Here is a 108,301-nt window from a genome sequence, read left to right on the forward strand (position 1 = left end):
GCACGCACCGTCAGGCCCGAGCGGCCGGCCTTGGTGTGACTTCCCCAGAGCAGCGCGAGGCTGCGCGCCGGATCGGGTGCCGCCGCCTTCCTACCCGCCACTCGGACCCTTCCTCCAGCGCTCGTCGTTGGCTGCATCGTACCTGAGCCGTACAATGTACGGTACACTCTACGGCTCAATGAGCGGAGAGGTGGGAAGTGACCACGGAACGAGTGATCGAGGCCGTCGGCGTACGGAAGAACTACCGGGGCGGCACGGAGGGCGCGGGGCTGAACGGCTTCGACCTGGAGGTGACGGCCGGCACGGTGACGGGCCTGCTCGGCCCGAACGGCGCCGGCAAGACGACAGCGGTGCGGATCCTGTCCACATTGCTGGAGATGGATTCCGGTACGGCGACGATCGCGGGGTACGACGTGCGCCGGCAAGGAGCGGAGGTACGACGGCGGATCGGACTGGTCGGGCAGTACGCCGCGGTGGACGAGATCCTCACCGGGCGGCAGAACCTGGCGATGTTCGCGCGGCTGAACCATCTGAGGAACGCCAAAGGCCGGGCGGACGAGTTGCTGGAGCGGTTCGGTCTGACCGAGGCGGCCGGGCAGGCGGTGAGCAAGTACTCCGGCGGGATGCGGCGGCGGCTCGATCTGGCGGCCAGTCTGATCGTGGCGCCGCGGGTGCTGTTCGTCGACGAGCCGACGACCGGGCTCGACCCGGCGGCGCGGATCGAGGTGTGGTCCGCCGTACGGCAGCTGGTCGCGGGCGGTACGACGGTGTTGCTCACGACGCAGTACCTGGAGGAGGCGGACCAACTGGCGGACCGGATCTCCATGCTCAAGGCGGGGAAGGTCGTCGCGGAAGGGACACCGGACGAGTTGAAGACGCGGCTGGGGTCGGACTGGCTGGATCTGGTCCTCGCGGATCCGGCCGAGGTCCCGCGGGTGCTGGAGCTCGCGGCGGCGCTGGCGGACGGGGAGGTCCGGGTGCAGGACGTCCGGGTGAGCGTTCCCGTGAAGGATCGCACGAAGGCGCTCGTGCAGCTGGCGAACTCGTTGCATGAGGCAAAGATCGAGCCGGAGGACATCACGTTGCGGAGGCCGACGCTGGACGAAGTGTTCCTGCACCTGACCGGGGCGGCCGCATGAACGGCGTGGGGTGGGCGCTCGCGGACAGCTGGACGATCGCGCGGCGGACCTTGACGCACTGGCGGATGCAGCCGGGACTGGTGATCTTCCAGTGGTTCTTCCCGGTGCTGATGCTGCTGATGTTCGGCGGGCTGCTCGGCGGGGCGATGGAGCCGCCCGGTTCGTCGTACTACGAGTTGCTCGTGCCCGGGATCTTCGCGCTGGCGATGCTCTTCGGGCTCGAAGGCACGATGACCGCGGTCACCACCGATGTCTCGAAGGGCGTGACGGACCGGTTCCGGTCACTGCCGATGAGCTCGGCGGCGGTCGTGCTCGGGCGCTGTATCGCCGACATGCTCGACTCGGCGGTGACGCTCGCCGTCCTGGTCGGGACCGGGCTGGTGCTCGGATGGCGATGGCACGAAGGCCTGCCGTCGGCACTGGCCGCGTTCGGGTTGCTGTTGCTGCTGCGGTTCGCCTTGCTGTGGGTCGGCATCTTCACCGGCCTCACGGTCAAGAACGCGCAGAGCGTGACGATGGTGCAGGTCCTGGTCTGGCCGATCGGTTTCCTGTCCAGCGCCTTCGTCGCCACGTCGACGATGCCGGCCTGGCTGGGCACGATCGCCCAGTGGAACCCACTGTCAGCTACCGCCACCGCCTCCCGCGCCCTCTTCGGCAACCCCGACCCATCAGCCACCGCCACCTGGATCGGCACCCACGCGGAAGTCGCGGCCCTCATCGCGCCGCTCCTGCTGGTAGCCATCTTCCTGCCGCTATCTGCCCACCGCTTCCGCACACTGTCGCGATGAACCGGACACCCGTCACTCACTAACCACGGGTTCCTCTGTGCCGCTGAGCGTGACGCAGTGCTCCGGCCGGAGGTTAGTGAGTGGCGGACGTCCGCTGTCACCAGGGCCGGCGCAGGGATCCACCTCGTGTGGGCAGTCGCGTCGGCTCGACGGGAGCCGGCGGTGCGATCGCCGCGGCCAACTCCCGCTGTCGTTCGATGTCGGCCTTGGCGGCGGCCTTCGAGCGGTAGCGCACCTTCTTGTAGTAGTAGTCACCGGCGGAGACGTGCAGCGTCCAACCGCACTTGAACACGAGCACGTGAGTCAGCACGTTGCCGACGAAGGCGACGGGGATCAGGAGCAGCAGCGCCCACAGTTCGTCGGCATAGACGAAGCACCACTCCACGAAGCCGGAGCGGCGTAGCTCGACGTTGACGTCCCCCACGAAGTGAGTATGCATCCTGATCCTGGGTAACGGCTGAGGATGGACGTCCGAGACGTGGGGGCACGGCGGCTGGCCTGGAGCCTGGCATCTGCGGTGGAGCGCGCGATGGGTCCCGGGGCGGCGCGCCGGGCCGGGCGGATGGCGGGGGCGGTCGAGGGGCTGACCGACGCGGGGGTGCATCGGGTCGCGCTGCGGATCTCGCCGCGGTTGGCGGAGGCGAATCCGGGGCTGGTGAAGATCTCGCCGCGCTGGGCCGCGACGGTGCTGGTGCGGCGGCAGGGGGTGGAGCTGGAGCTCGATCTGCGGGACAACCTGCAGGCTGTTCTGTACTACGCGGGACGGTACGAGCCTGCCGTACGGCGGTTCTTGCGTGCTGAGCTGCGGCAGGGGGACGTGATGCTGGATGTCGGCGCGAACATCGGTGTCCATGCCCTGACTGTCGCGAAGCGGTTGCAGGAGCTCGGGGGCGGGCGGGTGATCGCGTTCGAGCCGGCCGCGGACAGTGTGGCGAAGCTCGGCGCGGCGGCGGCGCGCAACGGCGTACAGCTGGAGGTCGTGCCGATGGCGCTCGGTGAGCGACCGGAGCTGGCGATGCTCCGGGCGGACCGGCGGTACGACGAGGCGGACGCGGGGGTGCGTTCGCTGTACGGCGACGGCGAGGTGGTGCAGGAGGTGCCTGTCGTCCGGCTCGACGACTGGGCCTGCGGGCTGGAGCGGCTGGATGTCGTGAAGGTCGACATCGAAGGCGCCGAGATCGCCGCCCTGTCCGGAGCCACGCGGACGTTCAAGCGGTTGCAGCCGCGCGTCGTGATCGTCGAGGACAAGCGCCCCGAGTCGCGCGCGCGGCTGCACGCCGTACTGGATGATCTGGGTTACCTGCCGACCGGTGAGGTCTTGGACCACAACGCGGTCTTCAGGGCGTCAGCTGACCGCCGTTGACCTCGATGATCTGGCCGGTGATGTACGAGGACATCCGCTCGGAGGCCAGGAAGAGGATCGTGCCGACGCATTCGTGGGGAGTGCCGGTCCGGCCCATCGGGATGGTGGTGAGCATGGCCTGCATCTGGGCGTCGGCGGTGTGGCGGTCGTGGAAGGGGGTCTTGATCACGCCGGGGGCGATCGCGTTCACGCGGATACCTTCCGGGGCGAGTTCCTTGGCGAGACCGCGGGTGAAGGTGCTGACCGCGCCCTTCGACGTCGCGTAGACGACCGACCCGCCGGCGCCGCCGGTCCGCCCGGCGATCGACGTGACGTTGACGATCGAGCCGCCGCCCTGCGCCCGGAGCACCGGCACGATCCGCCGGCTGAGCGCGAACACCGAGGTCAGGTTGACGTCCAGGATCCGGTGGAACTCCTCGTCGGTGACCTCGGCGATCGCGGACCGGTTCACCAGGTCACCGGCGTTGTTGACCAGGACGTCGATCCGCCCGTGCTGCGCGAGCACCTCGTCGACGAACGCGTCCGCCGCCTTCGGGTCCGCGAGGTCCGCCTGGTGCAAGGACGCCGTACCGCCGGCCGTCTGCACCGCCCCCACGGTGTGCTTCGCGCCGTCGGAGTTGCGGTGGTAGTGCAGCGCGACCGTGGCCCCCGTCTCCGCGAACCCGACCGCCGCCGCGGCCCCGATCCCGCTACTGGCCCCGGTGACCACCACGACCTGATCCCTGAAATCCAGATATGCCATGCGCCCTATCCTCTCTCAATGCCGCACTCCGTTCTGATTGCCGCGTATGTCGGGTGGCCCGCCGGTGTGGTGGTTCTGCGGCTCGTCATGCGTGTGCGCACGCGCTGTCTGGTCGTCACCGGGCTCGGCGTGCTGGCCGGGCTCGCAATCGCGACCACTGCCATGCCGGCACGCGCCGCGGTCCCACTGGGCCTGCTTGTGGGTCCTGTGATCGCGGTCGGCGGCTGCTTGGCGACGGCACGTGGGGTGACCTTCACCTTCGACCAGGACGCGACCTACAGGAAGTACGCCGGGACGATCCCACTCGGCGACCGGCTGGTCGAGGCGCTGAGCGCCCTGGTCGCCGTCGTCGGCGCCGTGGCTCTGCTTTGGGAGTGAACGCGCCGGAGGACGGGATGGTGGGACGGGTCCAGGAGTATTTTCGTTGGATGGGATACGCGCTCGGGGAGCTCGGGCTCCGGCGGTGGCGGACTGGTGACGCGCTGCGGCTGGCGGCGGCGCATGACGATCCGGAGATGGTGCACCAGGGCGGGATCGTGGACCGCGCGTCCGCCGTCGACTGGATCGGGCGGGTCGCGGACCTGGACAACGGGCACGTGTACGCCGTGGCGGACGCGGACGATCACCCGATCGGCTGCGTGGGGGTGACGAACATCGACCGGCACCGGGTCGGCTGGACCTGGTACTGGACGCTCGCCGACGTCCGCGGCCAGGGGGTCGCGCGGGACGCGCTGCGCGCGCTCGCCGACTGGGCCCATCACGACGCCGGGCTGTACCGGCTGGAGATCGGGCACCGGCTCAACAACCCCGCGTCCTGCGCGGTCGCGGCCGCAGCCGGGTTCCTGCCCGAGGGCGTCGAACGCGAACGCCTCACCTACGACGGCAACAGGTACGACGTGGAGCGGCACGCGCGGCTCATCACCGACCCGTTGACACCGCCGCTGCGCCCGGTGACCGTCAGAGCGTGAGCTTGGGGTGACGGTTGACGTCCTTGTAGAGCAGATACCGGAAGCGGCCGGGCCCACCCGCGTAACAGGCCTGCGGACAGAACGCCCGGAGCCACATGAAGTCGCCTTCCTGCACCTCGACCCAGTCCTTGTTCAGCAGGTAGACCGCCTTGCCTTCGAGAACGTAGAGGCCGTGCTCCATCACGTGCGTCTCCGGGAACGGGATCACCCCGCCCGGCTCGAACGTCACGATGTTGACGTGCATGTCGTGCCGGACGTCGTCCGGGTCGACGAACCGCTGCGTCTTCCAGGCGCCGTTCGTGTCCGGCATCTCCCGGCCCTCGACGTCCGCCTCGTTGGTGACGAGCGCCGGCGGTACGTCGATGCCCTCGATCCGCTCGTACGCCTTGCGCACCAGGTGGAAGGTGACGGCCGCGTCGCTCGTGTTCCGCACCGTCCAGTCGCCGCCGGGCGGCAGGTACGCGTACCCGCCCTCGGTCAGCGCGTGCTTCTCCCCCGCGACCGTGAGCACAAGGTTGCCAGCGACAACGAACAGTACGGCCTCGGCGGCCGGGTCGGTCTCGGGCTTGTCGCTGCCGCCACCCGGCGCGACCTCGACGATGTACTGCGAGAACGTCTCGGCGAACCCGGACAGCGGCCGTGCGATCACCCACAAGCGGGTGTCGTCCCAGAACGGCAGCCGGCTGGTGACGATGTCGCGCATCGTGCCGCGCGGCAGGACGGCGTACGCCTCGGTGAAGACCGCGCGGTCGGTGGTGAGGTCGGTCTGCGCGGGCAATCCGCCCTTCGGCGCGTAGAAGGTCATCGTTCTCCTCGGGTCAGCAGGCGGCCGCGCGGGTCGGCGGCGAGGTCGACGGATACGCCGCGGAGCCAGGTGCTCCGCACGACACCGGTCAGCGTGCGCCCGTCGTACGGCGTGATCGCGTTCTTGTGCTGGAGCTGCTGCGCGTCGACGACGAAGGTCTCGTCGGGGGCGAGGACGCAGAAGTCGGCGTCATAGCCGATCTCGATGGCGCCCTTCGCGGACAGGCCGGTCTGCGCGGCGGGGGCGGCGGACATCCAGCGGGCGACGTCGGTCAGGGTGAAGCCGCGGCGGCGGGCCTCGGTCCAGACCGCGGGCAGGCCGAGCTGGAGGGACGCGATCCCGCCCCACGCGGCGCCGAAGTCGCCGGTGTCGAGGTGCTTCAGGTCGATCGTCGACGGCGAGTGGTCGGACACGACCAGGTCGATCGTGCCGTCGCGCAGGCCTTCCCACAGCAGCTCGCGGTTCGCGGCCTCGCGGATCGGCGGGCAGCACTTGTACTGCGTGGCGCCGTCGGGAATGTCCTCGGCGGTGAAGCTCAGGTAGTGCGGACATGTCTCGGCGCTGATCCGCACGCCGTCGTTGCGGGCTTGCGTTAGCAGTCGGAGGACGTCGGCGCTGGAGACGTGCAGGATGTGGACGCGGCAGCCGGTCGTCTTCGCCAGGTCGATGACCTGCACGACGGCCTCGTTCTCCGCGGCGCGCGGCCGCGAGTGGAGGAAGTCGAGGTAGCCGGCGCCGTTCGGCGGGGTGGCCTCGTCGATGGCGTGCGCGTCCTCGGCGTGCACGATCAGCAGGCCGTCGAACGCGGCGATCTCGCGCATCGCCGCGACCAGTTGGTCCGCGCCGAGCGGCGGGAACTCGTCGACGCCGGAGTGCAGCAGGAAGCACTTGTAACCGAACACGCCGGCGTCGTGCAGTGGGCGCAGGTCAGGCACGTTGCCCGGGATCGCGCCGCCCCAGAAGCCGACGTCGACGTACGCCTGGGTCTCGGCGGTCTTGCGCTTGAGCGCCAGCGCCGGCACATCGCAGGTCGGCGGGATGCTGTTCAGCGGCATGTCGACGATCGTGGTGACACCGCCGGACGCGGCCGCCTTCGTCGCGGAGGTGAAGCCCTCCCAGTCGGTGCGACCGGGGTCGTTGACGTGTACGTGGGAGTCGACGAGACCGGGCAGCAGCACTTCGTCGTCCCCGAGGCGCAGCTCCGTCGCGGCGTCGAGCTCCGCGTCGTACGGCGAGATCGCGACGATCCGCCCGTCCCGGACACCGACCGCGGTCGACCGCTCCCCGTCGGGTCGCACCACGCGGCGGGCCCGAAGCACGAGATCAAGAGCGCTCATGCGATGCCTTTCTCTCTTCGTGCCATCGTAAGGTGATCGACCGCGATCCGTTCGCCGAGCTGTTCCAGCAGCGGGCGGGGTTCGGCGATGCATCTGCTGACGTCAGGCTCCAGGTCTGTCAGTGCGTAGGCCGCCGCTACGCCGATCTTCTGGAGTTTGTCGGGCTGCAGGCGGTTCACACCGCAGACCGCGACGACCGGGACTCCCGCGCCGTCGCGACCCAGCCGGCCGGCAGCGGCCGCTACGCCGGCAACGGCCTTGCCGTGCAGCGTTTGTTCGTCCAAGGCCCCTTCGCCGGTGACGACGAGATCCGCGTCGGCGAACTGTTCGCGGAAGCGCACCATCTCCAGCACCAGGTCGATACCTGGCCGGAGTTCGGCACCCAGCAACGCCAGCGCCGCGAAGCCGACCCCACCAGCCGCCCCGGCGCCCGATGTGTCGCGGAGGTCCGCGCCGGTCCAGTCAGCGACCGCATCGGCCCAGCGCCCCAGGCGAGCGTCCAGCTCCACGACCTGCTCCGGCGTAGCCCCCTTCTGCGGCCCGTACACAGCCGCCGCACCCCAAGGCCCGGTCAACGGATTGTCCACATCACAAGCAACGACCAACCGCGCGCCTTGGAGCCTCGCGGCGACAAGCGCTGGGGTCTCTGAACAAGCAATAGCCTGTTCCCAGACCCCAGCGGGTGTTCCCAGGTCCGCCAGGGCGGCGATCAGGCCGGCGCCGCCGTCTGTGGAGGCGCTGCCTCCGATGGCGAGGATGATGCGGGTGCACCCGGCGTCGACGGCCGCGGCGATCAGCTCGCCGGTGCCGTACGACGTGGCGGTGAGGGGTGCGGGTATGCCGTCGGGGAGGCGGACCAGGCCTGAGACATCGGCCAGTTCGACCACCGCGGTGTCGCCCAGTCGGGCGTAGCCGGAGTGCACTGGCTCGCCGGTGGGGCCCGAGGCGATGAGCGGGACGAAGGTGTAGCCGGCCGCGACGGCGGCGGCGAGGGTGCCGTCGCCGCCGTCGGCGACCGGGACTGCGACCACAGTGGCGTCGGGGCAGGCTCGCCGTACCCCGGTGCCGACCGCGTCCGCGACCTCCGCGCTCGTCAGCGTCCCCTTGAACTTGTCGGAGGCAACAACCACGCGCACAGGTCAGTCCAGCAACGCGAGGGCCGTCGGCGCGTCCTCGGGTGAGATCGCCAGGTCCTCGAACTCGACGACGTTGTCGATCTCGACACCCATCGACACGTTCGTGACCCGTTCCAGGATGACCTCGACGACGATCGGGACCTGGTGCTCGACCATCAGCTTCTTGGCCTGCTCCAGCGCCGGCAGGATCCCGTCCGGCTCGGAGACCCGCAACGCCTTGCAACCGAGGCCTTCGACGACCTTCACGTGATCGACGCCGTACCCGTTGACCTCCGGGCTGTTGATGTTCTCGAACGACAGCTGCACGCAGTAGTCCATGTCGAACCCACGCTGCGCCTGCCGGATCAGCCCGAGGTAAGAGTTGTTCACCACCACGTGGATGTACGGGATGTTGAACTGCGCCCCGACTGCGAGCTCCTCGATCAGGAACTGGAAGTCGTAGTCACCCGACAACGCGACCACCGTGCTGTCCGGATCCGCGACCGCGACCCCGAGCGTCGCCGGCACGGTCCAGCCGAGCGGACCGGCCTGACCGGCGTTGATCCAGTGCCGCGGACGGTACACATGCAGCATCTGCGCCGCCTGGATCTGCGACAGCCCGATCGTGCTGACGTACCGCACGTCCGGCCCGAAGGCACGGTTCATCTCCTCGTACACCCGTTGCGGCTTGATCGGCACCGCGTCGAAGTGCGTCTTCCGCTGCAGCGTCGTACGACGCTCTCGGCACTCCGCCGCCCACGCCGTACGGTCCGGCAACCGTCCGGCGGCGGCCCACTCGCGCGCCACCTCGACGAAGACCTCCAGCGCGGCGCGCGCGTCCGACACGACCCCGTAGTCCGGTGCGAACACCCGCCCGATCTGCGTCGGCTCGATGTCCACGTGAATGAACTTGCGCGAGCCTCGATACACATCCAGCCCGCCGGTGTGCCGGTTCGCCCACCGGTTGCCGATCCCCAGGACCACGTCCGAGGCCAGCATGGTCGCGTTCCCGTACCGGTGCGACGTCTGCAGCCCGACCATGCCTGCGCTCAGCGGGTGGTCGTCGGCGATCGCGCCCCAGCCCATCAGCGTCGGTACGACGGGAATCCCGGTGATCTCCGCGAAGGAGACCAGCAGGTCCGACGCGTCGGCGTTGATGATTCCGCCGCCGGCCACGATCAGCGGCCGCTCGGCGGCGGCGAGGAAGGACAGCACCTTCTCCGCCTGCGCGCGGGTGGCCGCCGGACGCGAGACCGGAAGCGGCTCGTAGGTGTCGACGTCGAAGTCGATCTCGGCGAGCTGCACGTCCAGCGGCAGGTCGATCAGCACCGGACCCGGCCGGCCTTCGCGCATCACCTGGAACGCCTTCTGGAAGGTGCCCGGGACCTGCGCGGCCTCCATCACGGTGACCGCCCACTTCGCGACCGGCTTGGCGATCGAGGCGATGTCGACGGCCTGGAAGTCCTCCTTGTGCAGCTTCGCGACCGGGGCCTGGCCGGTGATGCACAGGATTGGGATGGAGTCCGCGGAGGCGGAGTACAGCCCGGTGATCATGTCGGTTCCGGCCGGTCCCGACGTACCGATGCAGACGCCGATATTGCCGGCGCGGGCCCGGGTGTAGCCCTCGGCCATGTGCGACGCGGCCTCGACGTGGCGGGCGAGCACGTGCTTAATCCCGCGGTGTGCGCGGATCGCGCTGTAGAACGGGTTGATCGCGGCGCCGGGCAGCCCGAACGCCTGCGTCGAGCCTTCCTTCTCCAGGATCAGTACGGCGGCGTCGACCGCGCGCATGCGGGTCATCAGCCGACCACCTTGCCGGACAGGCGCTCCACACCGCGGAGCAGCGCGGAGTGGTCGAGGCCGCCGTCGCCGTTCGCGCGGGCCGACGCGACCAGCTGCGCCACCAGCGCGCCGAGCGGTACGACGACACCCGCCTCGCGAGCGGCCGCGGTGACGATCCCCAGGTCCTTGTGGTGCAGGTCGATCCGGAACCCGGGTTCGAAGGAGCGCGACAGCATGTTCTCCTTCTTCTGGTTCAGCACGGTGGATCCGGCCAGCCCGCCGCCCAGGACCTCGAGCGCGGCCTTGGTGTCGACGCCGTACGCCTCCAGGAAGACGACGGCCTCGGAGACGGCCTGGATGTTCGCGGCGACGATCAACTGGTTGGCGGCCTTGACCGTCTGGCCGGACCCGCTCGGGCCGACGTGTACGACGGTCTTGCCGACGACGTCGAACAGCGGCTTGGCCGCGGCGAAGTCGTCCGCGTCGCCGCCGACCATGATCGACAGCGCGGCGTTCTTGGCGCCCGCCTCGCCGCCGGAGACCGGGGCGTCGAGCAGCCGGAAGCCGTTCGCCCGCGCCTGCTCGGCGAGGTGCTGCGTGACGTCCGGCCGGATGCTGGAGAAGTCGATGATCAGCGTGCCGGTCTCGGCCAGCTGGAAGACGCCGTCCTCGCCCTCGAGCACGTCCTGGACGTCGGGCGAGTCGGGCACCATCACGCAGATCACGTCGGCGCCCTTGACCGCGTCGGCGAGCGAGGTCGCGGCGCGGCCGCCGGCGGCGACCAGGGCCTCCGCGCGCTCCGGCGTACGGTCCAGGCCGGCGACGGTGTGGCCGGCCTTGGCGAGGTGGACGGCCATCGGGTTGCCCATGATGCCGAGGCCGATGAAGGCGATGTTGGTCATAATTCGTCTCCTGGGTCGATCAGCGGCGCTCGAACGGCAGCCAGCCGAAGCTTGCATCTGAGGTGGTGGACGGCTTGTACTCGAGCCCGACCAGGCCGGTGTAACCGTTCGCCTCGAGGGCGGTCAGTTGGCGGTCGAGCGGGAGCGTGCCGGTGCCGGGCTCGTTGCGGCCCGGGTGGTCGGCGATCTGTACATGGGCGATCCGGCCGGTGTGCTCGGCGATCACCCGGTCGACGTCGTCGCCGTTGACCGCCAGGTGGTAGAGGTCCGCGAGCAGCCCGACGTTCGGTACGTCGTACGCCGCCTGGACGCGGTCGATCACGTCCAGCGCGTCGGCCGCGAGCTTCAGCGGGTAGCGCTCCGCGCCGCTGACCGGCTCGACGAGGACCGTGGCGCCGATCCGCGCGGCGGCCTTGGCGGCGAGCGCGAGGTTCTCGACGGCGATGTCGTCCTGCTCCTGCGCCGTGCTGCCCTCGACACGGTTCCCGTACAGCGCGTTGAAGCCCTGGGCGCCGAGTCGCTCGCCGATGCCGACGGTGACGTCGATGTTGTCGCGGAACTCGCCGGACCGCTTCGGCCACGACACCAGGCCGCGGTCGCCGCCCGGCATGTCGCCGGCGAAGAAGTTGAGGCCGGTCAGCCGGACGCCGGCGTCGGTGACCGCGCTGACGAACGCGTCGACCTGCCGGTCCGGCGGGACGGCCTCGACGAACGGCCACCAGAACTCCACCGCGCTGAACCCGGCCCGGCGCGCGGCGGCCGGCCGCTCGAGCAGAGGCAACTCGGTGAAGAGCAAAGAACAGTTCACCGTGTACTTCAGCTGGTGACTCATCCCGACTCCAATTTCCGCATTGTGGAACTTGATTTCTGTTCTGCGAAATGACCATAAGCGGGTGATCGAGAGAGCGTCAAGCGTCCGGCGCGGTTCGGCCGCGGACCGAGGGGCTGTCGTACGCGGGCGCGCGCGTTGTACTTTCCTCTAAAGGGAGGTACGTCGTGTTGCTGGCGGAGTTGCTCGATGCGCCCGAGCTGGGGCTGCGGTTGCTGTACTCCGGCGCCGGCATGCTGGATCGGCCGATCGGGCGGCTGGTGACCACCGACCTGCTCGAGCCCGGGCGGTACCTGAGCGGCGGCGAGGTGGTCCTGACCGGGCTGGTCTGGCGCCGGCAGGCCGCCGACAGCGAGGTGTTCGTGGCGTCGATGGCCGGCCGCGGAGCGACCACGATCCTGGCCGGGAAGGCGCAGCTGGGCGACGTGCCGGCGGATCTCGTGGCGGCCTGCCGGCGGCACGACGTGACCCTGGTCGAGGTCCCGATCGAGATCGCGTTCGCCGATGTCACGGAGTACGTCGCGGCGGCGGGATCGGCCGAGACCGGCGCGCGGTTGTCGGCCAGCCTGGTACGCCAGCGGCAGCTGCTGTCGTCGATCGCCGCCGGGCGGAGCCTCGACGAGCTGGCGGCGCGGATCTCCGCCGAGATCGGGCACGACTGCCGGGTGCTGACCCCGACCGGGCGGCACGTCGTTCCCGGGCCGGGCGAGCTCGACGCGGCCGCGGTCGACGCGGTCACCCGCAAGTTCCTGACCGCGGACCGGACACCGGCCGTGGCGATGACGATCGACGCGTCGTACAGCCTGTTCCCGGTCGGATCCGGGCTCGGCAACCGGCTGACCGCGTGGGTGCTGGTGATCGAGGGCGACCACCACGAATGGTCCCGCGATCACGTCGAGGCGGTGCACGAGCTGTGCGCGATCGCTGCCCTGGACCGGGCCCGGCGTGACGAGGGCCGCCGCGCACTGCGCCCGTTGGTGGCGGACGCGCTGGCCATGGTCGAGTCGGGCGCCCCGCTGACCGAGGTCGCCGCCCGGCTGCGGCAGGCCGGCGCGCACTCCGAGCGGCCGATGGTCGTGGCGGTGGCCGAGCTACGCGACGACGGCCCGAGCGAGGTCGCTCTGAGCCTGCTGGAGGATGTCGCGCTGACGGTCGGCCCGGCCGTGGTCGCCCCTGGGCGGGACGGGCTGCTCGTCGGATTTCTGCCGTTCGCGCCGGGCCTCCCGGAGCACCTGCGCCGGGCGTTCGGCCGCCTCGCCCCGGGCCTCAACCGGGCACGCCTCGCGGTCGGGATCAGCGGCGAGACGGCGGTCGACGCACTCGCCGGCGCGCTCGAGGAGGCCAGGTTCGCGCAGCGGGCGGCAGGCGCCGCGCGAGCGCCCGTGTCGGTGGTCACCTCGGACGAAGTCGCCTCGCATGTCCTGCTGCTCGCCACGCTGCCGGACGACGTACGCCGTACCTACAGCCACCGTGTCCTGGGAGCGGTCCTCGACCACGATCGCCGGACCCACGCCGACCTGCTCACGACGCTGCAGGCGTTCCTCGCCTGCTCGTGCTCCTGGACGCGGACGGCGGAGTCGCTGCACCTGCACGTCAACACCGTTCGCTACCGGATCGAACGCGTTGAGCAACTGACCGGACGCGATCTGTCGAGCCTAGAGGACCGGGTGGACGTGTTCCTCGCGCTCAAATCGCTGTAGTTGTGTGATCGCACAAAACGGACCGTTCTCCGGCCGTTCATCTTCGGAGGTTCACCGGGTGCAATCCGTACCCCGGTGAGCCGATGCTCAGGTGCAGGTCAAATCCCCGCACCGCCCCAAAGCAGCCGAGGAGCGTGTCCCCGATGAAGGCAGTCCTGCGACCGAGCCGCCATACCAACCGCCACCCCGTCGACCAGGTGCTGCCGCCTGCGAAGCTCGCGGTGTACGGCGCTCAGCACGTACTGGCGTTCTACGCCGGGGCGGTGATCGTACCGATCCTGCTCGCCAGTGCGATCGGGCTCAGCACCGAGCAGCTCATCCACCTGATCAACGCCGACCTGTTCACCTGCGGGATCGCCTCGATCATCCAGTCGGTCGGCTTCTGGAAGGTCGGCGTCCGGCTGCCGCTGCTGCAGGGCGTGACGTTCACGGCGGTCTCGCCGATGATCGCGATCGGCCTCGCGGCCGGCGGCGGCACCGACGGGCTGCTGGTGATCTACGGCGCCGTCCTGGTCGCGGGCCTGGCCACCTTCTTCATCGCGCCGTACTTCAGCCGGCTGATCCGGTTCTTCCCGCCGGTGGTGACCGGGTCGGTGATCACGATCATCGGCCTGGCGCTGCTGCCGGTCGCGGCCGGGGACGCGGTCGGCGGCGCCGGTCCGAGCGCCGCGCCGACCAGCGGCAAGAACATGGCGTACGCACTCGGCACGCTGGCGCTGATCGTCCTGATTCAGCGGGTGTTCAAGGGCTTCATGGCGACCATCGCCGTCCTGCTCGGCCTGGTCGTCGGGACGCTGGTCGCCTGGGCGTTCGGGGACGCGCATTTCGGCGCGGTCGGTGACGCGGCCTGGGCCGGGGTGACCACGCCGTTCTACTTCGGCTGGCCGAAGTTCTCGGTCGCCGCGATCATCTCGATGGTCGTGGTCATGCTGATCACGGCGGTCGAGACCACCGGCGACGTGTTCGCGACCGGCGAGATTGTCGAGAAGCGGGTCGGCCGCGAGGACATCGCCCGGGCGCTGCGGGCCGACGGCCTGGCCACCACGATCGGCGGCGTCTTCAACTCGTTCCCGTACACCTGCTTCGCGGAGAACGTCGGCCTGGTCCGGCTGACCCGGGTCCGCAGCCGCTGGGTGGTCGCGGCCGCGGGCGCGATCATGATCCTGATCGGCCTGGTGCCGAAGGCCGGCGCGGTCGTGGCCGGCGTACCGCATCCGGTGCTCGGCGGCGCGGCGCTGGCGATGTTCGCGACCGTGGCCGTGGTCGGGTTCCAGACGCTCGCGAAGGTCGACTTCCACGACCACCGCAACGTCGTGATCGTCGCGACCAGCGTCGGGCTGGCGATGTACGTGACCGCGCAGCCGCAGGTCGCGCAGGCCGTGCCGAACTGGGCCGAGATCATCTTCGGCAGCGGCATCACGCTCGGCAGCCTGACCGCGATCGGCCTGAACATCCTGTTCCACCACGTCGGCAAGAACTTCGGGCCCGCGGTGGCGGGGCAGCCGGGTGACACGGTCCGGCTCGACCAGGTGAACGAGATGACCCGCGAGGAATTCGTCGAGACGTTCGGTCCGCTGTTCCAAGGTCCGCGCTGGGCGGTCGAGCGGGCCTGGGAGATGCGGCCGTACGCCGACACGCACGCGCTGCGCCGCTCTTTCCAGGAGGCGTTGTTCTCGGGCTCCCGCGAGGAGCAGCTGGAACTGATCCGGGCCTACCCGCGGCTCGGCTCGCAGTTCGTCGCCGACGGCCTCAGCGGCGAGGCGTCGCTGCGGGACCAGTCCGACAAGGGGCTGACGTTCCTCGGCGACCCCGAGCGGGACGAGCTGACCGCGATCACCTCGGCGTACGAGGACCGGTTCGGGTTCCCGCTGGTGATCTCGGTCCGCGACGCCGAGTCGTACGAGCGGATCGTCGAGCAGGGCCGCGAACGGCTCGGGAACTGCGAGAACCAGGAGCACGCCGCCGCCCTGCTCGAGGTCGCGAAGATCGCCGGCTACCGGTTCGACGACTTCGTCTCCGACGCCAACCCGATCCACAGCGCCCGCACCCGATGGAGCACCAACCGATGACTACCCAAGCCCTGCGCGCCCCCGCCTTGACGGTGAACGGCGAACTCACCGCGATCGGCGCGGTCTCCGTGCACACGACGGTTCTGGACTGGCTGCGCGACCGCGGCCTGACCGGCGCCAAGGAGGGGTGCGCGGAGGGCGAGTGCGGTGCCTGTTCCGTCCTCGTCGCCCGCCCCGGCACCGACTCGCGCACCGAGTGGACCGCAGTCAACGCGTGCCTCCTCCCGGTCGCCTCGCTGGACGGCCAGGAGCTGATGACGGCGGAAGGCCTGGGCACGCCGTCCGAGCTGCACCCCGTCCAGCAGGAGATGGCGGTCCGCGGCGGCTCCCAGTGCGGCTTCTGCACCCCCGGTTTCATCTGCAGCATGGCCGCCGAGTACTACCGGCCCGGTCGTGCTTGTGGTGAAGGCGACCACGAGCACGGCGCGAACGGGTTCGATCTGCATGCGTTGAGCGGGAACCTGTGCCGGTGCACGGGTTACCGCCCGATCCGGGACGCGGCGTACGCGCTGGACAGCCCGGCTGAGAACGACGCGCTCGCCGTCCGCCGGGACGCGGCGCCGCCCGCCCCGGCGGCGACCGGCATGGTCTCGCCCGAGGGCGAGTTCGTTCGGCCTACCTCGTTGGACGAAGCGCTTGCGGTGCTGGGTGATCGGGACGATGCGGTGGTCGTTGCCGGTTCGACCGATCTCGGTGTCCAGGTGAACATCTTCGGTGACCGCCCGCCGCTGACCATCGCGATCGACCGGCTGGAAGAGCTGCGGGAGTTCTCGTTCGGCGACGACGAGGTGCGGATCGGCGCGGCGCTCACGCTGACCGAGATCGAACGGCGGCTGGCCGGGCGGATCCCGCTCCTCGACCAGCTCTTCCCGCAGTTCGCCTCACGCCTGATCCGCAACGGCGCGACGATCGGCGGGAACCTGGGGACCGGATCACCGATCGGCGACACTCCGCCCGCACTCCTCGCACTGGAGGCGGAGCTGGTTCTCGCATCCAGGCGGGGCGAGCGGCAGGTGCCGCTCGCGGAGTACTTCACCGGCTACCGGCAGACACTGAAGGCGCCGGACGAGCTGATCAGGACGATCGTCATTCCGTTGCCCTTGGCACCGATGAGCGCGTTCCACAAGATCGCCAAGCGACGCTTCGACGACATCTCGAGCGTCGCGATCGGGTACGCCGTCGACGTCGCCGACGGCATCGTCCGGGACGCGAAGATCGGGCTCGGTGGTGTCGCAGCGACCCCGCTGCGCGCCCGCGAGACGGAGGCGGCGCTGATCGGCCGGCCGTGGACCGAGGAGACCGTGCGGACCGTCGCCGCCGTGATGGCGGCCGAGGGTACGCCGATGGACGATCACCGCGCGAGCTCGTCGTACCGCTCCGCGATGCTCGGCCAGTCCTTGTTGCGCTTCTACTTCCAGGGGGTCGGCGCATGAGCTCGTTGTCTGAACGGCCCGCCGCGGCCGTGGTCGGCGTACCGATGCCGCACGAGAGTGCCGCGCTGCACGTGACCGGTGCGGCCTTGTACACGGACGATCTGGTGATGCGCACCCGCGACGTACTGCACGCGTGGCCGGTGCAGTCGCCGCACGCCCATGCCCGGGTCACCGCGTTGCGCGTGAAGCCGGCGTACGACGTACCCGGTGTGGTCCGCGTGCTGACGGCGGACGACGTACCGGGGGTGAACGACGCGGGCGTCAAGCACGACGAGCCGCTGTTCCCGGGTGAGGTGATGTTCAACGGGCATGCGGTGTGCTGGGTGCTCGGCGAGACGCTGGAGGCCGCGCGGCTGGGGGCGTCGGCGGTCGAGGTCGAGTACGAGCCGCTGCCGTCGCTGGTGACCGTTCGCGAGGCGATCGAGGCGGACAGCTTCCAGGGCATCGGGCGGCACCTGGAGCGCGGCGACGTCGAGCAGGCGCTGGCCGGGGCGGAACACGTGTTCCGTGGCGAGTTCGAGTTCGCCGGGCAGGAGCACTTCTACCTCGAGACGCACGCGGCGCTGGCGCTGGTCGACGAGTACGGGCAGATCTTCGTGCAGTCCAGCACGCAGCATCCCTCGGAAACGCAGGAAATCGTCGCCCACGTGCTCGGGCTGGCCAGCCATTCGGTGACCGTGCAGTGCCTGCGGATGGGCGGCGGCTTCGGCGGCAAGGAGATGCAGCCGCATGGTTTCGCCGCGATCGCCGCGCTGGGCGCGACGCTCACCGGCCGGCCGGTGCGGTTGCGGCTGAACCGCACGCAGGACATGACGATGTCGGGCAAGCGGCACGGGTTCCACAGCTCGTGGACCGTCGGCTTCGGCGCCGATGGCAAACTAGTCGCGCTGGACGCGACGCTGACCGCCGACGGCGGGTGGAGCCTGGACCTGTCGGAGCCGGTGCTGGCGCGGGCGATGTGCCACATCGACAACGCGTACGAGGTCCCGCACGTCCGGGTCGACGGCCGGATCGCGAAGACGAACAAGACGTCGCAGACCGCGTTCCGCGGGTTCGGCGGGCCGCAGGGCATGCTCGTGATCGAGGACATTCTCGGACGCTGCGCGCCGCTGCTCGGGTACGACGCGGCGGAGTTGCGCCGGCGGAACTTCTACCAGCCGGGCGACTCCACGCCGTACGGGCAGCCGGTCCGGCACGCGGATCGGCTCGAGTCGTGCTGGTCGCAGGTGCTGGCCAACGGTGAGATTGCCGAGCGACAGGCCTCGGTGGAGGCGTTCAACGCGTCGCACGAGCATGTGAAGCGCGGGCTGGCGCTGACGCCGGTGAAGTTCGGGATCTCGTTCAACCTGACCGCGTTCAACCAGGCGGGCGCGCTGGTGCACGTCTACAAGGACGGGTCGGTGCTGATCAACCACGGCGGCACCGAGATGGGCCAGGGCCTGCACACGAAGATGCTGCAGGTCGCGGCGACCACGCTGGGCGTGCCGCTGGCGCGAGTACGACTGGCTCCGACGCGGACCGACAAGGTGCCGAACACCTCGGCGACCGCGGCGTCCTCCGGTGCCGATCTCAACGGCGCGGCGATCAAGAACGCGTGCGAGCAGATCCGCGAGCGGCTCGCGCAGGTCGCCGGCGGGAAGCTCGGGATCAGCCCTTTGGATGTGCTGTTCGTCGATGGTGTCGTCCGCGGGCTGTCCGGCGACGGCGTGGACTGGAACGAGCTGGTCAACCTCGCGTATCACCAGCGCGTGCAGCTGTGGGCGGCCGGCTTCTACCGGACCGAGGGGCTGCACTGGGACGCGAACGCGATGCGCGGCGAGCCGTTCAAGTACTTCGCGTACGGCGTCGCGGCCGCCGAGGTGGAGGTGGACGGGTTCAGCGGCGCGTACACGCTGCGCCGCGTCGACATCGTCCACGACGTTGGTGACAGCCTCAGTCCGCTGATCGACATCGGCCAGATCGAGGGCGGTTTCGTGCAGGGCGCCGGCTGGCTGACGCTCGAGGACCTCCGCTGGGACGAAAGCTCCGGTGATCGGCGCGGGCGGCTGTCCACGCAGGCCGCGAGCACGTACAAGCTGCCGAGCTTCTCGGAGATGCCCGAGGTCTTCAACGTCACGCTGCTGGAGAAGGCGCACGAAGAGGGCGCCGTCTACGGCTCCAAGGCGGTCGGCGAACCGCCGCTCATGCTGGCGTTCTCGGTCCGCGAGTCCCTGCGCCAGGCTGCGGCCGCCTTCGGCCCAGCCGGCACCAGCGTGGATCTGCCGTCGCCGGCCACACCGGAGGCCGTGTACTGGGCGGTCGATCGGGCCCGGGGAGGTGTGTCGTGGAGTGGGTGAAAGCCGTTCAGCGGTTGCGATCCGGACGGCTTGCCGGCGTGCTGGTCACCGTGGTGTCCGTGCGAGGACATGCTCCGCGGGAAGCCGGCGCGAAGATGGTTGTTGCTGCCGACAACGTCTGGTCGACCGTCGGCGGCGGGAATCTCGAGGCGATGGCGGTCGAGCGTTCGCGGCAGATGATCGCCGACGGCCTGACGGCCCCTGAGGAGCTGACGGCCGCGTTGTCCGACAAGGCGCCGTACCAGCACGGCGTGCAGTGCTGTGGTGGTGAGGTGAAGCTGTTGCTGGAGCCGTTGCCGGTCGTTCCGTCGGTGGCGATCTTCGGGGTCGGGCACGTCGGCCTGGAGCTCGCGCGGATCCTCGCCCGGCACGATCTCGAGCTGCACCTGATCGACTCCCGGGCCGATCAGCTGACGGCCGAGCGGCTGTCGGCGCTGGACGATGCGGTCGCGCAGGTCCACGTCCACAACGTGCCGGTGCTGCCGGAGCTCGTCGTCGGTGAGCTCCCGCCCGGCACCCACGCGGTGATCATGACCCACGACCACGCCGAGGACGCGGCCCTGTGCGACGCCGCGATCCGCAAGGCGGACCTCGCGACGATCGGCCTGATCGGCTCCAGCGCCAAGTGGACGCGGTTCCAGCGCAAGCTCGCCGAGGACGGCAACCCGCCCGAGGCGATCGCGCGGATCACCACACCGATCGGCCTGCCCGATCTCCCCGGCAAGGAGCCGGCCGTGATCGCGGTCAGCGTGGCCGCGTGGCTTCTGCAGCGGTTCGCGGCCGAACGGCCACCCGCACCGTCCCGATCCGCCGAGCGATCCGCCCGGCCCGAATCCGCCGACCGGCATCCCGCGTCGGCTCGTCCTGCCGTGCGTCGCCCCACGCCGGCTCAGCGTGAGGCACAGGCATGACTCTTTATCGTGGCACGTTCATCGACACGCCGGAGAACCCGTTCGACGGCGCCGGCCTGCGGGTCGGCAGCGACACGGGGCTGCTGGTCGAGGACGGCCTGATCGTTGCCCGGGGCCCGTTCGCGGAGCTCCGCCAGGCGCATCCCGCCGAGCAGGTCGTGGACCTGCGCGACGGCGTCGTACTGCCCGGATTCGTCGACACCCACGTGCACTTCCCGCAGATTCGCGCGGTCGGCGGTCTCGGGCTGCCGCTGCTCGAGTGGCTCGACAGGTACGCGCTGCCCGAGGAGGCGCGGATGGCCGACGTGGACTACGCCACCGGTGTGGCGAACGAGTTCGTCCGCGGGCTCGCGGCCGCCGGTACGACGTCGGCGCTCGTCTTCGGCGCGCACTACCCCGACGCCGTCGACGCGCTGTTCGGCGCCGCGTCCAAGGTCGGCCTGCGGGTGACGAGCGGTCTGGTGCTCAGCGACCGGCTGCTACGGCCGGAACTGCTCACCACACCGGTCCGCGCGTACGCCGAGTCGCTCGCACTCGCGAACCGCTGGCACGGCGCCGGCCGCAACCGGTACGCCGTGACACCGCGGTTCTCGCTGTCGTGCACCGACGAACTGCTCGCGACCTGCCGGGAGCTGATGGAGGCGATCCCCGGCGCGCTGTTCACCTCGCACGTGAACGAGAACGAGGCCGAGATCGCGTCGGTCGCCGACCTGTTCGGGGGCTGCGACTACGTGACGACGTACGACCGGCACGGCCTGGTGGACCGGCGTACCGTCCTCGCGCACAACGTCCACCCGACGGACGTCGAGCTGAAGACGCTGGCCACCAGCGGCGCGACGGTCGCGCACTGCCCGACCAGCAACGCGGCGCTCGGCAGCGGACTGTTCCCGCTGACCCGGCACCTGCAGTTCGGGGTCCGGGTAGCACTCGGATCGGACGTCGGCGCGGGCACCGGATTCTCGCTGCTGAAGGAAGGCCTGCAGGCGTACTTCTGCCAGCAACTCCTCGGAGACCAGGGCCGGCCGCTCACCGCAGCCCACCTGCTCTACCTCGCCACCACAGCCGGCGCCGAAGCCCTGGACCTCCCCCACGTCGGCCACCTCTCGGTCGGCCAGCACTTCGACGCCCAACTCCTCCGCCCCGCGGAAGGCTCCCCCCTGGCCGTAGCCATCACCCACGCCGAAGACACCGAAGAAGCCCTCGCCCGCATCTTCACCCTAGGCACCCCCGCCGACGTCCAGGCCGTCTGGATCAACGGCGACCTCCTGCACCACTAACGAACCTGGTCGAGCGCCGCGCGAAGGTCGGCCCCGGAGGCGTCGGACGACACTGCTCGGGTCAGGGAACAAGCAATTGCTTGTTCCCAGACCCCGCCGTGTGTCTCTTCAGCGCGTCCCAGATCCGGGCGGCCGTGTCGCGCGGGTGGTCGAGGTCGGCCCAGCCGACGCGGAACACGCCGTACCCGTGTTCGCGGAGGCGGTCCTCGCGCCACTTCTCCGCGAGTACGGCGTCCGCGGTGTTGCCGTACTTCAGCGCGCCGTCGAACTCGATGACGAGCACGCCCGCGAGCAGGAAGTCGACCCGCCCGATCAGCCGGCCGAAGGCATCCCGGATCTCCACCTGCAGCTGCGGTGCCGGCAGACCGTGGTTCGCCAGCAGCACGCGCAGGCGCGATTCCCCGACCGACTCGCTCAAGGCGTTCGCGAACTGCGCGGCGGCCGTCGCGGCCGGAGAGCCGTGCCGGCGCCGATGCCGTCGTACGACGCCGGCCAGCCGCTCCGGGGTGGTGAGCCGCATTCGGAGCGCGGCGTCCGCGAGGACCACGCCGACTTCGTACGAAGTCGTACAAGCGGTCTCCACGATCGCCCGATCGACGCTCGTGAGCCGCAGACCGCCGACCTCCACGAGCTCGTCAACAGCAGGCGTTCCGCGGTGTATCCGGATCCCTCGACCGCTCCGGGCGCGGCCTGACGCGACGCGAGTGAAGTGCGCCCTCGTCAGATCGGTCCCCCAGACAGGCAGACCGTGGAGCACGGCCGCGGACTGATGGCTCACGACGACGTCACCGAGCCGCGCGCTCGCCATCCGCACGTTCAGCAGGTGCAGCCGGATCGCGCGCTCCCACGGCGGCTCGTCGGCCGGCCAGCCGCGCGGGTCGACGTACGAGTTGAAGCTCAGTCGGAGCCACTGCCCGCTACGCACCCGCTGCCGCAACTCGCTGTCGCTGTACCCCGCGGCGACCGCGTCCGGGCGCGTGAACCACCCGCCCCGCTCGGCCGCGATCACTTCCAGTCGTCTGTTCATACCCAAGAAGGTGCACGTCTCGTATCGCGCCCGGACGTCCGATCGCGCATCTGTGGATAAGCCCCGGGGTCGCGAGACAGGCTATTTCTTGTTCCCCGACCCCGTCGCTTGTCCACTCAGCCCAGCAGCCGCCCCTGCGCCCCGGCCGTGGCTGCGGCCAGGGCGTCCGAGTCGGCGGTTTGGAGGGTGTCGTGCTCGACGACAGGGCGGCCGTTGGCGAGGAGGAGGGTGAGCGGCGGGGGTGTGGAGAGGGCCAGAGCGGCGACGGGGTCGGGGATGCCGGCGTGCGGGAGGGTGGTGAGGTCCCAGACGGCGAGGTCGGCTAGTTTGCCGGGTTCGAGGGAGCCGAGGTCGGCGGAGCGGCCGAGGATGCGGGCGCCGTCCAGAGTCGCCATCTCCAGTGCGGCGCGGACGGTGAGGGCTTGTGGGTCGCCGCGGGCTCGGGCGAAGAGGAGAGCATGGCGCAGCTCCTCCACCAAGCTGCCGGATTCGTTGCTGGCGGCGCCGTCCACGCCGAGGCCGACGGGCGATCCGGCGGCGCGGAGGTCTGCGGCGCGGGCGATGCCGGCGCCGAGGCGGGCGTTGGAGCTGGGGCAGTGGGCGATGCCCGTACCGGTGCCGCCGAGGTGCTTGATCTCCGCGTCGTCGAAGTGGATGCCGTGCGCGAACCACACGTCCGGACCGGTCCACCCGAGCTGGTCGGCGTACTCCAGGGGCGTACACCCGTACGTCTCCTGGCACCACGAAGACTCGTCGGTGGTCTCGGCGAGGTGCGTGTGCATCCGTACGCCGCGACGCCGCGCCAGCTCGGCCGACTCGCGCATCAGTTCACCGCTCACGCTGAACGGCGAGCACGGCGCGACCACGATCTGCAGCATCGAGTCCGGTGACGGGTCGTGCCAGCGGTCGATCGCGGCTTCGGTCGCGGCGAGGATCTCGTCGCGGTTCTCGACCACGGAATCCGGCGGCAACCCGCCGTCCTTCTGACCGCGGTCCATCGAGCCGCGCGCGGGGTGGAACCGCAGACCGATCTCACCCGCGGCGGCGATCTCGGCCGCGAGCAGGTCCCCGCCGTCACGCGGGAACACGTAGTGGTGATCGGCCACGGTCGTGCAGCCGGTCCGCGCGAGCTGGGCAAGTGCCGCCCGCGCCGCGACGTACACGGTCTCCTCGGAGATCCGGGCCCAGACTGGGTACAGCGTCGTCAGCCACTCGAAGAGCGTCGCGTCCGCGGCGAGCCCGCGCGTCACCCACTGGTACAGGTGCTGATGCGTGTTCACGAACCCCGGCGTGACCAGGCAGCCCCGCCCGTCCACGACGCGAGCATCGTCGTACGACGGCGCGGGCCCCGGCCCGACCGCGACCAGGCGATTGCCCTCGGCAACCACGTGGCCGACGAACTCGCGCCGGGCCGGATCGAGGGTCGCCACGTAGGCGCCCTCGATCACGGTCCTGCTCAACAGAATCCCGGCGTCGCGTGCCAGGCGGACCCGGCGTCACTGGCGTCGTCGCGTGTCACGGTCGCCTCGATCAGGCCGTACGGGCGGTCCGCGGCGATGAAGACCTCACCAGGGTTCTCCACCCCGAACGGCGACAGGTCGACCAGGAAGTGGTGCTTGTTCGGCGCCGAGAACTTGATCTCGGCAACTTCCGGATGCGCCTCCAGCACTGCGGAGCCCATGCCGTAGAGCGTCTGCTGCAGGGCCAGGCTGTGGATGTTCGCGAACCGCTCGAGCAGCAGCCTCTTGATGCCGTCGTACGACTTGTCCCAGTCGACCGAGCCATCCCCGGTTGGACTAGCGTCGTAGCGCCAGCGCGCGACCAGCGACGTCGCCAGGATCCGGTCGTCGGTTTCCTGCAGGGTCGTGTACCTGTCCTTCAGGAACCCGTGGAACTCCGACCCGGTCGACTTCAGCACGACGAGATCGCTGATCCCCGAGACGACGTACGCCTTGCGCTGCGCACCCCGGCCCTCGACGTTGACGACGGTGTTCCGGACGCCGGTGCCGGCCCGGACGAACGCGTGGTCGTGGTCGTCGATGCGCTCCCAGGCGTACTCCTCGACCTCGATCCGGGCGCCCTCCGCGGCCGGCGACGCGTCCAGGAAGTGTGCGCCGAGCGTCAGCGCGTAGTCCTCGATCGCCCCGATCCCCTTCTCCTTGGCGAAGGCGAACGCGGTGTTCTTCTGCGTGTCGGTCGGCAGTACGTCGGCCTGGTCGCCGGTCGTGTGCGCCGCCTCGAAGCTGCCGCGGAGCGACGTCGACACGTTCAGGTCGCGGATCTCGTGCCGGGGCGTGTCGCGGTAGACGCGGACGACGCGGTTCTCGGCTTTGCCGTACTGGTTGGCGCCCAGGTGGATGGCCATCGGAGGTCAGCTCCCTCGGTAGGTGGAAAACGCGAACGGGCTGAGCAGCAACGGGACGTGGTAGTGCCGCTCGTCGGCGACCGTGAAGGTCACGGAGACCTCGGGAAAGAAGATGTCCTGGCCGGTGGCCTTCGCGTACGCCGCGACGTCGAACCAGAGCCGGTACGTGCCCGCCTCGAGCTTCGGTTGCAGCTCGGCGATCCGTCCGTCGGCGTCCGTCGTACCGCTGGCCTCGAGGACGTCGCCCCGGTAGAGCCGGACCTCGACGCTCTGCGCCGGTCGCCCCAGCGCGGTGTCGAGGACGTGCGTGCTGAGCGAACTCATGTCTCCACCACCTTGCTCAACCGGAGCAGCGCGATCTTGCGCAGTTCCTCGTGGACGACGGTTGCCTCGGTCGCGTCGTCGTGCGTGAGACGGGTCCGCAGGCTGTCCAGCATCTGCGCCGCGGACAGCCCGGTCGCACAGATCAGGAACACCCGACCGAACCGCTCCTCGTACTGACGGTTGCCCTCGGCAATTTCCTGCCGGACCGCCGGGTCCGCGCCGACGCCGGACTGCTCGTTCCGCGACCAGTTGGCCTCGGTACCCGCGCCCTGCGGGCGGTCACCGATCCGCGGGTGCGCCTGGAGCGCGCGATCGACCTCGTTGTCGTCGAGCTCGCGGAGCAACTGGTCGGCGACCGCGGTCAGCGCCGCGCGATCGCCGTACGGCCGCTTGGCCAGGATCGCGTCGACCCAGCGGGGCACGTCGCAGCAGGCCGCCAGTGCCGGCCGGAGCCGGTCGGCCGCAGTGGAGTTGAACTCCTCCAGGTCCACGGATCACACCTTCTCGAATCCCGAAATCGACTTTCCGTATGACGAGAGCGTGACACCCGCTCCGCCTGTCGTCAACAGTTTGTTGAAAATCAGCGGGCGCGGTTCAGGTAGTTGTAGACGGTGAAGCGGGTGACGCCGAGCGCCTCGGCGACGATCTCGGCCGACTTGCGGTACTCGAACGCGCCGCGCGCCTCCAGCAGCAGAACGGCCTGCTGTTTGTCATGCCGGGACAGGTCGCGCAGCGGACCGCCCAACTCGTCAGCAACCTCTGCCAGCAGGCCCTGCACACCGCCAGCGTTTGTTCCGGCCACGGCGGCCGCGGGGCCGCCGTCGGCGGGTTTCGGCAGCCGGACGGCGACCACCGCCTCCCCGTCCCACTTCAGCGGGATGTCGTCGTCAAGGGCGTCCGCCGGTGCGATCAGCTCGGCGTTCAGCCGCTCCACCAGCGGCGTGATCGCCTCGACCAGGGGATGCTGCTTAGGCATCGCGCCGTACCTGTAAGGTCACCTGGCTCGCGCCGCCGGCGAACGCCGCCTCGAGCACTTTCGGGAGTGCGGGCAGCAACAGGTGCTGCTCGCCGCTGACCTGCGTACCGAGCGGGCCGAACTCACAGTCGAGCCCGGCCTCCTCCGCCGCGCGCAGCGCCTCGGTGGCGTGCGCGGGCGGCGACCCGTCCACGTCGAACGGTTCCGTGGTGAACTCCGCAACCAGTCGCATGGTGCGAGGCTAGCCCTCGGACACCGCCCGGCGGGCGAGTCGAGCCAGGACCACGGTGTCGAACTCGGTCGTCTCGATCGCGCCGCACTCGATGCCGCGCAGCACGAAACCGGCCAGGGCGACGGCCGTTGCCGGCTCGTCGAGGTAACCCGACTCGCCGTCACCCAGGTACGCCCGCAGGCGCTGCGCGGCCTCGTCGTACCCCTCCCGGTAGAAGAGGTACGTCGCCGCGAAGCGGGTCGGGAGCTGGGCGGGATGCATGTCCCAGCCCTGGTAGATGCCGCGCGCGAGCGAACGCCGTACCAGCCGGAAATGCAGCCGCCACGCGTCGTGGATCGCGTCGCCGACCGGCAGGACGTTGGTCGAGCCGTCGGACACGAAGACGCCGGTACCGGCAGCGGCCAGCTGCATCACGTCCTTCGCGTGGTCGGCGACCGGGTGCTCCATGCTCTGGTACGCCGCCGCGACGCCGAGCGAGGCGGAGTAGTCGTACGTGCCGTAGTGCAGCCCGGTGACGCGCTCGCCGCCGGCCTTGACCATCCGGGCGATCAGCGCGGTACCGTCCGCGCCGAGGATCGCCTGCGGGGTCTCGACCTGGATCTCGAAACTCAGCCGCCGTATGCCGTACTTCTGCTCGAGTGTCTCGAGGACGAGCACCATCGCCTCGACCTGCTCGACCGAGGTCACCTTCGGAAGCGTGATGACGAAGCCGTCGTCGACCGCCCCGAGGTGCTCGAGGAACAGGTCGAGGGTGCGGACTCCGCGTCGTCTCGTTGGCGCCTCCAACGACTTGATCCGCAGACCGTGGTACGGCGTCCGCGGGCCGGCCGCGAGGGCTTCGGCGGCGGCGATCGCCGCGGCGTCCTCCTCGTCGTCCGCCCGGTTGCCGTAGCCGTCCTCGAAGTCGATGCGGAGATCCTCGATCGGCTCCCGCTCGAGCTTGGCGCGGACTCGGTCGTACACGTCGTCGGTCAGGTCGGCCGCGACGATCTTCGCGAGGTCGGCGGCCGAGCCGGCGTACTCGTCGAGAGCCGCACGGGCCTGCGCACCCCAGTCATCCACTGTGCGTGCGTCGTACCGGTCGGCCGGGACGTACACGGTGTGGATCGGCTGCCGGACCCCGCGGTCACCGCGGTAGTCGGCGGCCAGCGCGGCGTCGGCAGCCGCCAGGCGTCGGTCGAGCTCGGCCATCAGGTCGTCCACTGCAGCCTCCTTTTCCGTATTGTGGAGACTAATATCTACTTTGCGGAAGACGCAAGCATTCGACCTTCCGGGATCTGGCGCTAAACTTCCGTGATCCGGAAAGGTGGGTGTCATGGCGGAGACGAACGGCAAGGGCCGGACCGGCAGCGTGCAGTCGATCGAGCGCGCCTTCGGGCTGCTCGAGACGATGGCCGACGCGGGCGGGATGATGGGCCTGTCGCAGCTGGCCACAGCCTCCGGGCTGCCGCTGCCGACGATCCACCGGCTGGTGCGCACCCTGGTCGACCTCGGCTACCTGCGTCAGGAACCGTCGCGGCAGTACGTGCTCGGCCCGAAGCTGATCCGGCTCGGGGAGAGTTCGTCGCACATGCTCAGTGTGTTCGCCCGGCCGCATCTCGCGCGGCTCGTCGACGAGCTCGGCGAGTCCGCGAACATGGCGATGCTCGACGGCGACCAGATCGTGTACCTGGCGCAGGTCCCGTCGCGGCACTCGATGCGGATGTTCACCGAGGTCGGCCGCCGCGTCCTCCCGCACTGCACCGCGGTCGGCAAGGCGATCCTCGCGCAGTACCCCGACGCCGAGGTCCGCGAGCTCCTGCACCGCACCGGCATGGCGAAACACACCGACAACACCATCACCAGCCCCGACGCGTTCACCGCCCAACTCCACCAGGCCGCCGGCGACGGCTACGCGATGGACGAGGGCGAGCAGGAGGTCGGCGTACGGTGCGTGGCGGTGGCGGTGCCCGACGCGCCCTCCCCGCTGGCCATCTCCATCTCCGGCCCCGCGGGACGCATGACCGAGCCGCTGGTGGAACGCGCCATCCCGCTCCTTACCCAAGCCGCCAAGTCCCTGTCCGAAGACCTCCACTGACGCCCTGCCTCGACCACCAACTCACCACGCAGGTACTGCTGAGGTGTCCGGATTCCCCGACAGTACGCACCTCGAGCTAGCGGCTGTCGGTGCGCAGCCGGCCGTGCACGTGCCAGTCGTGCCAGCCGTCCGCGTGCATGATCGCCTGCCGCAGGGTGCCTTCGAGCTGGTAGCCGGCGTTTGTCGCGACCCTGCAGGACGCGGTGTTCGCGGTGGAGTGGTGGATGTTCAGCCGGTTGAACCCGGCCTGGCCGAAGGCCCAAGTGGACAGCGAGTCCACCGCTGCGGCCGCGACGCCGCGCCCACGGGCGGCCGGTGTCACCCAGTAGGACAGTGCCGCCGAGCCTTGCGTCAGCGAGACCTCCCGCAGCCCGATCTGGCCGAGCGGCTCATCGTCGTGACCGACGACCGCCCAACTCGCCGCCGTCTCCGCGTCCCAGTGATCAGCCCACTGCCCGACCCACTCCCCAGCCTCCTCGAGCGTGTCCAGGCGCCGAACATGCCACCGCTGAATGTCAGGACACCCGAACGCCGTTCGTACGACGTCGGCATCCCTCCCCTGCCAAGGCCGCAACAACAACCCGTCCCCCACCGCCAACCGCGGCTGCGCCACATCCCGCAAAGTCCCCCGAGACAACACCGATCCCACAAGCAGAGGCATCCCGAGATGCTATTCCGCCCACTCCCCGGCCGGGGCCCTCAGGGGGCGTAGGTGCGCCAGTGTTCGGTGAGTTTGTAGCCGAGGGACTGGTTGGCTTGGAGGCTGGCCTGGTTGGCGGCGGCTCCGCCGGTGCTGAAGCGGGTGATGCCGATGTCGAGGAGGGCGAGGATCGAGGCGGCTTTCACGGCCTGCGCGACGCCGCGGCGGCGGTGCGTGGACAGGACCGACGTGAACCGGGTGTCCCCGAAGCCGTCCTTCGCGCGGATGACCGTCGCGCCGACCAGCCGGTTGCCGTCGAAGGCGCCGAACACCCGGTGCTCCGGCCAGAGCGCGCGGGTTTCGGCCAGCTCTCCGACCACGCGGTGCGTCGCGGGCGTGTACGGGTAGTCCGGCTCGTTGGACTTCTCCAGCGCGTGCAGCTCCCGCGCGGACTCGGCGCCGAGCTCGCGGATCGTGAGTCCGCCGGCCGTGGCCCGGAGTACGGCGGACTCCAGCAGCTCACGATCCGGGTCGAACAGCCGCACCGCCCAGGACTCGGCGACCACGCGGTAGCCGGCTGCTTCCAGCTCGGCGCACCGCGGGTCGTTGTCCTGGACGATCTCGTAGTCACCCACCCAGCGATTGTCAGCCCAGTTTGCGCAGCAGCGGAAGGACATCCTCGGTGAACTGGGTGAGGAAACGCTCCTGGTCGTTGCCCGGACCGTGGACGACGAAGTGGTTGAAGCCCGCGTCGGCGTACGGCTGGAGCTGCTTCACCGCCTCCTCCGGGTCCGACGCCACGATCCACCGCTTGGCGACCTGCGCGATCGGCAGCTCGTCGGCCAGCCGCTCCATCTCGGTCGCGCTCGTCACGCTGTGCTTCTGCTCGGCGGTCAGCGACAGCGGCGCCCAGAACCGGGTGTTCTCCAGCGCCTGGGCCGGGTCGCGGTCGTAGGAGATCTTCACCTCGAGCATCCGATCGACGTCCTCGAACTTCTTCCCGGCCTTCTCGGCGCCTTCGCGGACGGCGGGCATCAGCTGCTCGGTGTACAGGTCCATGCCCTTGCCGGACGTCGCGATGAACCCGTCACCGGCGCGCCCGGCGTACCGCGCGACCAGGGGCCCGCCTGCGGCGACGTACACCTTCAGCGGGGTCTCGGGGCGGTCGTAGATGAACGCGTCGACGGTCTTGTAGTACGGCCCGTCGGAGCTGACGCCGTCCTTCGTCCACAGGTCGCGGATCAGCTGCACGGACTCCCGGAGCCGGGCGAACCGCTCCTTGAACTCGGGCCACTCCATACCCGAGACCGCGATCTCGTTGAGTGCCTCGCCGCTGCCGACGCCGAGCATGACCCGGCCCGGGTACAGCACGCCCAGGGTGGCGAACGCCTGCGCGATGACCGCCGGGTTGTAGCGGAACGTCGGCGTCAGCACCGACGTACCGAGCAGCACCCGGTTGGTCCGCTCACCGACCGCCGCCAGCCAGGCAAGCGCGAACGGCGCGTGGCCGCCCTCGTGCCGCCACGGCAGGAAGTGGTCCGAAACGGTCACACTGTCGAGCCCGAGTTCCTCGGCCCGCACGGAGTACTCCACCAGATCCCGCGGCCCGAACTGCTCCGCCGAAGCCTTGTACCCGACCCGAATGCTCACCCTCTGCTCCCAACGTCGTCTGCGCGTACTCCGGAAGACAACCGCGCCCGGGTCCGACTTTATGCCGCCCGGCGGGCCTGATTGACTCCGGCCGCCGGGGTCGGGAAGGATGTGGGTCCGGCGCGGTCCGCGCCTCACCTTCGTCGACCGGCCCCAGCTCGGTCACCGTGAGAAGGCAAAGGGACTCCCTGTCTCGGGCCGCTCGTCCTGGTCATCCGCCTCGACGGGATCGCTGGGGGATCGCGTGCGAGTGCGTGGAAGGCCAGATGACAGCGCACAGGAATCTCAAACAACGGGTTCGAGCCCGCGCCGCGAAGACCGGCGAGTCCTACACGGCTGCCCTCCGGCACTTCCGTCCGACTCCTCAAGGAGAACCAGACATGCCGGAAGCCCTACGGATCGCCGTCACGCAGTCGACGGTTCGTGAAGACCCGACCAATGCCGCGCTGCTGCGCGAGAGCGGCGACGAGGTCCGCCGACTGATGCGGGAGGCCGCCAGGTCAGGCGCGCGGCTGGTGCACTTCCCGGAGGGAGCGATCTGCTTCCCGAGCAAGGTGATCATGTCCGAGCTCGGCCCGGACGAGGTCGGTCCGTCCGACTGGACCAAGGCCGACTGGGCCGCGCTGCAAGGGGAGCTCGACCAGATCGTCGCGCTCGCCCGCGAGCTCGGGATCTGGACGGTGATCCCGTCCGTCCACCAGGTCCCCGACGCCCGGCCGCACAACAGCATGTACGTCGTGTCCGACCAGGGAAAGGTGGTCACCCGGTACGACGAGCGGATGCTGTCCACCACGAAGGTCACCTGGATGTACTCCGCGGGCAAGGAGCCTGTGACGTTCGAGGTGGACGGTGTCCGCTTCGGGCTCGCGCTCGGGCTGGACGTGCTGTTCCCGGAGGTCTTCACCGAGTACGACAGCCTCGGCGCCGACGTCGTCCTCGTGTCGTACGCGAACAACTCCGGCCCGAACGATCACATCGGCGTGCAGGTGCGCGGAGCCGCCGCGAACAACACGTCCTGGATCAGCCTCGCGGCGACGGCCAGCCCGGGTACCGGCCTGACGTCCGGGATCGCCGACCCGCGCGGCCGGTGGCTGACGCAGGGCGCCGCGGACAGCACGCCGTCGGTCGCGGTCGTCGAGCTGGCCACTGACGAGTTCGCCACGATCGGCCGCGACTTCCGCCGCCGCACGCGGGAGAGGATCCGCTCCTAGCCCTCACAGGTCCGGGGGCTGACGCGTTCCATCCGCATGAACAGGCATGCGGTTGTCAGTACCCGGATCGGTGAACTCACGGTGGTCGCTGCGGGTGACGTGCTGGTCGGCGTCTACTTTCCGCATCACTGGGTGAAGCCGTCGGCGGAGACGCTGGGTGAGCGGGTCGAGGCGTCCGACCCGCTCATCGCGGTCGTCGTCGAGCAGTTGGAGGAGTACTTCACCGGCGCGCGCCGGTCCTTCGACCTGCCGACCCGGTTGGAGGGCGAGGTGTTCCAGCGGCGCGTGTGGTCGGTGCTCGAGGAGATCCCGTACGGCGAGACCACGACGTACGGCGAGATCGCGGCGCGGCTCGGGGAGTCGGCGCAGGCGGTCGGCAAGGCGGTCGGGCAGAACCCGCTCTCGATCGTGGTGCCGTGCCACCGGGTGATCGGGAAGGACGGGTCGCTCACCGGCTATGCGGGCGGGCTGAAGCGCAAGCAGTTCCTGCTCGACGTAGAGGAGCCGGTGGGGGCGCGGCTGTTCTGAAGGCGGACCTCAGCCACCCACCAACCGCCGCGAATCGACGGCGGCAGACCGCCGATGAGCGTGCCGCGCGGCGGTGCGGCGTGGTTGGTGAGTGACGGGCGTCCGCGCTATCGACTCAGATCGCCGACCTGGGCGGCGTACCAGTCGAGCTCGGTGAGGTGTTCGGCGATCTCGCGGAGCGTCCAGTTGGGGCTGCGGTCCTTGTCCCACTCGGCCGGGTCGAGAGCGGCGTATCGCAGTGCGAACGTCCGCCCGAGCCGCTGCAATCGCTGCTCGGCCTCGCGTACGTCCTCCACGGTGAACGGCGCGAGGTCCGCGGCGGACGTGAGCGCACTCGCGTGCCACTCGTCGGGCTGTGTCGGTACGCCGGCCAGCAGCGCCTCGACCTCCGCCAGGTGATCGACCAGGTGATCGGCGATCCGGCGTACCGCCTTGTGCGGCGTGAACGTGCGGCCGTCGTCGGACGTGCGCGGTTCGCCGTCCCAGGCCGGCCAGGTCACGACGAGTTGGAGGCATCGCCCGACGGCCTGATCGACGAGTTCTCCGGGGTTCTGTGTCATAGCGCCGACGCTAAGGCCTTCATGCTTCGGTGTCGGCCGAAGTGATTCCGAGCTTTCCGGCCAGGCGCTCCGCGTCGTACGGCGCGTGCACCTTGACGTCGTTGTCGAAGTACACGTAAGTGTCGCACTTCCAGGAACGGATCTTCCGCGCCCAGCGACCGAGGGACTTGTCGTCGTATCCGCTGACGTAGAGCTCCTCGGCGCCGTGCAGCCGGACGTAGGCGAAATCCGCGGTGACGTCGCCGAACATCGGCCACTTGCCCGCGGTGTCGGCACAGACGACCGCGACGTCGTGCTCCCGGCAGAGGTCGACGAACTCCTTGGTCTTGAAGCTGTCGTGCCGTACTTCGAACGCGTACCGGATCGGCTGGTCGACAGCAGCCTCCAACAGCGCACGGCCTTCCATCCGTTCGTCATGGCGTTTGGCGACCTCGACCGCCTCGACGGTGCTGCGCGGCAGCTGCTCGAAGAACGCGGCGCAGCGCTCCGCGTCGTACTGGAAGTTGGGCGGCAGCTGCCACAGCACCGGCCCGAGTTTGTTGCCGAGCGCAAGCACACCGGACGCGAAGAAGTTCGCCAGCGGCGCGTCCACGTCGGCCAGGCGTTTCAGATGCGTGACGAAGCGCGGCCCCTTGACCGAGAACACGAACCCGTCGGGCGTCTCGTCGTACCAGCGCTGGTACGAGGAGGGGCGCTGGAGGGCGTAGAAGGAGCCGTTGAGCTCGATCGAGTTCAAGCGGGAGGACGCGTACTCGAGCTCGGCGCGCTGGGGCAGCCCGTCGGGGTAGTAGACCTTCCGCCAGGGTGCGTAGCGCCAGCCTGAGATCCCCACTCGGTACGGCGAGTCCGGCCAGCGCGTCATCCCTCGATTATGGTCCCCGCATGCAGATCGACCGCGGCGCGTATCCGGACGCAGTGACCCCCTGGGAGGACCCGGCGTGGCGGGCAGCCGCGCTCGGCTGGCTGGACGCGCGACTCGACGAGGCCGGCGTTCGCGAGACCGGTCCGCGGCGGGTCCGGGTCCGGCCGTGGTCGGTGCTCGTCCGGGTCGAGGCGGAGGAGCCGGTCTGGTTCAAGGCCGCGTCGCCCGGGAGCGCGTTCGAGGCGGGGCTCGGCGAGGCGCTGTCCCGGTGGGTGCCGTCCCACGTGCTCACGCCGTACGCGGTCGACGCCGCCCGCGGCTGGTCGCTGCTGCCGTCCGGCGGGCCACTGCTCCGCAGCCTGGAGATCGGGCCGCGCGAGTGGGAGGAGGCGTTGACGCAGTACGCCGAGTTGCAGCGGGCCCTCGCACCGCGGGTGGAGGAGTTGCTGGGACTCGGCGTGCCTGATGCTCGGGTATCGCTGCTGCCGTCGATCTTCGACGAGGCCGTCGCCGGGAACGGGGCGCTGGATGCGGCGGAGCGGGAACGGTTGCGGCGGTTCCGGCCGCGGCTGGTCGCGTGGTGCGAGGAGCTTGCGGGTCTCGGCGTACCGGATTCGCTGGATCATGCGGATCTGCACGACGGTCAGATTCTGGTTGCCGGGGCGGGGCGGTACACGTTCTTCGACTGGGGTGACGCGAATGTGGGGCACCCGTTCTGCAGTTTGCTGGTCGCGCTCGATCGTGCGGCCGACGACCACGGCTCGGAGGTCGTCGCTCGGTTGGAGGACGCTTATCTCGAGCGGTGGACGGACGGTCACTCGCTGCCCGACCTGCGCCGCGCCGCCGAGCTCGCCCGCCGGCTCAGCCAGCTGACCCGCGCAGGCTCCTGGGCCCGCCTGTTCCCGACAGCCGCCCACATCGGCGATCCCGAACGCGCGGCCGCACTGTCGCGGTTGGCCGGGTGATCCGTCAGGTGGGGATCCATTCCGGCCACCAGGGCGGGACGTTGCCCGGGCAGGTACCGGGTGAGGCGGCCGGGGTGCCTTGCCACGAGAACAGGGCGAGGTCGGCGATCGCGATCGCGATGGCGGCGGCGATCAGCGAGAACAGGAACGCCTTCCCGGCGTACCGGAAGACGACGGTGAACAGCACCAGATTGACGATCAACGCGATCGGCACACCGAGGAAGAGCAGCGTCAGCCCGTTCGGCACGCTCCCGGTGACGTCCACCTGACACGCCTTCCACGCCCGCGACGTCACCACCACCAGCCCGAACGCCGTCCCACCACCGACCACCACCGCAAGGAACGACTCCCCCTTGCTCCCCTTCGCCGCAAACGCCATGAGGATCACGGTAAGTGATCCACCGCCCCACTTCACCTCACCCCGGCGGGTACACCAGGCTCAATCGGGCTTCGGGCGGAGCCAGAGCATGGTGGTGATGTGGGTGAGGTCTTCGGGTTCGTGCGGGACGACGACGACCTGGTGTTCGTCCTCGTAGAGCACCCGGCCTGGCGCGGGTGACTCGTAGCGTTCGCACGGGACGTTGTGGGCCGCGAGGATCGCCAGGTAGCCCGGGAGCGGCTCCATGCGGTGCGCGGCAGACAACCGGAACCACGCCGCCGCCCGCAGGTTGGCCTCGTACATGGTGGGGTCGACGGTCGACGGGTTCGTCACCCCTTCCTCCGACCCGGTTGACCGTAGCAGCTTGTCAGGGCTAGCCTGACACGTGTGTCAGGGCAACCCTGACAGAGTGGAGGGCGGTATGCCGGACAACGTGCTGCGATGCTCGTTCTGCGGGAAGGTCGCCGACGAGGTGCAGCGGCTGATCGCCGGGCCAGGCGTGTTCATCTGCAACGAGTGCGTCGACCTGTGCGTGCAGGTGATCGACGAGCAATCGTCGCTCCCATCGCCGGACGGCAAGAGCGACGAAGAGTTGCTTGCGGACATCGCGCGGCTCGACAAGTCCCGCGGGCAGGTCGAGGCCGCCGTACAGGAACGCGTACAGACCCTGCGCTCCCGATCCGTCACCTGGGCCCGCATCGGCGAAGCCCTCGGCATCAGCCGCCAGTCAGCCTGGGAACGCTTCTCCGGCGAGGAATAGGCCGTCAGCCTGCCGTGAACGCCGCGATCTCGGCAAGGTAGCGGTCAGGCTCCTCGACATTCGGGAAATGGGCACTCTCGCCGAAGACGCGGAGCTGAGCCTGCGGTAGCCGGGTGGCCAGATCACGGCACGCATCCACGCCCGCGTTGCGATCCCAGAAGCCGACGAGCACCAGCACTCTCACTTCCAGCGCGGCGAGCTCGTCGACGAGCGGCACCCGCCGCGGCGGCTCAGCGGCGAGCGCGGCCGCCATCTCGCCGGTGTTGACGAGCCCGCTCTCCTCCCACAGCTCACGGACCCGCCGCGCCGCCGCAGGCCGACGGAACAGGAAGCGGTTGACGGTCTCCCGGTCGACGACATCCCAGACCGCGCCTGGCCCCGACTCAGCAACCGCGGCGCGGATCGCGGCCCGCATCTCGTCGTCGACGGCAACGGCTTCGAAGCCGGATCCCCACGTCGACGGCGTGAGCGGCCCGGCCAGCGCGGTGCCTTGAAGGATCAGGCCGGCGACGCGATCCGGATAGGCGACGGTGTACTCGGCCGCGAGATCCCCGCCGAACGAGATGCCGAGCAGCACGATCCGCGGCAGGCCGAGATGCCGCCGCAACTGTTCCAGGTCGTCGACGAGCAGCGGTACGGCGTACCGCCCGTCGCCGTCGCTCCGCCCGGAGCCGCGCTGCTCGTAGTACACAACCGGCCCGAGCTGCTCGAGCCCAGGCCCCGTCAGCCGCTCGAAGTCGTAGACGAATCCGCCGGGCCCACCGTGCACCACGACAACCGGCGTCCGCCCACGCAGGTCGCCCACCACCCGCACCCACTGCCGGACCCCGTTGAGCTCGACGTACAACTCACCCACCACCGCAGTCTCACACGACGCCGGCGTACAACGTCGCTCCGCGCTCTGCTGCCCGAGACCGACTGGCCGTCACCTCTCAGCTGACCTGTTGCCCTCAGCAAGCTAGACCTGGCTCTGATGCTTGCGCGGCCACAGCGCGATCGCGGTCGCGAACAGGGCCACCGCTACGACGAGGTCGAACAGTTCGCCCTGGCGGACCGCGGAGACGATGCCTCCGAGCCCGGCGAGAACGAAGCACACAGCCAGCAACGTCCGCAGCACTGTCATTCCCCCCACCCCCTACCCGCTAGATCGGGCGCCGCCCGGGGAGTGTTACGCGGGGCCGGAAAGCAGCGCGTCGATCCAGGCGTCGTGGTGCCTCGCGACGTAATCGGCGGCCGGGCCCCAGAAGTCGGCGTGGCCGTCCGCGTAAAGCTGGGCCCACGGTTGTTCACCGGTCTCGTGGCCGCGGACCAGCAGTTCGTACGATCCGCGCGTACGGGCCGCGATCTGCGCGGGGAACGCCCGGCGCTGCTCTTGGTCGAGCCCGTATGCGTCCACGAACGCCCGCAATCGCGGGGCGTCCACCGTCACGTCGCCTCCCGGCCACAACGGTACGAGCGACTGCGCGGCGTACCCGAGGTCCCACAACCGGGTCGCCGGCCCGGCGTTGTCCCAGTCGATGAAGACCCAGCGGTCGTCGTTGCAGACCAGGTTCCACGGGGCGAGGTCGCCGTGGCAGATCAGCTCGCCGCCGGCCGGGTCCGGTACCGCCGGGTGCCAGGCGGCGTCCGGCGGCGGTTCGAAGTCGTCCATGGCGTCGTGCAGCTCACGGATCAGCCGTCCGGCGCGACGCAGCTCGTCCAGCGTGAACGGCGGCAGCGTGTCCGCGAGCGCACCTGGGATGTACTCGAGGACGTGGCGCTCCTGCTCGTCGCGCCCGAACGTCCGCGGCGCGCCCTCGAAGCGCTTCGCCGCCAGATGGTCGAGCACAGCCTCGACCCCAGCCGTGTGGTCGAGCACCGGCTTCCGCACCGTCGCGCCGATCTTCACGACCCGGTCGGCGACGTTCCCGCCGGTCAGGACCTCTTCAGCTTCCACGCTCGCAGGGGATCAGTCGAGGCAGAACTCGTTGCCTTCGACATCTTGCATGTTCTGGCAGGACTCGTTTTCCTCGTCGGCCAGCAGCAGTTGCCCGCGGACGGCCCCCAACGCCTCGAGCCGCTGGCACTCGGCCTCGAGCACAGCGAGGCGCTCCGCACCGACGAGACCGGTGCCGACGCGGACGTCGAGGTGCACGCGGTTCTTCACGACCTTGCCCTCAGGAACCCGCTGGAAGAACAACCGCGGCCCTTCCCCGGTCGGATCGGCACACGCGAACCACGCCCCTTGCTGCTCGGCCGGCAGCGACCGGTCGTACTCCTCCCAGGACGCGAACCCCTCCGGCGTCGGCGGTGCGACATACCCCAACACCTCACACCAAAACCGACCAACCCGCTCAGGCTCCGCACAGTCAAAGGTGACCTGAAACTTCTTGACCGACGCCATACGCCCACCCTAGAACGTGCCGCTTCCGCCGGTCACCTGGTTTGCCACTCGATCGTTGCTCAGGTTTGCATGATGCGGACGAAGACGGTGGGGCGGGCGGCAGTGGGGTTGTCGACCAGGAGGTCGACGTACAAAGGCAGGCCGTTGGAGTCGGTGTCGTCGACCTGGTCACTCGCTCGCGCCGGCCAGCTGCTCGGCTGCCACTCGGCGAACCGCGCGGGCAACTCGTCGTCCCAGCCGGACTCCTTCGGCAGGGCCTCCGACCGGGTCGTGTCCGTCAGCGCGCCCGGCGTGAGCCGGTAGGTGCCAAGGAAGCCGGCCAGTCCGACCCGGTCGGTGGCGAAGCGCAGATAGATCTCATTCACGTCCCAGTCGCGAAGCTCCACCCATTCAAGCCCGGTAGCACCTGCCGGCAGGTGAATGTCGTAGTACTTCACATGCTTCGCGAATTCCGCGCTCTCACCAGTCCCCGTAGAGATCTCCACATGCGGCTGAACCGAGCAGCCGACCACGGCAAGAGTCGCCACAAGCCCCGCCGTACGTCGTCCGCGCACGCCGCCACCGTACAAGGCCAGGGTCTACACGCATGGATCTCGCAGCCCTGCAAGCCCGAGCCGTCGCCATCATCAACCAGCTCTACGACCGCCACACCGAGGCCGCGGGCCGCACCCCTTCGTCGGCGACCTAGGCGACCTCGCCAAACTCGTCATGGCCACCGAAGGCCGCCGCCACATCGACAACGCCGAAACCCGCCTCGGCCACGAACTCGCCGACTGTCTCCGCTCAGCACCCCTGCAAAACCAAACTGACCTGACGCTCGTGGAGGGCCTGTTTCTTTGGTGCAGCGCCGCCACCAGAGTATTATCTGATTAGATAAGGGCAGGGAGTGCCGGATGGACAAGGACAGTCAAGCGGTCGTCGATCAGCTGAACCACGCTCTCGCCGAGAGCGGGCTGTCCCAGGCTGCCTTCGCAGCTGCCCTCGGCACCTCCGCTTCGCGATTCTCGACGTACCGCTCCGGCAGGACGAAACCGACGGCGCAGTTCTTCCTGCGCGCCGGACGGATCGCGCACGCGCTTCACGAGGCGCGGGATCACAGGATCATGACGGCCCCTGCCACGGCAACCGCGATCCGCGAGGCGAGCGATACCGATTGGGCGTGGCGGATGTTGCTGCAGGGACGCGACCATCTGCGTTTGCTGCTCGACCGCCACGATGGCTCCGAAGCCGCCTGGGAGGCCGCGCCGGACACGACCGGTCATGCGGGTTTCGACACGTTGCTCGCCGTACTGACTGCCCAGGAGTTCAAGGCGGCAGGCGAAGATCCGCCCGCCTGGACCGACGTCGAAGCCCTGCCGGATCCGTGGGTCCCCGAGCATCCGTTCCTCGAGCGCGACGAGATCATCGAGCAAACTCCGGACTACCTGGCCCAGGTCAACATCTTCGTCCCCGCACGCGACCTGGTGACCGCATGAGCGACGCCCGCAATGAATTCAGAGCCGGCGAGATCGTCGATCTTCTTGCGGAACTCGACAAGCGACTTAAGAAGCGCGAGATCTCCGCATCGGTCTTCGTCGTCGGCGGTGCCGCCATCGCCGTCACCTCGAGCGACGACCCGCGCCGTACGGAAGACGTCGACGTCATCACCCGCGACGAGGCGGTCCTCGAGGAAGCACGTGCTATGGCGAGCCAACGCAAGCTGCCTCTGCTGGCGGTCAGAGCCGAGAAACTGTTGGCACGACAGCGATCCGAGTCGGCCGGGCCCGCACCCACAGTTGGCGTGGAGCCTTCAGCCGTACGGCGCTCAGCTCACTCGACGTCCCGTGAGCGGGACTGACCGGCGACGCCCCGAGGACCGCGGTATAGCCGCACGTAGAAAAAGGGCGGGCGGGTGCACGGTGGCCGGGGGATGATGGCGGGATGGTTGAGCGGCATTCGCGGGCTGTGGCTGGTGGGCGGGCTTTTTACTTCACTGAGCGGTTGTGGGAGTTGGCGGAGGGGCTTCCGGTGGAGGCTGTGCCGATCGAGGCGATCAAGGCGTTCGACGAGGATTGCTGGTTCGGGGGCCGGGCGGTCACCTGCCGGATGGTTGCGCGGCATGCCGATCTGATTCAGAAGGCCGATCTCAGTTATCCGGTGATCCTGTCGGCGGACGGGCGGTTGATGGACGGCGGGCACCGGGTCTCGAAGGCCTGGATGAGCGGCCGTACGACGATCGACGCCGTACGTTTCCCGGTCGATCCGGAGCCGGACTACGTCGAGTGGCACACCGATCCAAAAACGACGCCGGACGAGTCCGCGGAAAACGTCGTACGCGACAACCAACAGTACTGGGAAGCGTTGGCGCCGGCGCGCAAGGGCGTATCGGTGGATTCGCTTCGCTCCGGAGCCGGCGTGTTCAACGAGCACGAGCGCACGGCAATCGGTGACGTCAACGGACGACGGGTGCTGCAACTGGCCTGCTCGGTGGGCGACGAGGCGCTGACGTTCGCGCAGCTCGGAGCCGAGGTCACCGCCGTCGACCTCGCGCCGAGCCACTTGGCCACGGGCAGAGCGAAGGCCGACGCCCTGGGCTTGGCCGTGGACTTCCGAGAGCAAGACATGATGGCTCTGTCCAAGGACCTCAACGGGTTCGACCTGATCTTCATCTCCTGGGGCGGTCTGTGCTGGGCGCCGGACATCAATGCCTGGGCCCACCTGGTCGCGCAACGACTCAACCCCGGCGGTTCGCTGGTCATCAGTGAGCACCACCCGTTGTGGGAGGTGCTGACGGTCGCCGACGAGGACCGCCTGAGCGTCTCCGGCGACTACTTCGTCCCCGATCGCGCCGGCTACGCCGATCCGCTCAAGGCGCCCGAGATCACCCGGACGCTGGGAGTCCCGGATCTCCCCCACAAGAGTTTCGTCTGGAGCATCGGCAACGTCATCGGCGCCGTCCTGACCGCCGGGCTGACGCTCCGCTCGTTCCAGGAGTTCTCCGAGGGCGACATGTACCCGGCCCTCGGCGACACCGCCGATCGCATCCCGGCCACCTACCTGCTGACCGCCACCCGCTGAATGCCCCACTACCCGCCGCCCGCGAGACCACTCGGCCCGGACGCCCAGGGTCAGTGGGTCGCTCGCTGGACGTCACCGGAGTGGACGCAGACCGCAGACGCATGGGTAGGCGACCGCCTCGCCGAGCACGGCCGCCGGATCAGCGGCGAGCCCGTCACCTACCGGGCTCGCTTCTGGTCGGTGGTCCGCTGCTACACGACAGTCGAGGGCCTGGTGTGGTTCAAGGAGAACAACCCGGGCCACCGATTCGAGCCAGGCCTGGTCGCGACGCTGGCACAGTTCGCGCCGTACGACGTGATCCTGCCGATCGCGCTGGACCGCAAACGCGGCTGGATGCTCACCGACGATCACGGTACGACGCTCTGGCACCCGGACGTCGCGGATCAGCCGACGCGCTGCACCGTCGTACGCGCACTGGCCCGCCTGCAGTGCTCCCTGCTCGGCCGCCTCGATCCGGCCGAGTACCCCGGCATGATCGAGCTCGCCCCGGCCGCGGCCGGCGATCGGGTCCGCGCGGTGGCCCGGGAGTGGGCGGACCTGCCGCCCGGGCATCCGCTGTACGCCGATCCGGCCGTGGTGGCCCGCGTCGACCGAGCCGCCGACGTACTGGATCGGCGGACCGCGTCGCTCAGCGGCACTGTTCCGCTCGACCTGGAGTTCAACGACGTCTACCCGGCGAACATCTTCGCCGACCGTTCCACCGGCGTACTCCGGCCGCGGTTCTTCGACTTCGGCAACACCATCTGGGCGCATCCGTTCGTCACCCTGCACGGCTTCCTCGACGCGGTGGCCGACTGGACGCGGGCGCCGTTGTCCCGCGAGCACCGCGACGCCCTCCTCGACGCGTACGTCGACGTCTGGTGCGACCGTCTCGACGCGGATCCGCGGGTACTGCGCCGCGACCTCGACGCCGCCGAGGCGCTGGTCGGTGTGCACCGCCTCGTCTCCTGGCTGCGCCTGATCCCGTACGCCGACCCGATCGAGCTCCGCACCCGCGCCGAGATCCCACGGAAGTACCTGGCCGGGATCGCGGCGCTGGCCGGCCGCCAGGCAGAATCGGACTGTGAAGAAGCCAGAGGCTGAGCCCGTCGTCGCGCGCAACCGCAAGGCTGCCCACGACTACCAGTTGGGCGAGTCCTGGGAGGCGGGGATCGTGCTGCAGGGCCTCGAGGTGAAGGCGCTCCGCGCCGGGCGGGCGTCGCTGGTCGGCGGGTTCGCGGCCGTCGAGGACCGGGAGATCTGGCTGTACGGCGTGCACATTCCGCAGTACTCGCAGGCCCGCTGGTTCAACGAAGGCTCGCGGCGCAAGCGGAAGCTGCTGCTGCACCGGGCGCAGATCGACAAGATCGAGCGCAAGGTCAACGAGAGCGGGCTGACGATCGTCCCGGTGACCCTGTACTTCAAGGACGGCCGTGCGAAGGTCGAGATCGCCCTCGCGCGCGGCAAGAAGACCTGGGACAAACGCCAGACCCTCGCCGAACGCGAGGCGACCCGCGAAGTCGAACGCGTCGTCAACCGCCGCCTGAAAGGCCGCCGGGACTGACCCGCCAGGTTGCAGTCAGCGTGGGGCGAGGAGGCAGAACTCGTTGCCTTCCGGGTCGGCCATGACCGTCCAGGTGACATTGGTGCCGCTCAGATCGATAGGTGTCGCTCCGAGGGACTGCAGTCTGGCGGCCTCTGCCTCGACGTCGTCGCCTGGGTACGGGCGGATGTCGAGGTGGACCCTGTTCCAGACGGTCTTCTCGTCAGGCGTGCGGAGGAACTGCAGGTAGGGACCGACGCCCCGGGCGGAACGCAGTACTGCGTTGTGGTCGGTCACCTTGTGCACGGTCCAGTCCATGGCCTCGCCCCAGAAGTCGGCCATGGCGCGCGGATCCGCGCAGTCGACCACGACCGTGGCGATCGGTCCGGTGTCCTGGACCGGGTCGTGCCAGTCCAGCACGCAGAACTCGTTGCCCTCCGGGTCGGCCATAACTGTCCAAGAGACGTCGCCCTGGCCCACGTCGGCGAGTGTCGCGCCGAGATCCTTCAGGCGCGCCACCAGCTCCGCCTGATGGGCCGCCGAGGTGGTGGCGAGGTCGACGTGCACGCGGTTCTTCACCGTCTTGGGTTCCGCGGAGGCGACCAGATCGATACAGACGGCGACGGGGTCGGGGTCGGGGTAGACGAAGTCCTTGGGTTCGAGGTTGGTCACGCCGGGTCCCTCACTCGAAAGTTCCCAGCCGAGCACCTCCGCCCAGAAACCGCCGAGCGCTGAGTCGTCCCGAGCCTTCATATTGATCTGCACAAGCCGCGTCGCCATGCCGCCGATGCTAGCGACAGTCCCGTCGGCCACTCGCCAGGGTCAGCTCCAGAGGCAGAACGGGTGCCCCGCGGGATCCAGCATCACTCTTAGCCTGCTCGGGTCTCGGTCCGCCGGCTGCTGACGGGCCTCACGAGTGCCCGCGTGACCGCGGCCTGCACGTCGTCCACCCGGATCTCGAAGTGCATCATCTTCGTCTGCGCCGGGACCTCCTCCGGCCACACCGGAGGCACGTACCAGTCGTTGGCCTGGATGTTGAGCCACATTCCGCTCCTGGGGTCCTGCAAGGCAGCCCAACGCGGCTCGCGCTCAGCCACCTCCGCGCCGAGCAGGTCGCGGTAGAAGGCGACCTCGGCGTCGTACTCGTCCGGCGCGCAGTCGATGCACACCGCGTTCCACGCGAAACCTTGCATCGTCGGTCGCCTCCTTCGGCTAGGCGGGGAAGGCCTTCCAGTGTCCTTCGGAGACGACCTCGACGGTGCCATCCGCCACCGTGATCGCGGTCTCGTCGTCGATCGCGTACGCCGGACCTGCGATGGCGGCGGCCCATCTCTCCGCATCGGCCATGGTGTTGCCCGGCATCTGCTCGTGGTCCAGGTGCGGGTAGATGGAGAAGTCGACGACCCCGAGCGTGCGGTCGTCGGGCGCGGACGGCCAGCTGACAAAGTCGTCGCCGATCCGCGGGGTCATCACCATGCTGCCGGCACTGAGCCCCACCCAGACCGTCTCGGGCAGCGACGAGACGACGTCCGCCAGCCCCGACTCGCGCATCCAGTGACACAGGTACGTCGCGTCGCCACCGTCCACCAGCAGCACATCAGCCTCCCGAACCCACGGCACCCACCGCTCCTCGCCAATGCTGGGCAACGCCGTGAGCTCCAGAACGCCCAAGGACGCCCACCCCAAGCTGGTCAGCCTGTGAAACGGAGGCTCACCGACGACGGACCTTCGCACCGAGACAGGCCCGAGCATCGGATGACCCCACTGCGCCGTCGGGATGCAGAGCGCGCGAGACTCGGAGATCGGCTTGCCCAGCAGCTCGACCAACGCATCACGGATGCTGTCGTTCGTCACACCACCGGATGTGAGCAGCAGCTTCACAACACCTCCCAAGCCGAGTACGACGGATCCGCGTGAACAACCGCCTTTCACCTGTTCAACGCACACTACGTTCCGGATCCGACATTCTTGCCAGAAGATTCGGTGGGCGTCGATCCCCGGACATGCGAAGACGCCAGGTCAGCTACCGCTCGACATGGGTTTGTCGGCGCACTCAAGGGAAGCGCTGGACGAGCTACTCGTACGCCTGCAATCCCGAACCAAGAGGCGGACGCACGCCAGTCATTGCCGCACCTGTTCGATGCACGCCTGGCGCACGATTCCGGCTAGCTCATCCTCTGTCCGGCTCCACGGATCACCCAGGTCATCGTCGATCCCCCACAGCTCGCCTAGGGGCTGTTCGAAGGCTTCGGAGGCGTACCCGTTGCCAATCACAAGTCCGACGACTTGATTGACGACCCAGGCCCAACGAACCCGGCCAGTCAGATGCATGTTGGCGATGTGGTCGTATGCCACCTTGAGGGCCGCCCGCCTTGAGGATAAGGGGTCAACGCCCACGTCTGCGAGAGCTGCCGGGAGGAGATCGCGAACCTCACGGGTGTCCCGTCCGCTCAGGCCGGCTAGTTCCGCCAGCGACGCGCCGTCATACCCCTGAACGAGCCAGCTGGCCGCCCACATTGGCACGGACTCTGCATGCAGCCTGTCCAGGGCCAACCACGCGCCCACCAGGCCGGGTGTCGGCGTCTCCCCATCCGGAACAAATTCCTGCAACATGGCGCCATTGTGCTCGGGTCGCGCGCCACCGTCATGGCAGTTTCGCCGCCGGGTGCCCAATGCGCTGTGGTAATCTCAACTTCGCAGGCGCGGGTTCAATCCCGGTCGTAGGGCGCAGCGGCACGCAAGCCGAAAGGGCAAGGCCCACCTACTTCAGGACCGAAGAGGGAGCGCCATGCCCAAGCTCGAAACGTACAAGAAACAGGCGAAACTGCTCGTTCGCTGGCACCGCGAAGGCAACTTCTCGATTGGCGGTCGCATCCGACAGCTCGAGCGCTATCGCACGTTGTCCGACCGCGAAGCACTCGCGCTGAAGTTTCCCCTGACCGAGGCCCAGGAGGTCATCGCCCTCGAAGCGGGCTGCGCCAACTGGGCCGAACTCAAGGCGAACACGGAAGCGGCCCCGCCCACCAGCGAGCAGCCGGAGACTCAGTACACGCCAATCGCGAGCGCCAAACCCGTGCTGTACGTCGCCGACGTCGATGCCTCGGCCACGTTCTATCGAGACCAGCTCGGCTTCCGCATCGACTTCTTGCACGGCAACCCACCGTTCTACGGATCGGTGTCGCGCGACGGCGCGACCTTGCACCTGAAGCTCGTCCACGAGCCGGTGTTCGCGGCCGGCGCCGCGGAACGAGAAGGGCTCATCATGGCGTTCGTCGATACGCCGAACGTGCGCGAGCTTTACACGGAATATCTGGCCGCCGACACCGAGATCGTGCAGAAACTGACCAAACAAGCCTGGGGCGGCACCGACTTCATCGTCCGCGACCCGCACGGCAACGCGATCGCATTCGTCGGCTGAGGCCCGACGCGACGCGACGCAGGCACGATCACCACAGCCTCAAGAACCCATCCGTTCAGGAACTAACGACAGGCGACACCACCTCTGTCACACCCCTGACAGTTCGACCCCCATAGTTGCCCCGTCCCCCTGACAGCTGCCAACAAAGGTCAACGCGGCGCGGGTCAAGAGCCGGCCCGCCGACCACGAAGCGACGCCGTACGCGCTCTAATGGGTCTGCGGGCGCGGTTCGCGCCGCCGGTTTGGGTGATCACTTTGGCGCCCGGAGGCTTGGATCTCTTCGTTAAAAGGGTGGCTCCTGCCGGTGGCGGGCGCAGACTGCTGCTTGAGCCGCCGGCGGGATGACCACTTGAGCGCTCGGAGACCTTGGATCTCTTCGTCAAGACGGTGGCCCCGCCGGTCGCTGGAGACCGCGGACGGCTGGTGGGGTGTCGCGCCGTGAGCGCTGTCCATTAGGGCGCCGTGTGGCCTCCGCGGCTCACTCATCCAAGGCGGGCAGGGAGGAGGGAAGCGTTGAATGGTGATCTTCTGTGGGATCGACTGGGCCGAGCATCACCACGATGTGGCGATTGTCGATGCCGCCGGTCGGGTGATGACCAAGCGCCGGATCAGCGACGACATCACCGGGTTCACCCAGCTGACCGAGCTGTTGTGTACCTGTAGCGAGCAGGTGGCGGACGTGCAGGTGGCGCTGGAGACCGACCGTGGACTGTTGGTGGCGGCGTTGCGGGGCGGGGGCTATCGGGTATTCGCGATCAACCCGAAGGCGGTCGACCGGTACCGGGATCGCTACGCGGTCTCGGGCGCGAAGTCGGATGCGGCGGACGCTCTGGTGCTGGCGAACCTGCTGCGCACCGACGCGGAGCGGCATCGTGAGCTGGCGAATGATTCGGCACAGGTGGCGGCGATCGCGGTCGTGGCTCGCGCGCACCAAGACGCGGTGCGAGTCCGGTTACGTGACACCGGCCGGCTCCGGTCGTTGCTGCGCGACTTCTTCCCGGCCGCACTCACCGCGTTCCCGAACCTGACGACCAGGACGGCGATGCAGATCCTGGCGGCCGCACCGACCCCGAGCCAGGCCCGGGCGCTCCATCGCGACCAGATCCGCGCCCTGCTGGGGGCGGCGGGACGGATCTGTCTGCGGACCAGTGACGTGGAACGGCTGCACCAGGTCTTCGCCGCCGAGCAACTGCATCAGCCGCCCGAGGTGGAGGAGGCGATGGGCGTCGCGGTGCGGGCGATCGTCACCACGCTGATGGGCATCGACGCCGCGATCGCCGAGCTCGAGGCCGCGCTGGCGGCGCGTTTTGACAACCACCCGGACGCCGAGATCCTGCGTAGTCTGCCCGGACTCGGTGTGGTCCTCGGCGGCCGGGTGCTGGGCGAGTTCGGAGACGATCCGACCCGCTTCCTCGATCCTGCCAGCAGGCGCCGCTATGCCGGAACCGCCCCGGTCACCCGCGCTTCGGGTAAGTCCCGCGTCGTGCTGCTGCGGCGGGCTCGAAACCAGCGGCTGGCCGACGCCTGCCGCTGGTGGGCGTTCAACGCGATGCAGCACTCTCCCGGTGCGATGGCCTACTACCGCCGGCGTCGCGCCGCCGGAGACACCCACGAGGCAGCGCTTCGGCGACTGGGCAGCAAGCTCGTCGGGCAACTCCACCATTGCCTTGAACACCGCGAGTTCTACCGAGAAGACATCGCCTGGCCCAACGAGCCAACCGGCCACACGACCGCGGCCTGAGCCATCATCCGGATAGCCGCCAACCCACGGGTCGCAGCGGCGGTGTCAAGGGCTGCCGCCAGGCAGACGCGCAGCGTCGCGAAGCGCCCTTGACACGGTCGCGAAGACCCGCACAATCACCGGCGCCGGAAGGTGGCGCCACCCCACGCGCGCCGGGCAAACGAAGCGATCCTTGCCGCCGCTACGCTTATCGATCCATGAGACGAGTTCGGGCTGTGACCGGCTGGCTCATCATCGGCGGGGTTGCGGCACTCGTTGTCTGCGTTACCGTCCTCACGCTGGCTTCCCCATTTCCCGAGCGAGCACCCGACATCGCTGATCCGCGCGCCTGCTCGGGCAGCAACGTCGAACTCCAAGCCATCACCGCGGCCTTCGACATCGAACTGCCGCCCGATGTGGCGGAACTGCGCTTCCACTCCGATGTGCACCCGACGTTCGGCGAGCACACGCTGCGAATCTCGTTCCGGACCACGCCCGCAGGCCTGCGAACGCTCCTTGCCGCAAGCCGATTCGCCATGCCATCAACCGCCGCTCAGCAGAAACTCCCGGTACCGGATACATGCCCAGGGCCGGAGTCGTTCCGACGCCCGCTGATGACGGAGGACCAAACACCGGCCGGCGGCAGCCGAACCCTGGTCGTGGACACGTTCGATCCCGCTCATCCCCTCGTCTACATCCACGCAGTCGACTCATAGGCCGCCGAACCTGCACGCCCACAAACCGACCGGATTGCTCGGTCGCCACAACTTGCGATCCGACGACCGTGGGGTGTCTTGATGCGTGCCGTGCTGGCCGTACGATCGGGCGGCAGGGGGACGGGGCTACCCGCGGTCGACCGCCAGGACCTGGACGAGATCGACGCTTCTGGAAATAGGGAGATCTGGGTCCGTCTCCGCGCGGGGTGGGCGAGGTTCGGCCGACAGGCCGCATGGGCTCGCCCACCCCGCGCGGGGAGGCACGCCGAAGGCGCGCCCTTGATCCATAAGAGCCAAATTCAGCAAGGTGAGACACGACAGTCTGAAGTCTGAATTGTCCTCCGCCGGGTGGTGTGCGAGGTCGTCCGCCAGGTGATCTGCGAATGCGCGGATCGCGGCTACTTGAGAGTGAAACTGAGCCTCGCCACCTTTCGTGCTACGTCCTACTTATCGGACGGCCCTGCAGGGGGCTTTTGTCCAGGGCAGGGGGCACCGACGCCGATGGGCACTCGTCGGCTCTGATCGAGGATCTGGACAACAACCGCGTAGCAGCCAGGCCGGTCGGTCCAGTAGCCACCGGGATACCAAACCCACCCTGTGCGGGAGGAGAGCCTGCACGCCGTGGGCGGGACAACGACCGTCGAGGGGGTACCTGGTGAACCCCAACCGATGCGTAGGTGGCCCCGGTGTTCGGGTGCGACGCTCAATCGCCATTGGAGTCCGCCCTTGAACCCCAAGCCCGTCTTAGCGAAGTAGGCCAGCAGCGGCGACTCCGGAGCGGGCTGTCGGGCGGTTTGCAGGGCCGGCGCCTGCGGAGCCGGCAGCGCGACATAGTCGAGAACCACGAGCCGATCTGGTGTAGGAAGGTCGTCGCCAATCACATTGCAGTCCAGTGGGACACCCGTGTCGTAGCTGGGGCCGGATTGCGTGCCCTCCGCGGGCGAGGTCGTGGCCGCATGGTTCGACGGTGCCGAGCAGGCGGCAACGAGGACCAAGCCCGCACACATTGCATCTAGCACCCGCACTTGCTCACCATGACTCCTTCCTGAGCCGCCGCGCAATGCCAGGTCGTCGTGCGGGCACCGGATCCGGCCACTGGCTCGCCACCGCACGCACTCAATTCGGCTGGACGTTCAGACTGCGCGCCAGTCGCGGCCGGCGCCGATTGGGCTGCGCGGCCGGCGCTTGAGCTAGTGCAGGTCGAGTCCATCCAGGATGAGGTCGCCGGAGAGCAGGTATGCCACCGCGAGAGCAAAGAAGACAGCAGGGACTACTGGCGACCTGCGCGCCCGTCTCGTACGCAGGATCACATAGACGGGGAGAAGCAGGATGCCCCACCACGCGGAGACCCGAACGCCGGATCGGCGCAGCGCCGCAGAGTCTGCGGCGACTACGACCCAGTTCGTGAGCGCTGCGAAGAGGAGTGCCCCCATCGCGGCGTCGCTTGCGCCATACCCCGTGGCGGAGTCATTCGGGCCGAACAGTTCGAACGCGAGGACGTCATACACGAGCCATGTCACTGGCAGTAGGGCGAGGAACCATGCCGTGGCTGCTGCGCGCAACGTTGGTCGAGCTGGGGCCGTACGTGAACTGCCCGCGAGGTCCTCGCCTGCCACAGCCATGTTCTTGTCACCCTCCATCCGAGACACCCGGGAAGTTCGACCAGCCGCGCGCAGCTGACGCACTCAACTCGGCATGACCGCGCGGAAGCGGCAGATCCGTGCATTCGCACCGGCCAAGGTGAGTCATCTGCGGTCGACTCGCCGAGCTCGACTGCGGAAGGTTTGCACGGCCAGCACTGAGACCATGGGGGATGTGGACTACCGAGAGTTGCTCCGCCACGTGCGGCTTCGGCCGGGCATGATCTTTGGACGGTCGGGGCTGACCTATGAGGAGCTTGTCAGGTTCGTCATTGGCCTGCAGCATGGCCGACCCGACCAGCTGTCCGGGTTCAGGGAGTTCCTCGTCCTCAAGCTGAACGACGGGGACAATCTTGGCTGGCCGGCCCTGGTGAGGCGGCTCGTCGTACCGCACGCCGGTCGCCCGCTCAGTCCGGAGGATGACCAAGCTGCGGTGCATGGTCTCCTCGATCTCCTGGATGAGTTTCTGGCCGAGACTGCCGGGTCGGGCTCACGCGCGATCGATCGCGAGTACCTCCTCTGGCTGCAGCAGCAGAGCTGGTACAACCTGGAGCTGGCAAGATTCGACAGCAGCCCAGCTCCTCGGATGCTCACGCTGGACGAGGCGGCAGACCAGCTGGGCCTGGAGCGTGAAGCGGTCTTCGACTGGATGGCGTCCCGCAGGTTGCGATCATTTCGTGTCGGTGCGGAGCTTCTCCTCCGTGAGGGCGACGTTGCCCAGCTTCGGGCACGCACCGGCCCTAACGAGCATCAGTCGTCTGGACCGGACAACCGATCGTCGGCATAAGCGAGCGCTCGGACAGCGGCAGATGAGTAAACGTGTCTCGATACCGTTGGTCCCTCAGACGCCCTCCGGAGAAGCGATGACTCTTCCACCATTGATCCTCGCGGGCGGGCCCGCGGTAGGAAAGAGCGTGACGGCGCGTGCGCTGGCGGAAGGTCGTCCAAGGTGTGCTTTCATCGATGTGGATGACGTACGCCAGCTCGTCGTCACCGGGGCTGCCGCTCCGTGGGAGGGAAGGGAAGGCCGGGAACAGCAAAGGCTCGGTGTGACCAACGCCTGCAGCCTGGCCCGCAATTTCCTGGCCATGGGCATTGAAGTCGTCGTCGCTGACGTGCTCACGCCAGAGACCTGCGACTTGTACAGACGGGAGCTACCCGGGTGTCTGATCGTGCATATGACGGTGGGCCTGCCGGAAGCGATGCGGCGTGCGGCGTCCCGCAAGGTCTGGCTGACTGACGATGAGTTCCGAATGCTCCACGAGGTGGACGCGGCGAACCCCCCGGATGCCGACCATCGCATCCAAGTAGACAAACTCGGCTTGCAGAACCAGACCGACAAGGTGGCAAGCCTGTGGGGAGCACGTCGATGATGCACTCAGGAAGCATCTGAGATGACGGACAGCACGACCGCACATCGGCATGTGCGCGCTTCACCGACAGCGGTATGATCGCGCGACTCGTCAGTCGTCGAATTCGAAACCTTCGGACTCGGCTCGTGCGATCACCTCACGAACGACGTCCGGACTGGCGAGCACAGGTTCGAGCAATGTCTGCAGTTGTGCGAGGTCGCTGCGCTGGCCGGCAGCGCTGAACATGCCCGCTTCGGAGTCCAACTCGAGGCCATGAACCAGTTCGGGAGCCAGAACCGTCGCGACACCCTCCCAGAAGTAGCCGTTTGGCTCATGGCCTGCTGCGCTGACTGCCACGTCCGCGGGAAGCTCGCCGCAGTAGAACGTGAGCGAGTGCCCACCGTCGATGTCGAGGATCTGTGAGTGCAGCGTCATGTGGCGAGCATAAGGCCCCGCGGTGGCGGCGCACCCTCCGACCCGAGCGGATCGCGGCTGCTTGTTGGGAGCGCGGACTGAGACGATCGGGCGGTGGAGAACAGTCTGGTCCTCGGCGCTCTTGACGCTGAGCATCTCGCCATCAGCGTGCTCGGTCGTCCCCATCAGGGCGCCTCCGACTACTGGGACGGGAACTGGATCCGCTCCACGATCAAGGTGCGTGCAGGAGGCTTCACCGCGGACGTCAGTGCTGATCTCCGGACAGACGAACTACAGAGGCTGGCTGAGGGATTGAAGTTCATCAACGACAACCTCTTCGGCACCGCGGTCTTGCAGAGCATGGAGCACTGGATTGATCTGACGATCGAATGCAAGCCGAACGGAAGCCTGAGGGTGTCCGGCGAAGTCATGGACCGGCCCGGCGTAGGGAACCGGTTGGCCATCGAACTGCACGACCTCGATCAGACGCACCTACAAGCCTGGCTGTCCCAGCTAACCGAGATCGAACGAGCCTTCCCGATCATTGGCCGGCCCTGACCACCACCCGCTCAACGTCCCCAACTCGGCAGTTCCGTGCTTCACGGACAGCTGCATGAGTGTGCTGCCGAGGCGTAGGTCTATCTCCTCATGGCTGTCGCAAGCAGTGGGCCTGCGTGCTCCTCAACGAGAGGCACCCACTCGGGCCAGTCCAACGTCCGACCAAGGAGGCGTATTGCAGTCCAGTACTCGATCATGGTGTCAGTGGACTGCAGCAATCGCTCAATCCAGGCGAAGACGTCGCGCAGGGCAGCCGGGTCGCCAATGGCGTTGGGCATTACATCGTGGCGGAACACCCAGTCAACGCGCCCCGCGGCATCTGCGCCGGCGTCGGCCGCAAGAGCGGCGGCTGCCTGGGGAAAGGTCCTAAGGAACTCCGATTCGATGTTGTCGCTCGTGAGGAGCACGGCGACACGCTAGCTCAGGTCGGGTCTACTCATTGTGGGCGTTACCAACAGCGGCATGTCTGGATGGTCTCGTGGCGTCCTAGTCTCCTGCCATGGGGAAGAGCAAGGTCGATTTCCGCGGGCAGTCGTTCTGGACTCGCGATGCGGCGGTGAGCGTCGTACTTGCGCTGCTCGTGGCCGAGCTTGACCCCGTGACCCCGAGTGAACCTGAACTCGACGCCTTGTTGGACCGATGGGCGCTCAACGCTGCCCTTTGTGTCACGGGGGCCGTGGACGCAGCGCTGGACGACTACGTGACGAACGATCACATCGTCGAACTCATCCATGCCGCGATTCCGCTCATCCAGGACCGCCTCGTCGGCGACGCCCTGGTCGTGGTGACAGATCCCGCCTTCGTGCGTCGTGCCGCCGCTGTCGGCGTGGACCCGCTGGTCGAGGCGCCTGCGGCGCTTGGTTCCTGGGTTCGCAAGGTCCTGGGTGCCCTGGACGAATTGCTCGCCGGCCAGCTTCCCGAAGTACCCGGAGGCTATTGGTGGGTAGACGATCAAGGCCTCGGCCCCACTCGCATGCACGACTCGTGAGCCTGTGACCGGGCAGTCGTCTGACATCATCCATTGCGTGGCAACCTGCTCGAGGTGATCGCAACGCTCGATGGCATTCCGGACGGCGATCCGTACGAGGTTGAGCCCACGATCTTCATGCGCAAACCCTGGACCGCGTACTCCGAAGCGGTCGTGCTGAACGAGGATGCGGTCAACGGCGTGGCCCCGAGCGCTCCGGACTTCACGTATCCTCCTGGAGGTCGACCTGGCCAAGGAGGTCATCAGAGTCTGGAGTGAGTGGCGAGGTGGTGCAGTGCCGACCTCGGAGCAAGCTACGCAGGCGGTCATCTTCTACGGGGAGCACGACGCGTATCAACGGTCTGGCTGGGTGGTGGCACTACCCGGTAGGATCTGGTTGCCAGTAGACGGTGACCGACCACCAGGGCCCGTTCTCGGTGATCTCTGAACTTACTGTCAAATCCAGGATGTCCATGGGGTCGATCCGCTCGTCCTCGATCAGCCCGGCCACCCGATGGAGCAGCAAGGGCAGGTTAGTCTCCTCAGGCCCGCGTGGGTTCGCAATTGAGACGTGCCTGCATCGCGGTTCGGACGTGGTCCCCATTTGCTCATTGTCGTTGGCGACTGCCCGGGCCTCCGCGTAGGCGCGCCCGAAGGCGACGCGGCTCATCGGTGGGCCCGAACTTCACGGTCGGCGGCAGATCCGTGCGTTGCGGGCTGGGTGACGTTGAGGGTCACTCGTAGCCCATGACGGCGGCTGGCCGAACGGCCCAATCGCGGCGAGGCGTCCAGCCGCCGAGGGGATGGGCGTGCAAGTCGGTTAGCGATCAGCTGCGGGCCTCTTCGGCCCATCGTGTGATTTCGTAGGCCGCACCGCCGGGTTCGGGTTGCCAGCCCGAGCTCAACTCGGTCGAGGTCAGTTTCGGTGCCAGGAACGCAAACGCCGTGCTGCCGTCCCGTAGCTGGATGACGAGTCCGAAGTAGTTGAACCGCGCAGAGACCACCTCCGCGCGGGCGATCCTGCGGCCACCGATCGGGTAGCGGATGACCAGCTCGTGCGCCGTGATCCGGACTGTCGGCCGCGTCACCGTCACCGTCATGATGCCGAACGCCAGGAGCGCTGGCCACATTTCTCGGATGGGCCAATTCGCGCTATCGATGACCGTGACGAGCGTTGCACCCAGGAACGGCAGGCCGAGGAAGATCCGGGTCCACCGGTTGTTGCCCCAGGCCTGTTCCTCCCGCACCGTTTCCTGCGCGGCCTCGTCAGGCGGTTTGTCATCCACGGATGCAGTGTGACAGGAGGCTCCTGGCAGCGAAACGCGCCATCGCCACGCCTGCACATCACGCTGATGAACTCGCATGACCGGCTGCCTGATTGGGCCGCGGTTGGAGCACGGCCACTGACATGCGGTCAGCCCGTCAACATCGACAGCCTTCAAGCTCGGCGCTCAGTTGCGCGAGCATGACGTCCTGATCTCGGCATGTGAGTGCGCGGACAGCGGCAGATGAGTGAACCGCGGAGCCGATCCGGGTCCCGGGCATTCTCGCCTTTACCGCACACCGAGCGGCCGGTGCAGCGATGCTTCGCACGGCCTGGCCTGATGCTCGGAGTGCCCTAGACTCCCGCGGTGACCGCACAGGACCAGTACCGACGCATGCTCAAGGAATGCATTACCCCGGCCCTGCGCGAACAGGGCTGGCGAGGAGGTTCCGGCAAGTACTACCTGGACGGCACGACCGGCCACGTCGGAAGCCTGCAACTGTCAGGCCACCATGCCCGGTCGACCGCACAGATGCGCACCTTCCACGTGCACGTCGGCGTGGTGTCACGGTATCTGCAGGAGTTTCGGGAAGGCACCGGGAGAAAGCCGATGACGAAGCGACCCTCGTATGCGCTGGATCATGACTGGTTCGCCGAGGTCGCCAGCTTCACGATCACAAGCGAGGACGATCCGCTGGAGATGGGCCGCTTCGTGTGGATGATCGTGGAAACGCAGGCCATCCCAACTTGCGTACGGCTCAGCCGGGCGGGTCGAAGGTGATGTCAGCCGTCCGGAACGCCTCGGACCCATCACTCGGCGCGACAACCACGAGGAAGTCCGGCAACGCGTTAGGTACCGGCAGACCGTCAGGGCCACGCCCGCCAGGTTCCTCGTCCCAGGCCACAATGGATGCCCGAACGGAGTAGCGCCCTGGAGCAAGCGGCAGTGTGACAGGGCTGGACTGCGCATCGCCGACGGCCTCGATTCCGCTCAGGAAGATGGGTCCGCCATCAGCCACGAGAAGGTAAGGCTCGCTGGTCACAACTGTGTACCGGACCTCGCGCTCCGTCGCGGCGTCCGGGGCTACCGCAACGCGCACGCCGAACGCTCCGTCCCCTTGGATACCGATCGGGATCAGCTCACCCGACTGGATTGCCTCGGAGAGCCGTTCGTTGACACGCTCCTCCCAAGCGTCGTACCCGCCGATGTCGGCGAAGGCGGATCCCCGCCACAGCGCGAGCATTCCGGCGTCAGTGGCAACCGTTACTACGTGACCGTTCGGCACGAAGAGGAACGTACACGGTCCGGAGATGAGGTCCGCTCATCGGCACGAGCTTCACTCTCTGCGGCAAATCAGTGGGCCGCCTGGCATGATCGGCCAGCCCATCGAAATCGGAGACGACTCATGGGCGCTTCGCCAAGCCAGCGTGCTGAACTCATCCGCATCGTGGGCCGGATCATGACAGGCGACTACGCTGGCGAGGAGGAAGCCGATCGCCTCGTTGCCGAGTTCCGGGCCGCTGTGCCGCATCCTCGCGCTGCTGACCTCATCTTCTGGCCGAACGATGAGTTCGATCACGATCCAACCCCGCAGGAGGTCGTCGACCGGGCCTTCGCCTACCGCGCGATCGAACTATGAGTGATTCTTCGGTGTGCAGGCAGCAGGATTGCGGGCGAGCGCAAATCGGCATGACCGTGCGCGGATCGCGGCTATGAGTGCAGGTTGGCTTGCGCGGCCCGAGAATGCTCAACATGGATGAATCTGCCAAGGCGGAATTGCTTCTGCACCTGGAGACGTGGAGCGATCAGGACGAGCCATTGGTCGAGGCCATCGGCGACACGCTCGCACGGTGGCAGCGCGCGGACTCCCAGGAGCAGGCACGGCGAGTCGTCAGCACCTTGATCGATGTCTTCGAGCGTGATTTGTAGGTCGTCGGCGGAGGACCGCATTGCGGCATGAGAGTGCGACTGAGGTCTCGGGACCCGCCCACTACTTGACCGCCTTGACGGCGCGAGAGCCACGCAACGGAGGCCATCACCATGGCGCATCGGTAGGGTACACAGGTGACCGACCGTGTGATCGTTGACGAGGACGGCGTCTGGCTGACCGATTCCGGTACGACCTTTGGCTACCCCTGGTCGGAGCTGACGGGGGCGGGCATCTCCGTGTTGCTGCTGCCGCCGGACGACGAACGCCTCATCACGTTGGACGTTGACCATGTCAGCGGTGATTTCCTGTCGATCACCGATAGGGTCGCGGGATTCAAGGAATCGGTTGACGCGCTCGTGGCGCGGAGCGGAGGCGAGCCGCCAAACCTGGCGACACTCTCTCCGGAGGACACCATCAACATCGCGTTGGTTGGCGAATCTCCCTCAGCGTAGGTGTATCGCCACCTTGACGGCGCACGAGCATCGCGACTGGCGACATCCTCACATCGGCACATCCGTGCGTTGGCCGGCGCCCGCAGTGGGTCGCGAGAGGCCTAGCCTGTCGCACATCAGCTGACGGAGATGTGCCGCGGATCTGTTGGCGGATCACGGTCTGAAGTCTGAAGGCCGCCAGGTCCTGCGTCGACTGATGCGCGCTACCCGTCCGCCAGGTCATGTGCGACGGTCTGAAGCGCTGATCGGGACACGTGCGGAGGGGGCAGCCGATGAGCGTGCGTGGCGCATCAGGTGTCGAGGGTTTTCTGGGGCGGATCAGCCTCGAGCCCGGGCAGAGTCTCAAGGAAGTAGACCTGGTAAGGCGAGCATCGTCGCCGAATTGCCTCGGCCACGGACTGCGTCCAGGGGTTCAATACGACGCCGACCTCGCCCGGTCGAGCAGCGAGGAACTCGACTCCCTTGACTGCGTCATAGGCTGTGAGATCGAGTGCAACTCGCTGCCGCTGGGCGGATTCGACGGCGTCGTGCTGTCGATCGATGGGAGAACCAATGGTTCGTTCGGAGTCGTTCCGGTCGCGCACAGCTCGTTCTCGGAGGAACCTCACTGGGTGGCGAAGGGGCCACGATGGTTCTACGACAGTGCGCGCGATCTCGAGCAGGGACGACTGTGGCCAGATGACTCCGTCCGCAGCCAACGCCTGACGGAGCACTTCGGCGGCATCGGTGACGCTGGGCCTCGGTCGGGCGCGGCGGAGGGCGGCGAGAGCGACGTCAAAATGATCGAGCCCAGCCGCTTCACGGTTGTCGGTCACCGTTTCACCCCGCTCAGTAGACCCATCCATTCCACTGTGGCAGAGCGGCACATGTGGGTCATCCGCCTGGACCATCTCCGCCTGCACTCATGCGCGCAGTCTGACGGGTCAGACCGGGTTGTGGTGTGCCGCCCGGCGCACAGCTCGACGAGATGGTCCCCATTCCGGTGCGGCCACATGCGTCGCGCAATGCCGGGGATCGGCCTGCGGATTTGCGGCTTGTGCGCCCGACAACGTTGACCTGGCGCGCCTACCATCGACTCGTGAAGGTGGCTGATCGTGCACGCCAAGCCGGGACCGCGTCGCTGTTGGCACGCGATTGGAAGCAGTTCGTCGTAGATCCAAGTCCGAGCGTGCGTCGCGCACTGGCTGCGCGCAGGGATGTGCCGAGTTGGGTGCTCCAACGCTTGGCCGGCGACAGTGATCGTCGGACCAGACAAGCAGTGGTCGGCAATCCGGGTTGTCCGCCCGAACTGCTGCTTGCCTGCTTGGGAGACGCAGATCGGCAGATTCGTTGGGACGCAGTTCAGCATCCGAATGCCGACCGAGCTGTTCGACAAGCCGCGGTTCGGTCACCTGACAGGGAGACCAGATGGGCTGCGGCCCAGCTGCGTGACCTGGAACCCGATCTGATCCAGGCCGTCATTGCAGACCCTGACTGGCAGGTTCGCGAGCAACTGGCGACGAGCACACACAGCGCGAGCGTCCTGGAGGCCGTCATGCAGGACCCAGATGCGCGTGTGCGCGGCGAGGTTGCTCTCAACGAGCTGGCAACAGAAGACCAACTGCGGAGACTTGCCGAGGACTCCAACGCCGCGGCCCGGGCCAAGGTTGCCGCACGCGACGTGCTTCCAGACGATGTTCAACGCCGGCTCGCGGAGGACAGATCAGGGACGGTTCGATGGTGGCTCTGTGTCTCCCATGACAGAGATATTGCCCTCATGAGAAGGATGATCGCCGACTCGGACGAGCTGGTCGCCAGCCACGCAATGACCGCCCTTGGGGAGCTCACTCGCGACAGTTGACTCCACAGCGAATCCCGCCTGAGCAGTTCAGGACATTCTCGGGCACGCTGACGCCCGTACGACGAAGGTCATCTACGTCGACGTGGCCGAGGAATTGCAGCATGATGCCGTGGACAAGCTCGGGTTTCTCTTCGAGGAGCGCGAGGGTGACGTTGGTGTACGGCTACCGTTTGGACATGACCGCTGATCCGCCTTGGCTAGTAGCCGTAGCCACTCTGTTTCTCGCGGCTGTCAGCTGGTGGGCACCGATCCGCGAGATGGAGGCTCCGTGGCCAGCGATGGTGGGCTTTTACGGTGGATTCTTCGGTGCCGCAATCGCGGGCGATGCCGGGCACTGGCTGCTGGCACAGCTTGGTCTCGCGGTGGCGGTAGTAGCAACTGCGTGGCTCGTAGCGCGATGGTGGGTGGCCAGGCGGCGCGGGAAGTTCGGAGACGGTTCCGCGAGACACCGCCGGTCGCGCCCTGGAGAACTCTAAGTCCTGACGCGGAATCTCGCCCGCAACTGCCCCCTTGCGTCTTCGGCCGCCACCGTCGCTCAAGGAACTCTCGCCAGAACGGGACAGTCGCCTGCGGCTGCCCTTCTGGCTCCGAGCGGTCGAGACCCGGCCCGGCCGAGAGCTCTTGGTAGACGTAGTCCAGCAGGTTTAGTCCGTAGAAGATGATGTCGGTCTGGTGCATGGAGAGCACGGGGTGGCCGGAGGCGCCGCGCCCGGCCGGCAGGTACCGGTGGGAGTACACCGGCACCAGCTTCGGAACCGTGGCAGTGACGTTGGGGTCAATCGGGGGGCAAGAGGGCGGCGAGCACGACAGCCGCCTTCTCTGCCGTTGCCTCCGGAAGACACAAAGGCCCAGGTCAGCGAGTGTCTGCCTGGGCCTTCGGGTTTGCACGCTCGGAGGGATTCGAACCCCCAACCTTCTCATCCGTGGTCGAGCTCCGAGCGTCCGTCCCTGTCCACTGCGCGCCTGGGCGTGGATGCTGATCTAGCGAACTGTCCACGGTTGTCTGGCCCGATCTGTGTCCGCTGTTGGCAAGTCCGTTAGCAGGGCGCTCGTGTCCCGCTGACAGACTGCCGCCGACGGTTCGACCGAGCGAAGGCGCCAAGAATGACCGATAAGCGCGAGATGTTCCGGCACTTGCCGTTTCCTTTCGAGGACCAGCTCTTCCCCAGCAACCTGGGCGCCCTCGTGCAAAGGACAGTGCTCTCGGGGGAGCAGCCTGCGCGAGAGGTGATCCACGCACCCGACGGCTCCTGGCTCATCAGCGACGCTGTCGACGATCCGAACCCGCCTGGTGCGTCGGTTGTCACGCACATCACTCACGTGATCGAGACGAATAGCTCCATCGCTCAGCTAGCCACCATGCCCCCGGGCCACATTGCCCAGCGGTCCGGACCAGGCGACCCGTGGCGCATCGCGGACCTGGATGGTTGGGAGGAGTCGGACTACCCGCGGTAGCTCTAGCAGCTTCCCGTCTGCCGTTCAGCCCACGCGTAGCGCGATCAGGAGACGCCAGAGGGGCCAAGATGGAGCGCCTCGCCGGACGAACGATCTTGACCCCGACTGGCTGCCTACTCGGGTGCTCGGCGTGGAGAGCTGCTGAACCTCCGCTGGCCGGCCGTGGGCTGGAAGGCACCAGCAGAGGCGTTGGCAAGAACCACCCCGGAGGGAGCGAAACCCCAGGTCACGACCTTATGACCTGGGGTTTTGTTTGCGCGCTCGGAGGGATTCGAACCCCCAACCTTCTGATCCGTAGTCAGATGCTCTATCCGTTGAGCTACGAGCGCTGGACAACGTCGAGTAACGATACATGGCGGGGGCGGGTGGATGCCAATCGGCTCTCGCAACGAGGTCGTGACGGTGGTGGGGTGCGGCGTGGCGGGGGGTGGGGAGGTGGCGGCTCTACGATCCGCGGATGGGTATTGAGGACTTGCTCGGTGGGCGGGATCTGGGGGACGTGAAGAAGGCCGTCGGGTTCGTGATGGAGAACTCGGACGACTTCCAGAAGGTGCTGGATCTGGTCCGCGGGCTGCCGGACGACGCGGTCGGGTTTCTCGGGAAGCTGCCGGAGTTGCTGAAGACGATCGGGGCGGGGCTCGCGGAGGCCGGTGAGCAGGCGGCGAAGGCGGCCGGGGCGCTCGTGGGCGAGGACGGGGAGGGCGGGGCGCGGAAGGCGCTGAGCGGGAGCGCGACCACGATGAGCGCGGCCAAGGACCGGCTGCACGACGCGGCCGGGATGCTCGCCGGGCTCGCGGGTGAGCTGGACAAGATCCCCGGGATCGGCGACGCGGCGGCGAAGAAGCTGAACGACGGCAGCGGGCAGATCGGCGGCGTCGCGACCGAGATCGAGAGCCTGGCCGGCAACCTGCAGGACCTGTCCGGCATCCTCGCGACGGTCGGCGAGGCCCTGAATGGCCTCGGCACGAAGCTCACCGAGTCCGGCGGCTCGGTCAAAACTCTGCTCGCCTGAGGCCTGGGAACACCCGTCGGTGTCTGACGACAAGCAATAGCCTGTTCCCAGACACCGTCGCGTGTCTCGTGACGGAACCGCGACACGGCGGTCTTGCGCGCGTGGGAGGACCCTGGCGTGGTTAGGGTCGCGGGCATGGCTAGTCGACTGGTGCGGGGGACCGCGATCGGGTGTGGGATGGCCGCGCTGGTGGGCGGAGGGGTCGGTTTCGCGGTCGGCGAGCCGGTGACGCCGGAGGACATCCTCCCGGCGCGGGTGCTGCCGGCCGATCTGTGCGCACGGATCGGCGACGTGGCGAACCTGTTGCCGAAGGCATCGGACGGGCCGGTGACGATGACCCAGGGCGGGACCACGACCGTCACCTGCACGGCGGGCAGCTCCCGCGCGAAGGTGCGGGCGTACACGTCGGCGAGCGTGCAGGTCACGATCACGGCGTACGGCGGGAAGGACGCCGGCGCGGGGAACGCGCCGTTCACGCCGGACCAGGTGGCGAGCCGGACGTTCACCCGGTCGCCGCTGAAGGCGTACGACGAGAACCGCCCGTACCCGACGAAGGTGAGCCGGACCGCGAGCGGACTGGCCGGTGAGACCTGGAGCGTCCACACGATGGTGCAGCGCGCCGACGTCGTCGTCCTGGTGGACTACACGGCCAACCCGATCGACGCGGACCCCGCGCAGAAGGCGGCGCTGGCGCTGGCGGACCGAGCGATCTGGGAGAGCAAGTGAGCAACAGCGCGCCAGAGATCCCGGGCTATCAGTTCGACCAGCGGATCCTGCTGCACCCGCTGGCGGAGTTGTGGCACGGCCGGACGTTCACCGGGATGGACGTCGTCGCGCTCGTCCTCAGCGACGAAGGCGCCCGGAACGCGACGGTCGTCGACCGGCTGACCCGGGCGAGCCGCGACGCCGCGCTGGTGCCCGGTCGGCAGGAGACTCCGCTGTGGGCGGCGAACTTCAGCGCCGGCCGTCCGTACGCGATCACGCAGCTCGTCCACGGGCAGACCGGCGCCGAGCGCCTGGTCGACCCGCTCGACGGGGTGCTCGGCAACGACGAGGAGTCGCTGCAGGCGGTCCGCACCCAGCTCGCCGGGTACGGCGCGACGCCGCCGACGCTGCCGCCCGGCGACACCAGCGCCCCGCGGGGCGACATCCCGTCGTACGTCGACCGCCCCGACCAGGCGACGCCGCACGACGAGCAAGGCGAGCAGGACGAGCAGCCGCAGTCGAAGATCGAGATCGCCCGGCAGTACCGGCGCAAGATCGGCGCCTGGGTCTACGCCGTTGTCGCGGTCGCGGTGCTGATCGTGTTCAGCATCGCGTACTCGATCGGCACCGCGATCGGCGGCGCCGTGAAGGACGAGCCGGGCGAGGCGGCCCCGGCGGCCGCGGTCAGCCCGGAGCCGATCCCGTCCACCGTCCTGATCCCGCCGATCAACCGCGTCACGACCGCGCCGTACAAACGCCCCGACGGATCGGCCGGGATCTTCGGCGCCACCTACGCAGCCGGCGCCGACGTTCAGATGGTCGCGAACGCCGAGCTGCCGTTCGCGCTCGGCTGGCCGCGGCCGCCGGAGGTGGCCTTCCTGGGCGAGTCGTCGCAGCTGATCCTGCGGCGGATCGTGACCAAGAACGACTACGAGCCGGGCGGCCTGAAGAACGCGATGAAGGCGCAGTTCGCGCTGCACCCGTGCGCGAGCCTGGCGGGGTGCGTGGCGGACCGGCCGGCCTTCGACCAGCAGTGGACGAAGATCTACAAGACCACGGCGCCGGCGGCCGCGAAGGACTCACGGACCTGGCTGACGGTGTCGGCGAAGGCGCCGTACACGATCACGATGACGCGCGCGTTCCAGAGCGGCGGGCAGTATTGGCTGGTCGGCGCGATGGTCGTCGGCCAGACCGCCGAGGCGCCGGACATCCAGAGGGTCGTCAACGACATCTGGCGGCAGACCAGTTGATCCGCCGCAAAATCTCCTGAACGGCCCGCGCGAAACAGCGCGGGCCGTTCTCTTTTTCACAAGCGACACCGGAAAGCGATTGTCGCGAAAACTTTGTGACCGGGTTCACGTTCTCGGGGTTCTCAGCACCCAGCCGGTTCGCGTACCGTAGTACCACTTGCGCACTGGTATACGTCCACTGGACGCACTGGTCTGCGAGAGATCACACCGCCAGCCAGCTGGATCGAACCGCCGGAGACCCCGGCGGCCGGAGCCGTACCTCCTCAGCGTCGAGGGGGCCGCGCGGTTTGCCGGGCCCGACAGCCGAGAGGGAATGAGCCGCCGATGACGACCACCGCCAGCCCGACCCATACCGAGACCGCCGCCCCAGCAGCCGCAGCGGACCTCCCGGCCGCACCAGCCACGACGTACGACCTGACCGACGCACCGACCCGGCACGCCGGCCTGCTGGCCTGGGTCGCCGAGGTCGCCGAGCTCACCCAGCCGGACCGGATCCACTGGGTCGACGGCTCGGACGCGGAGTACGCGAAGCTCACCGACGAACTGATCGCGGCCGGCACCATGGTCCGGCTGAACGACGAGAAGAAGCCGAACTCGTTCTGGGTCCGCACCGACCCGTCGGACGTGGCCCGGGTCGAGCAGCGGACGTTCATCTGCTCGGCAGAGGAGAAGGACGCGGGTCCGACCAACAACTGGATGGACCCGGCGCAGATGAAGGCGCTGATGACCGGGCTGTACCGCGGCAGCATGCGCGGCCGGACGATGTACGTCGTCCCGTTCTGCATGGGCCCGCTGACCGCCGAGAAGCCGATGTTCGGCGTCGAGATCACCGACTCGGCGTACGTCGTCGCCTCGATGCGGATCATGTGCCGCACCGGCGCCGAGGTGCTCGCGAAGCTCGGCACCGACGCGTCGTACGTCCCCTGCCTGCACTCGGTCGGCGCCCCGCTGCAGCCCGGCGAGGACGACGTGCCGTGGCCGTGCAACGACGAGAAGTACATCGTCCAGTTCCCCGAGGAGCGGGCGATCTGGTCGTACGGGTCCGGGTACGGCGGCAACTCGCTGCTCGGCAAGAAGTGCTACTCGCTGCGGATCGCGTCGGCGATGGCCCGCGACGAGGGCTGGCTCGCCGAGCACATGCTGATCCTGAAGCTGATCTCGCCGGAGAAGAAGGTGCACTACGTCGCGGCCGCGTTCCCGAGCGCCTGCGGCAAGACCAACCTGGCGATGCTCGACCCGACCCTCGAGGGCTGGGAGGTCGAGACGCTCGGCGACGACATCGCCTGGATGCGGTTCGGCAAGGACGGCCGGCTGTACGCCGTGAACCCGGAGTTCGGCCTGTTCGGCGTCGCCCCCGGCACCGGCTGGAAGACCAACCCGAACGCGATGCGCACCATCGAGAAGGGCAACTCGGTCTTCACCAACGTCGCGCTCACCGACGACGGCGACGTCTGGTGGGAGGGCTACTCGCCGACCCCGCCGGACCACCTGACCGACTGGAAGGGCCGCGAGTGGACGCCGGCCTCGGGCGAGCTGTCCAGCCACCCGAACAGCCGGTTCTGCACGCCGATCAAGCAGTGCCCGATCATCGCCGACGAGTACGACGACCCGAACGGCGTGCCGATCTCCGCGATCATCTTCGGCGGCCGCCGGGCCACGACGGTGCCGCTGGTGACCGAGTCGCGCGACTGGGCGCACGGTGTCTTCATGGGCGCCACGCTGTCGTCAGAGACCACCGCGGCGGCGGTCGGCCAGGTCGGCGTCGTCCGGCGCGACCCGATGGCGATGCTGCCGTTCCTCGGCTACGACGCGGGGCAGTACTTCGACCACTGGCTGACCGTGGGCAAGCAGCACGACGCGGCGCAGCTGCCGAAGATCTTCTACGTGAACTGGTTCCGCAAGGACGAGGCGGGCAAGTTCGTCTGGCCGGGCTTCGGTGAGAACGGCCGGGTGCTGAAGTGGATGATCGAGCGTATCGAGGGCAAGGCCGAGGCGGTCGAGACCCCGATCGGCCGGGTGCCTGCCGCGGGCGCGCTGGACGTCAGCGGGCTCGACGTGACCGCACAGGATCTGGAACTCGCGTCGCACGTCGACCCTGACGAGTGGAAGGCAGAGATCCCGCTGATCGAGGAGTGGTTCGCCAAGCTCGGCGACACGGTGCCGACGTCGCTGAAGGTCGAGCTCGACCACCTGAAGGCCCGGCTGGGCTGACAGCGCGGCCCCAGAGCACCGGCCGCCGAGTCGGAAGCCGGCGGCCGGGCCACCACGGTGCGGCGCCCCGGATCATCCTCCGGGGCGCCGCGCCGTGCTTTCCGCGAGCACCCGGCGGACCTCCTCGTCGCCGACCGGCGAGAAGTCCCGGTACGCCTGACCGACCGCGGTGAAGTACTGCGGGATCCACGCGCACACCACCTGGTCCGCGACCTGGGACAGCCGCCGGCAGCTGTCGATCCCGCCGACCGGTACGGCGACGACGAGCCGCGCCGGGCCCTGGCGCCGTACGGCTTCCACGGCCGCGCGCATCGTCGCGCCGGTCGCCAGGCCGTCGTCGACCAGAATCACCACGCGGTCCCGGACGTCGATCGGCGGGCGGTCGCCGCGGTAGGCGTGCTCGCGGCGGCGCAGCTCCAGGACCTCCTGCTGCCGGACCGCCTCCAGCGTCTCCGGGGCGACCTCCGCCGCGATCGGCTCGTTGCGGACCACGTGCAACTCCTCGCCGACGCCGGCGATCGCGCCCATCGCCAGCTCCGGCTGCCCCGGCAGGCCGAGCTTGCGCACGATCAGGACGTCGAGCTCCGCGCCCAGGGCGTCCGCGACCGGGGCCGCGACGGGAACGCCGCCGCGCGCCAGCCCGAGAACCAGAACGGAGCCGCCGACCGATCCGAGCTCGTCGGCCAGCGTGCGGCCCGCGGCCGCCCGATCCGGGTACGGCCTCCTCATAGCGCCCATGATCCACGTACGTTGACCGCATGCGAATCCCTGAGAGTGCGCGAGCCGTGCTCGAATCCGATGCCCTCGGCCACCTGGTGACCCTGAACCCCGACGGCAGCCCGCAGGTTTCGGTGGTCTGGGTCGGCCTGGACGGCGACGAGATCATCGCCGCACACGTGCCGAACAACCGCAAGGTGAAGAACATCCGCCGGGACGGCCGGGTCGCGTTGTCGATCGAGACCGACCGGGTCAACGAGATGGGCCTCGCGGAGTACCTGATCGTCACCGGCACCGCCCGGATCACCGAGGGCGGCGCGGTCGGCGTACTGCGGGAGCTCGCGAAGACCTACCTCGGCCCGGACGCGGAGTTCCTGCCGGGTGACGACCTGCCGGCCGGGTACATCACGCACATCAGTGTCGAGAAGATCGGCGGTGTCGGACCGTGGACCTGAAGATCGGTGTGATGCTTCCGCTCGGCGCAGGGGACGGGCCAGGCGGCGGGATGCCGGGCTGGAAGGACGTGCGGGCCGTCGCGGAGGCGGCCGACCAGGGCGGCCTGGACTCGGTCTGGCTGGCCGACCACTTCCTCTACCGGGACCCGGAGGGGCAGGTCTTCGGGATGCACGACAGCTGGACCCTGCTGAGCGCGGTCGCCGCGGTCACCGAGCGGGTCGAGCTCGGGAACATGGTGCTCTGCGCATCGTTCCGCGATCCCGGCCTGACCGCGAAGATGGCCGTGACGCTGGACGAGGTCTCCGGCGGCCGGCTGACGCTCGGTGTCGGCGCCGGCTGGCACGACCCGGAATACGAGGCCTTCGGGCTGCCGACCGACCACCGCGTCGGACGTTCGCCGAGTGGCTGGAGATCGTCGCGCGGCTGATCCACGGCGAGACGGTCACGTACGACGGCACGTACTACTCCGTCCGCGACGCCGACCTCGACCCGGCGCCGCCGCACCGGATCCCGATCCTGGTCGCCGGCCACCGGCCGCGCATGATGCGGCTGACCGCCGAGTGGGCCGACGCCTGGAACACCGCCTGGTACGGCGCCCCCGACCTGCAGGTGGAAGAGCGCCTCGAGACCCTCCGCCAGGCAGTCGAGACGGCCGGCAAGCCGGCGGGGTCGGTGACCGCGACGGCCGGGATCATCGTGCGCGACCCGGACCAGTCCGTACCGGATCCCAGTCCGAAGGCGATCGCCGTCCAGGAGCTGCCCGAGGCGGCCGCGGGGTACCGCAAGCTCGGCGTCCAGCACCTGATCGTCTCGCCCGAGCCGATGACGCCGCGAACGGTCGAACTGGTCGCCGAGGCGAAGCAATCGCTGAGCAGCTGACCCCGCTTTTGCTGCCGGGCGGGTCCACCGGATAGTCTTGGCCGTCGTCGTGTCCCCCGCGTGGGGATCGTCGGAGGAGGCGTCGCCTAGTCCGGTCGATGGCGCCCGCCTGCTAAGCGGGTTGAGGGTAATCCCCTCTCGCGGGTTCAAATCCCGCCGCCTCCGCTTTGGGAGCGCCTTGCCTGCAGAATGCGCAGGCGAGGCGCTCCGGCTATTTCTTCCGGGGGTGCAACCCCCGGGGCCCGCCCGGCGGGGCTTCGCCCCCCGGACCCCCCGCGCTGGGTTGGGTGCCCACTCGCCTTGGTCTGGCGACTCACCTTTGCTTGGCTTGGGGAGGTGCTCGGCTTGGCGACGGGCTTCTGGACGGGCTTGACTGGCCACTCCGCTCGGGGCGGTGGGGTGGGTGGCGACTCTGAGTGTTCGGGGTGGGACCTTCGGTGTGTCGGCCGGTGGATGTGTACGCTGGCGGGCATCGACGGGGGTCGACAGCATCACGTCAACCAAGTGGGCGGCGTGGGCGTCTGATGTACCGTGGGCCGCTGCGCGCGGCCGACGGAGGGGTCGTCACGTCGTCGATCAGGGAACGGAGCCATGTCGCGAAGCACTCGCGCAGCCGGTCGGAGGGCAGCGCCGCGGGCCAGCCGGTCCCGTGCCCGTTCGCACCGCGCCCGCACGGCGTCGAAGGCGATCGGCCTGACCCTGCTCAGCGCCCTGGTCCCCGGCACTGGACTGCTGATGGGCGGCCGGAAGAAGCTCGGCGCCTTCGTCCTGACGATCAGCATCGGCCTGCTGCTGATCGCCGCGTACGTCGGCCTCACGCACCGCGACTCGGTGCTGGCCCTGCTCGTCTCCCCGCGCCAGCTGCTGATCGCGACCGGCGCGGTCGTGCTGCTCGGCGCCGGCTGGATCTGGACCGTGGTGGCGTCGCACAAGCTGCTCCGCCCGGTCAGCATGACCTATACCGGCCGGCTGGCCGGCTCGATGTTCGTCGGGCTGCTCTGTTTCGCGATCGCGGTCCCGACGACCGTCGCGGCGCAGACCGTGATGGCCCAGCGCGACCTGGTCGGCAGCGTGTTCCAGTCCGAGGGCAACTCCAAGAGCGCGACCCGGCCGAAGGTGAACAAGAGCGACCCGTGGGCAAAGATCCCGCGGCTGAACCTGCTGCTGCTCGGCGCCGACGACGGCGTCGGCCGGACCGGCGTCCGGACCGACACGGTGATCGTGGCCAGCATCGACACCAAGACCGGTGACACCGCGCTGATCTCGCTCAGCCGGAACTGGATGCGGATGCCGTTCCCGCAGGACTCACCGCTGCACAAGGCGTACCCGGACGGCTTCTGGGACCCGAACCTGGGCAACGTCGAGCAGCCGGAGTACTACCTCGACGCGATGTACGAGAACGTCCCGAAGGCGCACCCGGGGATCCTCGGCCAGACCGACAACGAGGGCGCGGACGTGGTCAAGCTGGCCGCGAGCGCCGCGCTCGGCCTGGACATCGACTACTACATGCAGGTCAACCTGGCCGGCTTCCGGCAGATCATCGACGCGCTCGGCGGCATCACGGTGAACGTGAACTACCGGGTGCCGATCGGCGGCGACTACGGCGCCGGCCCCGGGTCGAACAGCGAGAAGAAGCCCAGCGGGTACATCGAGCCGGGCCCGGAACAGAAGCTCGACGGCTACCACGCGCTGTGGTTCGCGCGCGGCCGCTACGGCCTCAGCGACCCGTCGCGTCAGGAGCGCCAGCGCTGCACGATCCACGCGCTGGTGAGCAGCGCGAACCCGCAGACCCTGGTGACGTCGTACCAGCAGATCGCGAAGGCCGGGAAGCAGCTGCTGCGCACCGATATCCCGCAGGACATCCTGGCGGCGTTCATCCAGCTCGCGCTGAAGGTGAAGAACGCCAAGGTCACCAACATCGACCTGGACAAGAACAAGAACTTCCCGACCGGCAAGAACCCGGACTACACGGCGATGCAGGAGATCATCCAGAAGGCGATCGCGCCGAAGACGAACCCGGTCGCCTCGACCCCGAGCGCGAAGCCGACCAAGAAGCCGACCAGCAGCACCACCACGAAGCGCCCGACGACGCCGCCGAAGCCGACGGCCACCCCGGGCGAGGCCCAGAACCTCAACGACGCCTGCGCCTACAACCCGAGCCAGACCGGCAACTGACCTCTGGCTCGGGCCTTCTGATCCGGTCACCCCGGGCGGATGAGATCCTGTGCCGATGCGGACGACGTACCGGATGCGGTCGGGACGGTTCCTCGGGATCCTGGCCGCCGGGCTGATCATTCTCGGGGTGGCCGCGGTGCTCTGGGCGCTGGGGCTGCCGAGCGTCGCGGTGTCGGTGTTCGTCACGCTCGGCGGCCTGATCGCGATCGCCGGCCTGTGGATCCTGGCCCGGCCGCCCAAGGTCGCGCGGCTGCGCGACCGCGACATCGAGGTCCGCGGCCTGCGCACGCCTTGGACCGACATCACCGAGGTCGGCCGGGTCGAGACCACGCACGGCGAGGCGATCGTGCTGCGGACCAAGAACCCCGACCACCCGATCCTGCTGCCGGTCTCGTGGCTGGCCCCCGGGCGGGTCGAGGAACTGGAGACCGCGCTGCGGGACAAGCTGAACGCCGCACACGGGTACACGATCTGGGACGGGACTGCCCCCGAGGACGCCGGCGACGCAGAATGATGCAGTGCTTTCCTTCGACCTGTCGTACGACGAACTCCTGACCTACCAGGGCACGAATCCGCGTCCCGCGGACTTCGACGCGTTCTGGGACAAGGCGCTGCTCTCACTGGACGAGGTCGCGGCCGACGCCGAGTTCGTCGACGCCGCGGACTTCCCGCTGACGACTGCGACGGCGCAGCACCTGTACTTCACCGGGACCGGCGGCTACCGCGTGCACGCGAAGGTGCTGCGTCCCGCCGAGCCGACCGGGCCGGCCGTGCTGCTGTTCCACGGGTACGGCGGTGAGCAGCCGAAGTGGGTCGAGCTACTGCCATACGCCGCGCGCGGCTTCACGGTCGCGGCGCTCGACGTCCGCGAGCAGGTCGGGTTCCGTACGCCGTCGCAGGAAGCCAACGCCTTCTCGCTGCAGCACCACCTGGTGCACGGGCTGGACGCCGGGCCGGACGGGCTGCTGTACAAGCACGTCTTCCTGGACACGCGGCGGCTGGCCGACATCATCGGCGACCTGCCGGAGGTCGACGCGGCCCGGATCGCGACGACCGGGTGGAGCCAGGGCGGCGGGTTGTCGCTGGTGGCGGCCGCACTGACGCCGACGATCAAGTACACCGCGAGCGTGTTCCCGTTCCTGTCCGACTACCAGCGGACGTGGGACCTGAATCTGGAGACCTCGCCGTACGACGAGATCGTCACCTGGTTCCGCAAGCGCGACCCGCGGCACCTCCGGCAGGAGGAGATCTTCACCACCCTCGGCTACATCGACGTCCAGCACCTCGCACCGCGGATCCGGGCCGAGGTCACGCTGTTCACCGGGCTCGAGGACCAGATCTGCCCGCCGTCCACGCAGTTCGCGGCGTACAACAAGATCACCTCGCCGAAGGAGGTCCGCAGCTACCCCGACTTCGGGCACGACGACCTCCCGGGCGCGCACGACGACATCTTCCAGCTGATCGGCGCCAAGCTCTGAATGTACCCTTGTGGTTACGTAACTACTTGGGTACATTCACGCCATGGACATGGTGTTGCAGGCGTTGGCGGATCAGAGCCGGCGCACGGTGCTGGAGATCCTGCGGGATCATCCGGCGACGGCCGGTGAGCTGGCCGACGCGCTGCCGATCGCCCGCCCCGGTGTGTCCCGGCACCTGCGGGTGCTGCGGGAGGCCGGGCTGGTCGACGTACGCCAGGAGGCGCAGCGGCGGATCTACAGCTTGCGGCCGGAGGCGCTCGTCGAGGTGGACGAGTGGCTCGAGGGCTACCGCGCGCTGTGGCGGAACCGGCTCGACGCACTGCACACCGAGATCGCACGAGGAAAGAAGGCGTCGCAGTGAGGATGACCGGGACGATGCGGGCTCTGGACGAAACCCGCGGCGCGGTGCGCGTCGAGGACGTCTACGACACGGATATCGACGACCTGTGGGCGGCGTGTACGACGCCGGAGCGACTGGCGCGCTGGATCGCCAAGGTGTCGGGCGGCTTGCACGAGGGCGAGACGATCCGCGCCGTCTTCACGAGCACGTGGAGCGGCGAGGTGCGGATCGACAGCTGCGAGGCTCCGCACCATCTGCTGCTCACCACCGAGCCCGGCACCGACGACGAGGGCCAACTCGAGGCCTGGCTCGCTCCGGTCGGGTCACAGACCAAGCTGGTGGTGGAGGAGCGCGGCCTGCCGATCGGCTCGATGCACTTCCACGGCGCCGGTTGGCAGGTCCACCTGGAGGATCTCGGCCGTGCGCTCGCGCTTGACGGCCCGGCCCACGCCGACGGCTGGTCGGAGGAGAAGCCGGCGCCGGAGTGGCACGCCCGCTGGACCGAGCTCACCCCGGCGTACCGAGGTAGTGATGTCTGACACGATCCGGCTGGAAGGCATCACGCTGAACGCGCCCGACGCGCTCGCCCTCGCCCGGTTCTACGCCGAGATCACCGGCGGAACCGCCAGCGGTACGACGCATTGGGCCGCCGTGACGGGCCCGAACGGTTCCCTCGGCTTCCAACAGGTCGACGACTTCGAGCCACCACAATGGCCCGGCAGCGACATGCGAATGCACCTCGACTTCTACGTCGACGACCTGGCCGCAACCGGCGCCCGAGTCCTTGCCGCGGGCGCCAAACTCCACGACTACCAGCCGAACTCCGACCACTGCTACGTCTACACCGACCCAGCCGGCCACCCGTTCTGCCTGTCCACGTGGGACACCGAAGCCGCAACGGCCTCGTCACTTTCTCCAGGTGATTGAGTAGCGGAAGAGGAGATGGCGGCGGAAGGTCGCGCCTGGTAGGAGGTCTGCGGCCAGGGACTGCATTTCCGGGAAGGTGACGGGTGGGGGCCACACCGTCGGGGACGGGTGTTCCCAGTGGCCCTTGACGGCGCGATGTGCCCAGCTGGCGGCGACTCCGGCCAATTCGCGCGGGAGATCGCGCGGGAGGTTCGATCGTGCGACGCCGATCACCACCAGAGCGCCGCCGGGGCGGAGCAGGTCGCGCAGGCGGAGCAGGGCGGTGCGGGCGTCGACGTGGTGGATCGTGGCGACGGATCCGATCACGTCGTACGACGCCGGCTCGAGCGGATACTCCAGGAAGTCTCCGTGGACGTACTCGATGTCGTCGCCGTGGCTACGCGCCAACTCCAAGCTCGGCGTGTGCAGGTCGATCCCGGTCACCTGGGGTACGACGCTGTGCAGCTTTCGGGCCAGCATGCCCTCGCCGCAGCCGACGTCCAGCGCGCGTTCGGCGCCGGGCGGAACGGCCTGGAGGATCTGCGGGTGGTAGTGAATGTTGTGGTTCCAGGGCTCCCGCATCCGGCTCACTTCCGGCCGAGTGCGGCGTCGATCGCGGCCGTCAGCACCTGGTCGTCGTCGGCCTGCCAGGTGTGGTCCTGCGGGCACGTCCAGTTGTCCGGCTCCGGCGGGATCACGCACCCGAACAGCCGCACCTTGCCGGCTGCCGCCGCCTCCCGCGCGACCGGGGTCGGCAGCCCGTACAGGATCGGCACTCCTCGTTGCCCACAGACCGGGCAGGCAGGTGCGTTCGCCATACGCCCAAGGTACGTCACCACCCGTCCACCGACGCCTGATGCCGTCGGCAACGGCGCCGGGCAGCTCCCCGGAGGGAACTGCCCGGCGTCATGAGAAGTAGCTCCGCAGTACCGGCCTGGTGAGGCATGGTCAGTACTGCGCAGCCGCCTAGTTGGCTTCTTTCGTCGCCCAGTAGTGCCATTGCGGGGACGCGACTGGGGAGCGAGCCAGCCCGTCCGGCCAGGTAGCCGGGAGGTCGTGACTCCGCGCCGCGTAGAGAATCACCTCCGATGCGGTCCGGTCCCCGCGGACGGTGACCCGGGCGGCGGTCTCGGCACGCATGTCGGTGAGGTAGTGGATCGCCGGCAGGAACTCGGCGCTCAGCCGTGCGCTGAGCCGGCCGACGGGTTCGTCGTCGAGCCGGACCTCGACCACGATCCGGTGCCGGTCCTGAATGGTGTCCTCCTCCTCGATCGCGTGCATGGTGGCGTACGCCCAGCATTCGCCTTCCGCGCGGAAGAACGGCGCCAGGATGTCGGGATGCACCTCGCTGCCCGGCACCACGATGCCGCTGCCGGCCGGCAGCAGGTGGAAACTGCCTGGCGGGGGCAGGTTCACCGGCACGAGCATGTGCGGCTGCCCGAGGGCGACCGCGACGCTTGCGTGGAACTCGGTGCCCTGGGGTCCGTTGCCGCCGGCGTCCGCTCCCTCCCAGTTCGCCGCCGTCCACTCGCTGACCCACAGGTGGCACGGCACCTGCGGTTGCAGGCCTTGCGCCACCAGTTCTGACAGCACCGGGTGGTACCGGTGCGCGTCGTCCCTCGGCAGATAGCCGACAACCTTGCCCTGCACCCGGACGGCGATCGACCGCGGGTCGAAACGGTTGTGCGGTTCCGGGACGAGGTCCGCCTCGGTGTCCAGATCTGCGCCGCGCGCCGGGATGGGGTCCGGGAACAGGCTACGGATCGCCTGCTCGTGCGGGGCCTCCCGCACGACTTCCTGACCGCACCACAAAGCGTCGCCCCACAGACTGAACGGAATCAGTTCCATGTGCCCTCCAGTCCTCACTGTCCGGCTTCTACCCGGCTCATCTCTTCCAGGGGCCTGGCCGTTACACCCAGTGAGCGTATGAAAACTAAGATGCCCAGTGAAGAGCCGTTTCACGCATGGTGCAAGAGTCTGATACGCAAAGGTATCCGCCGGTCCGGACTGTGGACGCGAATCGTCTTGTGCAGCGAGCGAATCGGCGAAGATCGTGCAAATGCACGGGAAGGAACACCATGCAGGGCAGTAGTTCAGTGGCTCGATCGACCGTATCGACTGTTGACGCCGAAGCGATCGAGGCCGCCATCAAGCGCTTGGACGGCGTCGCCGTCCGTACACCGTTGCAGCGCAATCTCCGCCTCTCCGAGCGCACCGGGGCGCAGGTCTGGCTGAAACGGGAGGACCTGCAGATCGGGCGTTCCTACAAGCTTCGCGGTGCGTACAACCTGATCGCGCAGCTCGACGACACCGCCAAGGCCGCGGGCGTGGTGTGTGCGAGTGCAGGCAATCATGGTCAGGGGCTGGCGTATTCGTGCCACATCCTCGGCGTGCACGGCAAGGTGTACGTGCCGCGGACGACGCCGCGCCAGAAGCGGGACCGGATCGCGGCGCTCGGCGGCAAGCAGATCCACGTGATCGTCACCGGCGACACGTACGACGACGCGGCGGCCGCGGCGATCGCGGAGGCGTCGGCGACCGGCGCGACGATGGTGCCGGCGTTCGACGACCCGAGAACCGTTGCGGGACAAGGGACTGTCGCCGTCGAGCTGGTGGAGCAGCTCGGCCACGCCCCCGACGTGCTCGTGGTCCCGGTCGGCGGCGGCGGTCTCGTTGCAGGGGTTGCAACGTGGATCGCCGAGCGGCATCCCGGCGTACGCATCGTCGGCGTGGAGCCGGGTGGCGCGGCGAGTATGGCGGCGGCCCTTGCGGCCGGCAAGCCTGTCACATTGCCGCACCTGGACAGTTTCGTCGACGGCGCCGCCGTGCGCCGCGTCGGCGACGTGACGCTCCCGCTGGTGCGAGCCGCCGGCGTGGAGCTGATGTCGGTGCCCGAGGGGCTCGTCTGCTCGGAGATGCTCGCGCTCTACCAGACCGACGGACTGATCGCCGAGCCCGCGGGTGCTTTGTCGACAAGTGCCCTGGGCAACGGTCTCGACGTCCGTCCGGGCGAGACTGTGGTGTGTCTGCTGTCCGGCGGGAACAACGATGTCAGCCGGTACGGCGAGATTCTCGAGCGATCACTCGTGTACGAAGGGCTGAAGCACTACTTCCTGGTGACGTTCCCGCAGGAGCCGGGTGCCTTGCGGGCGTTCCTCGACGAGACGCTCGGGCCGGACGACGACATCACGCTGTTCGAGTACGTGAAGCGCAACAACCGCGAGACCGGTGTCGCCCTGGTGGGCATCGAGATCAGCAGCCGGGACGACCTCCCGCTGCTGCTGTCGCGGATGGAGGCCGCCCCACTCGACATCGAGCGCATCAACCCGAACTCCCCCGAGTTCCGGTACCTGATCTGAGCGTCAGTGCTCGGAGTGCTTCGGATGCCGCGGATCGTGCGGATGCGTCCCGTCGTCCCAGCTCTCGTCGCGAACCGGCTGCTCGTCCATGGCACCGGCCTTGCCGTCGCGGCTCATGGTGCCGTCGGTGTTGTCGTCCGGCCACAGGTTCTGGGCCTGGTCGCGGTGTTCGTCCGCCTCGGTGCGGGCGCCCGCGGCGGCCTCGCGCCGCTCGTTCGCACCCGCGGACAGGCGGCGGGCCTCGGCGGCCTTCTCGTCGGCGATCGCCTGCGCCTTGCGCGCCCTGGCGTCGACCTCGTCGGCCGCGGCCTGCTGCCGCTCGGCGTGCATCGCGCTCGTCCTGGCCTGCTGCTCGTGCTCGTAGGCCTCCTGCCGCTGACGTTCACTGCGGCGCTTCGACATCGCACCCGCGATCAGTGCGATCACGATGACCAGCACGGCGGCTGCGACGACGATCCAGACAACAGTCATTCCGTCCATCGGTCCTCCCTAGGCTCGATGATCAGAACCTCCGGTACCCGGAGCCGTCGCCGCCTAACGCCGTACGGCGTGCTCAGACCAGGCCGCGGCGCGCCGCCCAGACGATGGCTTCGATCGCGGTGCTGAAGCCGAGCCGGTCGCAGATCAAGCGGGTCCGCCGGCGCACAGTCCGCTCGGACAACTCGAGCCGGCGGGCGACGCCGTCCACCGGCAGCCCGGTGGCCAGCAGCCGCAGCAGTTGCAGGTCGTCATGACTGATCTCGCGCGGCGGCACCCTCCGGGCGAGCGGTCGGAATTCCTGGGAGAGGACGGTCATACTGATCACCTGGTTCCGAAAAGCCGGGACTCGGCGGCGTCCCAGTCGGCCGGTTTGCCCTGCGGGGCGTAGCGCCGCAGAGAATGGGTGGACCGGACCAGGGCGCGCATCGCGCGCAGGTCCGGGAAGGGCTCGCCGAGGGCGCGAGCCTGGACGAGGACATTGCCCAGCGCGGAGGCCTCGACCGGTCCGGCGAGCACGGGGACGCCGCAGGCGTCGGCAGTGAGCTGGCAGAGCAGTTCGTTCTGCGATCCGCCGCCGATCACGTGCAGGACGTCGACGTCCCGGTCCGCGATCGTCTGCGCAGCGCGCAGGGTGCGGCGATACGCGAGGGCGAGGCTCTCCAGGATGCAGCGGACCACCGCGCCGCGGGACCGCGGCGCGTCCTGCCCGGTGGCCCGGCAGTGCTCCTCGATCCGCGCCGGCATGTTGCCTGGGGCAAGGAACTCGGGCGCGTCCGGATCGATCAGTACGGCGAACGGCGGCGCGTCGGCCGCGTCCCGCAGCAGACCGGCGAGGTCGTCGTCACCCCAGACCCGCTGGCATTCCTGCAGGATCCACAGTCCCATCACGTTGCGCAGGAACCGAATCCGCCCGTCCACGCCGCCTTCGTTGGTGAAGTTGGCTTCCCGCGCGTCATCGGTGAGCACCGGCGCGTCCAGCTCGAGCCCGACCAGCGACCAGGTCCCGGACGAGATGTACGCGAACCGATCGTCTGCGGCAGGCACCGCGACCACAGCAGATGCCGTGTCATGCGATCCCACGGCAACCACCGGAATCCCCGGCGCCAGCCCAGTTTCGTCCGGCAACGCGGTCCCGATCACGTCACCGGGCTCCCACAGCCGCGGAAACACCCGCCGCGGCAAGCCACCACCCGAACGCGCACCCCCGACCCGAGCAGGCACCCGCGAGATCAGCTCATCGCTCCAGTCCCGGCCCGACACGTCGTACAGCTGGGTAGTTGATGCGTTGGTCCGCTCGACCCCGATCTCTCCGGTCAGCCAGTACGCCAGCAGGTCCGGGATCATCAGCAAGGTGGCAGCATCGGCCGGCAGTTCCTCGGCAGCGAGTTGGTAGATGGTGTTGAAGGGCAGCTGCTGCAGCCCGGTCACGGCGTACAACTCAGCGGCGGAGATCGTCGAGAGGACTTGCTCCAGCACGCCGTCGGTGCGGGAGTCGCGGTAGTGGACGGGGTTGCCCAACAGGCGACCGGAGGCGTCGAGCAGGCCGTAGTCCACGGCCCAGGAATCGATGCCGACGCTGTCGATCCGGCCGGCGAGGTGGAGGCCGTCCAGTACGGAGCGGTACAGGTGAAGGAGGTCCCAGTGGAGGGTGCCGTGGACGCGGACCGGGCCGTTCCAGAAGCGGTTCAGCTCGCGTAACTCGAGCACCTCGGGACCGACCGAGCCGAGCATCACCCGGCCGCTCGACGCGCCCAGATCTACAGCGGCGACCCGCTTCACGGCGCGATCACCGTGAGGTCGAGGTGCAGGAGATCGGCGACCGCGGCCAGGTCGGCGGCGCGGTGGCCGGTCCCGAGCGCCCAGTGGTGCGCGACCCCGGACGCCGACCACGCGTCGGTCCATTCGCCGGGATCGCACCCGAAGTCGACCCGCGACGTCGTGTTCCCGATCTGCAGCAGCGGTCCCGGTACGACGGTGCCCTCGGAAGCGATCAGGTTGAACGACCCGTCCCGCCGCTGGCCCAGCCCGCACAACGTCACCGGACCCTGCTGTACGTCGAACTCCACCGACACGCCCCACCCGCGCTTCCCGTGGTACACGCCGAGCCCGCGCAGCAACGGCTTCCGGGCCGAGATCGCCAGGTGCGCGGGCCCGTCGTGGCCCATCTCGACCACGTTGTCGCGGAAGTTCAGCGCCTGCAGTTCGGTGAAGGACCCGCCCGCGCCGAGCCGATCCATCACGAGCATCGCCAGCGACGTCCGCAGCTCGTACTCGCCGGCCGCCGGCACACCCCTTGCCGTCAGCAACGAAGCGCCGAGGATCATCCCGGCCGCGATCCGCTCGTGCGTCTCGCCGTCCAGCCCGCGGTGGTAGTAGGCCAGCGAATCGAGGGCGAAGTCCTCGACCAGCCGGTCCAGCGCGACCGACACCGTCGCGCCCCAGCGGAAGTCCTCGAGCCTCACCGAGTCGTCGAGCTCGAAGAGCTCACCCGCCAGCCCCATCCGGGCGGACGTCTCCGTCTCGGTAACCTGCTCCACCCGCACCCGCAGGTCGTCGATCTCCAGGATCTCCACATGCCCGCCGAGTTGCGCGGACACCAGGGTCGGGTCGGTGACGACGTCCATCATGCCCGGGTACAGGTGGCCGAGCAGGCCGTGGCGTCCGTGCCGCAGCGCCGCCCGCACACCGGCGGCGCGGATCCACCGGTCGATCCGCGCCCAGGCCCGCTCGTCCTCGAGGTATCCCGAGACCGAGCGGAAGTCGATCCCGCACCGCTCGAACGCGTTCGCCATCTCGGGCAGCGGGCACGCCCCGCAGTACGCCAGCCAGGCGCCGGTGTCGAACGAGGCATGATCCATCGCCTCGGTCGGCTGCAAGTTCAGCAGCAGCACCGGTGCGCCGCTGCGCTGCGCGACCGGCACCAGCATCGACGCCGTCATGTACGTCGTGAGGAAGCCGACGATCAGGTCGCAGTCGGCCATCCGCAGCTTCTCGGCGGCCGCCGCGCCCTCCTGCGCGTCGGAGATGAACCCGACGTCGACCACCTCGCAGTCGAGCGCCGCGAGCCGCTCGGACACCCGCCGCGCGGACGCCTGCAGCTGTGGCAGCAGGTCCGGGAACTGCGGCCAGTACGCACCCAGCCCGCCGGCGACCAGACCGATCCGGGTCCGGCGTGGCGTGATCCGTTGCAGACCCTGGTGGGCGGCGGGCTCGGTCATCCGGCAACTCCTAACGCAGGAAGGCGGCGGCCACGCCGGCGTCGACGGGCACATGCAGACCGGTCGTGTGCGTCAGGTCGCCGCCGGTCAGCGCGAACACCGCGGCCGCGACGTTCTCCGGCAGCACCTCCCGCTTGAGCAGGGTCCGCTGCGCGTAGTACGCACCGAGCTCCTCCTCCGGTACGCCGTACACCGCGGCCCGCTTCGCGCCCCAGCCGCCCGCGAAGATCCCGGAGCCGCGGACGACGCCGTCGGGGTTCACGCCGTTGACCCGGACCCCGTACTCGCCGAGCTCGGCCGCGAGCAGCCGGACCTGGTGCGCCTGATCCGCCTTCGCCGATCCGTACGCGACGTTGTTCGGCCCGGCGAACACGGAGTTCTTGCTGGAGATGTAGACGATGTCGCCGCCCATGCCCTGGTCGATCAGCACCTTCGCAGCGGCCCGCGACACCAGGAACGAGCCCTTGGCCATCACGTCGTGCTGCAGGTCCCAGTCCCGTTCGGTGGTGTCCAGCAGCGACTTCGAGATCGACAGACCCGCGTTGTTGACGATCAGGTCGACGCCGCCGAAGGCCAGCACCGCCTCCCGCAATGCCGCCTCGACCGCGTCCGCCGACGACACGTCCGCACCGACCGCGACCGCCACGTCGGACGACCCGATCTCCTTCGCCACCGCCTCGGCCGCCGCGAGATCCAGGTCCGCGACCACGACGCAGGCGCCTTCCGCGGCGAGCCGCTGGGCGATCGCCTTGCCGATCCCCGAGCCGCCCCCCGTGACGAAGGCGACCCGGGTGGCCAGCGGCTTCGGCTTCGGCATCCGCTGCAGCTTCGCCTCTTCGAGCGCCCAGTACTCGATCCGGAACTTCTCCCGCTCGTCGATCGGCGCGTACGTCGACACCGCCTCGGCGCCGCGCATCACGTTGATCGCGTTCACGTAGAACTCGCCGGCCACCCGCGCGGTCTGCTTGTCCTTGCCGAAGCTGAACATCCCGACCCCCGGCACCAGCACGATCGCCGGATCCGCACCGCGCATCGCCGGGCTGTCCGCCTCGGCGTGCCGGTCGTAGTACGCCGCATAGTCCTCGCGGTACGCCGCGTGCAGCTCCTTCAGCCGCGCGACCGCGTCCTCGAGCGGCGCATTCGCCGGCAGGTCCAGCACCAGCGGGCGGACCTTCGTCCGCAGGAAGTGGTCCGGGCAGGACGTCCCGAGCGCGGCCAGCTCGGCCAGCTTCTCGCGGGCGGTGAACTCGAGCACGACGTCGGAGTCGTTGAAGTGGCCGACCTGCGGCTTGTCCGTCGACGCCAGCCCACGGATCACCGGCGCCAGCGCGGCTGCCTTCAGCTGCCGCTCCGCCGGGTCGAGCGGCTCGAATCCGGCGACCACGGCACCGAACGGCTCGGCGACGCCGCGGTCAGCGAGGAAGCGTTCCGCCGTACGGATGATGTCGAGGGAGTTGGCCTCGCACTCCTCGGACGTGTTGCCCCACGCCGTGATGCCGTGGCCGCCCAGGACGCAGCCGATCGCCTGGGGGTTGTCGCGCTTGACCGCGGCGATGTCCAGCCCGAGCTGGAAGCCGGGCCGCCGCCACGGCACCCACACGACGCGATCGCCGAAGCACTCCGCGGTGAGCTTCTCGCCGTCGGCCGCGGTCGCCAGCGCGATCCCGGAGTCCGGGTGCAGGTGGTCGACATGAGGGGCATCGACCAGTCCGTGCATCGCGGTGTCGATCGACGGCGCCGCACCGCCCTTGCCGTGCAGGCAGTAGTCGAACGCGGCGACCATCTCGTCCTCACGCTCGACACCCGGATAGGTGTCGACCAGCGCGTTCAGCCGGTCGAGCCGCAGCACGGCCAGACCCGCTGCCGTCAACGTGCCGAGGTCACCACCGGAACCCTTGACCCACACCAGGTCGACAGGGTCCTGGGTCACCGGATCGGTCGCCGTTGCCTTGGCGGACGTGTTTCCGCCCGCATAGTTGGTGTTGCGCGGATCGGCACCCAGTCGGTTGCTACGCGCAACGAGTTCGGCTGCAGTGTCGCTCACTCTCATGCTCCCCATCCGGCCTGCTGACCGCCGACGCGGTCCTTGGTGATCTGCTCGAAGTACCCGCTGCGCTTGTAGGCGGCCACGGGATCCGCATCCAGGCCCTGCGACTCGCGCAGGTCGGCGAGCAGCGGCCGGACGTCGGTGTTGTACGCGTCCATCAGCGCCGCGTTCGCACCGAGTACGTCGCCCGACTGCTGGGCGGCGCGCAGGACCTCGCGGTCGACCAGGAGCGCCTTCGCGGTGGCTTCCTGGACGTTCATCACCGAGCGGATGATCGCGGGGATCTTCTCCTCGATGTTGTGGCACTGGTCGAGCATGAACGCGATCCCGCGGTCCGGGTGGAGCGCGTCGCCGCGGACGATCTCGTTCATGATCCGGAACAGCTGGAACGGGTCCGCCGCGCCGACCATCAGGTCGTCGTCGGCGTAGAACCGGCTGTTGAAGTCGAACGCGCCGAGCTTCTTCGTGCGGAGCAGGAACGCCACGATGAACTCGATGTTCGTCCCCGGCGCGTGATGCCCGGTGTCGATACAGACCGTTGCCTTCGGCCCCAGTTCGAGACAGTGCGCGTACGACGTACCCCAGTCCGGCACGTCGGTGGTGTAGAAGGCCGGCTCGAACAGCTTGTACTCCAGCAGCATCCGCTGGTCGTCACCGAGCCGGTCGTACACCTCCTTGAGCGCGGACGCGAGCCGGTCCTGGCGGTCCTGGATGTCGTCCTGGCCCGGGTAGTTGGTGCCGTCGGAGAACCACAGCTTCAGGTCGCGGGAGCCGGTGGCGTCCATGATGTCGACGCACTCGAGCAGGTGGTCGGTGGCCTTCCGGCGGACCGCCGGGTCCGGGTTGGTGACGCTGCCGAGCTTGTAGTCGTCGTCCTGGAAGACGTTGCTGTTGATCGCTCCGAGCCGGACGCCCTGCTCCTTGGCGTACGCCGCCAGCGCCGCGTAGTCGTCGACCTTGTCCCAGGGGATGTGCAGCGCGACGCTCGGCGCAACACCGGTGTACTTGTGGACGACGGCCGCGTCCGCGATCTTCTCCTCCGGCGACCGCGGTACGCCGGGCTGGGTGAAGACCTTGAACCGGGTACCCGAGTTGCCGAACGCCCACGACGGCAGTTCGATCTCCTGGCGGCTCAGGGCGGCCCTTACGGCATCGGTCGTCATGGTCAGTCCTCTTCTTTCAAGTGGAAGATCTCGGGGAGCAGCAGGAAGGACTCGTCCGGCGGCCGGCCGTCGATCCCGGTGAAGAACTCGGTCATCTGCGCCTGCCAGCGGGCGTTCACCTCGGTCGCCGCCATCGCCTTCTGCGCCGCGTCCAGGTCGTCGGACTCGACGTACCCGATCAGCAGGCCGTCGTCGCGGAGGAACAGCGAGTAGTTGTGCCAGCCGGAGTCCCGGAGCGCGGCCTGCATGTCGGGCCAGACGTCGCGGTGCCGCTCGACGTACTCGTCGAGCCGGTCGGGCCGGACCTGCAGGCAGAAGCAGTAACGATTCACGGCGGCACCTGTACGTAGGGCGGTCGGGACTGCGCAGACGGGGATGAAAGGTTTCAAGAGCGCCCCACGACGCTATGCGCGGGTGCGGGTGGGCGTCAAGAGTCTGACCAGCTTTCGCGACCGATCCCGGACTGCCGCCACGGAGATCCGGCGGGAAGCGGGTATCCTTCGGCAGCTAACACGTTTCAAGTGCGCCGGGAGGTTTCGTGTCCGTGGACGATGCGGAAGCCCTGCCCGAGCGCACCCGCCGCCGGCGCGCCCCGAAGCCGCACGCGGCCGGCGTGAAGGCGGTGGCGGCGGCCGCCGGCGTCTCGCTCGGCACCGTCTCGAACGTGCTGAACCGCCCCGAGGTGGTCAGCCCGCTCACCCGGGCCAAGGTCGAGGCGGCGATGGCCTCGCTCGGCTTCGTCCGCAACGAGTCGGCCCGTCAGTTGCGCGCCGGTTCGAGCCGGATCCTGGCGTACCTGATGCTCGACGCCGGCAACCCGTTCTTCACCGACGTCGCGAAGGGTGTCGAGGAGGCGGCGCAGGCGGCCGGGCTCTCGGTGTTTCTCTGCACCAGCAGCGAGGACGCGGACCGCGAGGCGGCGTACCTGGACCTGCTCGAGCAGCAACGCGTCCAGGGCATCCTGATCACGCCGATCGACCAGAACTCGTCCCGTCTGCGCAAGCTGCCGTCGCGCGGTACGCCGGTGGTCGTGGTCGACCGGACACTCGACGACGCGGAGCACTGCTCGGTCGCGGTGAACGACATCCTCGGCGGCGAGCTGGCGATCTCGCATCTGCTCGAGCTCGGCCACGAGCGGATCGCGTACGTCGGCGGGCCGAACACGATCGGTCAGGTCGTCGACCGCCGCGAGGGCGCCCGGCGCGCACTGCGGACCGCCGGCAAGCCGCTGTCGAACCTGATCGAGCTGACCACCGGCGCACTCACCGTCGCCGAAGGCAGGGGCGCGGGGCAACGACTCGCCGGCCTCCCGGCGGATCGCCGCCCGACCGCGGCGTTCTGCGCGAACGACCTGCTGGCGTTGGGATTGCTGCAGCAGTGCGTCAGCCTGGGACTGCGCGTGCCGGAAGACCTCGCGATCGTCGGGTACGACGACATCGAGTTCGCGGAGGCGGCCGCCGTACCGCTGACGTCGGTGCGCCAGCCCCGGCAACTGCTCGGCCGGACGGCAGCCGAGCTGCTGCTGGACGAGTCGTCGAACCCGGACCACGAACACCAGCGGGTCACCTTCACCCCCGAGCTCGTCGTCCGGACCTCGACCCGAGGGACCCTCTGAGCTCAGCACCTCGCGGTATGGTGGCGAGGCGAGGGGATCTTTGTGCGGGGTGAGACATGCGCTTCGCTGGAGGCTTGGTACGGCGGTGGGGCGGCCGCGCTGTCGGCCTGGCGATCACCGGTGCCGGGCTCTACATCGTGGCACCGAGCCTGCTGTCCCTCTTCGGCACCTGGCCGCGCCTGGCGGATATCGAACCGTGGTGGTTCCCGGTCCTCGCAGTACTGGAGGCCTGCAGTTTCGCCGCCTTGTGGTGGCTCGCCAGGCTGGCCATGGCCCGCCCTGCCGGGGTCCAGGAGCCACCACCGGTCCCCGTGGGTTGGGGCACGATCGCGACGGCGCAACTGGCGGGGAACGCGGCCGCGAAGGTCGTCCCGGGCGGCCCTGCCACCGGCGGAGTCCTCCAAGCCAGACTCCTGATCCAAGCCGGTGAGCCGGCCGGCGTCGTCGCTTCCGCGCTGACCGCGATGGGCCTGATCACCACCGCCGTGCTGCTGCTGTTGCCGCTCCTCACGATCCCGGCCCTGCTGATCGGTCCACCGCCGGCCAGGCAGCTCGAGCTCGGCCTCCTGGTCTCGCTGATCATGGCGATCGTCATCGTCGGTCTCGGGCTCACCGCGCTCAAGTGGCACCGGTTCCTCGTGTGGATCGGTCGTGCGGCCGGTCGCATCATCCACGTGGTCAAGCGCAGTGTGACCCCCGACAGTTGCTCCGCTCTGCTGGTCACGCAGCGGAACCGGGTTGCCGCCGCCTTCGACGGCCATTGGTGGGCCGCGGCCTTCGCGGCCGCCGCGAACCGCATGTTCGACTACGCCGCACTCGTGGCCGCACTGGTGGCCCTCGATGCGCACGCCCGCCCGTCCGAGGTGCTGATGGCCTATGTCGTAGCCCAAGCCCTCGCCATGATCCCGATCACGCCGGGCGGTCTCGGCTTCGTCGACGCGGGTCTCACCGCGCTGCTGGTCCTGATCGGGGTCAGCGCGGACACCGCACTCATCGGGACGCTCCTGTACCGGCTCGTCTCCTTCTGGCTGCCGATCCCGGTGGGGCTGCTGGCCTGGACGGGCTGGAGGATCCACCGGCACGTCACCGATCCATCGAGAGCCCAGACGCCGCCCCCCGTTACGGAAGACGAGGAGGGTCAGGCGCCGTAGGCCGCCAGGAAGACGTCGACTGCGCGGTCGGCGAGGCCTTCCAGCTCACCGGGCTTGGGCCGTTGCCGGGTGCCCGCGAACATCGCGCGGTTCATCGGTTTGTACATCACCAGCCCGGCGAACTGGTACGCCGCCAGCGTCGGGTCGTCGAGCTCGCGCAGCAGACCGCGCTCGCTCAGCCGGTGTAACGCCTGCCCCAGCGCCTCGAGCGACTTCTCGAAGCCGCTGGTGAACCACGCGCCGCACACCTCGGGGAAACGGTCCGCCTCCGCGATCACCAGCCGGCGGAGCTGGAGCACGCCGTCGGCCGTGAGGCTCTGGAGCAGCCGATGCGCCAGCGCCCGCAGGGCCTCGCGGGCGTCGCCGGCGCCTTCGAGCGTCTCGGCGTACGCCTGCTGGAGGCCGTCGATCAGCTGGTCGCTGGTGCCGAGGACGATCTCGGTGAACAGGCGCTCCTTGTTCTCGAACTGCTTGTACACGGTCTGTTTGGAGACGCCGGCCTTCGCCGCGACCTCGTCCATGCTCGCGCCGAGGTACCCGTGCTGCAGGAACACCTCGGTCGCCGCGGCCAGGATCGCGCGGCGCTTGCGGGGCGTCCGGCCTTCGATCTCCACCTGTTCCATCCCGAAATCATACTAGACAGTCCAGTTCTCTGCCGAGTACTGTACGGTCTAGTTTCCGCAGAACAAGGAGAACCACCATGAGCACCGTGACATCGGCCGACGGCACCGCGATCGCGTTCGAGGCGTACGGCGAGGGCAGACCGCTGATCCTGGTCGACGGCGCGACGGCGCACCGGGCCGTGAACCCGGTCAACGCCGAGGTCGGGCAACTGCTGAGCGACAGCTTCCGGACGTACGTGTACGACCGGCGCGGCCGCGGCGGGAGCGGCGACACCGCGCCGTACGCGATCCAGCGGGAGATCGAGGACATCGCCGCGCTGATCGAGGACGCCGGGCAGCCGGCCATCGTGTTCGGCTGGTCGTCGGGCAGCCTGCTGGCGCTGGACGCCGCGGCCGCCGGGCTGCCGATCGCCGGGCTGGCGCTGTTCGAGCCGCCGGTCGTCGTCGACGACGTCCGGCCGCCGCTACCATCCGACTACGTCGAGCAGCTCGACGCGTTCGTCGCCGAGGGGCGGCGGGACAAGGCCGCCGAGCTCTTCCTGACCGCGGCCGCGATGCTGCCCGCCGAGGCGATCCCGGGGATGAAGCACTCGCCGTACTGGGCGCCGGTCGAGGAGATCGCGCACACGATCTCGTACGACGGCCGCATCATGGGGACCACCATGTCGGGCAACCCGCTGCCGGCCGACCGGTGGGCCGGCGTGAAGGTGCCGGTCCTGGTGCTGCACGGCGACCAGACCTGGCCCGCGCTGTCCGCCGGCGCCCGGGCCGTGGCCGAGCATCTGCCGACCGCCACGTTGCAGGCGATCCCGGGCGAGAACCACGCGACCGAGGCGTCGACCCTGGCTCCGGTGCTGCGGGAATTCGCGGGCTTGACCTAGAGCGCGCTCCAGCCGGTTTGATCTGGAACATGCTGAATCTCGCACTGGGAGCAATGGAGTACGGAACGCGGATCGACGAGCAGACGTCGTTCCGGTTGCTGGACGAGTACGTGGACGCCGGCGGTGAGTGGATCGACACCGCGAACTGCTACGCGTTCTGGCAGGACCCGAGTGGTCATGGCGGGCAGAGCGAGGAGCTGCTCGGGAGATGGTTGGCGCAGCGCCCCGGCGTCCGGGACCGGGTCAAGCTGGCGACCAAGGTGGGGTGTGAACCGCTCTGGCCGGGCAGCTGGCCGGAGCACTCGGAAGGCTTGGGCGCCAAGGCGATCGACGCGGCGCTCGAGACCTCGCTGCGTCGTCTCGGGGTCGACCACATCGACTTGTACTGGGCGCACCGCGACGACCGGACCGCTCCGCTGGAAGAGACCGTCGCAGCCTTCGGCAAGCACGCCGCGGCCGGCACGATCGGCCGCCTCGGCCTGTCGAACTGGGCGCTCTGGCGGGTGGAGCGGATGCGCGATCTGGCGAACCAGCTGGGCGTGATGGCGCCGAGCGCGCTGCAACTGCGCTACTCGTACCTGCAGCCGCGGCCGTTCGTCCGCGACCACATCCACGACCACCGCTTCGGCTGGATCACCGACGAGGTCCTCGACTACGCGGAGAACAACCCGGAGCAGCAACTGTTCGCCTACAGCCCGCTGATGTCCGGCGGCTTCGAGAACCGCACCGACCGCCCGATCGACCCCGCCTTCGACCACCCCGGCACGACCCGCCGCCTGGAAGCCCTGAGCGACCTGGCCGAGTCCCTCGGCACCACCCGCTCCGCAGTGGTCCTGGCCTGGCTCGCCGGCGGCACCCCCGCCGTCACCCCGATCGTCGGCATCAGCACCCCCGACTACCTGACCACCGCCCTGACCGGCACCCGCCTCACCCTCACCCCCGACCAGCGCCGCCAACTCGACGAGGTCTGGTAGTTCTCGCCCTCCCGCTGGACCGGGGGTCGGTGAGATGGTTTGAGGGTGGACAGGGATGGGTTCTGGGGTCTGGTCGAGGATGCGCGGGCCTCGGTGGATGACACCGTGGCTGATCCGGACGGGGTTGCGGACGCGTTGACCAAGGTGCTGGGTGCGGCGGAGGCCGAGGAGATCGTCGGGTTCGGGACCGAGCTCGCGCGGTTGCAGGTCGAGTCGTACCGGTGGGACCTGTGGGCCGCGGCGTACCTGGTCAACTCCGGCGCCTCGGAGGACGGGTTCGACTCGTTCCGGGGCTGGCTGGTCGCCCAGGGCCGGGAGGTCTGGGACGCCGCGCTGGCCGACCCGGACTCGCTCGCGGACGTGGTGGACGAGGACCGGCCGGAGGACTTCGAGGGCTTCGACGGTGAAGGGATGCTGCACGTCGCCAGCCACGCCTACAAGAACGTGACCGGCGACGAGGCGGCGTACTGGAAGGCGGTCGACGCCGACGCCCCGGACACTCCGGACGTCCCGGCGGGCACCGAGATCGACTTCGACGACCAGGACGACCTGGAAGCTCACCTGCCCCGGCTGGCCGCGCTGTACCTCAACGTCTAAGAAGGTTCGCCGCCGATGCGTTCGATGGCGTTGCGGAGCCGGCGGCGCCAGCCGGGCTGCCCGGCCTCCGTGTCCGCCGCTGCCAGGCTGACCAAGTGCTGGGCCGTCTCGAAGCCCTCCGCGGTCTGCGGCTCCACCTCGGTCACCGCGGCCTGGGGTTCGTCGTAGAGCTCGCGGCTCGTCCAGCCGAAGCCCTCCGGGATCAGCAGTTCCGGTACGAGCGTCTCGTGGCTGAGCGATGTCAGCTCGTTGTCCCCGTTCCCGATGCTGAAGATCGTCGTACCGCGCCGGCGGACGTCGCTGATCCGTTCCAGCAGCGTCTCCCCTGGCGCGTCCTCGGCCACCACCAGGAGCGACTCACCACGCCCTGCGTCGCGCAGCCGGTCCAGTCCGATCGCCAAGTGCGGTGGTGCGTCCGGCGGGGGCGCCCAGCGGACCAGTGACGGCCGCATGTCCTCGATCCCCGCACGGTGCAGCTCGTCGTCCAGGTGCGCCGTCAGGTGCCACGGCTCCTCGTCGACGGGGCCGAACAGCATCAGCCCGCTGCGCCTGGTCGTGAACCGTCGCAGCGCATAGCCGAACTGTGTGGTCCGGCTGCCCAGCTCGGTACCGGTCAGCATCTCCCGGAGGAGTGACGCCCTCGTGAGGTCCACGCGTCCAACCTACGCGACCTCAGGTCAGCCGGTCCGCCTTCGACTGCAGGTAGTTCCGCTCCGGCGTGCTCGTCGTACGGCGGGCCGCCAGCAGGTAGCTCTCGCGCGCAGCGGCCAGCTCACCGGCCATCTCGAGCAGGTGCGCGCGGACCGCTTCCAGCCGGTGGTTCATACGGTCGTCGGACTCCAGCGGCTCGAGTACGGCGAGGCCCTCCTTCGGGCCGACCGCCATGCCGACAGCGACCGCGTGGTTGAGCTTCACCATCGGGTTGTCGACCAGCTGCTCCAGTACGTCGTACAGCGCGACGATCTGGCGCCAGTCCGTGTCCTCTGCACGCTCCGCCGTGTCATGCACCGCGGCGATCGCCGCCTGCACCTGGTACGGGCCGAGTTGGCTGCGGGACAAGGCATCGCTCACCATCGCCTCGCCCTCGACGATGGCGGCGCGGTTCCACCGGGAGCGATCCTGCTCGGCCAGCGGGATCAGTGTCCCGTCGTCGCCGGTCCGGGCCGGCCGTCGCGCGTCGGTCAGCAACATCAGCGCGAGCAGCCCGGCGACCTCCCCGTCGTCCGGCAGCAGCTTCCGCACGCCACGGGCAAGTCGGATCGCCTCCGTGGTCAGCTCCGCGCTGTGCAGCGACGTACCGGACGAGGCGGTGTAACCCTCGTTGAAGATCAGGTAGAGCACATGCAGTACGGCGACCATCCGCTCGTCCCGCTCGGCCTCCGGCGGCATCTCGAACGTGCTGCCGGCCTGCTTGATGCTCCGCTTCGCCCGGCTGATCCGCTGCGCCATGGTTGCCTCCGGCACCAGGAACGCGGCCGCGATCTGCGCCGTGGTGAGACCACCGACCGCCCGCAACGTCAGCGCGATCTGCGACGCCGGCGACAACGCCGGATGGCAGCAGAGGAACAGCAGCGTCAACGTGTCGTCCCGTCCGCCCGGATCGTCGATCTCCGGGCCGGACGCGACGAACTCCTCTGGCGCCGAGAGCTGCGCCGCGTTCTCCTCCCGTCGCCGCCGGGCGGACTCGCTCCGGAGCAGATCGGTGAGCCGCCGCGACCCGACCCTGATCAGCCAGCCCCGCGGGTTGTCCGGCACGCCCTCGGACGGCCACTGCTGCGTGGCCGCGAGCAGCGCCTCCTGGACCGCCTCCTCGGCCAGGTCGAAGTGGCCGTAGTGGCGGACCAGCGCACTGAGCACCTGCGGCGCCTGCTCCCGCAGCAGCAGCTCGAACTCACTCACATTTCCAGTCCTGACATGTCCATCACAGGCCGCACCTCCACAGCGACGTACTCCGCGTCCGGCATCCGTGCCGCGTAACCGATCGCCTGGTCGATGTCCTCGCACTCCACCAGGTAGAACCCGGCCAGGTGCTCCTTCGCCTCGGCATACGGTCCGTCCGTGGTGGTCGTGGTCTCGTCACGCACCTGCACGGTCCGTGTGGTGATCGGATCCGCCAGTCCGGCCGAACTGACCAGCAGGCCCTGCTCCAGCAGCTCCCGCGTGAGCGACTCGTGCGCACGGCTCAGACCGTCGCGCTGCTCGGCCGACAGGCTCTCCCAGCTCTCGGCGTTGCTGTAGATCAGCAGCATGTACTTCACAGTCACCATCCTGTCCCCGGCGAGGGCCGCTGTGACCCCCAGTCAACAGGTACGTCGAAACAGCGACGCCGAACTTCGACAGATCCGGAATGTCGAAGTACGACGGGCCGGCGCCGACGTCCCCGGCGAGTGACGCTCAGCCCGGGCGTCCCCGCCGTACTGGAGATGGCTGATGGTTTCGCATTCGAAGCGCTGGTTCGCGCTGGCGTTGCTCTGTCTGACCGGGTTCATGATCATCCTGGACGCCTCGATCGTGCTCGTCGCCGTACCGTCGATCGAGCGGGAACTGACCTTCTCGACCGGTGGCGTGCAGTGGGTGCCCAGCGGGTACGCGCTGATGTTCGGCGGCCTGCTGCTGCTCGGCGGCCGGATCTCCGACCTGCTGGGCCGGCGGCGCGTGTTCATGACCGGACTGGTGCTGTTCGCCGCGTCCTCGCTGCTGTGCGGGTTCGCGTGGAGCGGTGACGCACTGGTCCTCGCCAGGGGCCTGCAAGGCGCCGCGGCCGCCGTACTCGCACCAAGCGCGTTGTCGATCGTCATGACAACCTTCCCATCCGGCCCGGATCGCAACAAGGCACTGGGCATTTGGGGCGCGACCAGCGGCGTCGGCGGTACGGCGGGGTCGCTCGTCGGCGGACCTGTCACCGACGGACTGGGCTGGCAGTGGATCTTCTTCATCAACGTGCCGGTCTGCGTCCTGGTCGTCGCACTGGCGCCCGTACTGCTGCTGGACAGCCGCGGACCGGGCCGACGCGGCTTCGACGTGGCCGGTGCCGTCACCGTAACTGCCGCGCTCATCGTCCTGGTGTACGCCGTTATCGAGGCGCCAGACGCATCGGTGTCCCGGACTGTTCTGCTGCTGCTCCTGGCCGCGGCGCTCTTCGTACTGTTCGTCGTCGTCGAGAAGCGCTCTGCCGCACCGCTCGTACCGCTCCGGATCTTCCGCTCCCGTGCACTGGTCGGCGGCAACCTCATCACGATCAGCTGGGGCCTGGCGGCATTCGGGCTCAACTTCGTCTACACGCAGTACGCACAGCTCGCACTGGGCGCGTCGGCGATCCGCTACGGCCTCATGTCCGCCGTACTCGCCGCATCCGCGGTTGTGGCGTCGATGATCGGTCAGCACCTCGTCACACGCGTCGGACCGCGCCGCGTCGCGTTCGTCTCCTTGGTGGTCGCGGGAGTGGGGACGACGTTGATGACCCGGCTCACGGTGACGTCCGGGTACTTCGAGCTGGCCTTCTGGGGTCTGACGATCTTCGGCGCCGGACTGGGCGCGGGGACTGTCGCCGGCTCGATCGCCTCGCTCAGCGACGCGGCCGGCGAGGACGCCGGGGTCGCCTCCGGTCTGCAGAACGCCAGCTTCCAGATCGGTGGCGCGGTCGGCGTCGCGGCTGTCTCCGCGGTGGCTACAGCGAGTACGTCGGGGACTACGCCGATCGCCTTGACCCACGGCTACCGGGTCGCGTTCGCGGGTGTGTGGGTGTTCCTCGCGATCGGCTTCGCCGGATGTGCGCTGATCAAACAAGTGTTGGAGATTCACGGCGCGAAGAGTGGGCACCTGACGTCCGTGGTCGCCACTTCCGCCCGGCGGCCCCCTGCGAAGGAGGCTCCATGCTCATCCTCGGACTGATCCTGTTGATTCTCGGGTTCGTCCTCAACATCTCGATCCTGTGGACGATCGGCGTCATCTTGCTGCTGATCGGCGCAGTGTTCTGGATCCTCGGAGCGACCGGCCGCGCGGTCGGCGGACGAAGGCACTGGTACTGATCCGGCACCCCAAGGCCGGATCGAGCAGAACCCCGCGGATCATCCGCGGGGTTCTGTCGGTCCGGATGGTTACCGTGAGGCTCATGAAGTACGTCGTGATGATCTTCCGGCACGTCGACCGGGTCTGGACCGCGGAGGACGACGCGGCGCTCGGCCGCCTGATGCGGCTCGAGCGAGAGCTCGCCGAGTCCGGTGAGCTGGTCAGCTCGGAGGGCCTGCGACCGCCGACGGAGGCGAGGATCGTGCAACTGCGCGATGGCGCGCAGGTCGTCACCGACGGCCCGTACGGCGAGGCCAAGGAACAGCTGGCCGGATTCTTCATGATCGACGCCGCCGACGACGCGCACGCGCAGCGGATCGCCGGCCGGGTCTCGGCCGCGGCGGATGACCGGGTCGAGCTGCGCGGCACCTTGATCTCAGCGGGGATGCCAGACGAACTGCGGTGACCGTTTCTGCGTGAAGGCCTCGATCCCTTCCGCGAGCTCACCACAGGCGATCGTCTCGCGATACCGCCGTACCGCTGCCGCGTCCCCGGTGTGACCGGCCAGCAGAGCGTTGACCGACTCCTTTGCCGAGCGGATCGTCAGCTGCGACCGCGACACCAGCGTGTCCGCAAAAGCCTCGGCCGCCGCCATCGGGTCGTCGGCCACCTGATCGACCAGCCCCTTCGCCTCGGCCCGTTCAGCGGTCAGCAGGTCGCCGCTGAACAGCAGGTACTTCGTCGTCGCCGGACCGACCAGGTCGAGCAGGACCTTGATCGCGGCCGGCGGGTAGACGACCCCGATCCGGGCCGGCGTGACACCGAAGCTCGCGTCCCGCGCGGCGAACCGGAAGTCGCAGTTGACCGCTATCTCCAGCCCGCCGCCGATGCAGTGCCCCCGGACCACCGCGATCGTCGGCTTCGGGAACTCCCGCAGCGCGGCCTGGGCCTGCAGGTTCGACGCCCGCAACTCGGCCATCGGATCGGCCGGGTCGGGGCCCGAGATCAGCTCGCGGATGTCGGCGCCGGCGGAGAAACTCGCGCCCTCGCCGGTCACCAGCAGCACCTTGACCTCGTCGTCGGCCGCCGGCCCGGCGAGCAGCCCCGGCAGCGCTGCCCACATCTCCCGGGTCAGCGCGTTCCGCTTCGCCGCCCGATCGATCACAAGCCGCGCGACCTCTCCACCTTCGATCCGAAATCCCACGCCCGCAGTCAACCGCAGACCTCGCGGCCCCGCCGCACCCTGGATCACACCGGGTTCTGTCCACCAAGCGTTTGATCTCGAACGGGTCACATCCGGATAGCGGCCGGATCACGCTGCGGCCCAGCCTGTGGATGTTCGTAATGCGTTAAGAGTGGGGGCCGATTCGAACCGGCCCGGCGATGTGTGCTTGACTCCTCCGGTCGATAACGGTTTGGTCTCGGCAGATTGGGTTCAAGGTGGCTGCAGGACGACATAAACAGGCGCGGCACCGGCAGTCGCGCCCCAAGGTGATCCAGCCCGGTATTGCGAAGGTTGCGATCCCCGGCGCGGCAGTGGCGATGGTTGCCACCGGTTCGGCCGCCGCGCTCCCCAGCCATCACGTTCAGCTCGACCCGTCGATCGCCAGCTCGTCCCTGCAGCTGTCGCGCGACACCACGGTCAGCCGCGACGCCCTGCGTCCGCCGATCAGCATCACGTCGACGACTCCGACCGCGACGCCCAAGCCGAAGCCGAGCCCGACGGCCAAGCACCTGAAGAAGCAGGCGCCGATCCCGAAGCCGACCGCCGCGAAGACCCGCGCCGCCCAGGAGCTGAACGCGGCGCCGCCGAAGATCACCGGCACGAAGTACACCACCACCGATGTGAACCTCTGGACCCTGCCGTTGACCGGCGTCCTGCTGGACGTGCTGCCGAAGGGCACCAAGGTCTCGGTCACCGGCAAGGTCGACGGTCTCTACGCCGAGGTCGTCAGCGACGGCAAGTCCCGCTGGGTCAAGGCGCAGTACCTGTCCGCCACGAAGCCGGTCGCGAGCACCTCCGGCTCGATCTCCCAGGCGGCCTGCGCGTCCGGCTCCGGCGTCGAGGACGGCCTCACCCAGGACGCGATCCGGGTGCACCGCGCGATCTGCGCCAAGTTCCCCGACATCACGTCGTACGGCGGCCTGCGGTCCGGCGACAGCGGCTCCGAGCACTCGACCGGCCACGCGCTCGACATCATGGTCAGCGGCGCCGAGGGCCAGGAGGTGGCGGACTGGCTGAAGGCGAACTACAAGAAGCTCGGCGTCAGCCAGCTGATCTGGCAGCAGCACATCTGGACGGTCCAGCGCAGCAGCGAAGGCTGGCGCGCGATGGAGGACCGCGGCGGCGTGACCGCGAACCACTACGACCACGTGCACGTGACCGTCTACGGGAACTCGGGCACGGTCTGATCTACCGCAGAAAAGCGGCCCAGGGCGGGGACCTGGGCCGCTTTTCTCTGGGTGGATGCCGTTTCTATGGGCGGATGTTGGCGTTCAGGTGGAAGAAGTTCGTCGGGTCGTAGGCTCGCTTGACTTCCCGCAGCCGCTGCAGGTCCTTCGCGCTGTACGCGGTGTCCGCGCGGCCAGGGTCGCCGAGGAAGTTCACGAACGTCCGGCCCGATGTGGGCAGGGAGACCTCGCGGTCGATGATCAGGGAGTACTGCGCCTCGCGGTGCCCGACCGGTCCGGCGCCCGGCCCGGGGTGAGCCATCGCGCCGCCCCAGTGGCGGACCTCGACGGTCGCGTCCTCGAGACCGGCGACCTCGTCGATCACCTCGTCGGTCAGCGTGTCCAGGAAGTCGAGGTGCCGAGCGGGCGTGCCGCCCATCGCGGCGTCGGCGTACTCGATCGTCCGCAGTTCACCGGCCAGCCGCGGGCCGGCGACCTCGAACAGCGGCTTCAGCAGGTGCTCCGCCAGGTCGGCGGCACCGGCGTACAGGACCTTGATCGCGACCGCGCGCTGCTCGGTGCCGGGGACGCGGGTCAGGACGACCGCGGTGCTCAACTCGTTGGGCACGGCGGCGGTCCAGTCGCGGTACCGGCGCAGGATCGCGGCGGCGCGGTCGATGCCGTAGTACACGATGCCGGCGTGCACCTCGCGGACCGGGTACAGGCGGAACTCCAGCGAGGTCACGACGCCGAAGTTGCCGGTGCCGCCGCGGATCGCCCAGAACAGGTCCGGGTGCTGCTCGGCGCTCGCGGTGACCACCCGGCCGTCGGCGGTGACGACCTCGGCGCGGATCACGCTGTCGGCCGCGAACCCGTACTTGCGGGCCAGCCAGCCGACGCCGCCTCCCAGCGTGTACCCGGTGACGCCGACGTCACGGTGCGACCCGGACAGCGGCGCGAGCCCGAACTGCCGCGCGGCATCGAGCACCGCACCCCAGCGCGCGCCCGGGGCCACCTTCGCGATCCGGCGCTCCGGGTCGATCAGTACGCCGGTCATCCGGGTCGTCTTCAACAGGACGCAGCCGTCGGCCGGCACCCGCGTGCCGTGGCCCGTCGCCTGCACGGCGATCGGTAGGCCGTACTCGCGAGCGGTCCGTACCGCCGCCTGGACGTCGGTCCGCGCGTACGCCTCGGCGATCACCAGCGGGCGGGAGTCCACCGACGGGATCACCGAACGCCGCTGCTCGTCGTACTCCGGCTCGCCCGGCAGCCGGACGACACCGTTGAACCCCGCCCCCAACAGCCCCGCCACCACGTCGCCGGCAACCGCTGCAACCGCCTGCGTAGACATCTGGTCCCGCCCCTTCGCCGTATCCGCTTCCTGCCCATACGTCGAAGGAGACCGCCGGGAATCGACACGGTCCGCCAAACTTTCCCCGATGACTCACTCAGTCGAGATCTCCGGCGCCACCCTCACCAAGCACTACACCTCGTGGTCCCGCGACGAACCCACCCGCGAGTGGACCGCCCTGACCCTCCTCTCCCGAACAGCTTTTCCAAGGCGCGCATCCTGTGGGCCGGTTTCTGGCTCACGTTGATCGGGCCGGGCGGCCCCAGTGCCCACCGCAATCCGCCGGGGACCGCGGAGGCGCAGGCGCGGCGAATCCTCAGGCTGGCAGCGGGATGACTTCGAGGCGGTCGAGATCGGCGAGGATGTCGATCTCGGTGATCCGGCCGTCGGTGACGGTCAGCGCCATCACGCCCATCAGCCGCCCGTTGACGACAGTGATCGCGCCGGGCAGCCCGTTGATCAGCGCCGGCTCCGTGTACGGCGCCATCCGGCTGAACATCAGCGCCTGCTCGACCACCGCCTTCGCGCCGCGGACGAGCTTCGACACCGCAGGACCGGCGAACTCCGCGCTCGCCGTACCCGCGTCCGCGCGGAGCAGCACGTCCGGATCCAGCAGCGACAGCAACGCCTCGAAGTCACCGCCGCGCGAGGCCGCCAGGAACGCCTCCACGATCGCCCGCTGCCGGCCGGTGTCCCCGTCACTCGCCGGCGCGCCCTGGACCCGGCGCCGCGCGCGGCTGGCCAGCTGACGCGTCGCGGCCGGCGACTTGTCCACAATCGTGGCGATCTCGTCGAACCCGACGCCGAACATGTCGTGCAGCACGAACGCCAGTCGCTCAGCCGGCGACAACGTCTCCAGTACGACGAGCAGCGCCAGCCCGATCGCATCCGCCTGGACCGCCTCGTCCTCCGGTCCCGGGGAGCCGATCACCGGGTCGGGCACATAGGTGTCGAGCGAATCCTCCCGCCGCGACTTACGGCTGCGCAGCATGTCCAGACAGACCCGCGACACCACCGTGGTCAACCAGCCCGCCAGGTTGCCGACGTCGCTCACGTCGGACCGGCTCAGCCGCAGCCAGGCCTCCTGTACGGCGTCCTCGGCCTCGGCCACCGACCCGAGCATCCGGTACGCGACCGCACGTAAGTGCCCGCGGTTCTCCTCGAACCGCCGCGCCAGCTGCTCATGCTCGTTCACCGCTGCCTCCTCAGTGCCCTGACGGATCAGCCCACCATGATGTGACAGCGGGCCGGATCGGCCGATCATGGGGGCATGAATCAGCCGGTGTTCGCGGACGACTTCGACGCGTCGGCCCTGGATCTGTCCGTGTGGTCGCCGTACTACCTACCGCAGTGGAGCTCGCGTAGTGCGTCCGCCGCGACGTACGGCCTGGCCGACTCGTGTCTGACGCTCAGCATCCCCGTCGAGCAGGGCATCTGGTGCGCCGGCTCGCACAAACCGGACCTGCGCGTCTCCGGCATCCAGTCGGGTAACTACTCGGGTCCTGTGGGCAGCACGATCGGCCAGCAGCCGTACCGTGACGGTCTGCTCGTACAGGAGGAACAGGAGCCGTTCTGGGGCTGGACCGCGGACAGCGGGTACGTCGAGCTGCGGGCCAGGGCCGACATCGCCCCGGGCTCCATGGTGTCGCTCTGGATGGTCGGCCTGGAGGAGCAGCCGGACCGCTGTGGGGAGATCTGTGTCATGGAGGTGTTCGGCGACACGGTCGTCCCCGGTGAGTCCGCCTCGGTCGGCATGGGCCTCAAGACCATCCGCGACCCCGCCGTACCCCAGGACTTCGAGGCGGTGCGGTTGCCGATCGACGTCCGGGAGTTCCACACGTACGCCGTGGACTGGTCCGGCGGTACGGCGACGTTCTCGGTCGACGGCACGGCGATCCGCAGCTGCCAGGGCGCACCGACGTACCCGATGCAGCTGATGCTGGCGGTGTTCGACTTCCCCGAGCAGTCCGGGCGGGACCACGTCCCCACCTTCACCGTCGACCACGTCCGGCACCGCGTGCGCTAAGGTCGGTGGCATGTTCCAGCGCGCGAGTATGTGGTGGGCCGTCGACCAGACGGCCTGAATCCGCGCGTACCCACCCGGCCGTCTCCTGCGAGGCGGCCGTTGTCATCTTCTCCTCGTGGGCGGCCCAGCACCCTGAGGAATGCCGATGGCAACAACACTCCGGACGTGGTCCGGTCTGATCTCCGCGCTCCTGGCCGGCTCCGACCTGTCGGCTGCGGACACCGGGTGGGCGATGGACCAACTGGTGCTGGGCGACGCGTCTCCGGCGCAGATCTCCGGGTTCTTGATCGCGTTGCGAGCAAAGGGAGAGACCGCGGACGAGCTCAATGGGCTGGCCGAGGTACTGCGCTCGCACGCGACGCCGGTGCGGATCGACGGACCGTTCGTCGACATCGTCGGAACGGGCGGCGACCGTACCGGCGCGGCCAACATCTCCACGATGGCGGCCGTGGTTGCAGCAGCTGCCGGTGTCACCGTCGTGAAGCACGGTGGGCGGGCCGCGTCCTCATCTGCTGCTGGTAGCGGGGACCTGGTCGAGCAGCTCGGCGTTCCACTCGACTTGTCGGCCTCTGACGCGGCTCGGACGGCCGCGGAGGTCGGACTGACCTTCCTGTTCGCTCCACGCTTCAACCCGGCCCTGCGCCAAGTTGCCGTCGTACGGCGTGAGTTGGCAGTGCCGACTGCGTTCAACGTGCTGGCGCCGTTGCTGAATCCGGCCCGCCCTCAGCACCAGCTCGTTGGCGTGGCCAACCCACGCATGCTGCCCGTGCTTGCAGGTGCGCTCGCCGAGCGGGGCACATCCGCACTGGTCGCCCGTGGGGACGACGGGCTGGACAAGCTCACTACGACTGGCTACTCACGGATGTGGGTCGTGCATGGCGGGTCCGCGTCGGAGGTCGTCTTCGACCCACGCTCGCTGGGCCTGCGGCCGTCGTCCTTGGCAGAGCTTCGTGGCGGCGATGCGGCCTTCAACGCACAGCTGCTGCGCCGGCTGGTCGACGGAGAACGCGGACCGGTGCGGGACGTCGTACTGCTGAACGCCGCGGCCGCCGTGGCCACACTGTCGCTGGAATCCGGTCTGGAGCAGTTGGCTGACTGCTTCGAACGCTGCGAGGAAGCTGTGGACAGTGGCCGGGCAGCCTCGGTGCTGGACCGCTGGGCCAACCACTCGTTAGCGTGCGGGTGATGCAAGACCTGCTGGACGCCGCACGCGCGGGTGACGAGCACGCCTTCGGACGCTTGGTCGATCCGTGGCGTGGTGAGCTCCACGCGCACTGCTACCGGATGCTCGGCTCCGACGCCGACGCCGAGGACGCTGTCCAGGAGACGTTGCTGCGCGCGTGGAGCGGCCTGCACGGGTACGAGGACCGCGGGTCGATCCGTCCGTGGCTTTACAAGATCGCGACGAACCGCTGCCTGACCCTGATCGAGCGGCGCGGTCGGCGTGAGGTGGAGACGCTGGACCCGTATCCGGACAGCAGGCTCACCTGGACGTCCACTCTGACACCAGAGGCCGAGCTTCTGGCGCTAGAGTCCGTTGAACTCGCCTTCGTCGCGTCACTGCAGCACCTGTCCGCTCTGCAACGTGCCGTCCTGTTACTGCGAGACGTACTGGCTTTCAGTGCTCGCGAGGTGGCTGAGTTGCTGGAGACGACGGTTGCTGCGGTCAACAGCGCGCTGCAACGAGCACGGGCTGTCGTGAGCGACGTACCGAGTCAGCAGCAGACACTGCGCGCGTTGGGCGAGTCGGGCGAGCGCGACCTGGTACGGCGGTACGTGGCGGCCTGGGAGGCGCGTGACGTCGACGCGATCGTGGCCATGCTGGCGGCGGACGCGAAGTACTCGATGCCGCCGCTGCCCGACTGGTTCCTCGGGCGGGACGCGATCCGCGCGTTCCTGCTCGACGGGCCGCTGCAGGAGGAATGGCGCTTCCTCCCGGCTCGCGCGAACGGTCAGCTCGCCTTCGGCACGTACCTGCTTCAGGGCGATCGCTACGTACCCGGCGGACTGGACGTCGTCGTCCTGCGAGGGTCGGCGATCGTCGAAGTGGTGTCGTACCTGGAAGCGGACTTCCCGGCCTTCGGGCTGCCCGCCGACCTGCCGCGATGAGTTTGCCGGACATCGCAGGTTGTAAGGGGTGAAGACGACCTTTCCGAGGGAGAGACATGACTGACGAGCAGGCGATCCGCACCCTGATCGAGACCTGGGTCGCGGCCGTGCACGCCGGCGACCTGGACACGGTGCTGGCGCAGCACGCACCCGACCTGGTGATGTTCGACGTGCCCCCGCCGTACGACGGTGTGCGCGGCCTGGACGCGTACCGCGACACCTGGCCCGGCTTCTTCGAGTGGCAGAAGTCCGGCGCCTCCTTCGAACTGGAGTCGCTGGACGTGACCGCGGGCGCCGACGTCGCGTTCGCCTTCGCCTTGCTGCACTGCCGCAACGCGGACGACGATCCGCGACAGTTGCTGCGGCTCACGATCGGCCTCCGCAAGATCGACGGCCAGTGGACTGTCACGCACGAGCACCATTCGTTCCCGCACGACGACTCGGCGGCTCCCGCGATCACGGCGGTGCTGGACCGCTGGAGCGCGGACACGACCGCGGGCGACCTGGACGCCCTGATGGAGCCCGTCGCCGAGAACGTCGTCTCGTACGAGATCGACGGCAACTACACCGGAAAGCAAGCCGTCCGCGAGGTCTGCGCCGCCGGCCTGGCCTCGAGCCCGGGGCCGATCACCTTCACCGTCCCCGACCCGACCATCGAATCCGCCGACAACCTGGCCGTCGCCTGGTCGGTCGACCACGTCACCGCCGACGGAACCGAAACCACCTCACGCGCCACCCGCGTCTTCCGCCGAACCGCCACCGGCTGGCAACTGATCCACCAGCATCTGTCCTATCCGGCGTCCTAGCCGGCTGCGAACCGCAGGATGGTGTCGGTCACCAGCTGTGGTTCGCGGAGGCTCGGGAAGTGGTCGGTGCCGGGGAGCCAGACGAACTGGCAGCCGGGGATGCGTGCGGCGGTGGCGCCGGCCACGGCTGCGAGGATTGGCCGGTCCTTGTCGCCGACCATGACGACCGTCGGGGCCTGGATCTCGTGCAGCCGGTCGTAGACGGGCGGATCCGGTTTCAGGTACTCGTCCTGGTCGAACCACGCCGGGACAGCGGCGCGGAGCTGCGCGACCACAGCGTCGTCAGCACCTGCTGCAGCCCAGTGCCGCAGGCCGAACTGCACGAGCCCCTCCACGTCCCGGTCCGCGGCCAGTACGTCGTACTGCGCGTCCAACTCCGGCTCCTCCGGCATCGGGAAGCCGGGGATGCCTGGACAGAGCAGCACCAGCCCATGGACCCGCTCCGGATGCGCCAGCGCGAAGCTGAGCGCAGTACTGCCGCCCATCGAGCAGCCGACCAGCAGGACCCGTTCCAGGTTCAGCTGGTCAAGGACTGTCTCGAGGTCGCCGAGCAGCGAGAACTCAGTTGTCGGTTGCGGTGAGCGCCCGTACCCGCGGACGTCGTACCGGACAACTCGTCTGCCGTCGAGCCCTGGCATCACGAGGTCCCACGACCGCGAGTCCCCGATGCCCGGGTGCAGCAGCACGATCGGCACTCCCTCGCCGGCCAGATGCTCGGTCCAGACCGTGTCTTGCCCGACCGGGATCGTCAGTTCCATCTCTTCAGCATGCCCGTCCGTGCGTACCAATGCCCGCCAGCTCGCAGGTGCTTGACGAACGCTCTTTGCAGCGTGGTCTCCTGCGGGATCTTGGCGAGGTCCTCGTCAGTCAGTTGGTGATCTGGGACTTCCAGGTGCAAACCAAGCCGCATCAGCTCACGGTCGCCCTCGGTGGGCTCCTCGGGCGGCAGCAGCGGCAGCAGGTCGAAGCGGCTCTGGAAACGGATGATGTTCGACTCCGGGCGCAGGTACTCGGCCAACTGCGGGTCCAGCAGCCAGGAGTGGCAAACGAGCCCGGCGATCGGCTCCTCCGGGTACCAGCGTTCGAACGACTCGACCGCGGTCGCGATCGACTCCTCCGACTCCTGCGCGTCGAGCGGGCCGATCGGTGGGATGTGGATGGAGAGCACATGGCCGGACACGCCGTCGCCCAGACCCATGTGCGTGCGGGTGAAGTCGTGCCGGCCGATCTCGTAGTCGGCTCCGCGGAACCTCAGTGGCGGGCCCCAGAGCGGCATCAGCCCGACGCCGGCACAGCCGAAGATGTGCCGGTGCGTGCCCATCACGCCACCGAGCGCCGAGGCTGTTGCGATCGTCACGGACTCCGGTACGCCGCGCTGCTCATGGAGGTCACGCAGCCTCGGCAGGTTGGCCAGCAGCGCCCACGTCGGCGCAAACAGTCCCGTCGGCGACGCGTCCCGTGGTACTGCGGGCCAGCCTCTGAACCCTGTGGACGGCAGGGCCAGATCCAGGTCCCGTTCGACCTCTCCTGCGAGAGCCCACGTGATCGCCCACCACTCGGGCTCGCGGTCGGGGTCCGGGCGCGCCGCCAGCATCGCAGCACGATCAGCCGGGTCCACACCGCAGTACGCCAGCAACTCCTCGGCGTCGTCAGGCACCTGTGGGTCGGGGCCGACCTCAAGGCCCTCCAACCGCGTCAATGCCTGCTTCGTGAAGCCCACTCGTTCTGCCGCGCTCAGAACGTCCACAGCCGTGTCCTCCCACCTTCGGATCCGTCCCTCGACCTCACCACGGGCCGTCGGTCTCGCGCACGACTTTTGTGTCCTAGGTCACGGCTAGGCTCGCCGAAACGTCTAGTGAGGGAGTTGAGAATGGCTAAGTTCGGGGAGTCCGACGACCTGGCGGGTGCGGAGTTCGTCGGGGCGAATCTGCGCGGCGCCCGGTTCGTCGAGTCCGATCTGTCCGGTGTGGTGATGCGCGGCATCGACTTGCAGGGCGCGGACATCGACGCGCCCTGGATTGTCGAGCCGGGCGGCAGCCTGAAGGTGAACGGCGTCGAGGTCTCGGGCTACGTCGAGGACGAGCTGAACCGCCGGTTCCCGGGCCGGGCGGAGCGCCGGGCCAAGGACCCGGACGGCCTCCGCGCCGCGTGGACCGCGGTCGAGCGGACCTGGGCGACCGCGATCGACCGCGTGGCGACCATGCCCTCGGGCACCGCCGACGTTTCCGTGGGCGGCGAGTGGTCGTTCGCGCAGACCCTGCGGCACCTGGTGCACGCCATCGACCTGTGGTTCGGCCGATCGGTGCTCGAGCGCGAGGACTTCCACCCGCTCGGCCTGCGGTACGGCGTGGAAGGCTCGCCCGACCACCCGCCGTACGCCGAGGTGCTCGAAGTCCACGCGAGCCGCTTCGGCCTGGTCCGCGACTTCATCGCCACGGTGACACCGGCCGAGCTCGACACAGCCCGTAAGAACCCGCACAACGCGAACCCCGAAACCACGAGATCCTGCCTGCACGTGATCCTCGAGGAGGCCTGGGAGCACTACCGTTTCGCCACCCGAGACCTCGACACCATCGCCGCGAGCTGATCGGCCGCTGTCAGAGCCGCAGCAGTCCCGCGGCGAGCGACTCGCGCAATCCGGCGGGCGGCTCCTGGTAGCCCTCTTCCCACAGCGCACCGGGAAAGCCGCCGGCCGCGAACGCCGTGTTGAGGTCGTCGACGAACCAGATCGTCGGACCCACCTTCCCGTCGATTCCCACGGCCGGCAGGTCGATGCCGTACGGCGCGTCTCCGCTGATGTTCGCCTTGTGGAGCTCGTCGGGCGCATAGTCCAGCTGGAACGCGATACCGGCGTCCTGGCGCGCAGTGTCCTTCAGGTACGCGGCGTGCTCGGCCTCGAAGTAGGAGCGCGAACCGCCGTGCTCTGCCCATTCCAGCTGCACCACCAGCGGATCCGCGAGCACGCTGGACGACCACCCCGGCAAGTCCCCGACGAGCCACACGTCGCCCACCTGCCGGATCCACGCGCTCACCGTCATCGGGAACGGCGCGAACGTCGTCTCCAGCCAGTCGGCCAGCGCGTCCGCGTCCGGCGACGGCGGAACATGGGCACGACACGGCGTGCCCTCGTCGTCGTTCACCTCCGCCCGGAACCCCTGCGCCTGCAGCCGCTCGACGAGCATCTCGACGTTCCTGCGAGCCCGGCCGGCGAACTCCCGCGCCACCGCCTCGGCGTCCTCACGATACGGAGCGTCGAAGACCTGAAGGCCGAGACCGCACAGGTCGCGCCATACGTCGTCGGGATCACCGGACACGTACCGCGCGTGAAAGCTCACCATGGCCGCAATCCTTGCAGAGCGCGACCACCGCCGCCGACACAGCACGGGCCACGTCGGCCTTGGGGGCAACGGCCAGGTGCAAGTGCTGCGTTCCAATGGACCCAGAGTGTCTGCGTGGCCACTCTGAATGCTCTGCCGCTTCGACGGCTGGACTCTGGTACTGGCCTGGGGAGAGCCTTTGAACATGCCTTCCCCGGGGGGTCTAGTCGGACGGGAAGCCGAGCTTGCCTTGGCTGCGGCTGCCGTGCGCGATCTCAGCGAGGGCAGGGCGTCGACGCTGGTGATCGAGGGGGAAGCCGGGATCGGCAAGACCCGGCTGGTGGACTGCATCGTCGATGACGCGCGTTCTCGTGGAGTTGCCGTGTACGGCGGCCAGGCGCATCCCTTCGAGCGCACCCGCCCGTTCGGTGTGGTTGCTGAGGCCCTGAGTCTGAGCCGGCGGTCGCCCGACCCGCGCAGGGCTGCGATCGGCGAGCTGCTGGACGGCCGGGGCCTGGGGATGTCTGCGCCACCCGCCGGCGACATCCAATACAGGGTCGTCGAGGAGATCGTGGACCTGGTCGACAGCATGTGCTCGGAGAGCCCGGTGCTGCTGGTGGCCGAGGACATCCATTGGGCCGACAGCGCAAGTCTCTTGACGATCCTGTCGGTGGCACGGCAGCTTCCCCTGGCGGCGTTGCTTGTCGTGGTGACAGCCCGGTCCTCGCCGCGGTCCGCTCAGCTGGAACTGCTGCTCACCGACCTAGCGGCCGGGGGCGCGCACACCCTGCAGCTCCAGCCGCTGTCGCCCGACGAGGTGGCCGCGCTCGCCCGCGACGCGCTGGGGGCTTCTCCTGGCCCCACTTTGACCGCGATGCTGACCAAGGCCGGTGGGAACCCACTGTGGGCCGTGGCCATGGTGCGCTCACTGGTCGATGACGGCCGGCTGCGCCGCATCGGGGACATCGTCGACGTCACGACGTCGGAGCTGCCGGCCTCGCTGAGCGACCTTGTGGTTCGGCGCCTTCGCGACCTGCCCCCGGCAGCGCTGGAACTGCTGCAGGTCACGGCTGTTCTGGGCGATTCCGTTTCACTTCGCGACGTCGCAGCCGTGACCCGCCAGCCGCCGGCCGAGGTGGTCCGGCATCTCAGCCACGCGTTCGACGCTCAGCTCCTGGACGTGGCCGACGAACGCGTCGTGTTCCGGCACCAGCTCGTGCACGACGCGATCTACCAGCACGTGCCGCCCGCGGCCCGCCGTCTTCTGCACCGTGAGGCAGCGGTCGTACTCATGGCGGGGGGCGCAGATCGACTGGACGTGGCGGATCATCTCATCCTTGGCGCGGAGCGGGGTGACGAGCAGGCGGTTGCCTGGTTGCGGGACGCCGCCCGTGAAGCGTCGGCCCGGTCGCCGTCCGTCGCCGTCGAGCTCACGCGCCGCGCCGACGCGCTGCTGCCCCGCGGTCATCGCGAGGCGGATCTGGTGTCGGCGGAGTTGGTCCAGGCGCTGCTGCGCGCCGGGCAGCCTGCCGAGGCGTCTGACCGCGCACAGGCGGTGCTCGCGCGGCCGCACGCCACCGAGGTGCACACACCGTTGCGCGTGGCGCTGGTCGGTGCGTTGGCCCTCCAGAACCGCGCCGCCGAGCTGTCCGCCGTCGTCCAGGCAAGCTTCGCCGACCCTGTCCGGCTTCAGCCCTCCGATCGGGCGCTGATGCTGGCCCAGCAGGGCTGGGCCCTGACCTATACGGGCGATCCGAGGGCGGGCGAAGCGTCCGCCGGCCAGGGACTGGCCATCGCCGAGCAGGCGAGCGATCCGGCGATGACGGTGTGGGCTCTTACGGCGTTGATGGTGGCGGTGGGCCGGCAGGGCCGCTTCGGTGAAGCGCTGGTCCACGCCCGGCGCGCATCTCTACTGGCTGAGAACTCGCCCGACACGAGATCGCTGCCGCTGCGGCCGAAGTTCTTTCTCGGCCTGGCGCTGTTCGACTGTGACCTCGTCGGTGAGGCGCGAGCGGCGTACCGGGCTGCTCTCGACGACGAGTTCGGCGCGGGATGGTGGCTCTCCGAGACGCTCATGGCCGACGCCCAGGCATCCTTCGCGCTCGGGGAGTGGGACGACGCCGTACCCGGCCTGATCGCCGGCGGCCGGACCGCGCTGGAGAAGGGCAACCCGCTCCTGGTGTCTCAGTCGCTCGCCTACCGGGCCATCATCGCGACGGGCGTGGGGGATCATCGGACCGCCGGCGAGCTGACCGCCGGAATCGCCGCCTCGCTGGACGGCGACCAGCTCAGCTACAACGCTGGAGTCCTCGCCTTCGCGGTGGCGGGACTCAGAGCGGCCCAGGGGGATCATCAGGCTGCCTATGACCTGCTGCTGCGGTGCTGGCGGTTCGACGCGGCACGAGACAGCCGTTTCTACCATCGCTGTCTCGCGCCCGATCTCGTGCGGCTCGGTCTCGAACTGGGCCATCGTGACCTCGCGGCCGAGGTGGCCGGCGCCGTAGCGGAGGGAGCGGTCCTGGCACCGGAGGTTCCGACCGTTCAGTCCCTGGCGCTGCGCTGCCGGGGCATGGTCGACGGCGACGTCGAGCCGATGCTCCATGCCGTCACACTCGCCCGCCAGGCCCCGCTCCTGGTCGAGCACGCCGGCGCCTGCGAGGACGCGGCAAGGCTACTGGCCCATGGCGGGCGTCGGGACGAAGCAGCGACGCTGCTGACCGAGGCACTGGAGCGCTACGAGCAGGCGGGGGCCGACGCCTGGGCGGGCCGCGTCCGGGCGCGGTTGCGCGAACTCGGCATCCGGCCTGGCCCCCGTGGGTCGAGGCACCGCCCGGCGGGCGGCTGGGACAGCCTCACCACGACGGAGCAGGCAGTCTCGCGGCTGGTGGCAGAAGGGCTCACGAACGGCGCCGTGGCCAGGCGGCTCTACATCTCGCCGCACACCGTCAACACCCATCTCCGGCACGTGTTCGCCAAGCTGGGCGTGTCCAACCGGGTCGCGCTCGCCACCGCCGTACATCACACGATCGAGTGATGTCTTCGCCGCTCGCGGCTCAAAGAATCGATCGCAGGCAGCAACGCACGCTGCAACCACAGACAAAGGGGGGTGCCACGATGGACCACGCTACGACGATGCGGACCACCTACGAGCTGATCAACGCGGGAGACCTCGCAGGGTTCGGCGACCTGGTCGCGGACGACTTCGTCGAGCACCAGGGCGGGCCGGGCTTTCCGACCACGAAGGAGGGCACGCTCGACTTCTTCCGGGCGCTGCTGACCTCCTTTCCCGACTTTCGGATGAACGTCGAGGATCTG

The 108,301-nt window shown here is 69.0% G+C and carries 123 protein-coding genes, 2 tRNA genes and 1 pseudogene (2 of these 126 only partly in view); 65 read left to right on the plus strand and 61 right to left on the minus strand.

Annotated features, from left to right (window positions below; genetic code table 11):
- Nucleotides 1-101 carry the 5' end (the start) of a TetR/AcrR family transcriptional regulator gene (locus tag ACWEOO_RS14545; protein ID WP_452143362.1) on the minus strand. It extends 673 nt beyond the left edge of the window, so 101 of the gene's 774 nt are visible here — the first part of the coding sequence; it begins with the start codon at nt 99-101; the stop codon falls past the left edge of the window.
- Nucleotides 102-197: 96 nt separating this feature from the next.
- Between ACWEOO_RS14545 and ACWEOO_RS14550 the strand changes: the two genes are divergently transcribed.
- Both ACWEOO_RS14550 and ACWEOO_RS14555 read left to right on the plus strand, forming a co-directional pair.
- Nucleotides 198-1,139: an ATP-binding cassette domain-containing protein gene (locus tag ACWEOO_RS14550; RefSeq protein ID WP_452143363.1), complete on the plus strand. Its 942-nt coding sequence runs from the start codon at nt 198-200 to the stop codon at nt 1,137-1,139.
- Complete coding sequence (locus ACWEOO_RS14555) at nt 1,136-1,927, plus strand: ABC transporter permease (protein WP_452143364.1); 792 nt, start codon at nt 1,136-1,138, stop codon at nt 1,925-1,927. Before ACWEOO_RS14550 ends, ACWEOO_RS14555 begins: the two co-directional genes overlap by 4 nt.
- A 97-nt stretch (nt 1,928-2,024) precedes the next feature.
- Here the strand turns inward: ACWEOO_RS14555 and ACWEOO_RS14560 are convergent, their stop codons facing one another.
- On the minus strand, nt 2,025-2,351 hold the full coding sequence (locus ACWEOO_RS14560) for a hypothetical protein (RefSeq protein WP_452143365.1): 327 nt from the start codon (nt 2,349-2,351) through the stop codon (nt 2,025-2,027).
- A gap of 39 nt (nt 2,352-2,390) precedes the next feature.
- On the opposite strand from ACWEOO_RS14560, the gene ACWEOO_RS14565 reads away from it, so the two are divergent.
- Nucleotides 2,391-3,290: an FkbM family methyltransferase gene (locus tag ACWEOO_RS14565; RefSeq protein ID WP_452143366.1), complete on the plus strand. Its 900-nt coding sequence runs from the start codon at nt 2,391-2,393 to the stop codon at nt 3,288-3,290.
- Here the strand turns inward: ACWEOO_RS14565 and ACWEOO_RS14570 are convergent.
- On the minus strand, nt 3,265-4,032 hold the full coding sequence (locus ACWEOO_RS14570; protein ID WP_452143367.1) for an SDR family NAD(P)-dependent oxidoreductase: 768 nt from the start codon (nt 4,030-4,032) through the stop codon (nt 3,265-3,267). The two genes, ACWEOO_RS14565 and ACWEOO_RS14570, sit on opposite strands and share 26 nt — an antisense overlap.
- 18 nt (nt 4,033-4,050) lie before the next feature.
- Here ACWEOO_RS14570 and ACWEOO_RS14575 point away from each other — a divergent pair, with 18 nt between their 5' ends.
- Nucleotides 4,051-4,410, plus strand: coding sequence for a hypothetical protein (locus ACWEOO_RS14575; protein WP_452143368.1), 360 nt, complete (start codon nt 4,051-4,053; stop codon nt 4,408-4,410).
- Between the two features lie 50 nt (nt 4,411-4,460).
- Nucleotides 4,461-5,000, plus strand: coding sequence for a GNAT family N-acetyltransferase (locus ACWEOO_RS14580; protein WP_359940152.1), 540 nt, complete (start codon nt 4,461-4,463; stop codon nt 4,998-5,000).
- On the opposite strand, the gene ACWEOO_RS14585 is transcribed toward ACWEOO_RS14580, so the two are convergent.
- From ACWEOO_RS14585 to ACWEOO_RS14610, 6 genes are read right to left on the minus strand one after another with little or no spacing between them, the layout of a single operon-like run.
- Entirely contained in the window at nt 4,990-5,805 is an 816-nt protein-coding gene (locus ACWEOO_RS14585) for a bifunctional allantoicase/(S)-ureidoglycine aminohydrolase (protein ID WP_452143369.1), read from the minus strand. The genes ACWEOO_RS14580 and ACWEOO_RS14585 overlap by 11 nt on opposite strands.
- Entirely contained in the window at nt 5,802-7,142 is a 1,341-nt protein-coding gene (allB, locus tag ACWEOO_RS14590; protein ID WP_452143370.1) for an allantoinase AllB, read from the minus strand. Before allB ends, ACWEOO_RS14585 begins: the two co-directional genes overlap by 4 nt.
- Nucleotides 7,139-8,278 (minus strand): glycerate kinase, encoded by a 1,140-nt coding sequence (locus ACWEOO_RS14595; RefSeq protein ID WP_452143371.1) that lies wholly within the window; start codon nt 8,276-8,278, stop codon nt 7,139-7,141. Before ACWEOO_RS14595 ends, allB begins: the two co-directional genes overlap by 4 nt.
- Nucleotides 8,279-8,281: 3 nt before the next feature.
- Nucleotides 8,282-10,057, minus strand: coding sequence for a glyoxylate carboligase (gene gcl / locus ACWEOO_RS14600; RefSeq protein WP_452143372.1), 1,776 nt, complete (start codon nt 10,055-10,057; stop codon nt 8,282-8,284).
- A complete protein-coding gene (locus ACWEOO_RS14605; RefSeq protein ID WP_452143373.1) occupies nt 10,057-10,941 on the minus strand; it encodes a 2-hydroxy-3-oxopropionate reductase in 885 nt (294 codons plus the stop codon). Before ACWEOO_RS14605 ends, gcl begins: the two co-directional genes overlap by 1 nt.
- A gap of 19 nt (nt 10,942-10,960) precedes the next feature.
- On the minus strand, nt 10,961-11,773 hold the full coding sequence (locus tag ACWEOO_RS14610; protein WP_452143374.1) for a hydroxypyruvate isomerase family protein: 813 nt from the start codon (nt 11,771-11,773) through the stop codon (nt 10,961-10,963).
- A 164-nt stretch (nt 11,774-11,937) separates the two neighbouring features.
- Between ACWEOO_RS14610 and ACWEOO_RS14615 the strand changes: the two genes are divergently transcribed.
- The 6 genes from ACWEOO_RS14615 to guaD all read left to right on the plus strand — a co-directional run bounded on the left by ACWEOO_RS14615 (nt 11,938) and on the right by guaD (nt 21,496).
- Complete coding sequence (locus ACWEOO_RS14615) at nt 11,938-13,470, plus strand: PucR family transcriptional regulator (protein WP_452143375.1); 1,533 nt, start codon at nt 11,938-11,940, stop codon at nt 13,468-13,470.
- 143 nt (nt 13,471-13,613) lie between these two features.
- Nucleotides 13,614-15,539: a 2-oxo-4-hydroxy-4-carboxy-5-ureidoimidazoline decarboxylase gene (gene uraD, locus ACWEOO_RS14620; RefSeq protein ID WP_452143376.1), complete on the plus strand. Its 1,926-nt coding sequence runs from the start codon at nt 13,614-13,616 to the stop codon at nt 15,537-15,539.
- Nucleotides 15,536-16,972 carry a xanthine dehydrogenase small subunit gene (locus tag ACWEOO_RS14625; protein WP_452143377.1) on the plus strand — a complete coding sequence of 479 codons (1,437 nt, stop codon included), beginning with the start codon at nt 15,536-15,538 and terminating at the stop codon, nt 16,970-16,972. The genes uraD (ACWEOO_RS14620) and ACWEOO_RS14625 overlap by 4 nt, the downstream gene beginning before the upstream one ends.
- Entirely contained in the window at nt 16,969-19,308 is a 2,340-nt protein-coding gene (gene xdhB, locus ACWEOO_RS14630) for a xanthine dehydrogenase molybdopterin binding subunit (protein WP_452143378.1), read from the plus strand. The genes ACWEOO_RS14625 and xdhB overlap by 4 nt, the downstream gene beginning before the upstream one ends.
- Nucleotides 19,309-19,346: 38 nt before the next feature.
- Nucleotides 19,347-20,219 (plus strand): xanthine dehydrogenase accessory protein XdhC, encoded by an 873-nt coding sequence (xdhC, locus tag ACWEOO_RS14635; RefSeq protein ID WP_452143562.1) that lies wholly within the window; start codon nt 19,347-19,349, stop codon nt 20,217-20,219.
- Nucleotides 20,216-21,496 (plus strand): guanine deaminase, encoded by a 1,281-nt coding sequence (guaD, locus tag ACWEOO_RS14640; protein ID WP_452143379.1) that lies wholly within the window; start codon nt 20,216-20,218, stop codon nt 21,494-21,496. The genes xdhC and guaD overlap by 4 nt, the downstream gene beginning before the upstream one ends.
- Before the next feature lie 61 nt (nt 21,497-21,557).
- On the opposite strand, the gene ACWEOO_RS14645 is transcribed toward guaD, so the two are convergent.
- From ACWEOO_RS14645 to ACWEOO_RS14680, 8 genes are all read right to left on the minus strand, one after another.
- Entirely contained in the window at nt 21,558-22,523 is a 966-nt protein-coding gene (locus tag ACWEOO_RS14645) for a type IV toxin-antitoxin system AbiEi family antitoxin domain-containing protein (protein ID WP_452143380.1), read from the minus strand.
- 116 nt (nt 22,524-22,639) lie between these two features.
- Nucleotides 22,640-23,983: an 8-oxoguanine deaminase gene (locus ACWEOO_RS14650; RefSeq protein WP_452143381.1), complete on the minus strand. Its 1,344-nt coding sequence runs from the start codon at nt 23,981-23,983 to the stop codon at nt 22,640-22,642.
- Complete coding sequence (pucL, locus tag ACWEOO_RS14655; RefSeq protein ID WP_452143382.1) at nt 23,980-24,888, minus strand: factor-independent urate hydroxylase; 909 nt, start codon at nt 24,886-24,888, stop codon at nt 23,980-23,982. The genes ACWEOO_RS14650 and pucL overlap by 4 nt, the downstream gene beginning before the upstream one ends.
- A 6-nt stretch (nt 24,889-24,894) precedes the next feature.
- The gene (gene uraH, locus ACWEOO_RS14660; protein WP_452143383.1) at nt 24,895-25,212 is read right to left on the minus strand and encodes a hydroxyisourate hydrolase; all 318 of its coding nucleotides are present in this window, start codon (nt 25,210-25,212) and stop codon (nt 24,895-24,897) included.
- Nucleotides 25,209-25,703 carry a 2-oxo-4-hydroxy-4-carboxy-5-ureidoimidazoline decarboxylase gene (gene uraD, locus ACWEOO_RS14665; protein WP_452143384.1) on the minus strand — a complete coding sequence of 165 codons (495 nt, stop codon included), beginning with the start codon at nt 25,701-25,703 and terminating at the stop codon, nt 25,209-25,211. The genes uraH and uraD (ACWEOO_RS14665) overlap by 4 nt, the downstream gene beginning before the upstream one ends.
- A gap of 89 nt (nt 25,704-25,792) precedes the next feature.
- Nucleotides 25,793-26,188 carry a helix-turn-helix domain-containing protein gene (locus ACWEOO_RS14670; protein WP_452143385.1) on the minus strand — a complete coding sequence of 132 codons (396 nt, stop codon included), beginning with the start codon at nt 26,186-26,188 and terminating at the stop codon, nt 25,793-25,795.
- Nucleotides 26,181-26,420: a thiamine-binding protein gene (locus ACWEOO_RS14675; RefSeq protein WP_355475302.1), complete on the minus strand. Its 240-nt coding sequence runs from the start codon at nt 26,418-26,420 to the stop codon at nt 26,181-26,183. The genes ACWEOO_RS14670 and ACWEOO_RS14675 overlap by 8 nt, the downstream gene beginning before the upstream one ends.
- A gap of 9 nt (nt 26,421-26,429) precedes the next feature.
- On the minus strand, nt 26,430-27,623 hold the full coding sequence (locus tag ACWEOO_RS14680; protein WP_452143386.1) for a DUF6986 family protein: 1,194 nt from the start codon (nt 27,621-27,623) through the stop codon (nt 26,430-26,432).
- Between the two features lie 112 nt (nt 27,624-27,735).
- Between ACWEOO_RS14680 and ACWEOO_RS14685 the strand changes: the two genes are divergently transcribed.
- On the plus strand, nt 27,736-28,497 hold the full coding sequence (locus ACWEOO_RS14685) for an IclR family transcriptional regulator (RefSeq protein WP_452143387.1): 762 nt from the start codon (nt 27,736-27,738) through the stop codon (nt 28,495-28,497).
- A 76-nt stretch (nt 28,498-28,573) separates the two neighbouring features.
- On the opposite strand, the gene ACWEOO_RS14690 is transcribed toward ACWEOO_RS14685, so the two are convergent.
- The 3 genes from ACWEOO_RS14690 to fgd are packed head-to-tail and all read right to left on the minus strand — an operon-like array spanning nt 28,574 to nt 30,787.
- Nucleotides 28,574-29,158 (minus strand): GNAT family N-acetyltransferase, encoded by a 585-nt coding sequence (locus tag ACWEOO_RS14690; RefSeq protein ID WP_452143388.1) that lies wholly within the window; start codon nt 29,156-29,158, stop codon nt 28,574-28,576.
- A gap of 38 nt (nt 29,159-29,196) precedes the next feature.
- On the minus strand, nt 29,197-29,772 hold the full coding sequence (locus ACWEOO_RS14695) for a GNAT family N-acetyltransferase (protein ID WP_359940215.1): 576 nt from the start codon (nt 29,770-29,772) through the stop codon (nt 29,197-29,199).
- Between the two features lie 10 nt (nt 29,773-29,782).
- A complete protein-coding gene (gene fgd / locus ACWEOO_RS14700) occupies nt 29,783-30,787 on the minus strand; it encodes a glucose-6-phosphate dehydrogenase (coenzyme-F420) (RefSeq protein ID WP_452143389.1) in 1,005 nt (334 codons plus the stop codon).
- 380 nt (nt 30,788-31,167) lie between these two features.
- Here fgd and ACWEOO_RS14705 point away from each other — a divergent pair, with 380 nt between their 5' ends.
- Both ACWEOO_RS14705 and ACWEOO_RS14710 read left to right on the plus strand, forming a co-directional pair.
- The gene (locus ACWEOO_RS14705; protein WP_452143390.1) at nt 31,168-31,998 is read left to right on the plus strand and encodes a carbon-nitrogen hydrolase family protein; all 831 of its coding nucleotides are present in this window, start codon (nt 31,168-31,170) and stop codon (nt 31,996-31,998) included.
- Nucleotides 31,999-32,034: 36 nt separating this feature from the next.
- Complete coding sequence (locus ACWEOO_RS14710; protein ID WP_452143391.1) at nt 32,035-32,526, plus strand: methylated-DNA--[protein]-cysteine S-methyltransferase; 492 nt, start codon at nt 32,035-32,037, stop codon at nt 32,524-32,526.
- Nucleotides 32,527-32,633: 107 nt separating this feature from the next.
- On the opposite strand, the gene ACWEOO_RS14715 is transcribed toward ACWEOO_RS14710, so the two are convergent.
- Nucleotides 32,634-33,086, minus strand: coding sequence for a hypothetical protein (locus ACWEOO_RS14715; RefSeq protein WP_452143392.1), 453 nt, complete (start codon nt 33,084-33,086; stop codon nt 32,634-32,636).
- Nucleotides 33,087-33,105: 19 nt separating this feature from the next.
- The gene (locus tag ACWEOO_RS14720; protein ID WP_452143393.1) at nt 33,106-33,948 is read right to left on the minus strand and encodes a DUF72 domain-containing protein; all 843 of its coding nucleotides are present in this window, start codon (nt 33,946-33,948) and stop codon (nt 33,106-33,108) included.
- 20 nt (nt 33,949-33,968) lie between these two features.
- On the opposite strand from ACWEOO_RS14720, the gene ACWEOO_RS14725 reads away from it, so the two are divergent.
- The gene (locus ACWEOO_RS14725; RefSeq protein ID WP_452143394.1) at nt 33,969-34,913 is read left to right on the plus strand and encodes a phosphotransferase; all 945 of its coding nucleotides are present in this window, start codon (nt 33,969-33,971) and stop codon (nt 34,911-34,913) included.
- Between the two features lie 4 nt (nt 34,914-34,917).
- Here the strand turns inward: ACWEOO_RS14725 and ACWEOO_RS14730 are convergent, their stop codons facing one another.
- Both ACWEOO_RS14730 and ACWEOO_RS14735 read right to left on the minus strand, forming a co-directional pair.
- Nucleotides 34,918-35,292, minus strand: coding sequence for a hypothetical protein (locus ACWEOO_RS14730; protein ID WP_359940232.1), 375 nt, complete (start codon nt 35,290-35,292; stop codon nt 34,918-34,920).
- Between the two features lie 60 nt (nt 35,293-35,352).
- Nucleotides 35,353-35,625 (minus strand): hypothetical protein, encoded by a 273-nt coding sequence (locus tag ACWEOO_RS14735; RefSeq protein ID WP_452143395.1) that lies wholly within the window; start codon nt 35,623-35,625, stop codon nt 35,353-35,355.
- Nucleotides 35,626-35,713: 88 nt separating this feature from the next.
- On the opposite strand from ACWEOO_RS14735, the gene ACWEOO_RS14740 reads away from it, so the two are divergent.
- Nucleotides 35,714-36,052, plus strand: coding sequence for a ClpX C4-type zinc finger protein (locus ACWEOO_RS14740; protein WP_363707174.1), 339 nt, complete (start codon nt 35,714-35,716; stop codon nt 36,050-36,052).
- Nucleotides 36,053-36,056: 4 nt separating this feature from the next.
- On the opposite strand, the gene ACWEOO_RS14745 is transcribed toward ACWEOO_RS14740, so the two are convergent.
- From ACWEOO_RS14745 to ACWEOO_RS14765, 5 genes are all read right to left on the minus strand, one after another.
- Nucleotides 36,057-36,908, minus strand: a complete 852-nt coding sequence (locus ACWEOO_RS14745) for an alpha/beta fold hydrolase (RefSeq protein ID WP_452143396.1) — start codon at nt 36,906-36,908, stop codon at nt 36,057-36,059.
- 102 nt (nt 36,909-37,010) lie between these two features.
- Nucleotides 37,011-37,175 carry a hypothetical protein gene (locus tag ACWEOO_RS14750; RefSeq protein WP_452143397.1) on the minus strand — a complete coding sequence of 55 codons (165 nt, stop codon included), beginning with the start codon at nt 37,173-37,175 and terminating at the stop codon, nt 37,011-37,013.
- Between the two features lie 45 nt (nt 37,176-37,220).
- Nucleotides 37,221-37,988, minus strand: coding sequence for a phosphotransferase enzyme family protein (locus ACWEOO_RS14755; protein ID WP_452143398.1), 768 nt, complete (start codon nt 37,986-37,988; stop codon nt 37,221-37,223).
- A 12-nt stretch (nt 37,989-38,000) separates the two neighbouring features.
- Nucleotides 38,001-38,435, minus strand: coding sequence for a VOC family protein (locus ACWEOO_RS14760; protein WP_452143399.1), 435 nt, complete (start codon nt 38,433-38,435; stop codon nt 38,001-38,003).
- A 59-nt stretch (nt 38,436-38,494) separates the two neighbouring features.
- On the minus strand, nt 38,495-38,989 hold the full coding sequence (locus ACWEOO_RS14765; RefSeq protein ID WP_452143400.1) for a hypothetical protein: 495 nt from the start codon (nt 38,987-38,989) through the stop codon (nt 38,495-38,497).
- A gap of 339 nt (nt 38,990-39,328) precedes the next feature.
- Here ACWEOO_RS14765 and ACWEOO_RS14770 point away from each other — a divergent pair, with 339 nt between their 5' ends.
- The 5 genes from ACWEOO_RS14770 (at nt 39,329) to smpB (ending at nt 43,035) form a co-directional block, all read left to right on the plus strand.
- A complete protein-coding gene (locus ACWEOO_RS14770; RefSeq protein WP_452143401.1) occupies nt 39,329-39,910 on the plus strand; it encodes a helix-turn-helix domain-containing protein in 582 nt (193 codons plus the stop codon).
- The gene (locus ACWEOO_RS14775; RefSeq protein ID WP_452143402.1) at nt 39,907-40,272 is read left to right on the plus strand and encodes a hypothetical protein; all 366 of its coding nucleotides are present in this window, start codon (nt 39,907-39,909) and stop codon (nt 40,270-40,272) included. Before ACWEOO_RS14770 ends, ACWEOO_RS14775 begins: the two co-directional genes overlap by 4 nt.
- Nucleotides 40,273-40,355: 83 nt before the next feature.
- Complete coding sequence (locus ACWEOO_RS14780) at nt 40,356-41,492, plus strand: class I SAM-dependent methyltransferase (RefSeq protein WP_452143403.1); 1,137 nt, start codon at nt 40,356-40,358, stop codon at nt 41,490-41,492.
- Nucleotides 41,493-42,575: a hypothetical protein gene (locus tag ACWEOO_RS14785; protein WP_452143404.1), complete on the plus strand. Its 1,083-nt coding sequence runs from the start codon at nt 41,493-41,495 to the stop codon at nt 42,573-42,575.
- On the plus strand, nt 42,556-43,035 hold the full coding sequence (gene smpB, locus ACWEOO_RS14790; protein ID WP_452143405.1) for an SsrA-binding protein SmpB: 480 nt from the start codon (nt 42,556-42,558) through the stop codon (nt 43,033-43,035). The genes ACWEOO_RS14785 and smpB overlap by 20 nt, the downstream gene beginning before the upstream one ends.
- Nucleotides 43,036-43,050: 15 nt before the next feature.
- On the opposite strand, the gene ACWEOO_RS14795 is transcribed toward smpB, so the two are convergent.
- From ACWEOO_RS14795 to ACWEOO_RS14810, 4 genes are all read right to left on the minus strand, one after another.
- A complete protein-coding gene (locus ACWEOO_RS14795) occupies nt 43,051-43,794 on the minus strand; it encodes a VOC family protein (RefSeq protein ID WP_452143406.1) in 744 nt (247 codons plus the stop codon).
- An 89-nt stretch (nt 43,795-43,883) separates the two neighbouring features.
- On the minus strand, nt 43,884-44,207 hold the full coding sequence (locus ACWEOO_RS14800; protein WP_452143407.1) for a VOC family protein: 324 nt from the start codon (nt 44,205-44,207) through the stop codon (nt 43,884-43,886).
- A 19-nt stretch (nt 44,208-44,226) separates the two neighbouring features.
- Nucleotides 44,227-44,895 carry a Type 1 glutamine amidotransferase-like domain-containing protein gene (locus ACWEOO_RS14805; RefSeq protein ID WP_452143408.1) on the minus strand — a complete coding sequence of 223 codons (669 nt, stop codon included), beginning with the start codon at nt 44,893-44,895 and terminating at the stop codon, nt 44,227-44,229.
- A gap of 240 nt (nt 44,896-45,135) precedes the next feature.
- Nucleotides 45,136-45,627: a hypothetical protein gene (locus ACWEOO_RS14810; protein WP_452143409.1), complete on the minus strand. Its 492-nt coding sequence runs from the start codon at nt 45,625-45,627 to the stop codon at nt 45,136-45,138.
- Between the two features lie 175 nt (nt 45,628-45,802).
- Between ACWEOO_RS14810 and ACWEOO_RS14815 the strand changes: the two genes are divergently transcribed.
- The 3 genes from ACWEOO_RS14815 to ACWEOO_RS14825 all read left to right on the plus strand — a co-directional run bounded on the left by ACWEOO_RS14815 (nt 45,803) and on the right by ACWEOO_RS14825 (nt 48,868).
- Nucleotides 45,803-46,432 (plus strand): glyoxalase superfamily protein, encoded by a 630-nt coding sequence (locus ACWEOO_RS14815; protein WP_452143410.1) that lies wholly within the window; start codon nt 45,803-45,805, stop codon nt 46,430-46,432.
- 520 nt (nt 46,433-46,952) lie between these two features.
- Entirely contained in the window at nt 46,953-48,173 is a 1,221-nt protein-coding gene (locus tag ACWEOO_RS14820) for an IS110 family transposase (RefSeq protein ID WP_452143563.1), read from the plus strand.
- A 215-nt stretch (nt 48,174-48,388) separates the two neighbouring features.
- Nucleotides 48,389-48,868, plus strand: a complete 480-nt coding sequence (locus ACWEOO_RS14825; RefSeq protein ID WP_452143411.1) for a hypothetical protein — start codon at nt 48,389-48,391, stop codon at nt 48,866-48,868.
- Between the two features lie 1,190 nt (nt 48,869-50,058).
- On the opposite strand, the gene ACWEOO_RS14830 is transcribed toward ACWEOO_RS14825, so the two are convergent.
- Nucleotides 50,059-50,508, minus strand: coding sequence for a hypothetical protein (locus ACWEOO_RS14830; protein ID WP_452143412.1), 450 nt, complete (start codon nt 50,506-50,508; stop codon nt 50,059-50,061).
- 175 nt (nt 50,509-50,683) lie between these two features.
- On the opposite strand from ACWEOO_RS14830, the gene ACWEOO_RS14835 reads away from it, so the two are divergent.
- Nucleotides 50,684-51,295, plus strand: coding sequence for a hypothetical protein (locus ACWEOO_RS14835; protein WP_452143413.1), 612 nt, complete (start codon nt 50,684-50,686; stop codon nt 51,293-51,295).
- Between the two features lie 127 nt (nt 51,296-51,422).
- The gene (locus tag ACWEOO_RS14840; protein WP_452143414.1) at nt 51,423-51,881 is read left to right on the plus strand and encodes a hypothetical protein; all 459 of its coding nucleotides are present in this window, start codon (nt 51,423-51,425) and stop codon (nt 51,879-51,881) included.
- Between the two features lie 90 nt (nt 51,882-51,971).
- Here ACWEOO_RS14840 and ACWEOO_RS14845 read toward each other — a convergent pair whose 3' ends face one another.
- On the minus strand, nt 51,972-52,295 hold the full coding sequence (locus ACWEOO_RS14845; RefSeq protein WP_452143415.1) for an Imm51 family immunity protein: 324 nt from the start codon (nt 52,293-52,295) through the stop codon (nt 51,972-51,974).
- Between the two features lie 93 nt (nt 52,296-52,388).
- Between ACWEOO_RS14845 and ACWEOO_RS14850 the strand changes: the two genes are divergently transcribed.
- Nucleotides 52,389-52,832 (plus strand): WapI family immunity protein, encoded by a 444-nt coding sequence (locus ACWEOO_RS14850; RefSeq protein ID WP_452143416.1) that lies wholly within the window; start codon nt 52,389-52,391, stop codon nt 52,830-52,832.
- An 80-nt stretch (nt 52,833-52,912) separates the two neighbouring features.
- Here ACWEOO_RS14850 and ACWEOO_RS14855 read toward each other — a convergent pair whose 3' ends face one another.
- Nucleotides 52,913-53,239: a hypothetical protein gene (locus tag ACWEOO_RS14855; RefSeq protein WP_452143417.1), complete on the minus strand. Its 327-nt coding sequence runs from the start codon at nt 53,237-53,239 to the stop codon at nt 52,913-52,915.
- Nucleotides 53,240-53,331: 92 nt separating this feature from the next.
- Here ACWEOO_RS14855 and ACWEOO_RS14860 point away from each other — a divergent pair, with 92 nt between their 5' ends.
- Complete coding sequence (locus ACWEOO_RS14860) at nt 53,332-53,820, plus strand: hypothetical protein (protein WP_452143418.1); 489 nt, start codon at nt 53,332-53,334, stop codon at nt 53,818-53,820.
- 54 nt (nt 53,821-53,874) lie between these two features.
- Nucleotides 53,875-54,078 (plus strand): hypothetical protein, encoded by a 204-nt coding sequence (locus tag ACWEOO_RS14865; RefSeq protein WP_452143419.1) that lies wholly within the window; start codon nt 53,875-53,877, stop codon nt 54,076-54,078.
- Nucleotides 54,079-54,626: 548 nt separating this feature from the next.
- Here ACWEOO_RS14865 and ACWEOO_RS14870 read toward each other — a convergent pair.
- A complete protein-coding gene (locus ACWEOO_RS14870; RefSeq protein WP_452143420.1) occupies nt 54,627-55,085 on the minus strand; it encodes a PH domain-containing protein in 459 nt (152 codons plus the stop codon).
- Between the two features lie 345 nt (nt 55,086-55,430).
- Here ACWEOO_RS14870 and ACWEOO_RS14875 point away from each other — a divergent pair, with 345 nt between their 5' ends.
- On the plus strand, nt 55,431-55,844 hold the full coding sequence (locus ACWEOO_RS14875) for a hypothetical protein (RefSeq protein ID WP_452143421.1): 414 nt from the start codon (nt 55,431-55,433) through the stop codon (nt 55,842-55,844).
- Here ACWEOO_RS14875 and ACWEOO_RS14880 read toward each other — a convergent pair.
- The gene (locus ACWEOO_RS14880; protein ID WP_355700670.1) at nt 55,822-56,349 is read right to left on the minus strand and encodes a hypothetical protein; all 528 of its coding nucleotides are present in this window, start codon (nt 56,347-56,349) and stop codon (nt 55,822-55,824) included. The two genes, ACWEOO_RS14875 and ACWEOO_RS14880, sit on opposite strands and share 23 nt — an antisense overlap.
- A gap of 120 nt (nt 56,350-56,469) precedes the next feature.
- On the opposite strand from ACWEOO_RS14880, the gene ACWEOO_RS14885 reads away from it, so the two are divergent.
- From ACWEOO_RS14885 to ACWEOO_RS14895, 3 genes are all read left to right on the plus strand, one after another.
- Nucleotides 56,470-56,703 (plus strand): bacteriocin immunity protein, encoded by a 234-nt coding sequence (locus tag ACWEOO_RS14885; protein WP_452143422.1) that lies wholly within the window; start codon nt 56,470-56,472, stop codon nt 56,701-56,703.
- 113 nt (nt 56,704-56,816) lie between these two features.
- On the plus strand, nt 56,817-56,993 hold the full coding sequence (locus ACWEOO_RS14890; RefSeq protein ID WP_452143423.1) for a hypothetical protein: 177 nt from the start codon (nt 56,817-56,819) through the stop codon (nt 56,991-56,993).
- A 135-nt stretch (nt 56,994-57,128) separates the two neighbouring features.
- Nucleotides 57,129-57,446: a hypothetical protein gene (locus ACWEOO_RS14895; RefSeq protein ID WP_355691293.1), complete on the plus strand. Its 318-nt coding sequence runs from the start codon at nt 57,129-57,131 to the stop codon at nt 57,444-57,446.
- 290 nt (nt 57,447-57,736) lie between these two features.
- Here ACWEOO_RS14895 and ACWEOO_RS14900 read toward each other — a convergent pair whose 3' ends face one another.
- The gene (locus ACWEOO_RS14900; protein WP_452143424.1) at nt 57,737-58,261 is read right to left on the minus strand and encodes a hypothetical protein; all 525 of its coding nucleotides are present in this window, start codon (nt 58,259-58,261) and stop codon (nt 57,737-57,739) included.
- Between the two features lie 263 nt (nt 58,262-58,524).
- Between ACWEOO_RS14900 and ACWEOO_RS14905 the strand changes: the two genes are divergently transcribed.
- Both ACWEOO_RS14905 and ACWEOO_RS14910 read left to right on the plus strand, forming a co-directional pair.
- Entirely contained in the window at nt 58,525-59,286 is a 762-nt protein-coding gene (locus ACWEOO_RS14905) for a hypothetical protein (protein WP_452143425.1), read from the plus strand.
- Nucleotides 59,287-60,390: 1,104 nt separating this feature from the next.
- Entirely contained in the window at nt 60,391-60,741 is a 351-nt protein-coding gene (locus ACWEOO_RS14910) for a hypothetical protein (protein WP_452143426.1), read from the plus strand.
- Between the two features lie 256 nt (nt 60,742-60,997).
- On the opposite strand, the gene ACWEOO_RS14915 is transcribed toward ACWEOO_RS14910, so the two are convergent.
- Nucleotides 60,998-61,070, minus strand: a tRNA-Arg gene (locus ACWEOO_RS14915).
- Nucleotides 61,071-61,198: 128 nt separating this feature from the next.
- Between ACWEOO_RS14915 and ACWEOO_RS14920 the strand changes: the two genes are divergently transcribed.
- The 4 genes from ACWEOO_RS14920 to ACWEOO_RS14935 all read left to right on the plus strand — a co-directional run bounded on the left by ACWEOO_RS14920 (nt 61,199) and on the right by ACWEOO_RS14935 (nt 65,919).
- Nucleotides 61,199-61,753, plus strand: coding sequence for a hypothetical protein (locus tag ACWEOO_RS14920; RefSeq protein ID WP_363707141.1), 555 nt, complete (start codon nt 61,199-61,201; stop codon nt 61,751-61,753).
- 135 nt (nt 61,754-61,888) lie between these two features.
- Nucleotides 61,889-62,479 carry a hypothetical protein gene (locus ACWEOO_RS14925; protein WP_452143427.1) on the plus strand — a complete coding sequence of 197 codons (591 nt, stop codon included), beginning with the start codon at nt 61,889-61,891 and terminating at the stop codon, nt 62,477-62,479.
- Nucleotides 62,476-63,708 (plus strand): hypothetical protein, encoded by a 1,233-nt coding sequence (locus ACWEOO_RS14930; RefSeq protein WP_452143428.1) that lies wholly within the window; start codon nt 62,476-62,478, stop codon nt 63,706-63,708. Before ACWEOO_RS14925 ends, ACWEOO_RS14930 begins: the two co-directional genes overlap by 4 nt.
- Before the next feature lie 324 nt (nt 63,709-64,032).
- Entirely contained in the window at nt 64,033-65,919 is a 1,887-nt protein-coding gene (locus ACWEOO_RS14935) for a phosphoenolpyruvate carboxykinase (GTP) (protein WP_452143429.1), read from the plus strand.
- A gap of 72 nt (nt 65,920-65,991) precedes the next feature.
- Here ACWEOO_RS14935 and ACWEOO_RS14940 read toward each other — a convergent pair whose 3' ends face one another.
- Complete coding sequence (locus tag ACWEOO_RS14940) at nt 65,992-66,648, minus strand: phosphoribosyltransferase (protein ID WP_452143430.1); 657 nt, start codon at nt 66,646-66,648, stop codon at nt 65,992-65,994.
- A gap of 29 nt (nt 66,649-66,677) precedes the next feature.
- On the opposite strand from ACWEOO_RS14940, the gene ACWEOO_RS14945 reads away from it, so the two are divergent.
- The 9 genes and pseudogenes from ACWEOO_RS14945 (at nt 66,678) to ACWEOO_RS14985 (ending at nt 72,891) form a co-directional block, all read left to right on the plus strand.
- On the plus strand, nt 66,678-67,091 hold the full coding sequence (locus ACWEOO_RS14945) for a TIGR03618 family F420-dependent PPOX class oxidoreductase (RefSeq protein ID WP_359934431.1): 414 nt from the start codon (nt 66,678-66,680) through the stop codon (nt 67,089-67,091).
- 50 nt (nt 67,092-67,141) lie between these two features.
- Nucleotides 67,142-67,971: pseudogene (locus ACWEOO_RS14950) on the plus strand (LLM class flavin-dependent oxidoreductase).
- A 75-nt stretch (nt 67,972-68,046) separates the two neighbouring features.
- A tRNA-Ser gene (locus ACWEOO_RS14955) sits at nt 68,047-68,136 on the plus strand.
- Nucleotides 68,137-68,562: 426 nt separating this feature from the next.
- Nucleotides 68,563-70,146: an LCP family protein gene (locus ACWEOO_RS14960; RefSeq protein ID WP_452143431.1), complete on the plus strand. Its 1,584-nt coding sequence runs from the start codon at nt 68,563-68,565 to the stop codon at nt 70,144-70,146.
- 55 nt (nt 70,147-70,201) lie between these two features.
- Nucleotides 70,202-70,660, plus strand: coding sequence for a hypothetical protein (locus tag ACWEOO_RS14965; RefSeq protein WP_359934437.1), 459 nt, complete (start codon nt 70,202-70,204; stop codon nt 70,658-70,660).
- Between the two features lie 4 nt (nt 70,661-70,664).
- Nucleotides 70,665-71,624: an acetylxylan esterase gene (locus ACWEOO_RS14970; RefSeq protein WP_452143432.1), complete on the plus strand. Its 960-nt coding sequence runs from the start codon at nt 70,665-70,667 to the stop codon at nt 71,622-71,624.
- Nucleotides 71,625-71,667: 43 nt separating this feature from the next.
- Nucleotides 71,668-71,985: an ArsR/SmtB family transcription factor gene (locus tag ACWEOO_RS14975; protein WP_355475352.1), complete on the plus strand. Its 318-nt coding sequence runs from the start codon at nt 71,668-71,670 to the stop codon at nt 71,983-71,985.
- Between the two features lie 2 nt (nt 71,986-71,987).
- The gene (locus tag ACWEOO_RS14980; RefSeq protein ID WP_452143564.1) at nt 71,988-72,503 is read left to right on the plus strand and encodes an SRPBCC domain-containing protein; all 516 of its coding nucleotides are present in this window, start codon (nt 71,988-71,990) and stop codon (nt 72,501-72,503) included.
- Nucleotides 72,496-72,891, plus strand: coding sequence for a VOC family protein (locus tag ACWEOO_RS14985; RefSeq protein WP_452143433.1), 396 nt, complete (start codon nt 72,496-72,498; stop codon nt 72,889-72,891). The genes ACWEOO_RS14980 and ACWEOO_RS14985 overlap by 8 nt, the downstream gene beginning before the upstream one ends.
- Here ACWEOO_RS14985 and ACWEOO_RS14990 read toward each other — a convergent pair.
- From ACWEOO_RS14990 to ACWEOO_RS15000, 3 genes are all read right to left on the minus strand, one after another.
- Complete coding sequence (locus ACWEOO_RS14990; protein WP_452143434.1) at nt 72,871-73,452, minus strand: class I SAM-dependent methyltransferase; 582 nt, start codon at nt 73,450-73,452, stop codon at nt 72,871-72,873. The two genes, ACWEOO_RS14985 and ACWEOO_RS14990, sit on opposite strands and share 21 nt — an antisense overlap.
- Nucleotides 73,453-73,457: 5 nt before the next feature.
- Nucleotides 73,458-73,688, minus strand: a complete 231-nt coding sequence (locus tag ACWEOO_RS14995; RefSeq protein WP_363707115.1) for a hypothetical protein — start codon at nt 73,686-73,688, stop codon at nt 73,458-73,460.
- Between the two features lie 148 nt (nt 73,689-73,836).
- Entirely contained in the window at nt 73,837-74,718 is an 882-nt protein-coding gene (locus tag ACWEOO_RS15000; RefSeq protein WP_363707113.1) for an HIRAN domain-containing protein, read from the minus strand.
- Nucleotides 74,719-74,948: 230 nt separating this feature from the next.
- On the opposite strand from ACWEOO_RS15000, the gene ilvA reads away from it, so the two are divergent.
- A complete protein-coding gene (gene ilvA / locus ACWEOO_RS15005) occupies nt 74,949-76,229 on the plus strand; it encodes a threonine ammonia-lyase IlvA (protein WP_452143435.1) in 1,281 nt (426 codons plus the stop codon).
- Between the two features lie 3 nt (nt 76,230-76,232).
- Here the strand turns inward: ilvA and ACWEOO_RS15010 are convergent, their stop codons facing one another.
- From ACWEOO_RS15010 to ACWEOO_RS15040, 7 genes are all read right to left on the minus strand, one after another.
- A complete protein-coding gene (locus ACWEOO_RS15010) occupies nt 76,233-76,709 on the minus strand; it encodes a hypothetical protein (protein ID WP_452143436.1) in 477 nt (158 codons plus the stop codon).
- A gap of 73 nt (nt 76,710-76,782) precedes the next feature.
- Nucleotides 76,783-77,025, minus strand: a complete 243-nt coding sequence (locus ACWEOO_RS15015; RefSeq protein ID WP_355693208.1) for a LuxR C-terminal-related transcriptional regulator — start codon at nt 77,023-77,025, stop codon at nt 76,783-76,785.
- A 5-nt stretch (nt 77,026-77,030) separates the two neighbouring features.
- Nucleotides 77,031-78,488, minus strand: a complete 1,458-nt coding sequence (locus ACWEOO_RS15020; RefSeq protein ID WP_452143437.1) for a rhamnulokinase — start codon at nt 78,486-78,488, stop codon at nt 77,031-77,033.
- Complete coding sequence (locus ACWEOO_RS15025) at nt 78,485-79,927, minus strand: arabinose isomerase (protein WP_452143438.1); 1,443 nt, start codon at nt 79,925-79,927, stop codon at nt 78,485-78,487. Before ACWEOO_RS15025 ends, ACWEOO_RS15020 begins: the two co-directional genes overlap by 4 nt.
- A 10-nt stretch (nt 79,928-79,937) precedes the next feature.
- Nucleotides 79,938-81,977 carry a bifunctional aldolase/short-chain dehydrogenase gene (locus tag ACWEOO_RS15030; protein ID WP_452143439.1) on the minus strand — a complete coding sequence of 680 codons (2,040 nt, stop codon included), beginning with the start codon at nt 81,975-81,977 and terminating at the stop codon, nt 79,938-79,940.
- Complete coding sequence (gene rhaI, locus ACWEOO_RS15035; RefSeq protein ID WP_452143440.1) at nt 81,974-83,137, minus strand: L-rhamnose isomerase; 1,164 nt, start codon at nt 83,135-83,137, stop codon at nt 81,974-81,976. Before rhaI ends, ACWEOO_RS15030 begins: the two co-directional genes overlap by 4 nt.
- 2 nt (nt 83,138-83,139) lie before the next feature.
- Nucleotides 83,140-83,469 (minus strand): L-rhamnose mutarotase, encoded by a 330-nt coding sequence (locus tag ACWEOO_RS15040; protein WP_452143441.1) that lies wholly within the window; start codon nt 83,467-83,469, stop codon nt 83,140-83,142.
- Nucleotides 83,470-83,675: 206 nt separating this feature from the next.
- Between ACWEOO_RS15040 and ACWEOO_RS15045 the strand changes: the two genes are divergently transcribed.
- Nucleotides 83,676-84,752 carry a LacI family DNA-binding transcriptional regulator gene (locus ACWEOO_RS15045; RefSeq protein WP_359934467.1) on the plus strand — a complete coding sequence of 359 codons (1,077 nt, stop codon included), beginning with the start codon at nt 83,676-83,678 and terminating at the stop codon, nt 84,750-84,752.
- Between the two features lie 56 nt (nt 84,753-84,808).
- Nucleotides 84,809-85,903: a lysylphosphatidylglycerol synthase transmembrane domain-containing protein gene (locus tag ACWEOO_RS15050; RefSeq protein WP_452143442.1), complete on the plus strand. Its 1,095-nt coding sequence runs from the start codon at nt 84,809-84,811 to the stop codon at nt 85,901-85,903.
- On the opposite strand, the gene ACWEOO_RS15055 is transcribed toward ACWEOO_RS15050, so the two are convergent.
- Nucleotides 85,891-86,526 (minus strand): TetR/AcrR family transcriptional regulator, encoded by a 636-nt coding sequence (locus ACWEOO_RS15055; RefSeq protein ID WP_452143443.1) that lies wholly within the window; start codon nt 86,524-86,526, stop codon nt 85,891-85,893. The two genes, ACWEOO_RS15050 and ACWEOO_RS15055, sit on opposite strands and share 13 nt — an antisense overlap.
- Nucleotides 86,527-86,603: 77 nt before the next feature.
- Here ACWEOO_RS15055 and ACWEOO_RS15060 point away from each other — a divergent pair, with 77 nt between their 5' ends.
- From ACWEOO_RS15060 to ACWEOO_RS15070, 3 genes are read left to right on the plus strand one after another with little or no spacing between them, the layout of a single operon-like run.
- Entirely contained in the window at nt 86,604-87,407 is an 804-nt protein-coding gene (locus ACWEOO_RS15060) for an alpha/beta fold hydrolase (protein ID WP_452143444.1), read from the plus strand.
- A 29-nt stretch (nt 87,408-87,436) separates the two neighbouring features.
- Complete coding sequence (locus ACWEOO_RS15065) at nt 87,437-88,381, plus strand: aldo/keto reductase (protein WP_452143445.1); 945 nt, start codon at nt 87,437-87,439, stop codon at nt 88,379-88,381.
- Nucleotides 88,382-88,426: 45 nt separating this feature from the next.
- Complete coding sequence (locus ACWEOO_RS15070) at nt 88,427-88,978, plus strand: DUF4240 domain-containing protein (RefSeq protein ID WP_359934477.1); 552 nt, start codon at nt 88,427-88,429, stop codon at nt 88,976-88,978.
- On the opposite strand, the gene ACWEOO_RS15075 is transcribed toward ACWEOO_RS15070, so the two are convergent.
- From ACWEOO_RS15075 to ACWEOO_RS15085, 3 genes are read right to left on the minus strand one after another with little or no spacing between them, the layout of a single operon-like run.
- Nucleotides 88,975-89,631 carry a hypothetical protein gene (locus tag ACWEOO_RS15075; RefSeq protein WP_452143446.1) on the minus strand — a complete coding sequence of 219 codons (657 nt, stop codon included), beginning with the start codon at nt 89,629-89,631 and terminating at the stop codon, nt 88,975-88,977. The genes ACWEOO_RS15070 and ACWEOO_RS15075 overlap by 4 nt on opposite strands.
- A 19-nt stretch (nt 89,632-89,650) precedes the next feature.
- The gene (locus ACWEOO_RS15080) at nt 89,651-90,877 is read right to left on the minus strand and encodes an RNA polymerase sigma factor (RefSeq protein WP_452143447.1); all 1,227 of its coding nucleotides are present in this window, start codon (nt 90,875-90,877) and stop codon (nt 89,651-89,653) included.
- A complete protein-coding gene (locus tag ACWEOO_RS15085) occupies nt 90,874-91,227 on the minus strand; it encodes a YciI family protein (protein WP_363708080.1) in 354 nt (117 codons plus the stop codon). The genes ACWEOO_RS15080 and ACWEOO_RS15085 overlap by 4 nt, the downstream gene beginning before the upstream one ends.
- 181 nt (nt 91,228-91,408) lie before the next feature.
- On the opposite strand from ACWEOO_RS15085, the gene ACWEOO_RS15090 reads away from it, so the two are divergent.
- The 3 genes from ACWEOO_RS15090 to ACWEOO_RS15100 all read left to right on the plus strand — a co-directional run bounded on the left by ACWEOO_RS15090 (nt 91,409) and on the right by ACWEOO_RS15100 (nt 93,452).
- Nucleotides 91,409-92,869, plus strand: coding sequence for an MFS transporter (locus ACWEOO_RS15090; protein ID WP_452143448.1), 1,461 nt, complete (start codon nt 91,409-91,411; stop codon nt 92,867-92,869).
- Complete coding sequence (locus ACWEOO_RS15095) at nt 92,851-93,006, plus strand: DUF6131 family protein (protein WP_355693235.1); 156 nt, start codon at nt 92,851-92,853, stop codon at nt 93,004-93,006. The genes ACWEOO_RS15090 and ACWEOO_RS15095 overlap by 19 nt, the downstream gene beginning before the upstream one ends.
- 83 nt (nt 93,007-93,089) lie before the next feature.
- On the plus strand, nt 93,090-93,452 hold the full coding sequence (locus ACWEOO_RS15100) for a YciI family protein (RefSeq protein WP_452143449.1): 363 nt from the start codon (nt 93,090-93,092) through the stop codon (nt 93,450-93,452).
- Here ACWEOO_RS15100 and ACWEOO_RS15105 read toward each other — a convergent pair.
- Entirely contained in the window at nt 93,423-94,190 is a 768-nt protein-coding gene (locus tag ACWEOO_RS15105; RefSeq protein WP_452143450.1) for an enoyl-CoA hydratase/isomerase family protein, read from the minus strand. The two genes, ACWEOO_RS15100 and ACWEOO_RS15105, sit on opposite strands and share 30 nt — an antisense overlap.
- Before the next feature lie 338 nt (nt 94,191-94,528).
- On the opposite strand from ACWEOO_RS15105, the gene ACWEOO_RS15110 reads away from it, so the two are divergent.
- A complete protein-coding gene (locus ACWEOO_RS15110; RefSeq protein WP_452143451.1) occupies nt 94,529-95,398 on the plus strand; it encodes an SH3 domain-containing protein in 870 nt (289 codons plus the stop codon).
- Nucleotides 95,399-95,462: 64 nt separating this feature from the next.
- On the opposite strand, the gene ACWEOO_RS15115 is transcribed toward ACWEOO_RS15110, so the two are convergent.
- A complete protein-coding gene (locus ACWEOO_RS15115; RefSeq protein WP_452143452.1) occupies nt 95,463-96,728 on the minus strand; it encodes an FAD-binding oxidoreductase in 1,266 nt (421 codons plus the stop codon).
- Between the two features lie 316 nt (nt 96,729-97,044).
- Nucleotides 97,045-97,923 carry an RNA polymerase sigma factor SigJ gene (gene sigJ / locus ACWEOO_RS15120; protein ID WP_452143453.1) on the minus strand — a complete coding sequence of 293 codons (879 nt, stop codon included), beginning with the start codon at nt 97,921-97,923 and terminating at the stop codon, nt 97,045-97,047.
- A 75-nt stretch (nt 97,924-97,998) separates the two neighbouring features.
- On the opposite strand from sigJ, the gene ACWEOO_RS15125 reads away from it, so the two are divergent.
- The 4 genes from ACWEOO_RS15125 to ACWEOO_RS15140 all read left to right on the plus strand — a co-directional run bounded on the left by ACWEOO_RS15125 (nt 97,999) and on the right by ACWEOO_RS15140 (nt 101,669).
- Nucleotides 97,999-98,754, plus strand: a complete 756-nt coding sequence (locus tag ACWEOO_RS15125) for a glycoside hydrolase family 16 protein (protein WP_452143454.1) — start codon at nt 97,999-98,001, stop codon at nt 98,752-98,754.
- 145 nt (nt 98,755-98,899) lie between these two features.
- Nucleotides 98,900-99,940, plus strand: coding sequence for an anthranilate phosphoribosyltransferase (gene trpD, locus ACWEOO_RS15130; RefSeq protein ID WP_452143455.1), 1,041 nt, complete (start codon nt 98,900-98,902; stop codon nt 99,938-99,940).
- Nucleotides 99,940-100,863 (plus strand): RNA polymerase subunit sigma-70, encoded by a 924-nt coding sequence (locus ACWEOO_RS15135; protein WP_452143456.1) that lies wholly within the window; start codon nt 99,940-99,942, stop codon nt 100,861-100,863. Before trpD ends, ACWEOO_RS15135 begins: the two co-directional genes overlap by 1 nt.
- Before the next feature lie 56 nt (nt 100,864-100,919).
- A complete protein-coding gene (locus ACWEOO_RS15140) occupies nt 100,920-101,669 on the plus strand; it encodes a YybH family protein (protein ID WP_452143457.1) in 750 nt (249 codons plus the stop codon).
- Here ACWEOO_RS15140 and ACWEOO_RS15145 read toward each other — a convergent pair.
- Entirely contained in the window at nt 101,666-102,427 is a 762-nt protein-coding gene (locus ACWEOO_RS15145; RefSeq protein ID WP_359934505.1) for an alpha/beta fold hydrolase, read from the minus strand. The two genes, ACWEOO_RS15140 and ACWEOO_RS15145, sit on opposite strands and share 4 nt — an antisense overlap.
- Nucleotides 102,418-103,416, minus strand: coding sequence for an acyltransferase domain-containing protein (locus ACWEOO_RS15150; RefSeq protein WP_452143458.1), 999 nt, complete (start codon nt 103,414-103,416; stop codon nt 102,418-102,420). The genes ACWEOO_RS15145 and ACWEOO_RS15150 overlap by 10 nt, the downstream gene beginning before the upstream one ends.
- A gap of 123 nt (nt 103,417-103,539) precedes the next feature.
- On the opposite strand from ACWEOO_RS15150, the gene ACWEOO_RS15155 reads away from it, so the two are divergent.
- Nucleotides 103,540-104,256: a DinB family protein gene (locus ACWEOO_RS15155; protein WP_452143459.1), complete on the plus strand. Its 717-nt coding sequence runs from the start codon at nt 103,540-103,542 to the stop codon at nt 104,254-104,256.
- Between the two features lie 10 nt (nt 104,257-104,266).
- Here ACWEOO_RS15155 and ACWEOO_RS15160 read toward each other — a convergent pair whose 3' ends face one another.
- Nucleotides 104,267-105,007, minus strand: coding sequence for a hypothetical protein (locus ACWEOO_RS15160; RefSeq protein WP_452143460.1), 741 nt, complete (start codon nt 105,005-105,007; stop codon nt 104,267-104,269).
- Nucleotides 105,008-105,134: 127 nt separating this feature from the next.
- Between ACWEOO_RS15160 and ACWEOO_RS15165 the strand changes: the two genes are divergently transcribed.
- Together ACWEOO_RS15165 and ACWEOO_RS15170 are read left to right on the plus strand one after the other, a co-directional pair.
- Entirely contained in the window at nt 105,135-108,020 is a 2,886-nt protein-coding gene (locus tag ACWEOO_RS15165; RefSeq protein WP_452143461.1) for a helix-turn-helix transcriptional regulator, read from the plus strand.
- An 80-nt stretch (nt 108,021-108,100) separates the two neighbouring features.
- Nucleotides 108,101-108,301: the start of an ester cyclase gene (locus tag ACWEOO_RS15170; protein WP_359934515.1), read on the plus strand. Its footprint extends 219 nt past the window's final position; the window shows 201 of its 420 coding nt (coding positions 1-201); the start codon lies at nt 108,101-108,103; its stop codon lies off the right edge, out of view.

Source organism: Kribbella sp. NPDC004138 (assembly GCF_053603655.1).

Coding starts and splice junctions, on each gene's coding strand:
- ACWEOO_RS14555 (WP_452143364.1), top strand. CDS start 1,136: ATGAACGGCGTGGGGTGGGCGCTCGCGGACAGCTGGACGATCGCGCGG.
- ACWEOO_RS14565 (WP_452143366.1), top strand. CDS start 2,391: ATGGACGTCCGAGACGTGGGGGCACGGCGGCTGGCCTGGAGCCTGGCA.
- ACWEOO_RS14570 (WP_452143367.1), bottom strand. CDS start 4,032: ATGGCATATCTGGATTTCAGGGATCAGGTCGTGGTGGTCACCGGGGCC.
- ACWEOO_RS14575 (WP_452143368.1), top strand. CDS start 4,051: ATGCCGCACTCCGTTCTGATTGCCGCGTATGTCGGGTGGCCCGCCGGT.
- ACWEOO_RS14580 (WP_359940152.1), top strand. CDS start 4,461: ATGGGATACGCGCTCGGGGAGCTCGGGCTCCGGCGGTGGCGGACTGGT.
- ACWEOO_RS14585 (WP_452143369.1), bottom strand. CDS start 5,805: ATGACCTTCTACGCGCCGAAGGGCGGATTGCCCGCGCAGACCGACCTC.
- allB (WP_452143370.1), bottom strand. CDS start 7,142: ATGAGCGCTCTTGATCTCGTGCTTCGGGCCCGCCGCGTGGTGCGACCC.
- gcl (WP_452143372.1), bottom strand. CDS start 10,057: ATGACCCGCATGCGCGCGGTCGACGCCGCCGTACTGATCCTGGAGAAG.
- ACWEOO_RS14605 (WP_452143373.1), bottom strand. CDS start 10,941: ATGACCAACATCGCCTTCATCGGCCTCGGCATCATGGGCAACCCGATG.
- ACWEOO_RS14610 (WP_452143374.1), bottom strand. CDS start 11,773: ATGAGTCACCAGCTGAAGTACACGGTGAACTGTTCTTTGCTCTTCACC.
- uraD (WP_452143376.1), top strand. CDS start 13,614: ATGAAGGCAGTCCTGCGACCGAGCCGCCATACCAACCGCCACCCCGTC.
- ACWEOO_RS14625 (WP_452143377.1), top strand. CDS start 15,536: ATGACTACCCAAGCCCTGCGCGCCCCCGCCTTGACGGTGAACGGCGAA.
- xdhB (WP_452143378.1), top strand. CDS start 16,969: ATGAGCTCGTTGTCTGAACGGCCCGCCGCGGCCGTGGTCGGCGTACCG.
- guaD (WP_452143379.1), top strand. CDS start 20,216: ATGACTCTTTATCGTGGCACGTTCATCGACACGCCGGAGAACCCGTTC.
- ACWEOO_RS14645 (WP_452143380.1), bottom strand. CDS start 22,523: ATGAACAGACGACTGGAAGTGATCGCGGCCGAGCGGGGCGGGTGGTTC.
- pucL (WP_452143382.1), bottom strand. CDS start 24,888: ATGGCCATCCACCTGGGCGCCAACCAGTACGGCAAAGCCGAGAACCGC.
- uraH (WP_452143383.1), bottom strand. CDS start 25,212: ATGAGTTCGCTCAGCACGCACGTCCTCGACACCGCGCTGGGGCGACCG.
- ACWEOO_RS14670 (WP_452143385.1), bottom strand. CDS start 26,188: ATGCCTAAGCAGCATCCCCTGGTCGAGGCGATCACGCCGCTGGTGGAG.
- ACWEOO_RS14675 (WP_355475302.1), bottom strand. CDS start 26,420: ATGCGACTGGTTGCGGAGTTCACCACGGAACCGTTCGACGTGGACGGG.
- ACWEOO_RS14685 (WP_452143387.1), top strand. CDS start 27,736: ATGGCGGAGACGAACGGCAAGGGCCGGACCGGCAGCGTGCAGTCGATC.
- ACWEOO_RS14690 (WP_452143388.1), bottom strand. CDS start 29,158: ATGCCTCTGCTTGTGGGATCGGTGTTGTCTCGGGGGACTTTGCGGGAT.
- ACWEOO_RS14705 (WP_452143390.1), top strand. CDS start 31,168: ATGCCGGAAGCCCTACGGATCGCCGTCACGCAGTCGACGGTTCGTGAA.
- ACWEOO_RS14710 (WP_452143391.1), top strand. CDS start 32,035: ATGAACAGGCATGCGGTTGTCAGTACCCGGATCGGTGAACTCACGGTG.
- ACWEOO_RS14715 (WP_452143392.1), bottom strand. CDS start 33,086: ATGACACAGAACCCCGGAGAACTCGTCGATCAGGCCGTCGGGCGATGC.
- ACWEOO_RS14720 (WP_452143393.1), bottom strand. CDS start 33,948: ATGACGCGCTGGCCGGACTCGCCGTACCGAGTGGGGATCTCAGGCTGG.
- ACWEOO_RS14725 (WP_452143394.1), top strand. CDS start 33,969: ATGCAGATCGACCGCGGCGCGTATCCGGACGCAGTGACCCCCTGGGAG.
- ACWEOO_RS14730 (WP_359940232.1), bottom strand. CDS start 35,292: ATGGCGTTTGCGGCGAAGGGGAGCAAGGGGGAGTCGTTCCTTGCGGTG.
- ACWEOO_RS14740 (WP_363707174.1), top strand. CDS start 35,714: ATGCCGGACAACGTGCTGCGATGCTCGTTCTGCGGGAAGGTCGCCGAC.
- ACWEOO_RS14750 (WP_452143397.1), bottom strand. CDS start 37,175: ATGACAGTGCTGCGGACGTTGCTGGCTGTGTGCTTCGTTCTCGCCGGG.
- ACWEOO_RS14760 (WP_452143399.1), bottom strand. CDS start 38,435: ATGGCGTCGGTCAAGAAGTTTCAGGTCACCTTTGACTGTGCGGAGCCT.
- ACWEOO_RS14770 (WP_452143401.1), top strand. CDS start 39,329: ATGGACAAGGACAGTCAAGCGGTCGTCGATCAGCTGAACCACGCTCTC.
- ACWEOO_RS14775 (WP_452143402.1), top strand. CDS start 39,907: ATGAGCGACGCCCGCAATGAATTCAGAGCCGGCGAGATCGTCGATCTT.
- ACWEOO_RS14780 (WP_452143403.1), top strand. CDS start 40,356: ATGGTTGAGCGGCATTCGCGGGCTGTGGCTGGTGGGCGGGCTTTTTAC.
- ACWEOO_RS14785 (WP_452143404.1), top strand. CDS start 41,493: ATGCCCCACTACCCGCCGCCCGCGAGACCACTCGGCCCGGACGCCCAG.
- ACWEOO_RS14795 (WP_452143406.1), bottom strand. CDS start 43,794: ATGGCGACGCGGCTTGTGCAGATCAATATGAAGGCTCGGGACGACTCA.
- ACWEOO_RS14800 (WP_452143407.1), bottom strand. CDS start 44,207: ATGCAAGGTTTCGCGTGGAACGCGGTGTGCATCGACTGCGCGCCGGAC.
- ACWEOO_RS14810 (WP_452143409.1), bottom strand. CDS start 45,627: ATGTTGCAGGAATTTGTTCCGGATGGGGAGACGCCGACACCCGGCCTG.
- ACWEOO_RS14815 (WP_452143410.1), top strand. CDS start 45,803: ATGCCCAAGCTCGAAACGTACAAGAAACAGGCGAAACTGCTCGTTCGC.
- ACWEOO_RS14830 (WP_452143412.1), bottom strand. CDS start 50,508: ATGGAGGGTGACAAGAACATGGCTGTGGCAGGCGAGGACCTCGCGGGC.
- ACWEOO_RS14845 (WP_452143415.1), bottom strand. CDS start 52,295: ATGACGCTGCACTCACAGATCCTCGACATCGACGGTGGGCACTCGCTC.
- ACWEOO_RS14860 (WP_452143418.1), top strand. CDS start 53,332: ATGGGGAAGAGCAAGGTCGATTTCCGCGGGCAGTCGTTCTGGACTCGC.
- ACWEOO_RS14885 (WP_452143422.1), top strand. CDS start 56,470: ATGGGCGCTTCGCCAAGCCAGCGTGCTGAACTCATCCGCATCGTGGGC.
- ACWEOO_RS14890 (WP_452143423.1), top strand. CDS start 56,817: ATGGATGAATCTGCCAAGGCGGAATTGCTTCTGCACCTGGAGACGTGG.
- ACWEOO_RS14910 (WP_452143426.1), top strand. CDS start 60,391: ATGACCGATAAGCGCGAGATGTTCCGGCACTTGCCGTTTCCTTTCGAG.
- ACWEOO_RS14920 (WP_363707141.1), top strand. CDS start 61,199: ATGGGTATTGAGGACTTGCTCGGTGGGCGGGATCTGGGGGACGTGAAG.
- ACWEOO_RS14925 (WP_452143427.1), top strand. CDS start 61,889: ATGGCTAGTCGACTGGTGCGGGGGACCGCGATCGGGTGTGGGATGGCC.
- ACWEOO_RS14935 (WP_452143429.1), top strand. CDS start 64,033: ATGACGACCACCGCCAGCCCGACCCATACCGAGACCGCCGCCCCAGCA.
- ACWEOO_RS14940 (WP_452143430.1), bottom strand. CDS start 66,648: ATGAGGAGGCCGTACCCGGATCGGGCGGCCGCGGGCCGCACGCTGGCC.
- ACWEOO_RS14945 (WP_359934431.1), top strand. CDS start 66,678: ATGCGAATCCCTGAGAGTGCGCGAGCCGTGCTCGAATCCGATGCCCTC.
- ACWEOO_RS14960 (WP_452143431.1), top strand. CDS start 68,563: ATGTCGCGAAGCACTCGCGCAGCCGGTCGGAGGGCAGCGCCGCGGGCC.
- ACWEOO_RS14965 (WP_359934437.1), top strand. CDS start 70,202: ATGCGGACGACGTACCGGATGCGGTCGGGACGGTTCCTCGGGATCCTG.
- ACWEOO_RS14975 (WP_355475352.1), top strand. CDS start 71,668: ATGGACATGGTGTTGCAGGCGTTGGCGGATCAGAGCCGGCGCACGGTG.
- ACWEOO_RS14980 (WP_452143564.1), top strand. CDS start 71,988: ATGACCGGGACGATGCGGGCTCTGGACGAAACCCGCGGCGCGGTGCGC.
- ACWEOO_RS14985 (WP_452143433.1), top strand. CDS start 72,496: ATGTCTGACACGATCCGGCTGGAAGGCATCACGCTGAACGCGCCCGAC.
- ACWEOO_RS14990 (WP_452143434.1), bottom strand. CDS start 73,452: ATGCGGGAGCCCTGGAACCACAACATTCACTACCACCCGCAGATCCTC.
- ACWEOO_RS14995 (WP_363707115.1), bottom strand. CDS start 73,688: ATGGCGAACGCACCTGCCTGCCCGGTCTGTGGGCAACGAGGAGTGCCG.
- ACWEOO_RS15000 (WP_363707113.1), bottom strand. CDS start 74,718: ATGGAACTGATTCCGTTCAGTCTGTGGGGCGACGCTTTGTGGTGCGGT.
- ilvA (WP_452143435.1), top strand. CDS start 74,949: ATGCAGGGCAGTAGTTCAGTGGCTCGATCGACCGTATCGACTGTTGAC.
- ACWEOO_RS15010 (WP_452143436.1), bottom strand. CDS start 76,709: ATGGACGGAATGACTGTTGTCTGGATCGTCGTCGCAGCCGCCGTGCTG.
- ACWEOO_RS15015 (WP_355693208.1), bottom strand. CDS start 77,025: ATGACCGTCCTCTCCCAGGAATTCCGACCGCTCGCCCGGAGGGTGCCG.
- ACWEOO_RS15025 (WP_452143438.1), bottom strand. CDS start 79,927: ATGACCGAGCCCGCCGCCCACCAGGGTCTGCAACGGATCACGCCACGC.
- ACWEOO_RS15030 (WP_452143439.1), bottom strand. CDS start 81,977: ATGAGAGTGAGCGACACTGCAGCCGAACTCGTTGCGCGTAGCAACCGA.
- rhaI (WP_452143440.1), bottom strand. CDS start 83,137: ATGACGACCGATGCCGTAAGGGCCGCCCTGAGCCGCCAGGAGATCGAA.
- ACWEOO_RS15050 (WP_452143442.1), top strand. CDS start 84,809: ATGCGCTTCGCTGGAGGCTTGGTACGGCGGTGGGGCGGCCGCGCTGTC.
- ACWEOO_RS15055 (WP_452143443.1), bottom strand. CDS start 86,526: ATGGAACAGGTGGAGATCGAAGGCCGGACGCCCCGCAAGCGCCGCGCG.
- ACWEOO_RS15060 (WP_452143444.1), top strand. CDS start 86,604: ATGAGCACCGTGACATCGGCCGACGGCACCGCGATCGCGTTCGAGGCG.
- ACWEOO_RS15065 (WP_452143445.1), top strand. CDS start 87,437: ATGCTGAATCTCGCACTGGGAGCAATGGAGTACGGAACGCGGATCGAC.
- ACWEOO_RS15085 (WP_363708080.1), bottom strand. CDS start 91,227: ATGCTGCTGATCTACAGCAACGCCGAGAGCTGGGAGAGCCTGTCGGCC.
- ACWEOO_RS15090 (WP_452143448.1), top strand. CDS start 91,409: ATGGTTTCGCATTCGAAGCGCTGGTTCGCGCTGGCGTTGCTCTGTCTG.
- ACWEOO_RS15095 (WP_355693235.1), top strand. CDS start 92,851: ATGCTCATCCTCGGACTGATCCTGTTGATTCTCGGGTTCGTCCTCAAC.
- ACWEOO_RS15100 (WP_452143449.1), top strand. CDS start 93,090: ATGAAGTACGTCGTGATGATCTTCCGGCACGTCGACCGGGTCTGGACC.
- ACWEOO_RS15110 (WP_452143451.1), top strand. CDS start 94,529: ATGGTTGCCACCGGTTCGGCCGCCGCGCTCCCCAGCCATCACGTTCAG.
- ACWEOO_RS15115 (WP_452143452.1), bottom strand. CDS start 96,728: ATGTCTACGCAGGCGGTTGCAGCGGTTGCCGGCGACGTGGTGGCGGGG.
- ACWEOO_RS15125 (WP_452143454.1), top strand. CDS start 97,999: ATGAATCAGCCGGTGTTCGCGGACGACTTCGACGCGTCGGCCCTGGAT.
- trpD (WP_452143455.1), top strand. CDS start 98,900: ATGGCAACAACACTCCGGACGTGGTCCGGTCTGATCTCCGCGCTCCTG.
- ACWEOO_RS15135 (WP_452143456.1), top strand. CDS start 99,940: ATGCAAGACCTGCTGGACGCCGCACGCGCGGGTGACGAGCACGCCTTC.
- ACWEOO_RS15140 (WP_452143457.1), top strand. CDS start 100,920: ATGACTGACGAGCAGGCGATCCGCACCCTGATCGAGACCTGGGTCGCG.
- ACWEOO_RS15145 (WP_359934505.1), bottom strand. CDS start 102,427: ATGGAACTGACGATCCCGGTCGGGCAAGACACGGTCTGGACCGAGCAT.
- ACWEOO_RS15155 (WP_452143459.1), top strand. CDS start 103,540: ATGGCTAAGTTCGGGGAGTCCGACGACCTGGCGGGTGCGGAGTTCGTC.
- ACWEOO_RS15160 (WP_452143460.1), bottom strand. CDS start 105,007: ATGGTGAGCTTTCACGCGCGGTACGTGTCCGGTGATCCCGACGACGTA.
- ACWEOO_RS15165 (WP_452143461.1), top strand. CDS start 105,135: ATGCTCTGCCGCTTCGACGGCTGGACTCTGGTACTGGCCTGGGGAGAG.